Raw genomic sequence first — 115,343 nt, 5'->3', positions numbered from 1 at the left:
CCACACCTGCTTCGAAAAAATCTGCTCGAACGAGTAGTCGTTGGCGATGGCGGTGAGCACGGACGTATCGGTGGTCAGCGCGATCGCCGGCAAGCCCGGGCGCTCACGCTCGAAGCGGCCGATCAGTTCGGCGGCGAAATGTTGCGCGTCGGCCGCCGAGCCGCCGTTGCCGCACGCAAGAATGCGACTGCCGTTGGCAAGCGCGGCGAACATCGTGTCGATCGCAGCGGCGATCGGCATCGACAGGGTTTCGAGGGCTTCGAGTTTGACTGCCGCGCTGTCGCGGAAGTGTTGTTGAATGCGTTCGACTGACATCGAGTCTCTGTTTTCTACCGCGAATGGACCGCAATGCGCGGTCGTGTTGTGAAGTCGTATTGCGAAGTCGTACCGCTCCGATGGACCCTGCCGGCAACGCGGAACGCAAGTGCAAAATCGTCGCGAAATACGCAGCTTCCTCGCTGCTTTCTATCTGCCGGCGGCGTCCACGAGGCCCGCACGCGAGCGCAAGTTTATCGCACTCACGGACGTTCTCCGCGCACTACGTCAGACTTCGTCGGCACGAAATGCATCGCGCAGCCACACTAGCCGGCCCGCTTCGAACGCAATCACGTCGAAACGGCACGCGGGCTCATCGTGCGAATGCCTGCTGCGGATGGCCAGATAGTGCCGCGCGGCACGCACGATGCGCTGCTTCTTTTGCCACCCAACGCTCGCTGCCGCGCCGCCGTAGCGTAGCTGCGCACGCGCGCGAACTTCGACGAACACCAGTGCGTCATCACGGTCGCGCATCACCAGATCGATCTCACCGCCTCGGCACAGCACATTGCGCGCGACGAAGCGCAAACGCTGCCGCTGCAAAAACTCCATCGCACGCGCCTCGAAAGCCGCGCCGACGAGTTTGGACCCGGTTGGTCTCGAAAAGTTGTGCGGGTGGTTTGGGTGGCACAATGGCGGCCTCGTTCTGTCTGTCTGCGTCTTCTGCCTCATGACTCCTCTCTCCGAACTCGCGCAAGGGCAGCAGTACCCTGCCGCCGCGCTGTATGTGGTGGCCACGCCGATTGGCAACATCGCCGACGTCACGCTGCGCGCGTTGCATGTACTCGGGCTGGTGGATCGCATCGCCGCCGAAGACACCCGCAATACAGGCCAACTACTCGCGCGCTACGGCATCTCGAAACCGCTCGTCGCGGTTCATCAGCACAACGAGCGGGCCGCGGCGCTGCGCCTGATCGAACATCTGCAAGCGGGCGAACGCGTGGCCTATGTGTCCGATGCGGGCACGCCCGGCATTTCGGACCCCGGCGCGAAACTCGTCGACGCGGTGCGCGAAGCCGGCTTCGCGGTCATTCCCCTGCCCGGCGCAAGCGCGCTCGCAACCGCCTTGAGCGTGGCCGGCGACTGGGTTGCGACGTTCTCGTTCCTCGGCTTCCTGCCGCCGAAGGCAAAAGCACGCGCCGCGGCACTGCAACCGCTCGCGAGCCATCCTCACGCGATGGTGTTCTACGAAGCGCCGCACCGGATCGTCGAAACAGTGCAGGCGTTGGCCGACGCATTCGGCGGCGAGCGCAAACTCCTGATCGCACGGGAATTGACGAAGTTACATGAAGCGCTGTATTGCGGCACCCTGGCCGAAGGGCCAACGTGGCTCGCCGCCGATCCGAACCGGCAGCGCGGTGAGTTCGTGGTGGTGGTGGAAGGCGCGCAGCCAGAAGCCGCAGGCGAACACGATCACGACGCGTTGCTGGGCATCCTGCTGGAAGAATTGACGGTGAGCAGCGCGGCAAAGATCGCGGCGACCCTCACCGGAGCGTCGCGCAATGCGCTCTACGCGCGCGCGTTGGTGTTGAAGAAAGACGAGGAATAAAGCGGACGAGAAAAAGAAAAGGGCCAAAAGAAAAGGGCCGCGCGATGCAGCCCTTTATCTTTCGGCAAACACGGCATGCGTTGCCGCCGTGCAGCCCGGTACCCCGAACGCGCTTACGGCACGCTCGCGGCCACTACATTACTTCTCTGCGCCCGAACCCGAATTGGACGCCAGCGTTTCGTTCAGCTCTGCGCGTGCTTCCTGCCGCGTCAACCCTTCGATCTTGACCCGCGCCGTACCGGCATGGCGCATGTCGAGCGCGGTAGCGGCGGCCATCGAGAGGTCGATCACCCGGCCACGCGCATACGGGCCGCGGTCGTTGATTCGTACGACGACCGAGCGCGAGGTAGCCGGATTGGTCACGCGAACATACGAGCCGAGCGGCAACGTACGATGCGCCGCGGTCAGCGCGTGCATGTCGTAACGTTCACCGTTCGCGGTACGGCGGCCATGGAAGCCGCGGCCGTACCACGAAGCGCGGCCGGTCTGCTGAAAGTCCGAAATGCCCGAACTATCGTCCGCCAGGGGCTTGGCATCGGCCAGCGATGAGCCCTTGGCGGCTGCATCGGATGCCGGCGCACTACCAAAAGCTTGCGGGCCGAAGGAACCTGCCTGCGCATTCTTCGTGCCGAGCGGAACGCCGCTTGCAGACGTGTTGCTCGCGCCCGGAGGCGTGGCACAGCCGGCCAGCACAAAAAAGGCAAAAAGAGTCCCCAGACCACGGGATAACCGAGTTTTCATAAGACGTGCAATCAAATTGTCGAGCCGCATCACGCGAAAAGTTGAGCGTGTTGCCTGCGACTCCGGCGGCAAGGGACGACAACGCGCCGCGCAGAAAAGCGCAGTACGTCAAAGCCCGGATGCGGCTCACCCAGCCGCTACCGCACGGTTAATTTTCACGTCTGGCGCAACCTGTCCCCGGCAGCCTGACCAGACCCCACATGCCGCCATCGAACGTGGCAAACACGTTCTTGTGCGCGAAACTCAGCGCACAGGAACAGCGGCGTAGGCCCCACCCAGCGTCACGGCATTTAAGTCCGTTGCAGGCGCGCGGCGCCTGGCTGGGTAAGACGTGTGCATCGAATGCATCGATACCTGATGGCCGCCCAAAACTGCGACAGCCCATACTTGAGTGGCAATCCGCGTGCCCATTTTTGATGGGGACGCATCGCCTTGTGGCATACACAATTCCTTGTGCATGGAGGCCATTATACCCAAAAGAAAAATTTGAGATGACAAGCGACTGAAAACCTTGAAGAATTTTCATTCCTGCTGCAAAAATGGGCAGTCAAAAGCCCGCTGCAGCACGGTCTCAGCGCCCTCGGCGAGGGTCGGCGAGACGCCGGTACAATCAACGTTTCTCCAGCGGCGCCGTCACCCATGAAAGTCACCTTGATCCCTGTCACGCCGTTTCAGCAGAACAGCTCGCTGCTCGTTTGCGAGGCGACCGGACGCGCGGCTGTCGTCGATCCGGGCGGCGATCTGGATGTCATCCAGGGCGAAATCGCGCGCCAGAACGTGACGGTCGAAAAAGTCTTCCTCACGCATGGCCACATCGATCACTGCGCCTGCGCGAAGACGCTCGCCACGCATTACGGCGTGCCGATCGAGGGCCCGCATCCCGACGAAAGTTTCTGGCTCGACAAGCTGCCGGATCAAAGCACGCGCTTTGGCTTTCCCGCTGCGGAGGCATTCGAACCGGACCGTTGGCTGCAAGACGGCGAGACCGTGCAATTCGGCGACGAAACCCTCGAGGTCTATCACTGTCCCGGCCACACGCCGGGCCACGTGGTGTTCTTCAGCCGCGCGCACCGGCTCGCGCTGGTGGGCGACGTGCTGTTCGCCGGCTCGATCGGCCGCACGGATTTTCCGCGCGGCAATCACGCCGACCTGGTCCGCGCGATCCGCGAAAAACTCTGGCCGCTCGGCGACGACGTCACCTTTGTTCCGGGCCACGGCCCCACCTCCACGTTCGGCGCCGAGCGCCGCTCCAATCCGTATGTGGCCGACGGAGTCAAAGCATGAGCAGCGAAATCTATGTGAGCACCGATGTCGAAGCGGACGGTCCGATTCCCGGTCCGCATTCGATGCTCAGTTTCGCCTCCGCCGCGTACACGGAAGACAAGCAGCTGATCGCCACCTTCTCGGCGAATCTCAACCTGCTCGAGGGCGCCACGCCGCATCCGGTCCAGGAAGCATGGTGGAAGACGCAGCCGGAAGCCTGGGAGGCCTGCCGCAAGGATTTGCAGGATCCGCAGGCCGCGCTGACGGCCTACGTCGAATGGGTCGAGGCATTGCCGGGCAAGCCGGTGTTCGTGGCGATGCCGGCCGGTTTCGACTTCACCTATATGTTCTGGTACATGATGCGGTTCGTCGGCCGCTGCCCGTTTTCGTGGTCGGCGCTCGACATCAAGACGCTTGCCTTCGCACTGACCGGCCTGCCGTACCGCAAGAACATCAAGCCGCGCTTCCCGAAACACTGGTTCGACGAACATCCGCATACGCATGTCGCGCTGGACGACGCGATCGAGCAAGGCGCGCTCTTCTGCAACATGCTCAAGGATCTGCGCGCGGTCCAGGCGGCCACGCTGGCGGCCAGTCAAGATGGGGACGGCTCAGGACAAAACGCCGCTGAGGAACCGGCAAATTAGGGAATCTCCCTCGTCGAAGCCGTTTTACATTGCGTTTCGTTTTCGAGCCCTCTACCATGCGTTGATAAGGCGACGCCAACGGAGGCGCAGTTGACACTCGATACGTTCTCTCAAAAAATCCTGCGCCTGTTGCAGCTCGACGCACGCCGGTCCGTGCAAGAGATTTCCGACCAGGTCGGCCTGTCGAGCACCCCATGCTGGCGCCGTATCAAGGATATGGAGCAATCGGGGGTGATCCAGCGCTACACGGCATTGCTGGATCGCGAAAAGCTGGGGTTGCACGTCTGCGCACTCGCGCATATCCATCTCACGCGCCACACCGAGGGTGGGGTCGAACAGTTCGAGCGGGAAATCGCCACCTGCCCGGAGGTCACTGAGTGCTACAGCACGACCGGCGAATCCGACTACATCCTCAAGATCGTCGCGCCGGACATCAAGGCGTACGACAGCTTTCTCCACGAACGCATCTTCAAGATTCCTGCCGTTGCGCAGGTGCGAACGAGCGTCGTGCTGCGCGAAATCAAATTCGATACGCAGTTGCCGCTGTGAACCTGTGAGGCGGCGGCTCGCGGTCCGGGCGGATCGGCGCGCGTGACGCCGCTCAGGTAGCGCTGTGCGGTTCCGCGTCCTTGATGCGGGCGATCGCTTCCCCGGGGCCGGCTTCCGTCGGGACGGTGCTTTCGGCCGGTCGCGTGTCCAAGCCTTGCATCACGTCCAGCTTGCGGGCACCCAGCCTACGCCTGAGCGCCTCCAGATCGACACGATCAAGAGATGACGGATCGCTCTGGGCCGTGCGTGAGCCCGCTGTCGGCAAAACCACTTCCACATCGAGCCCGGTGCTCAAGTAATGCATATTCACCGACGCGGCCTTCATGCCACCCGCGGCGAATGCCGCGTTGACTTCAGCGACAACCCGCTCCCGTGTAGGCAGATTGACGGGCGGGCGCGCAACCGCGTCGTTCTCCGGGTCGACGTGGATCAGCGCGTCGAGCACGCGGTTGTCGGCCAGCACGCGCAAGCGCGCCGATTCGGCGATGTAGTGCCCTTCCGATACCGAGATCAGCGGGTCGACCAGAATGTGCGCGTCGACAAGCGCGAAGTCGCCCATCTTGCGGGTGCGCATTTCATGCACGTCGCGCACGCCCGGCGTCGCCAGCAACAGCGCGCGCATGTCGGCGGAGGCGGCTTCGTCGAGCGCGCGGTCGGAAAGATCTTGCAGCGCGTCCCAGCCGAACATCCAGCCCATGCGCGCCACCATAAAGCCGACAATCGCCGCGGCGATCGGATCGAGCAGGCGCACGCCCGCGAGACTCCCGACAATACCGAGCGCGACCACCAATGACGAAGCGGCGTCAGAACGAGCGTGCCATGCGTTCGCAATCAACATGGCAGAACGCACGCGTTGCGCTTCGCGCAGCATGTAGCGGAACAGGCTTTCTTTGAAAATCAGCACCAGCACCGCGACCACGAGCGCGCTCATATGCACGGCGGGGATGCTTTGCAAATCGGCGAGACGCGTCCCGGCACGCCACAACATACCGACGCCGACCACAATCAGCAGCGCACCCAAAAACAATGACGCAACCGTTTCATAGCGGCTGTGCCCGTAATTGTGATCCGCGTCGGGCTTGGCGCCGCTGTGCCGATTAGCGATTAGCACGACAAAATCGGAAATCAGATCGGCTAGCGAATGGATACCGTCGGCGACCAGTGCCTGCGAATGCGCGAACACCCCGACGACGATTTGCAACGCCATCAGCACCGTATTGAGCGCAATACTGACAAAGGTAGTTTTGCGCGCAACGCGATGTTTCTCGGCGGACTGGACAGCGGCGGTGGAAGGCATCTCTGAAACGGCATGAAAAGTTCAATGCCTGCATTCTACCCGGCGCATCTCGACATGCGCAGGAGAATCCATAAAAAATCCTTTTAAATCAGTTGCCTATCTAAACGAAAAGCATTCGCGTTCCGTTTCATGGAGTGCGTGTGGCAAAACGTCACCGCAATTCGCGGAGGCAATAAAAAAACCGCGCCCTTGACGGTACGCGGTTTTTTTCTGGCATCAGCGCGGACTGCAAGCGCCGCTGATTGACCGTATTGGTATTACTTCTGGATCAGAAACTTTTCGCGATCCAGACCTGCGATCCAGCGCGGCGGCTTGCCGCGGCCCGACCACGTGCTGCCGCTATCCGGGTCACGATACTTGGGCGCGACGCCTGCACGCGGACGACCGGCTTTAGCCGCCTTGGCACCACGGCCACCACCGAGTTCAGTCAGCGAAATGCCGTAATCGGTCATTTTCTGCTTGATCTCATTCAACACTTCTGCGTATTCGCGCGACTTTGCTTCTTCGATCTGCTTTTCGAGCTTCTCGCGCTGGGCGAGTAGTTCCTTGTAGGAAGACATAGGTTCCCTTGTGGTTTGGATAAATGACTGCCAGTCTTAAGCCAGCTTGCCCTTTGAAGTGATCATGCCTCGGAATTTGATGGCGAGATTAACACAAAATAGAAAGACTACAAAAGCACCGCTGTAAAATTAATCTCAATTCGTTTCAAAAAATTTCACCCGAACGTGATGTTAAGCGAACCCTTTCAAATAGCTAATTTTCGCATTTTGCTGAAAAGCACCGCCACCTATCAGTAATTGTTGATTTAACTATCAAAAAATGAAATTTAAGATAAAAAAATCGTCTCAACATTTCATGCCATGAAAGCTTTAACATGAAACGTCGGAACATATTGCGACGCTCACGCAGCATCGTTATTACCGGAATGAGTGTTTTCCCGAAACAGCAATGAAGACTTAATCAGCATGGCGCTGGATGCAATCTTCTAGCGCAGCATGCAAGGTTTCGGTATTGCGTTTGGCGTCATCGAAAGCGAAACGGGTGCGCACACCGTCTAGTTTCAGATCAGCGCCATATCGATCCACGCCGAGCAGTTGAATGCCCCTGGCATTCGCGGCATGCCCGGCGAAGCGCTGGATCAGCGCGTTTTCTTCATCGAAGCCGAGTGGCGGCAGTGGGTCGAGTTCAGCGCCGCCGAGCCAGCCCATTGCGCCGAAGCCACCGATGTAGCGCAGGCATTCAAGACTCATTACCCAGAACGTGAAATCACCGAGGGCCAGGTACCGTTCCGCATCCGCGTGGTAGCGCAGATAGCGCTGCACGATTTCGGGGGTCGAGTCGACCGGTTCGAACGTGCCAAGCAAGGTGACGCGCTGGCCGCTCAGCACATCGCCGTCGGGTGCGTCGACAACCAGAAAGCCGGCGCGCGGATCGGCATGCAGGTTGTGCGTATGCTCGGCGAGCCGGCTAACAAGGATCGTCGGGCGGTGCTGCGGGTCCGGTGCGAACGGCAGCACCGAAGGATAAGGAAATCCTTCCGGCTGACGCGCATGAGTCGCGAGCGTACCGATAGCGGCGCTATGCAGCAAATGCAGCGGAGCGTGAGCGGGAATGTTCAAGTGCGCGGCCCTCGATGGATAAGTAGTGGATCGATCCGCTTCAAGCATAAGACAGCGCGCTTCGTTAGAATCGGAAATTCGCTTTCAGCGCGCTTTCTCGCGCGTCCCTCCACGAGATTTCAGTGTCCGACCGCTCCTCCGAATTCGCCCGCCTCCCCGCCGCTCATCGCGATCTCTCTGACACCGCGCGGCAGCGCGCCCGGGTCGCGACGATGGCGGTGTTCTTCATCGCCGGCATGATGTACGCGTCGTGGGGGGTGCATGTGCCGACCGTGCGCGACCGCTTCCATCTGAACCCGGCGCTGCTCTCGTTCGCCCTGTTGGCCGTGGCCGGCGGCTCGATCGGCGCCATGGCGGCGACTGCCTCGTGGATCGCGCGGGTCGGCACGCGCCGCGCCTGCCTGACCGGCGGTCTCGTGATGGCGGTGTGCGCGGCGCTGATCCTGATCGTTCCGGCTTACTGGATGTTGCTGATCGTGCTGGCCATCTTCGGTGCCGGCATGGCCACTCTCGACGTCGCGATGAACGCGGAAGCCAGCGCTGTGGAGAAGGCGCTCGGCAAACCGATCATGTCGTCGCTGCACGGCATGTTCAGCCTGGGCGGGATGTTCGGCGCGGCAGTGGGCGGCGCCTTGTTGTCGCGCGGCATGGCGCCCGCTGTGCATCTCGCGCTGGCGGCGGCCGTCAGCGCGCTGGTGCTGATCGCGGCCTGCCCTTCCGTCCTGCCCCACGTGCCGCACGCCGATCATCCCGACGCCGCCACGCCACGCGCCAACCGCTGGCGCTCGCCAGCCTTGTGGGCGCTCGGCGCGATGGCGCTGGTCGCGCTGATCGCGGAAGGCGCGATGTACGACTGGGCCACCGTGTACATGCGCGACGTCGTGCTCTCCACGCCGGCCCTGGCGAGCGCCGCCTACGCGGCGTTTTCGGGCGGCATGGCAGCGGCGCGTTTCGCCGGCGACGCCGTGCGCGCCCGCTTCGGCGCACCGCAACTCGTGATGGCGAGCGCGTCGCTTGCCTGCGCGGGGATGGTCGGCGCGCTGCTGTTGCCGAATCCGGTGGCCGCGCTGATTGGCTTCACGCTGATGGGTCTCGGACTCGCGAACATGATGCCGGTGCTGTTCGCGGCAGCGGCGAGCGTCAAAGGTATTCACGCGGCCGAAGGACTCGCGCATGTGGCCGGGCTCGCGTACTTCGGGCTGTTGTTCGGGCCGGTGATCATTGGCGCGGTGACGCAGGTGACCAGTTTGCCGATCGGGTTGTCCGTGGTGGCCGTGTGTTCGGCGCTGATCGCGATCGCGGGCCCGAAGGTGCTACGGCGTTTGAAGATTTAACGCAGACGCGCACTGCTGTTGCATCGACGGACGTTACGCCATATGAAAACCCGCGGCCTTACGTTACGTTACGCGGGCCCTGCACGCAGATGTGTTCCCCGCCACATCGGCGGCATCAGCACCTTCCCCATCTCACAAGAACGCCCCCAACCTGTTGATTTGTATGAATTTAATCTGCGCGCAGGTCGTACAATCACAAATGGCATAGGTCTTGCAGTTAGCTCCCCAGCAATTTTCAGATTACGGGGGAGCAGACCATGAATCGCAATTTCAAAATGTCGGCGATCGCCATGTGCGTGACGTCGATGATCTTTCTGACCGGATGCGGAAGCACGTTGGTCAAGCCTACCGTCCCGAGCGGGGCGGGTAGTGGTGCCGGCGGCGGTGCGGGCGTCGGCGTCGGTGGTGGCTCGGGAAGCGGTTCGGGTTCCGGCTCGGGAAGCGGAGGCGGAACGCCTACGCCTACGCCTACGCCTACGCCTACGCCTACGCCTACGCCTACGCCTACGCCTACGCCTACGCCCACGCCTACGCCCACGCCCACGCCGACGCCGACGCCAACACCGACGCCGACGCCGACGCCGACGCCGACGCCGACGCCGACGCCAACACCGACGCCGACGCCAACACCGACGCCGACTCCGACTCCAACACCGACTCCGACGCCAACACCGACGCCAACACCCACGCCGACACCGACGCCGACGCCCACACCGACACCGACACCGACGCCATCCAGCGCCAACCCGATCGGCGTGGTCGTCCAGAACACCGGCAATGTAGTTACCGCCACCGGCCAAACCGTCTCCGCGATCGGCAGCCAGATCGGTCTCACGCCGATCCCCGGCGCGAACCCGGCCACCACGACCGCGCTTGGCAACGTCGTCTCGAATCTCGGCGCCGGCGTCACAGCGGTCGGCACAGGCGCGGTGAACGGCCTCGGCCAGCTCGGCAATTCCACGGACCCGCTCGGCACGACGCTGGCGAGCAGCGGCAACCTGGTTTATGACGCAGGCCAGCCCGTCAACAGCGCAGGCCAGCTCGTGACGAGTCTCGGCAGCGGCCCCACCGCGCCGCTCAGCCCGCTGACCACGCCGCTCGGCAGCACGGTCTCGACGCTCGGCAACGCCATCAGCGGCCTCGGCACGCAACTCGGCTCGCAGTTGACGAACGGCCCGATCCAGCAAGTGACGCAAACCGTCAGCACCGCGATCACGCCGATCACCACCACGCTGGCGCAGACGACCCAAACCGTGGGCGATACGACCGGCCTCGGTGCTCCGCTAAACGGTCTGCTGTCGACCATCGGTCATGGCCTCGACACCGCGGGCAGCCAGGTCAGCAGCGCGACCAACAACCCGATTGGCCAGAATCTCGGCAATGTCGTGACCAAGCTCGGCGACACCGTCACGTCCGCCGGCGGCCTGCTGACCGCGGGCGGCTCGAGCAGCGGCAACCCGCTAGGCGGCCTCACCGGCATTCTGAATCCGGGTGGCAGCGGCGGCGCTTCGGGCAACCCACTTCAGCCGTTGACCAGCATTCTCATCGCGTTGCCCGGCACCTTGAGTGGCGGCCTGACGGGTGGCAGCGGCTCGGGTAGTCCGCTTGCGCCGTTGACCAACGTCCTAAGTACGGTAACCGGCAGTCTCGGTGGCGTCTCCGGCGCTTCGGGCAGCCCGCTTGCACCGCTGACCGGCGTGGTGAACTCGCTCACCAGCGCATTGAGCGGCACGACGGGCGGCGGCAGCGGTAACCCGCTCGCCCCGGTGACGGCAGCGGTGTCGTCGCTGACAGGCGCACTCGGGGCGGCGGCGGGTTCGGGCGGCACTGGCAGCTCCGGCGGCACAAGCAATCCGCTTGCACCGATCACGGGTCTACTGAACACCGTCACCGGCGCATTGACCGGTACGGCGGGCTCGGCCGGCGGAACTACGGGCGGCGGCTTGCTCGGCGGTTTGGGCGGTCTGACGACGAAGAAGTGACGAATACGAATAACGACAGTAAATAATGGCGCGATAAAAACAAGCGTCAAAGGGGGGCGGCGAGCCGGGTCAACCGGCTCGCCGTTTTTTTATCGTCGCGACAGGTAGGGGTTCCGTCACAGTTCGTGATACGTAACGTAATCCCGCGAGAAGTCGTTACGCTGCAGAAAATTGGTAAACGTCATCGTCACCGATGCATCGAGTCCTTCGACGTAATGCCACCAGCCGATCGGCAAAAACAGCAATTCGCCGGGTTCGAGCGTGCATTCCATCAAATGCGCATTGCGCATCGACGGAAAGCGTTCGTAGTCGATCGCACCGCCGTCCACCTGCGAATAGCAATGCAGCATGTTCGCCATATGCGGCGTATCGGACAGCGGAACCAGCTTGATCAGTTTGCGGCCGATCACCTGCGCCATAAAATTATTGGTCAGATCATGGTGAAACGGCGTCTTCGTCCCAGCCGGTCCCATCCAGAAGAAACCGGTGTCGGGCGATCCGGCATCGAGATATTCGCCAATGGCCGGCACATCGGACCATAACGCCTCAAGGGCCGCGCGATTATGCGAGGTGTTATTTGCGGTCATGTAGAAATCGTTGGTCGGGCCGCCGCGCTCGACGAGATCGACATAATCGGCAAAGCGCATCATGCGCTTGAGCTTCGGCTGATTGATTTCGTAATTCGCATCCGACTCGCGCCCGAACTGCACTTCGACTTCACACTCCCCGCAACGCTCGCGAAAGTAGTCGAAACGCCACTGCGTGCGCGCCGGCCAGAAATCGAAAGCACCGGTGATGATGACCGGCCGGTTCTGAAAGTAGTACTGCTCAAAGAACTCGTCACGCGACAAACGTTCGCGCCTTTCGATCACCCCGCTTCCAGCGCGCATCCGATTGAGCGTGCTGTACACCGACAATATCCATTCGCGCTTGCGCAAACGATTGCGCAAGCGCACGGCACCCTCGAAGTAAGGACTCGCGAGCGCTGCCTCGATTTCGCGCGCGGCTTCGGCCGGGTCGAAACCATGTCCGACCAGTGCGCCGTGCATGGCGGGCGGCGGTGCGTCGAGCAGCAGATTCTCGGCAATCCAGCGGCGCCAGCCGTTATCGATCGAACGGATCTCAGTGGTCACGGCATTCTCCCAATCAATGTTCTCAAACCTGTCAGCCTCGCACGCGGATGCCCAAAAGAAAAGGCACGCAAGCCTTGCGGCGCGCGTGCCTTTTAACTGCTTGACCGAAGACAACCAAAGCTGTCTTCGGTCATGCGGCCTTTACATCTTCACTACGTCGAGCAGCGTCTTCTTGCCGCCCTTGTAGTTGTACAGCGAGATCACGCCGTGCTGAAGGTCACCCTTCGAGTCGAACGTGGTTTCACCGATCACACCCTTGTAGTCGGTGCCCGGCATCGCTGCCAGGATCTTCGCCGGATCGGTCGAGTTCGCACGCTTCATAGCGTCGACGATGATGTACACAGCGTCATACGTGAACGGAGCGTAGATCTGGATCGGCTGACCAAAACGCTTCTGATACTTGGCGAGGAACGCTGCGCCGCCAGCCATCTTCTCGAGCGCCATACCGGCTTCCGAGCAGACGATGTTGTCGGTTGCGTCGCCAGCCAGGTCCGACAGCTTGTCGGTACACACGCCGTCGCCTGCCAGCACCTTCGCGCGCAGGCCGAGCTGCTTGGCTTGCTTGGCGAACGGGCCGCCGGTTGCGTCCATACCGCCGTACATGATCGCGTCCGGGTTTTCGCCCTTGATCTTCGTCAGAATTGCGCGGAAGTCGACAGCCTTGTCGTTGGTCGCGTCATGCGACATCACGTTCATGCCGAGCGACTTGGCGGTCTTCTCGAATTCGTTGGCGAGACCCTGGCCATAAGCGGTCGAGTCGTCGACGATTGCGACGCTCTTCATCTTCATGGTCTTGGATGCGTAGTTAGCCAGTGCCGGACCTTGTTGCGCATCGGTTGCCACGACGCGGTACGTCGTCTTGAAGCCCTGTTGCGTGTAAGCCGGGTTCGTTGCCGACGGCGAGATCTGCACGATGCCTGCATCGCTATAGATCTTCGAAGCCGGGATCGACGTGCCCGAGTTCAAGTGGCCGACCACTGCGACGACCTTATCGTCAACCAGCTTCTGCGCGACTTGCGTAGCCGTACGCGGGTCAGCTGCGTCGTCTTGTGCGTCGAGTTGCAGCGTGATTTTCTGGCCGCCGATCGACAGGCCCTTGGCGTTGATTTCTTCAACCGCCAGGCGCGCGCCGTTTTCGTTGTCTTTACCCAGGTGAGCGATACCGCCGGTCAACGGTGCAACGTGGCCGATCTTGACGACCTCGTCCGCCACCGCGCCGGTTGCCAACGACGCAAACAACATGGCCGCAGCGCTGATCGGCAACAGCTTTTGAATCTTGATGTTCATGTAAGTCTCCAGTTTCGGTCCCAAAAACAACGTAATCGCCCTGTGCCCCCGCTTCCCTACACGTGTCGCTCAGTCCCGTGGACGACCACGCCGGTTGCATCGTTCATGCACTTGGCCAGCACGTTTACCGAACTGTTTGTGGCAGGCGGCAAACCGTACTTGCGCGCAAGTGTAGGCCATCAAATTAAATTGTGGGACTTTTTTGAGGAAGTGGGATGAACACTAATAGCGTTTATCCAACAGGTGCCGATTCCGACTGGAAGGACAGGCTGGAAAGCACCAGCCCATGCGGGTTTCCGCTAGGTGAGCCTTTCGTCTAACAGCGCAGCCTAAAGCTTTTAGCGTGTTAAACCGTTAATATTTCGAATAGGCTTTGTGCTTAAAGATAAGGCGCGTCGCAGGGAGTCGCGAGGCGCGCCCGAGTCATGCAGAATCAACGCTTGAGCGCGGCGATCCGTGCTGCCGCGGCATGCCATTCCTCTTCGAGTTGTCCCACCAGTTCCGCCGCACCGAGGCCTTCCCGACGCTTGCGGCCAAGCGGCGCGCCCTGGCCCGACCATAGAGACAGATAGTCGCCGTTATCCGCGCGGCTCGCGATTTGTCGTAGTTCCTGGGTCAAGGCGTTTTGCACCGGATAAGGCGCGACCCGATGCGCCGACTCGCTCAAACGCTGCATCAGCGGATTACGTATGCCGCGCGCATGACGGCCGGTGATGGCGCGCGTCACGGAGGTCGACGTGTCGGACATTGAACGTACGCGGGTTTTCCATGCCTGCGGTATCGCACTCTCCAGACAGGTGAGGAACGCGGTGCCCATCACCGCGGCTTGTGCGCCGAGCGCGAGCGCGGCGACGATGCCGCGTCCGTCCATGATGCCGCCGGCGGCCAGCACCGGCAGGCCGGTTGCATCGACGAGTTGCGGCACGAGCGCCATCGTGCCGACCAGCGCCTCCTCGAATGCGCCGATGAAGGTACCGCGATGCGCGCCCGCCTCCGCGCCTTGCGCGGCGACGGCATCCGCGCCCGCATCGCGCCAGGCGACGCCTTCGGCAACATGCGTCGCGGTGCCTATTACATAGAGGCCGTTTGCATGCAGGCGGGCGACATCATCCGCAGAAAGCAGTCCGAACGTGAAGCTCGCCACCGGCACGCGCAATTCGATCAGCGTGTCCAGTTGCGCGCGGAAATCCGGCGCATAGCGTTCGAGCGGCTGGCCCGGCGGCAAACCGAGGTCCGCGCGCAACGGATCGATTGCTTCCAGCGCGTGACGCACGGTGGCTTCGTCCGGCGCAGCCGGCTCCAACACAAACAGATTCACGCCGAAGGGGCGATCCGTCAGCGCGCGAATTGCCGCGACTTCGCTCGCGATCTTCTCGGGCGGCAGCGCTGCGGCCGCGAGAAAGCCGAGACCGCCGGCGTTCGATACTGCGGCGACCATGGCAGGCGTTGTCGCGCCGCCGGCCATCGGCGCCTGCACGACAGGCACCCGCAACTCGAAACGCGCCGCGAACGGCGTCACAAAACTGCCTTCATTCATGATCGATTTCCTCTCCGGCAATGCGCTCGCAACATGGACGAGCCAGGACTGCTGACTCTACCGAGCCGTGCGCGGATGGAAAAATGAATAATCGAGAATGTTTCATTCACCTTACGAGATTGTCGTGGCGCGGCGGGCGTCGTCAGGTCGCGCGTGGCCTCGCTGCAAGGCGTTTCTTTTGATGGCAAACTGACCGCCCGCCTCGGGCATTGAGGCCTCTGGCATTCATTCAGACCGACCCGCGCATCAACGCACGGGTAAATGGAGAGCAACATGAGCACGACTTCCCGCTGGATCGACATTCCCGCCGGCAACGACAGTTTCGGCGGCTATCTGGCGCTGCCCAAAGGCGGCAAGGGACCGGCCGTCATCATCATTCAGGAAATCTTCGGCGTGAACAGCCATATCCGCTCGATCGCGGATCAGTACGCGCAAGACGGCTATGTCGCGCTTGCACCGGACGTGTTCTGGCGCGTGCAGCCGCGCGTCGAATTGACCTATGACGGCGCGGATCGCGAGAAAGGCATCGAGCTGATGCAGAAGACCAACGTCGACCAGGCGGTGGCCGATATCGGCGCAGCCGCCGCGGCGCTGCGCGCAATGCCGGAAGTGACCGGCAAGATTGCGGCGATCGGCTTCTGCTTCGGCGGTCATCTCGCGTATCTGGCAGCCGCCCAAGGTTCGCTCGACGGCGCGGTTGCCTACTACGGCGGCGGCATCCAGAACAAGCTCGATCAGGCCGCGAAGATCAAAGTGCCGATGCAATTCCACTACGGTGAGCTCGACGCGCATATCCCGCTGTCGGCTGTCGGCCAGATTCAGGAACGCTTCGCCGGGCGCGCCGATGCGGAATTCAATATTTATCCGAACGCCGATCACGGCTTCAACTGCTCGGATCGCGCGTCGTATAACCAGCACGCTTCGGCGCTCGCGCATGGCCGCACGCTGACTTTCCTCGGGGAGCGGCTGTAACTCGCCGCTGTACCTCGGCGCGGTAACTCGCGGCTGAAACTTACGTCAGCAACTCGCGGCTGCAACCGACAGACCCAACACTCGATCAAGAGGGCATCTCCGTCGTGCAATCAGACTATCTTGCCCATGACGCCATCGGCCTCGCCGAGCTGGTTCGCAGCCGCGAAGCAAGCGCGCGCGAGTTGCTGGACATCGCGATCTCCCGCACCGAGGCGGTCAATCCCGCGATCAATGCGATTGTCCTGAAGGATTACGACGCGGCGCGTCAGCGTGCCTCGCGTGACGATGCGAGCAGAGCGAACGGTGCGAACCATCCGGATGGCGAGAGTGCGCAAGCGGCGCTCGCGGGCGTGCCCTATCTGATCAAGGATCTGGGCGCCGCGGTCGCCGGGTTGCGGATGACGATGGGCAGCCGCCACTATCGCCACTTCATTCCTACCGAGGACGCACCGGTCGTCGCGCTCGCGAAAGCGGCCGGCCTCAACATTTTCGCCAAGACCAGCACCTCCGAACTCGGTCAGATGCCTTATACGGAGCCCGAACTGTTCGGCGCGTGCCGCAATCCGTGGAGTCTCGACCACACGCCTGGCGGTTCGAGCGGCGGTGCGGCCGCAGCGGTCGCCGCGGGCATCGTGCCGCTCGCGCATGCATCGGACGGCGGTGGCTCGATCCGTATTCCCGCTTCATGTTGTGGACTGTTCGGCCTCAAGCCTTCCCGCGGACGCGTGCCGCGCGCAACGCCAACCGCCGCGGTCGGCGAGCTCGGTATCGATCACGCGGTATCGCGCAGCGTGCGCGACAGCGCGTTGCTGCTCGACCTGCTGGCGGGCAACGCAGACAGACCGCTCGGCGCGCCCGGCACTTTTCTCGGCGCAAGCCGCGAGCCCTGCAAGCTGCTGAACATTGGCTACGTCACCGAATCGATGCTGGCGCCCTCGCTCTCGGCCGACGCACGCGCCGCGCTCGACGACGCCGCGCAACTCGCCAGTTCGCTCGGTCACAACATCGAACCGGTGTCGCTCGGGATCGATTTCGAGGCAGTCCGCCATGCGTTCCTGATGCTCTGGTCAGTGACGGCGGAAGAAATGGTACTGAACGCCGATCGCATCTCCGGCCGCAAACCGCTGCGCGACGAGTTCGAAATCTCCACGTGGGCCATGGCGCATGTCGGCCGCAAACTCGGCGAGCGCGGCCTCCCCAGCGCGCTGGAAGAACAGCGCCGCATTACTGAACGTCTCACCGATTTGCTGAACCGCTACGACGTGCTCTTGTGTGCAACGCTCGCGGGCGCGCCGATCAAGATCGGCGAAATGCATCCTACCTCCGCGGAGCGCATGCAGATGCGCGCCGTCACGACGATACCGCTCGAACCTCTGATGAAGAAGCTGCTGACCGAGGCGTCGAACAAGGCGTTCGCATGGGCGGGATGCACGGAATTGTTCAATCTGAGCGGACAACCGGCGATGTCGGTGCCGCTTTACTGGAACGCGCGCGGGTTGCCTATCGGCGTGCAGTTCGCCACGCGCAATGGCGGTGAAGCAACGCTATTGCGCCTCGCCGCGCAACTCGAAGCGGCGCGGCCGTGGTTCGACAAACGGCCGCCGTTGATGCAGGCGCGCAGCTAGAAGAAAAGGCTTCGGCGTATCGACTCAAGCCGGTTTGCGTTGCGCATCGAGATCCGCATGCCGCTTGCCGGGAATGCACGCCACTGCGACGATCGACAACGCCAGTCCACCCATCACGTAGTAAGTCGGCGCGAGTGACGAACCCGTGATGTCGATGAGCCACGTCACGACGAAAGGCCCGAAGCCGCCGAACAGCACCACCGCGGCGTTGTACGCGAGCGATAAGCCAATCGAGCGCACGTTCGCCGGAAACAGTTCGGCGATCAACGCGCCGAACGGCCCGTAGTATCCGGACAGCGTAATCGACAGCAGCGCCTGCACGAGAATCAGTTTCGACACGCTCGGCTCCGCCGCGAGCCACGCGAACAGCGGGTAGATAATCACGAGCGTCAGGATCAGCGACCACAGCGAAAGCCCCTTGCGTCCGATCCTGTCCGACCACGCGCCCGTGAGCGGCGAGAGCACGGTCAACAGCAGATTGCCGACGATCACCGCGTAAAACGATTGCGCGCAGGGGAGCTTCAGCTGCTTGACCGCAAAGGTCGGCAGATAACTGATCAGCACGTAAATCGTCACGGTGAGCGCGATCACCGCGCCGAGTCCGCACAGCACATCGCGACTATGGCACCTGAACACTTCGCCAAGCGTCGCGCGCCGCGCCGTTTTTTGCGCATGCAGAAAGGCCTCGGAATCGGAGAGATTCCGGCGGATATAAAAGCCGATCGGCCCGATGATCAAGCCAAGAATGAACGGTACGCGCCATCCCCAGGACTTCAGCGCTTCGGGGGCAAGGCCGTGCGTGATCAACGCACCAACCACCGCACCGAGCAGAAGCGCCGCCGCCTGGCTCGCCATCTGCCAGCTGCCGTAGAAGCCGCGCTTCGAGAAGGGCGCCGCTTCGATCAGCAAAGCCGTGGAACTGCCGAATTCACCGCCGGCGGAAAAGCCCTGCAGCGAACGCCCGAGCACGATCATCAACGGCGCACCGATGCCGATCGCGGAATACGGTGGGGCAATCGCCAGCAGCAGAATGCCGAGCGTCATCAGCGCGATGACAAGCGACAGCGCCGCTTTGCGTCCCGCGCGATCCGCGTAAAGTCCGAGGACGATGCCGCCGATCGGCCGCATGACAAATGCAACGCCGAAGGTTGCGGTGGTCAGCAGCAACGACGAATAGTCGCTGTTTGCCGGAAAGAACAATTGTGCGATCACCACCGTGAGGAAACCGAACACGGTGAGGTCGTACCATTCGAGCGCATTGCCGATCACAGCCGCCGCGACGGCGCGTGTGTGGAGGCTCTTTGACGCTGGTGCCATTCGAATCTCCAGCCTGCGAAAAGTGTCGCGTGGTACGGCGTCTCAGCGTAGATGCGCGTTAGCGCGCCTTGGAAGAGTGACTAAGAAAAAGGCAGCGCTGACCGCAATCGCATGGAGTGTAAAGAGCGCGCAAGCTGTTTTCAAGCAGCAAAAAGGCGTCTGCCGTGCAGGACGGCAGACGCCTCGATGATTGAACCGTAGTCCGGCGCCGTCATGTTGCAGCGCACTTGCCGCGCCACTGAATGCGCGCGCAGCTGGAGCTTGATCAGGCCTTCTTGTTATATGCGCTGCACCAACCCGTGCTCGCGACCTGCTTGCCCGCGAACATCGGGCAGCCTGCGTAGGCGTCGGTCGGCTTGCCTTGATAGAAGCTGCAGTTGCCGCAGTCCTGGCCTGCAACGTACTTTGCGAACTTTGCCTTGTCGACTTTGGTCGCGTCGGCTTTGTAGCCGAGCGCTTGTGCGGTCGGATCGGTCTCGGCAACCTTCGGTGCGTCGGCGAAAGCCTGGCGCGACAGCGCGAAAGTGGATGCCACACCAATGCTGGTGATCAAAAACGTACGACGGGAAGATTTCATGGGGACTCACTCCATTTATATTGAACTGATCGCCGTTCTGATGACAGCGGTCCCCAAGGATAGCAACGAAGCTGTCGCGCGTGAGCGCTCAAATGGTAGAGATAAGCGAATTGGTACGACGCCGCGCTCGAATATCGAGCGCGGCATGCCGGTTGATCGCGTAGTGCAGGCGCCCGGGTGAAAACCCGGGGTGCGACGATTAGGCGCGCCCGCTCACTTCGCAGACGCGCTGCGCAATCGCCAGCGAGGCCGTGAGTCCCGGCGACTCGATACCGAACAGATTGACGAGCCCGCGCACGCCATGCGCGGCCGGACCTTGAATCACGAAATCGGCGGCGGGCTCGCCCGGGCCGGAGAGCTTGGGACGAATCCCCGCATAAGCGGGCTGCAAGGCATCGTCGGGCAGCGCGGGCCAGTAGGCGCGAATCGCCGAGTAAAAGGAATCCGCGCGATGCGGATCGACGTCGTAATTGATCGCGTCGACCCATTCGACATCGGGACCGAAGCGCGTCTGGCCACCGAGATCGATCGTCAGATGCACGCCGAGGCCAGCTTCGTTCGGCATCGGATAGATCAGCCTGCTGAACGGCGCGCGCCCCGAGATGCTGAAGTAATTGCCGCGCGCGAGGTAGAGCGGCGGCACATGGCGCGCGTCGAGGCCGCGAATCTTGCGCGCCAGCGCGTTCGCCTGCAAACCGGCGCTATTGATCACGCAGGCGGCGCTGATCGTGGCCGGCGCGCCGCCGCCCACCTTGATGATGAAGCGGCCGTTGCTCGCCTCGATCGCCTCGACTGGTGCATGGAACGCACACACCGCGCCGTCGCGCTCGGCGTCGCCCTGAATCGCCAGCATCAACTGGTGACTATCGACAATGCCGGTCTGCGGCGAGAACACGGCCTCCACACATTCGAGCGCGGGTTCGAGCGCTTGTGCCTGGTCGCCGTTGATCCGCATCAGGTCGAGCACGCCGTTGTCACGGCCCTTCGCCATGATGCTTTCAAGCTGAGGAATCTGGTTGCGCGAGGTGGCCACCAGCAGTTTGCCGCAGCGCGAATGCGGCACGTTGTGCTCGACGCAGTAGTCGTAGAGCATCTCGCGGCCGCGCACACAAAGCGCTGCTTTCAGCGAGCCGCGCGGATAGTAGATCCCCGCGTGAATCACTTCGCTATTGCGCGAACTGGTGCCTACGCCAATCGCTTCGGCCGCTTCCAGCACGATCACCTCGCGCCCGCGCGCCGCGAGAGCGCGCGCCACCGCGAGACCGATCACGCCTGCGCCGATCACTACACATTCGATTTGATCCATGTCCCTTGACGCGGCCGACTTCGCCGCGCGCTGCCTCGTTCACCCGATAACCATGAAGACAGGGTACGGCTATCGAGAACCGCACACCGCTCGCTGTCGAACGCACCTGGCCTTACGCAACCGCTTTACAAAATTGTACGACGCCGCACAGACAGAAATGCCCGCAGCGATGACTGCGGGCATTCGGTCTTGAGCAGGTCTAAAACGGTTGGGCCGGACAAGATTAGTGTACGCCGTCGACGCTCCTTGCGCCCGATTCTTCGCGCGAGCCGGGCGCCGCTTGATGGCTTGCACTAGCACCTCGTAATCAGAAACAATTGCCGAAGCATTCATCGCGTTTTCGGTATAGACGCCCGATTGGGGATCGCAAAAAATCCTTCAAAGGCGATTTTTTGGCCCCCAAAAGGGCAAAAAACCTCAAAACCCGATCGGTTTCCGTCGATTTCCGTAGTCCAGCCGGATATCGCCAGGCTCGATCCAATCGCGCCCGTCGATGCGCGCGGCGCCGAAGCCATTAAGAATCGCGCGCCGCATTTCACGGGGCGAGGCAAGCTTCAGCGCGTCGAGCGCGGCGTCGCCGAGCGTTTCGGGAAAGCGCAGACCCCAGTTATGCGCCGAGCGAATCTCGTCGTAGATCGATTGAGCGATACGGCGTGCGCCGTCATGATCCGGCGGCGGAATCTCGTACACGTTCATCCGGTTCAGGATCGGCTCAGGAATCGACCGTTCGTCATTCGCCGTTGCAATCCAGATCACATGACCGGCATTGATCGGAATCTCGGCGAATTCGTCGATGAAGGTCTGCGCCGTGTCGTGTTCGAGCAGCGCGTACAGCGCGCCGAGCGGATCGTATTGCGAATCGCCGGTGGCCTTGTCGATTTCGTCGACGGCGATCACGGGGTTCGCGTAGCTGCCGTTCACGAGCGCATCGAACACCTTGCCCGGCTTCGCGTTCTTCCACTGCGACGACGCGCCCGACAGAATCCACCCCGCCGTCAGCGAACTCATCGCCACGTATTGATAGGCGGTGCCGAGCAGCCGCGCCAACTGCTTGGCAAAGTGCGTCTTGCCGATGCCCGGATCGCCGAGCAGCAGGATCGGCATCAGTTCGAGCCGGTCTTCGGTCTCCAGGCACAAGGCGACCTGCTTGCGGATGTCGTCGAGCGGCGCTGAAAAGTTGGGCAGCGCGTCGATCAGATCGTCGATCGACGGCATCCGGTTCGGCTTGACGCAGAAGCGCATATTGCCGGTTTTCAGCATCTTTTCGTAAGTGGCGCGCAGCGCCTCGTTCGCGCCTTCACCGAGATCGTTCAGCGCGTGCTCGACCTGATCGAGGTCGTACACGCGGCTGAACGACGCCACGGCGATTTCCTGTTTGACCATTGCTGTTGTCATGGCTTACCCCGTCTGACTGGCCCTGCTGCTGCGGTACCTTGCCGGCGCCGTTCCAAGTCCAGTGTAACGACGACATATTCGTGTGCAAGCCAGCAGTCGTGCGGCCCTGCTGCTAACAACGGTCAGCTCCCGGCAACGCCCCGGGGGAAGCGCCCATGAGGATTCCCCGCCCACCTGAAATGGTGTATTGCAGAACCCGGTCCCGTTTGAAGTGTCAGAAAAGCGTTCAGCCCATCAGGCGTAAGATGGCCCTCTGACTACTCTGCCGGACGCAAAGACCGGAGACTCTTTTTATGTGGAAAACCAGTATCGCCGCCGTGTCAGCCACCGCGCTAGCCGCCGCCCTGTTCGGCACCTCGCTGTTTGCGAACGCACAAGGGTCGCCGCAACAGGTCGTGCAATGGCAATTGCAGGTCATGCGCGACGGCCAGCAGATCGATTCATTCGACGCCACGACCACCGTCGGCCAGGCGCGCACGGACACGCATCACAAGGTGGTGCAGCATAACGTCGGCTGTAAGGACCAGCCGGGCGGCAGCATCGATCTGACGCGCACGCTGACGGTCTCGCCGCTGCAGGCGGATGCAAAAGAGGTCACGCTGTCGATCGAAGCCCAGGAAACGTTCGAAGAAGACACCGCGCAGCAAACCGATACCGGTTGCAAGCTGCCGCCGCAACCGCGACAGGTAAGCGCGAGCCATCCGGGCCTTACGGTGCCGGCCGGCCAGTGGACGAGCTGGACGATCGTCGACAAGAATCCGAACCTGGTCTATCGCGTGCGTGCGAGTCTTGCGAGCAGCCCGAGCTAAGGCAACCCGGCGGCAAACCCGCGCGAATTAACGCCGGCTTAAGCAAACTTAGGCAAACTCAAGCGACTAACCGAAGCCCCAACAGAACACGTGGACAACGCGGCATGCGAAACCCAGAAGAATTGATCCGCGAGAGCGTCGCGCCCAAGGATTTCATCGCGGTGAGCTGGAATCTGCATAAGGGCCGCACGCCGCTCGGCTTTCAGGCCTGGCAGGCGATGCAGCGCTGGGTTCAGTCGACCCATGCGGACGCGTATTTTTTACAGGAAGCGATGGCGCGGCGCATGCCCTCGCCGATCCTCGCCAGTAGTTTCGGCTCGCCGATCGCCGATCCGTTGAGCGACGTCTGGCATTGTCAGGCCACCGAGATCGCACGCGCGGCCGAACTCGAAATCGCGCTTGGGCCGAACGTCTTCAAGCCGTCGTGGCGGCACGGCAATGCGATTCTGTCGCCGCATCCGCTCGATCTCGGCGGACGCTGGGATATCTCCGCGCATCGTTTCGAAAAGCGCGGACTGCTGGTGGCGCGAGCGACCTTCGGCGGTCATTCCGTGACGCTGCTGTGCGCGCATCTTGCGCTCACGCGCTCGGCGCGCTTGCGGCAGATGAGCTGGATCGCGCACTGGATCGCGAAGGAAGCACCGGAGGGCCCGCTGGTGCTGGCCGGCGATTTCAACGACTGGCGTAACGACTCCGTGCCGCTCTTCGCCGAACACGGCCTGCAGGAAGTGGCCACGCTGCTCGGCGAATCCGGCCGCACCTTCCCGGCCTTCTCCCCCGCGCTCGCGCTCGACAAGATGTTCGTGCGCGGGATGGCGCCGGTCGAATGGATCCAGCCGACGCAGGAAACCGCGTGGCTGTCCGATCATTTGCCGTATATGGCGCGGTTGCGGGTGGAGTGAACTAGCCCCTGCGCGGCGTCCAGGTTAGCGTCGCCGCAATCTCCTCGCCGGGCTGCAACACGCAGCCGCCCACCTGCTCCCGCATGCCGTCCACGTTGAAGCAATCGGTGGTGTTGGTCACCGGTTCCACGCACAGTTGCGAATCGTTGGCGGGCGCGAATACCACCAGATGATCGAAGGGCGCGTCGGCGGTCATCGTCAATTGACGGTGTTCGTCGGGCCACGCAATCGTCGCCTCACGCGACCAGTTGGCGAAGTTGTTGTCGAGCGCGAACGCGTCCGGCGACATGCCGAGGCGCAGCGCCTCGACCGCAGGGTGCGGGCCAAAATGCGTGGGCAGCACGTCCGCGTCGGCGTGCCACATGCCTTGCACATCGGCGTAGACACGGGTTTGCGCGGTGCGTGGATAGTACGGGTGATGCCCCATGCCAAAGGGCATCGGCCGGTCGCCCAGATTCTGCGCAGACAAGGTGATGCGCAGCGCGCCGCCGATCAATGCAATGCGCTGCTGCGCGCGATAACGGAACGGCCAGTCGCCAGGCTGCTGCGAATCAGGTTCGTGTTCGAAGTGCAACGCCACTGAGCTCTCCGTGCGCGTCCCCACCTGCCAGGGATGCCGCCACGCATTGCCATGCAGCGCGTGCGCAAAACGCAGGTCATTGCCGCTCAGATCGACCAGGGTGCCGTCGAACTGGAAGCGCGCGTCGCGAATCCGGTTGCAGTAGGGAAAAAGCGGGAAGCTCGCCATGCGCAGCGGATCGCGTTCATCGAACGCTGCTCGCGTGGCCGGTCGCAGCCAGTGCAGCGGACCTTCGGGCGTCGACTCGTAGTAAGCCACCAGCGCGCCGCCAATTTCCGGCGCGACCACCACTCGCATGGCGCCCGCTGTCAGCGTGACTAGCGCCAGCGCGATCGCGGGGTCGTCGAGCCATGTGAGTCCGGTTAGGACCGGCCGGGTTGGATTCGAGGACACGTCGCGCATGGTCAGCAAAGGCGCAGTGTCAGGCGGATGGCGGTATTAACGCCCATCGATGTCTCCCAAGACATGCCGCGCACCGCGCGCGGCCGGCGAACCCGTCAAGGTCCGCGCGATCGAGAATCGCACGCCAAAGCATATCGGTCAATATTATTAGTAATAATTTTCATCAAAACAAGTCAGCTGATGCCTGACTAGATCTCCCAAATGGCGGGTTAGCGCGCGTTGCCGCGCGCATATTATTAGTGGTACCGTCAGCACCACCCATGCCACCGGCATGCTCCTGCTTTCGCACCGCTGCAGCGCGGCCCGCACAATGAAAAAATCGACTCAACGCCGTCCGACCATGACCGACATCGCCAAGCTCACCGGCGTGTCGCAATCCACTGTCTCGCTGGTTCTGAACAACGCGACCGGTGCGAAATTCTCCGAGGCCACCCGCAACAAGGTGATGAAGGCGGCGCACGACCTCGGCTACAGGCTCTCGCTGCGCGAACCGGTGTCGGTGTCGAACGATGAACGCAACCTGATCGTCTATCTGGCCGACGAGATCTCGACCAGTCCGCACCCGGTCGTCAACGTCGACGGCGCGCGCGATGCGGCCTATGCAAGCGGCAAGATGCTCGCCGTCTACTCGACGCACGGCAACGCCGACATCGAAAAGCAGGTGCTCGACGCGACGCTGTCGAACCCGCACGTATTCGGCGTGATCTACGCAACCGTCTACACCCGCAAGGTCACCCTGCCGGCGGCGCTCTCGCGGGTGCCTACCGTCCTGCTGAACTGCTACACGAGCGAAGGCGGGGTTTCGTCGGTGGTGCCCGCCGAGGTCGCGGGCGGACATCTGGCGACCGACTATCTGCTGCAGTCGGGGCATCGACGAATCGGCTATATCAACGGCGAGCCGTGGCAAGACGCCTCGAAAGACCGCCTCAAGGGCTATCGCACAGCGCTCGCCACCGCCGACCTGCCGTACGCGCCGGAACTGGTGCGCGACGGCGACTGGAGCTCGGGGCTCGGCTTCGAAATGACGCTCTCGCTGATGCGCGAGGCGCATCCGCCGACCGCCATTTTCTGCGCCAACGACCTGACCGCGCTGGGCGCGATCGAAGCGCTGAAACAACTCGGCCTGCACGTGCCGGAAGACGTTTCCGTGCTCGGCTACGACGACCAGGAAATCGCCCGCCACACGCATCCGCCCCTGTCGACGGTGGTGCTGCCGAACTACGAACTGGGACGCTGGGCCGTCGAAACCTTGCTGCAGGAAGAACACAATCGCGCCGCCGGCGCACCGGTGCGCCATCGCCTCGTGAAACTCGACGGACCACTCGTCGAACGCAGCTCGGTCAGGGTAATTACCGAGGCAGAAAAGCCAATAATTAATATTATTAGTGATTGACCGATAATAATTCTCGATGAAATAATCGGCACGTCCGGTCAAAGTGAAACAGCCCGGCCGACAGGAGAAACACTAAAAAGCAAATACACCTCACCAGGTACTGGAGGAAGACAATGGCGTCGCTCAACACGCAGTCGCGCAAGCACGCGCGCATGCAGCAGATTCGTCCGCTGGCAGGTTCGCTGCTGGCTCTGGCCATCGGTTTCGGCGTCGCCACGGCGCACGCCGACGACGCGCTGCCGAAGTTGCCCAACAAGACTCCGCTGAAGGTCGGCTTCGCGCAGACCGAAAGCAACAATCCATGGCGTCTCGCGGAAACCCGGAGCTTCAAGGAAGTCGCCGCGAAGTGCGGCTGGCAGATCGTAATGACCGACGCCAACGGCTCCAATTCCAAACAGGTCTCGGACATTCAAAGCATGATCGCGCAACACGTCGATCTGCTGGTGTTCCCGCCGCGCGAAGAAAAACCGCTTGCGCCGGTCGTGCTGCAAGCTAAAAAGGCCGGCATTCCGGTAATCCTGGTCGACCGCGACGTCGATCAGTCGGTGGCCAAGGCGGGTCGCGACTACATCACCTTCATCGGCTCGGACTTCATCGATCAGGGCCATCGCGCCGCTGAGTGGCTGGTCAAGGCGACCGGCGGCAAGGCGAAGATCATCGAACTCGAAGGCACCACCGGCGCGTCCGCGGCGAACGATCGCAAGAAGGGTTTCGACGAAATCATCGCGAAGAATCCGGGCATGACGATCATCGCCTCGCAAAGCGGCGACTTCGCGCGCGACAAGGGCCGCCAGGTGATGGAAACGCTGTTGCAGGCGCATCCGGACGTGACCGCCGTGTACGCGCATAACGACGAGATGGCGCTCGGTGCGATCGCCGCGATCAAGGCGGCCGGCAAGCAGCCGGGCAAGGATATCCAGATCGTCACGATCGACGGCACCAAGGGCGGCATGGATGCAATCGCCGCCGGCGAACTCGGCGCAAGCGTGCAATCGAGCCCGTTCTTCGGCCCGCTCGCCTGCGACGTTGCCCAGCGTTACGCGAAGGGCGAAAAGATCCCGACGTGGGTCAAGGTGTCGGACCGCTTCTACGACAAGAGCAACGTGCAGCAGAGCATGCAGTACGGCTATTGATCGACAGCAGGCTGTGGTACGTGCGGTTGTGTAGCTTGAGGACAGGGCTTTAACGGAGTGTCCACGCACTCCGTAGCCCGAAGAAAACCTTTTCGGGAGGCCGTGCCCGCAGGACGTCCCCGCCCCGAGTCAATCTCCTCGGAGGGGCGGGTGACGGGAAGGGTTCGGAGCGACGCGTTCGTGGCAACACGAGCCGTCGCTTCGCTTTTATGCGGCGTAACATGGTTCGCGATGGTTCGCGATGGTTCGACATGATTCGGAGATACCGCCCGCAGAGCGCCCGAACGAACGGCCCCAGCGGCTCGCACGAGCAATGCATGCAGCGCACGCAGGACACGAAGCAGCACTCGCATCAGGAGGACACCCGTGACGGAATCCGGCACGCAGACACCGCTCTCTCCCCTCACCCGGTCGCCGCTGCTGGAGATGCAGGACATCGGCATCAGCTTCGGCGGTGTACCCGCGTTGCGCAGCGCCAATCTGAGCGTGGCAGCCGGCGAAGTGCACGCGCTGATCGGCCAGAACGGCGCCGGCAAATCGACCATGATCAAGATCCTGACCGGCGCGTATCGGCGCGGCTCGGGCAGCGTGCGCTTCGAAGGCCGTGAAGTCGATTTCCGCACGCCAAAACAGGCGCGCGAAGCCGGCATCAGCACGATCTATCAGGAGATCAACCTGGTGCCGTTCCGCTCGGTAGCGGAGAACATTTCTCTCGGCCGCGAACCCCGCCGCTTCGGTCTGATCGACTGGCGCGCGGTGCAGACACGCGCCGCCGCCCTGCTCGAATCGTTCGGTTTGCAGATCGATGTGAAGAAACCGGTCGGCCGCTATTCGACCGCCATTCAGCAGATGGTGGCGCTGGCGCGCGCGGTGTCGTCGGATGCGAAGATGGTCATCATGGACGAGTCCACTTCGTCGCTCGATGAACGCGAAGTGGAACTGCTTTTCACCGTGGTGCGCAAACTGCGCGACGACGGCCGCGCGGTGATCTTCGTGTCGCATCGGCTCGACGAACTGTACGCGCTGTGCGATCGCGTCACCGTCATGCGCGACGGCCAGACGGTCGCGCAAAGCACGATGGCGGAGATGGACAAACTGCAGCTCGTCACCACGATGCTCGGCCGCACGCTGGCCGCCGTCGTGCAGGAGGACGCCGCCGCGCGCGAAGCAAACCTCGCGCGGCGCGGCAAGCAGGCAATCGCCGCGACGCATCTGGGCACGCATCCGAAAGTGAGTGACGTATCGCTTGAAGTGCATGCAGGCGAAGCGGTGGGTCTGGCGGGCCTGCTCGGCTCGGGCCGGACCGAAACCATGCGTCTGATGTTCGGCGCCAATCCTCTCGAACACGGTTCATTGTCGATTGGCGGCGAGGCGGTGGCGTTGAAGTCGCCGCAGGACGCGATCGCGCGCGGCCTCGCTTACCTCACCGAAGACCGCAAAGCCGAAGGCATCGTCCCGGAACTCTCTGTGCGCGACAACCTCACGCTCGTCTGCTTGCGCACGCTGGCGAAGAACGGCGTGGTCGACGTGAAGAAACAGCAGGCGATCGTCGACCGTTTCATTGCATCGCTCGGCATCAAGCTGCGCTCGGCCGATCAGCCGATTCGCGAGTTGTCCGGCGGCAATCAGCAGAAGGTGCTGCTCGCGCGCTGGCTCGCCGCGGAGCCTTCGTTAATGTTGCTCGACGAACCGACGCGCGGCATCGACGTCGGCGCCAAAGCCGACGTGGCGAAGATCGTGCGCGAACTGCGCGATGCGGGCCTCGCCGTGCTGCTGTCCGCCTCCGAACTCGAGGAACTGACCGCGGTGGCCGACCGCGCGGTGGTGATTCGCGACGGCCGCACCGTCGCCGAACTGAACGGCGCCGACATGAGCGAGGCCGCGATCATGGACGCGATCGCCTACGGCAGCGAAGGCCCGTCGCAACTGGTCGAAGCCGCCCATGCCGCCCATATCGAAGACGCGTTGGAGGGCGACCGTCATGGCGCTTAAGTTGCACACCGAGTCGTTGCACAACGAAACCGCACCGCCGATGCAAGCCTCTGCCGCGCCGCACGTCGCGACTGCATCGACGGTGAAGACATGGCGGCGCCTCGCCATGCAACGCGAAGTGATCGTGCTGCTCGCGATGGTGCTCTTCAACCTGATCTTCACCCCGCACTTCTGGTCGCTGCAAACCTTCAACGTCAACATGACGCAGGTGGTGACGATCGTGATCGTCGGCATCGGCATGACGCTGGTGGTGGCGACGGGCGGCATCGATCTGTCGGTGGGCGCGTCGATGGCGATCTCGGGCGCGCTCGCACCGATGCTGTTCCTGAACATTCCGGGGCCGGGCGGCATTGCGCTCGCGTTCGTGCTGCCGGTGCTGGCGGCGGCCGCGTGCGGCGTATTCAACGGCTTGCTGGTGACGAGGCTTTCCGTCCAGCCGATTGTCGCGACGCTGGTGCTGTTCATCGCTGGGCGCGGCATCGCCCAGGTCGTCACCGACGGCAGCTTGCAGGCGTTCAACACGCCCGCCTTCCAGTGGATCGCACTGGGCAAGGTCGCCGGCGTGCCGTTTCAGGTGCTGCTGATGCTTGCGCTGGTCGTGCTGTTCGCGTGGATCGTGCGCAAGACCCTGTTCGGCCAGTATCTGCTGATCACCGGCGGCAACGAAAAGGCCGCCTATCTGTGCGGCGTGCCGACGGCCACCGTGAAGCTGATCGCCTACACGGTGTGCGCCGCGCTCGCGGGGCTGGCGGGGCTGATCTCGATCTCGGTGAATTCGTCCTCGGATGCGAATGTGGTGGGGCTCGGCGTGGAACTCGACGCGATCGCCGCGGTGGCGGTCGGCGGCACGGCGCTGACGGGCGGCAAAGCATCTATCGGCGGCACGCTGATCGGTGCGCTGACCATCCAGTTGCTGCGCTATACGCTGCTCGCGCACGGCATTCCCGACGCGGCGGCGCTGGTGGTGAAGGCCGGCATCATCGTCGCGGCGGTTTATGTGCAGCGGCGCTCGCGGTAACCCTAACGCTTCAGGGACACTCCCGGATTCGATGCGATGAAAAAGAACCTTCCTATCCTGCTTGCTCTCGTCGCGCTGGTCGTGCTCGGTCTCGTGCGCTACGACCATTTCGGCTCGGCCTACAACATCACCTCGTTCTGGCGCTACAACTCGATGTTCGCGCTGATCTCGATCGGCATGGCCTTCGTGATCATCACGGGCGGCATCGACCTGTCGGTCGGCACGGTGGCTGCGTTGGCAAGCGTGGTCGCCGCGTTGACCAGCGTGTACGGCGGCTGGGTCGCGGTGCTGGCCGGTTGCGCGGCGGGCATGGCCGTCGGCGTGCTCAACGGCCTGATCATCACGCGGCTGAAAATCCTGCCCTTCATCGTGACGCTTGCGACCAGCCTCGGCGCGCATGGCGTCGCGCTGTTGCTCGGCAAGAACGATGCGGTGTCGATTGCCGCCGACTCGAATTTCGGCAACTTCGGTCAGGGCGATCTGTTCGGACTGCCGATTCCCGGCATCGTCGCGGTTGTAGCGGCGGTGGCCGGGTGGCTCGCACTGCGCAGCACGCGCTTCGGGCGGCATTCGCTGGCGATCGGCGACAGTGAGGAAGCGGCGCGGCTGATGGGACTGAACGTCGACCGCACGCTGGTGACGGCTTATGCGGTAAGCGGGCTGCTCGCCGGCATGGCGGGCGTGATCCTCGCCGCGCAATTCGGCGCCGGTCAGCCGAACGAAGGGGTGGGCTGGGAGCTGTTCGCGATTTCGGCGGTGGTGCTCGGCGGCACCTTGCTGACCGGCGGCGAGGGCTCGATCGCGATGACGATTGCCGGCGTGCTGTTGCTCGGGCTTGTGTTCAACCTGCTGAACTTCGAAAACGGGCTCGGGTTCATCAGCTTGTCGGCGTATTGGCAATCGGTGATTCGTGGGGTGTTCCTGCTGCTGGTGATCGTGCTGCAGGCGAGAGTGTTGAAGCAGCGCGGCAAAAGGCGCGTGGCGGCTCCGGCGTGATCAAAGCACCGACGCTTATGCAGATTGAGTTTCCGGCGGCCTCGATGGCCGCCTGGCAGCCTTTGTGTACCAAAGTAACCGACTAAATCCACACGGTCACGCCTCGCGGCGCATCTCGATCGATTCAGGCCAATTCCTCACCTTCCCAGCCCGTTTTCTCCGCTTTTGCCAGTTTTATCAGCAGGGTCAATGCTGCGGCGCACGGCGGGTTTCGGTATCATCCTGAAAATGTTGCCCGCGCGGCGCGCCTATCCGGCGCATGCCGGACAGCCGATGGCAGCCGCCCTGCGCGGTTTTCGCCCATCGCCGTACCCTTGCTGAAGCGCGGCTGCAACCGCGCCAACGTACTTCGCGGCGCCGATCGTCACAACCGCCGGCGCCGACGCTTCCAGGTCCGGTAACCCGCTTCACCACGCTCAACCGCCGCGCCGCAGCCCTCAGGCAGCGGGCGCGGTAAAATAGCGGATTGCGCGTGATTCCCGATCTCGGGTTAGCGCAGCATCGCCCTTGCCGTGCCGGCCGGCTAAAACGACTGGCCGCCTTTGTTTTCGCACTATCCAAGAAGCCATGAGCAACCTGAATTCACAAACCGTCCTGAGCGTCCATCATTGGACCGATACGCTTTTCAGCTTCACCTGCACGCGCGATCCGTCGTTCCGTTTCGAAAACGGCCAGTTCACGATGGTGGGCCTCGAAGTCGAAGGCAAGCCGCTGATCCGCGCCTACAGCCTTGCGAGTGCGAACTACGAAGAGCACCTCGAATTCCTGAGCATCAAGGTGCAGGACGGCCCGCTCACATCGCGCTTGCAGCATCTGAAGGTTGGCGACGAAGTCCTGATCGGCAAGAAGCCGGTCGGCACGCTGATGGCCGACAACCTGCTGCCGGGCAAGACGCTGTGGCTGCTGTCCACCGGCACGGGTCTCGCGCCGTTCATGTCGATCATTAAAGATCCGGACATTTACGACCGCTATGAGCGTGTGGTCCTCACGCACACCTGCCGTTTCGTCGACGAACTGGCGTACAAGGAATACATCACGGATCACCTGCCGGCGCACGAGCATCTGGGCGAGCTGGTGCAGGAAAAGCTGCTGTACTACCCGACGGTCACGCGCGAAGCGTTCGAGAACCGCGGCCGCATCACCGAACTGATCGAAACCGAAAAGCTCTTCGCCGACCTCGGCGTGCCGGGCTTTTCGCTCGAAAACGACCGCGTGATGCTGTGCGGCAGCCCGCACATGCTGCGCGACACGCGCAAGCTGCTTGATGACCTGGGCTTCCAGGAAGGCAGCAATAACGCGCCGGGTCACTACGTGGTCGAAAAGGCCTTCGTGGGTTAAGCGGACATCTACATTGAGCGGCTCACGCCGCGTCATCACAAAAAAAGGAGCCTTCGGGCTCCTTTTTTGTTGCGCAGTTACAAATCGATGCCATCGTTTTTACATTTGGCGTCGGTATTATTCCTACAAGCCCCACGTGACAAAACATCAACCTTTGCGTGAGATGTGCGCGCTAACCCTTGGTGCGCCTGCATTTTTTATTTTTTTAAGATATCATCGCGGCGCACGATCGGCCGGTATAACTACCTGCCTTGGCACACCTTGCATGTTACAGAATGTAAATTTCGTTACGCCGCACCGTAGTATTTGTCCGTCGCGCACAGCGCGTCGAGGACATCACTGGAGGCCAGAGACTCGCATGCGTTCTTTTGTCTTCGCGCCGCCGATGCGCATCCGCTTCGCCGTCCACACTGCTTCCTGAGAGGGAAAGTCATGGATACGTCGACTGTCGTCCCGTTTAGCGTTCCCGTTCCGCCTTCACTTGCACACGCCGCGCCGCAATCCGCTGCTGAGCGCGAACTTGCGCTGCTGCGCGCCCGCGTGCGCGAACTGTCGGCAGAACTGGTGCAGGCACAGGAAGCTGCCTGCCGCCATGTAGCGCGCGAGCTGCACGACGGCGTGGGCGCCGAGCTGACCGCGACGCGCTTCGCGCTTGCCGGCATCGAGACCTGGCTGCCTGCCGATGCGCCGCCGCAGTGCGCCGCCGCGCTCGCCGTCGCGAACCGTTCGCTCGACGCCGTGTGCGCCGCCAGCCGCCAGGCCGTCGCGGAATTGCATGCGCCGTCGCTCGAGGCGGGCATCGTCGGGGCGCTGGCGCAATGGACCCGCGATTTCGCCGCACGCACGAACCTGCGCACGAGTTTCGTCTGCGCTGCCGACGTGCGGCTCACGCGCCTGCCCCCCGACGCCGCGCTGGCGGTGTTCCGGGTCGCCCAGGAAGCGCTGAACAATATTGCCAAGCACGCGCGCGCCGAATCCGCCGACGTACGGATCGAAGCCGGCCGCCGTCACCTGACGCTGCTCGTCAGCGACGACGGCATCGGCCTGACGCGCAACGCCCGCAGCCGTAGCGGCCATTTCGGCCTGAGCGGCATGCAGGCGCGCTGCGCCGCCTTCGACGGCACCCTGCGCGTCAGCGCCCGGCGCATCGCCTCACGCCGCGGCGACGGCGCGGAAGCATCACGCGGCACGCTCGTGCGTGCCCGCTTTGCGTGGGACGCCATGCTGGCGAGCACACCGGGCGCCGAGCGCCGCGCGCTGCAATCGTGAGTACGCCATCATGAGCCTGCGCATCCTGCTCGCCGACGACCACGCCGTGGTTCGCCAGGGCGTCCGCCAGTTGCTGCTCGATCGTGGCGTGGCGCGCGAAGTCACCGAGGCCCAAAGCGGCACCGAAGCGCTCGAAGCCGTCGCCCAACATAGTTACGACGTGGTGCTGCTCGACATTTCGCTGCCCGACATGAACGGCGTCGAAGTGCTCAAGCGTCTGAAACGCAAGGCGCCGCGTGTGGCCGTGCTGATGTTCTCGATGTACCGCGAGGACCAGTACGCCGTGCGTGCGCTGAAGGCCGGCGCCGCCGGCTACCTGTCAAAGACCGTCGATGCCGCGCAGATGATCGGCGCGATCCAGCAGGTCGCGGCGGGCCGCAAATACGTCAGCCCGGCGATGGCCGAGGCGCTGGCGGACTACGTCTCCTTCGATGGCGAACAATTGCCGCACGAAAAGCTCTCGGACCGCGAATACCAGACGCTATGCATGCTCGCGTCCGGCAAGCGGCTGACGGATATCGCCACGACGCTCTCGCTCTCGGTGAAGACCGTCAGCGTGTACCGCACCCGGTTGCTCGAGAAAATGAAGCTGCGCAACAACGCCGAGCTGACCTTCTATGTGATGAGCAACCGTCTCGTCGATCTGAATCCGGCGATGGCCGGCTGACGTTCACCCTCCGCGATCGCTGCATGGCACGCGCGCGATGGCCACGGATCAGCTGACAAGAGCGCGATTCCCACCCGATTGGACGCGCGACGGGCGAAAGCCTTTCCGCGGCGCGGTATCTTCAGACCAATAGCGCACCCAACGCCCTTGCCGAAGTATTTTCCTCCTGTCACGCGGCCGGAAAAAACACTGTCCCAAAACGGTGCAGAAGCGCGCATCCGCTAAAATCGGCGGTTTTTCCTGACATTCGGCGCGCAAGATGCGTGCACTACTGGAGACCCACCGCCAATGTCCCTGTTCCGCAAGAAGAGCGTCGAGCACATGATCGCCGCGAGCGCTCAGAACGCCGGCCTGAAGAAAGCGCTCGGCGCGCTCGACCTGACTTTCCTTGGTGTTGGCGCCATTATCGGCACCGGCATTTTCGTGCTGACCGGCACGGGCGCCGTTCAGGCCGGCCCGGCGCTGATGGTGTCGTTCCTGATCGCGGCGATTGCCTGCGGATTCGCCGCACTTGCCTATGCCGAGTTCGCGTCGACGATTCCTGTCGCGGGCTCCATCTACACGTATTCGTACGCGACGCTTGGCGAACTGGCCGCATGGATTATCGGCTGGGACTTGATGCTCGAATATGGGCTGGCAACGTCGGCGGTGTCGGTCGGCTGGTCGGGCTATCTGCAGTCGTTGCTGTCGGGCTTTGGCGTGAGCCTGCCGGTTATGCTGACGGCGGCGCCGGGCGCCTTGCCGGGGCACGACACATGGTTCAACCTGCCTGCTTTCCTCGTGATGATGGCGATCACGGCGCTGTTGTCGCTTGGTGTGCGTGAATCCGCGCGGATCAACAACATCATGGTGGCGATCAAGGTGGTCGTGGTGTTGCTGGTGATTGGCGTGGGTGTTTTCCACGTGACGCCGGCGAACTGGCATCCATTCATGCCGAATGGCTGGAACGGCGTGTTCGGCGCGGCGGCCGTGATGTTCTTCGCGTTCATCGGTTTCGATTCGGTGTCTTCCGCCGCGGAAGAAGTGAAGAATCCTAAGCGCGATTTGCCGATTGGGATCATTGCGTCGCTGGGTGTGTGCGCGGTGCTGTATGTCGCTGTAGCCGCTGTGGTTACCGGTATCGTGCCGTCGGCGCAGTTCGCGAACATTTCGCATCCGGTGTCGTATGCGTTGCAGGTGGTGGGTGAGAAGTGGGTTGCGGGTTTTATCGACCTCGGCGCTGTGCTGGGCATGTTGACGGTGATTCTGGTGATGGCCTATGGCCAGACGCGCGTGATTTTCGCGATGTCGCGGGATGGGTTGTTGCCTGCCCGGCTTTCTCGTGTGCATCCAAAGTTTGCTACGCCGTTCTTTACGACGTGGCTCGTGGGGATTTTCTTCGGGCTGATTGGTGCGCTGGTGCCGTTGAATGTGCTGGCTGAACTGATCAATATCGGTACGTTGGCCGCGTTTTCGATGGTGTCGATTGCGGTGCTGGTTTTGCGGAAGACGCATCCTGAATTGCCGAGGGCGTTCCGGTGCCCTGGGGTGCCGGTTGTGCCGGTGTTGGCGGTTGCTTCTTGTCTGTTTTTGATGGTTAATCTTCAGGTTGTTACCTGGGTGGCGTTTGTGGTTTGGTTGCTTATTGGGATGGTTATTTATTTTGGCTATTCGCGGCGGCATTCCAAGTTGGCGAAATGAAGGTTTAGGGTTGTTTTTTGGCAGCGCCGCTTGTTTGTTTGTTTGCCTGCGGCGTTGGCCTTTCCTTGTTTTCTTAGTGGTCTATTAGCGTCGCCCCTGTGCGGGGCGGCACTCAATTCTCTTTGCCGGCCGCAAAGAGAAGCAAGAGAAAGCGGCTCAAACCGCTAATTCTTAAGCGGGTCCCTCGCGCAGCCACGGTAGTGGTGCATCTGGAATCTGTGTTCTCGCACATTCCGCGCGAGTGACAAGGCCGTCATACTTCCGGCGGCGCTGCGCGCGCCGATGCGTATTTCCCCGAACCATCTGGTCGGTTTTGCGCGAGCTTCGCCTGACGCCGTGGCTCGCCGGTGTATCCCCTTCTCCGCTGCGCCAGCGCTTCATTCGAAGTGCGAATTCACACCAGCAGGCGCTGCCACGAGTTGTCGCCGCTCGGAGCGCAGGGTGGCACGTCCCTAAACGGATGTATTTTCTGGCACCTCGCTGAGGCAAAGCCGGTGGCGCCATGGACCTCGACCGAAGTCCCACGTTCGCCTTGCAGACCCGACCGCGCCGAGGCGAAGCCGATGGCCCCCACCACGCGCAAACGAAGCCCCTGGTTTCCCATGCACACCCATCCGCGACGCACGCAGTGCGGAGTGGAAGCGAATGAGCCCTTAGTCACTCACGCTGAATGTGCGGGGGCACGGATTCCAGATGCACCACTACCGTGGCTGCGCGGGGGACCCGCTTGAGAATTAGCGGTTTGAGCCGCTTTCTCTTGCTTACTTCTCTTTGCGGCCGGCAAAGAGAAGTAGGTGCCCCCGCACAGGGGCAACGCTGATAGACCAATAACAAAACAAGGAAAGGCCAACACCATAAAAACCCAGCCAAAAACCGCCGCGCGTACAACCAAATCAAGAAAAAGCCACCGCCACCGGCAAACAACCAAAACAAAGCGCCGCAGGCCCCCAACCCGAATAGCGCCCCCAAGCATTTTGTGCTTTACTTTTCGGCAGACCCATAAAAAAACAAACCGCAAAAACGGCCAACCCGCAGCCCCCTCATCGGACCCCGCGAACAGGCAGTTGAAGGCAGGAAAAACAAAGGTCCGGTTTCACCCCATAAGGAGACAACTTCATGGCGATCAGCATCAGTCTGACGGTGAACGGCGCGCCCATCAGCGCCTCAATCGACCCGAACACCCTGCTTGCCCAGTTCCTTCGCGATCAACTTCGCCTGACAGGAACCCACGTCGGCTGCGACACCGCCCAGTGCGGCGCATGCACCGTCCACCTGACCGGCCGCGCCATCAAATCCTGCAACATCCTCGCAGCCCAGGCCGAAGGCGCGGACATCACCACCATCGAAGGACTCGCCAAAGACGGCGCCCTGCACCCGATGCAAGCCGCCTTCAAACACTGCCACGGCCTGCAATGCGGATTCTGTACGCCCGGCATGGTGATGAGCGCGATCTCGCTCGTCGAGCGTCAGCCCAATCTCACCGGCGACGACGTGCGCGCCCAACTCGACGGCAATCTCTGCCGCTGTACGGGATATCACAACATCGTCAAAGCAGTGCTCGAAGGCGCCGAAGGCATGAAGTCCGCCGGCACGGCCAGCGCCAACGCCGCAGCCACCGCGCCCGCCACCGCCTGAGGAGACGACGATGAACGCACCCGACACCCACCTCATCGGCGCCTCCGTCGAACGTAAGGAAGACTATCGGTTCCTCACGGGCAACGGCCAGTACACCGACGACATCGTCCTGCCGCAACAAACCTACGCCGTGTTCCTGCGCTCACCGTACGCGCACGCAAAAATCAACCGCATCGACACCACTGCCGCCAAACAGTCGCCCGGCGTCGTCGCGATCTTCACCGGCGCGGACATGGCCGCGGACAATGTCGGCGGACTGCCGTGCGGCTGGCTGATCCATAGCACCGACGGCAAGCCGATGAATGAGCCGCCGCATCCGATCATCGCGCACACGAAAGCGCGCCACGTCGGCGATCAGGTCGCGCTCGTCATCGCCGATTCGATCAAGGCCGCGAAAGACGCCGCCGAACTGATCGAGGTCGACTACGACGTGCTGCCGGCCGTGGTCGATACCGCGCACGCGGCCGATCCGGGCCAGCCCGCGGTTCACGATGAAGTGCCCGACAACGTCTGCTACAACTGGGGCCACGGCGACAAAGCCGCGACCGATGCCGCCTTCGCCAAAGCCACGCACGTCACCACGCTCGACATCGTCAACAACCGCCTGATCCCGAATGCGATCGAACCGCGCGCGGTCAACGCAAGCTACTCGATGCGGGACGATAGCTACACGCTCTACGTCGCGAGTCAGAATCCGCACGTGGAACGCCTGCTAATGGCCGCTTTCGTGCTGTCGCTGCCGGAATCGAAACTGCGCGTCATCGCGCCGGATGTCGGCGGCGGTTTTGGGTCGAAGATCTTCCTGTACGCCGAAGATGTCGCGCTGACGTGGGCCTCGAAAAAGATTCGCCGCCCAATCAAATGGACAGCGGAACGCTCGGAAGCGTTCGTGTCCGACGCGCACGGCCGCGATCACGTGACCAAAGCCGAACTGGCCATGGACGCCGACGGCAAGTTCCTCGCAATGCGAATCCATACGACCGCCAACATGGGCGCGTATCTCTCGACCTTCGCGTCGTGCGTGCCAACCATCCTGTACGCCACGCTGCTCGCCGGCCAGTACGCAACGCCCGCCATCTACGCCGAGGTGAAAGCGGTCTTCACGAACACCGTCCCGGTCGACGCCTACCGCGGCGCAGGCCGTCCGGAAGCGACGTATGTCGTCGAGCGGCTGGTCGAAACCGCGGCACGCGAGATGAAGCTCGATCCCGCCGAAATCCGTCGCCGCAACTTCATTCGCTCGTTTCCGCACGCGACGCCAGTCGGCCTCACCTACGATACCGGCGACTACGACGCCACGCTGAACCGCGCGCTCGAACTCGCGGACGTGAAAGGCTTCGCCGCGCGCAAGCAGGAATCCGAAAAGAACGGCAAGCTGCGTGGCCTCGGCTACTCGTGCTACATCGAAGCCTGCGGGTTGGCGCCGTCGAACATCGCCGGCGCACTCGGCGCACGCGCGGGGCTCTTCGAAGTCGGCCAGATTCGCGTGCATCCAACCGGTTCCGTCACCGTGTTCACTGGCTCGCACAGCCACGGTCAGGGACATGAGACGACCTTCGCGCAGGTGGTCGCGGACCGCCTCGGCATCGCGCTGGAAAGCGTGGAGATCGTGCACGGCGACACCGGCCGCATTCCGTTCGGCATGGGCACCTACGGCTCGCGCTCGATTGCGGTCGGCGGCTCGGCGATCATGAAGGCGCTCGACAAGATCGAAACGAAGGCGAAGAAAATCGCCGCCCATCTCCTGGAAGCCGCAGTGGAGGACATCGAGTTCAAGGACGGCGTGTTCCGCGTCGCGGGCACCGATCGGACCAGGGCATTCGCCGACATCTCGCTCGCCGCCTACGTGCCGCACAACTATCCGCTCGACGTGCTCGAACCGGGTCTCGACGAGTCCGCGTTCTACGATCCGACTAATTTCACGTATCCGGCGGGCTCGTACATCTGCGAGATCGAGGTCGATCCGGAGACCGGCGTGAGCCGCATCCAGCAGTTCACGGCGGTCGACGATTTCGGCAACGTGATCAATCCGATGATCGTCGAAGGCCAGGTGCATGGCGGGCTCGCTCAGGGCATCGGGCAGGCCATGCTGGAGCGCTGCGTATACGACAACGAGAGCGGCCAGCTGTTGTCCGGCTCCTACATGGACTACGCGATGCCCCATGCGTCCGACCTGCCGAACTTCACCGTCGAAACCGCGAAAGGCACGCCCTGCACGCACAATCCGCTCGGCGTGAAAGGCTGCGGCGAGGCGGGCGCGATCGGCTCGCCACCGGCGGTGATCAACGCGATTCTCGACGCGCTTGCGCCACTTGGCGTGACCGACCTGCAAATGCCGGCGTCGCCGCATCGCGTATGGTCCGCGATCCGCGCCGCCAAGCAACCCCACTGAGATCCTGAGCGGAGCATTCGACATGTATTCATTCGAGTATCAACGCGCGACGGATCCGAAAGCGGCCGTCGCCGCCCTTGCCGCCGACAGCGAAGCGAAATTCCTCGCCGGTGGACAAAGCCTGCTGCCCACCATGCGCCTGCGTCTCGCGCAGCCCTCGCAACTGATCGACGTGACGCGGATTCCGGCGCTCAAGTCGGTCACCGTCGATGCCGGCAAGGTGACCGTCGGCGCCGCCGTCTGTCACGCGGACGTCGCCGATCACGCCGAGCTTCGGCGCGTGCTGCCGGCGCTCGCGGACCTCGCCGGGCACATTGGCGATAGGCAAGTGCGCGCGCTTGGCACCATTGGCGGCTCGCTCGCGAACAACGATCCGGCCGCCTGCTATCCGGCTGCGGCGATGGCGCTCGACGCGACCATCGTCACCGATCGGCGACGGATTTCGTCGAGCGATTTCTTCGTCGGCATGTATGAGACCGCGTTGGCGCCCGACGAGCTGATCGTGGCCGTCGAGTTTCCGGTGCCCGAACGGGCGGCGTACGTGAAATTCGAGAATCCGGCTTCGCACTTTGCGCTGGTCGGCGTGTTCGTTGCGAAGTTCGCGAGCGGCGTGCGTGTCGCGGTGACAGGCGCGGCGGCCTCGGTATTTCGCGTGGCCGACCTGGAAAGCGCGCTATCGGCGAATTTCACGCCCGAGGCTGCGCGAGCGGTAACCGTGCCCGACGCCGACCTGAACACCGACATGCACGCGAGCGCTGAATATCGCGCGCATCTGATTCCGGCGCTGGCCGCGCGAGCGGTGACCAGGGCGAACGGTTAGCGATCCTTGCGGTTGGCGGCTGACGTGACGTGCCTCGGCATGGTGCGTTAGCCGCTTCACCGTCCAGATTCAGGAACACCATGCAGCCTGCTTCAATCGACGACACCCTCGCGCAACTCGTAGCCCAGAACTACTTCGCCAGCCGCGAACTCGCGACCGCGTTGTATCTCGCCCTGCGCATGGAGCGGCCGTTGTTCGTCGAAGGCGAGCCCGGGGTCGGCAAGACCGAACTCGCCAAAGCCGCTGCGGGGATGCTCGGCACCTCGATGCTGCGGCTGCAATGCTACGAAGGACTCGACACCGCCAGCGCGCTCTACGAATGGGACTACCCGCGCCAGATCATGGCGCTGCGTCTGGCCGAAGCCGCCGGCGAGCGGCCCGGCAACGACACACTCTATCGCAGCGAATTCCTGCTGAAGCGTCCGCTGCTGCAAGCGCTGATGCCCGACGAACATCACCCGGGCGCGCGGCGCGTGCTGTTGATCGACGAGATCGACCGCGCCGACGAACCGTTCGAAGCCTTCCTGCTGGAACTGCTTTCGGACTTCCAGGTATCGATTCCCGAGTACGGCACGGTGCGCGCGGCACAGCCGCCGCTCGTCGTGATGACGTCGAACCGGACGCGCGAAGTCCACGACGCCTTGAAGCGCCGTTGCCTGTATCAGTGGATCGGCTATCCCGAGCGCGACCGTGAACTCGAGATCGTCGCCGCGCGCGCGCCGCAAACGTCGGCGGAATTGCAACGGCGTGCCGTCGATTTCGTGCATCGGCTACGCGGCATGGATCTGTTCAAGGCGCCCGGCATCGCCGAAACGATCGACTGGTGCCGCGCGCTAGAGGCACTATCGGTGACTGAACTCGACCCGCAATCGGTGCAGAACACCTTGGGAGTGCTGCTCAAGTATCAGGACGATCTGGCGCGCGTCGATGCCGCGCAGATCGCGCAATGTCTCGCGGTGCCGGGGTAGCGGCGATGGCACAGCCAACGGACGGAAACCACGAGGCGTCGGCAGGCAGCGGAGTGCCCGCAGGCGAGGTCGGCGCGCGTCCGGCGAATGCCTCGATCGACAGTTCGGCCGCACCGATCGATACGCCCACTTTGGCCCGCAACGTCGTGCACTTTGTGCGCGTGCTGCGCGGCGCGGGCTTGCCGATGTCGCCGGCACAATCCGTCTATGCACTCGCCGCCTTGCACTGGATCGACCTCGGCCGGCGCGACGATGTCCGCGCCGCGCTCGCCACGCTATTGGTCCGCGCGCCGGACGAACGCGACCTTTTCAACGCCGCCTTCGATCTGTTCTGGCGCGACCCGGATTGGGAAGGCAAGCTGCGCGCGCTGTTGCTGCCAAAAGTCCGCGACGGCCTGCTGCCGCCCAAACGCAACAACCGTCTCGCCGATGCGCTTGCCGTGCGCGCGCCGCCCTCGCCGCACCACAAAGCGCCGCAGGAAACCGACCAGCACGACCTGCACGCGCACGTCACCTTCAGTGCAGAAGAGCGCTTGCGTCATCGCGATTTCGATACGCTTTCCGCTGACGAATGGCGCACCTTGCGTCATCTGATCCGCGGCCAGCGTCTGCCGCTTGCCACCGAACCGACGCGCCGCCTGAAGGCCGCTTCGCACGGCACGCATGCGGACTTGCGCGCGAGCGCCAGGCACGCGGTGCGCGCGGGTGGCGACTGGACGGTGTGGAAATATCGCGCGGTGGTGGAACGCAAACCGCCGCTGGTATTGCTGCTCGATATCTCCGGCTCGATGAGCAGCTATTCGCGCGCGGTGCTGTACTTCTGCCATGCGCTGCTGCAATCGCGTGAACGCCTGCAGGTATTCCTGTTCGGCACGCGCCTGACCAACGCGACGCGCGCGCTGCGCGAGCGCGATCCCGACGTGGCGATCGCGACGCTCACCGATCAGGTCGTCGACTGGTCGGGCGGCACGCGGATTGGCGCGGCGCTCGCCGAATTCAACCGACGCTGGGCACGCCGCGTGCTGACTGGCAGAGCCACCGTGCTGCTCGTCACCGACGGCCTCGATCACGAAGCGATCGACGTGCTCGACACCGAAATGGCGCGCCTGCACCGCTTCGCACACCGTATCGTGTGGCTCAATCCGCTGCTGCGTTTCAGCGGTTTTTCACCGAAGGCGCGTGGTGTGCAGGCGATCCTGCCGTATGTCGACGCGCATCGTCCCGTTCATAATCTGGACAGTCTGGCGGCGTTCGGCCGCGATCTCGCGCAGCTCACGCGCGCGCCTCGTCGCGATGTACCCGCCTCGACAACTGCAGGAGCAACGCCATGGAATTGAGTGAAACCCATACGCTGCCGGTTTCCCAGCAGCGCGCCTGGGATGCGCTGAACGATACCGAGATCCTGCGCGCGTGCATTCCCGGCTGCGAGAGCATCGACCCCGATGGCGAAAACGCGTACGCGGTGGTGTTGAGCGCGTCCGTCGGCCCCGTGAAGGCACGCTTCAAAGGGCGTATGGAGTTGACCGACATCGAGGCGCCGAACGCTTACACGATCGTTTTCGAAGGCCAGGGTGGCGCGGCGGGCTTCGGCAAGGGCAATACGCGCGTCACGCTCGAACCCGAGGGCGACGCCGCGACCAGGCTCACGTACACGGCGACGGCACAGGTCGGCGGCAAGCTCGCGCAGATCGGTTCGCGGCTGGTCGACGGCGCGGCGCGTAAAATCGCGGGCGAATTTTTCAAGCGCTTCGGCGCGCAGGTCGGCGGCGGCACTAACGGCACAGCGGCCCCGGATGACGGGGGGGTCACTGCAGCCACTGACGAGGCGGCGCACAATACGGAATCGAATGAGGCTGCGGACACGGAGTCCGGCGGTGACGGCACAAAAAGGAAGAAATCATGGAAAGCGTGGATCTCGAAGTTCTGAAGTCCAGCGCACGTTGGCTGGCGGAGGGACATCGCGCGCTACTGGTGACGGTGGTGAAGACGTGGGGCTCGTCGCCGCGTCCCGAGGGCGCGATGCTCGCGGTGCGTGACGACGGACTCGTGGTGGGGTCGGTATCGGGCGGCTGCATCGAAGATGACCTGATCGACCGCGTGCGGCAAAGGGGAATTGAACAGACGCGTCCGGAGGCGGTGAAGTACGGCATCACGGCGGAAGAAGCGCATCGCTTCGGCCTGCCATGCGGCGGCACGATCCAGCTGGTGCTGGAGCCTTTGACGCCACAAAGCGGCATTGCCGAGCTGTGCCATGCGGTGGAGGACGGCCGTCTGATCGCGCGCGAAGTCGACATGGTGACGGGCGCGGTGCGGCTCAATGTGGCGCAGGCCACGGACGGCGTGCATTTCGACGGCGAGCGTCTGTCGACGATTCACGGCCCGCGTTACCGGATGCTGGTGATCGGTGCGGGGCAGTTGTCGCGCTATCTGTGCCATATCGCGGTCGGGCTCGATTATCAGGTGACTGTTTGCGATCCGCGCGAGGAATACACCGAGGAGTGGAGCATTCCCGGCACGAAGATTGTGCGGACGATGCCGGACGATACGGTGATCGAGATGAAACTTGATGAACGGTGCGCGGTGATTGCGCTGACGCATGATCCTAAGCTGGATGATCTTGCTTTGATGGAGGCGTTGAAGACGCCGGCGTTTTATGTGGGTGCTTTGGGGTCGAGAAGGAATAATCAGGCGCGGCGCGAGCGGTTGAAGGAGTTCGATCTGAATGATGCGGAGTTGGCCCGGCTGCATGGGCCGGTCGGGATTTATATTGGCAGCCGGACGCCGCCTGAAATTGCTGTTTCTATTCTTGCTGAGGTGACTGCGGCTAAGAATGGGGTTTCGTTGCCGACTTTATTGCAGGTTGAGGGGGCTAAGGCTGCGCGGGAAGTTGCGGCTTCTGGGGGCACTGCTTGTAGTGTCTAGTCGCTTTTTTTGCCTGCGCGGCGCTTGTTGTCTGTGTTTTTTATGGCGTTGGCCTTTCCTTGTTTTGTTAGTGGTCTATTAGCGTTGCCCCTGTGCGGGGCGGCACTCACTTCTCTTTGCCGGCCGCAAAGAGAAGCAAGAGAAAGCGGCTCAAACCGCTAATTCTCAAGCGGGTCCCCCGCGCAGCCACGGTAGTGGTGCATCTGGAATCCGTGCCCCCGCACACTCACCGTTAGTGACTAAGGGCTCATCAGCTCCCACTCCGCACTGCGTGCGTCGCGGATGGGGCTGCATGGGAAACCATGGGCTTCGTTTGCGCTTGGTGGGGGCAATCGGCTTCGCCTCGGCGTGGCGTGGCGTGGCGTGGCGCCAAAAAATACATCTGTTTTGGGACGTGCCACCGGGCGCTCCGGGCGGCGACAAACCTTGGCAAAGCATGCGGGTGTGGATTCGCACTTCGAATGAAGCGCCGCCCATTCGAAAAACGTTGGTGATGCAACGGCGAATCGCGGCGTCGAATGAAGCTCGCCGCAAAACCGACCAGATGGTTCTATGAAATACGCGTCGGCGCGCGCAGCGCCGCCGGAAGTATGACGGCCTTGTCACTCGCGCGGAATGTGCGAGAACACAGATTCCAGATGCACCACTACCGTGGCTGCGCGAGGGACCCGCTTAAGAATTAGCGGTTTGAGCCGCTTTCTCTTGCTTCTCTTTGCGGCCGGCAAAGAGAAGTGAGTGCCGCCCCGCACAGGGGCGACGCTAATAGACCACTAACAAAACAAGGAATGGCCAACGCCGCAGGCAAACAAACAAGCGCCGCACAGGCAAAAAAAACCAATCACATCAAACCACAAACCACAGCAGCAACAACCGCCCCCCCAACCAAAACCACCCCCACTACACGCCGCTTATTCAACTCAGTCCAAAGCAAAACCCCCGTCAACGACAACAAAACCATCCCCCCCGCGATCGTATCGATCAACAAAACCCACCCAACACTCAACCCCACACCGCGATGCAAATTATTCATCGTCGTGAGAAACGAGTTCTGCGTGCGTTTCACCGCAACAAACCCATTCCCAACCCAATACTCAGCCTGCACATTCTGACCAGGCCCAACAATCCCGACCTGCCAGAACTCCGGCTGCATCGTGCTGCGATCGCCCCACGCCACCGGATGCGCCGGTTCACGTTTCACCCTCCCCGGCTTGCCGTCAATCTTCAACTCGCCCTTGAGCCACTTCGCCATCTCCATCGGCGAACCCAGCTTTTTCTCAGGCACAGGTATCTGCATCTCTTCAACCTGCGGCTCACCAGACGACACCTTCAACGGCCCGCCCCGATGGTTCAGCAGAAAACCGGTCGCGCCGAACATCAGCCCCAACACCGCGCCCCACAAACCGACCCAGCCGTGCACCTTGCGCAACCACTTGATGAAATTCGCCCGCCGCGAACGCCGGCGCCGCGCCGCCTGCTCGGCATCGTCCATCAGATGATGACCGCGCTCCGGCGTATGAGCGGTGTAGTGCGTGCCGCCACCAGCAGCAGGTTTCATATCGATCGAATCAGGTGCGTTCACATCCAGGCTCCAGGCGCAGCAAGTTAAACCCCAGCCGACAGGCAACGACAAAGCGCTCGCTCACATCAGCAACAAAGGAAAGTTCGAAAGGAAGGGCCGGACAAACCCGGCTTGCGGTGCAGGCCGTCCGGCTGAGAGGCTGGCTGGCAGTCACAGAGGAGGAGACATGCGACGAAAAGCTGCCGGCGCCTTTCAATTGAGAATGGATATCATTACACAATTAGGACATTTGCTCAATCGCAACACGCGGTATCCGCTTGACATCCAGGCGGCGCAATCCGACTCTAGCTGGCGATCCCGTCAACGTTGCCGTTCCGGATACCTGACTGCCATGCGCCTCGCCTCCTGGGTCTGTCTTGCTTCTCTCGGCTGGCTTGCGTGCACCCACGCCGCGAGCGCGAGTATCGCCGCCAAACTGGACGATCCCTATACCAACGAAGGCGAAACGCAAACCTTCACCGTCAACGCCGACGGCTCCTTCTCGAAGCTCGATTCAATGACGCTGCGCGTGAACAACGAAGCAGGCGTCGCGCGGGTGGCGCAGCAATACGTCTGGTTCAACCGCAATATGGCGGACGTGCAGATCCTCGAGGCGTACACCATCACCGCCGACGGCGTGCGTCACGACGTGCAGCCCGATCAGATCCGCGACGTGCAGGAAGCCCGCTCGTTCGACGCGCCGATGTTCCAGGACATCCAGGAAAAGGTGATCGTGTTCCCCGCGGTCGAGCCCGGCGCGCGCGTGCACCTCACCTATCGCAAGACGCAAAAGCAGCCGATCGTGCCCGGCGAGTTCAGCGACTTCACGCCGCCCGATCTCGCGCCGACCCACAACTTTCACCTCATCTACGACCTGCCCGCGGACAAACCGCTTTATGCCGATGCGCGCGGCTTCACCACGCTGCAACCGGTCACGCGCGACGGCCGCACCCGCTACGAATATCATTACGACAAGGCGCATTTCAGCCGGCTCGAGCACGGCTCGATCGCGTACGTATCGTATGGCGACCGGCTGATGGTCTCGACCTTTCGGGACTACGCCGCTTTCGCCGCGAGCTACAGGTCGTCCAGCGCCGACCCAAGCGTGCGCGAGCCCGCCGTCACGCGTCTCGCGCAAAACCTCACCGCGCGCGACCACACCCCGCACGATAAAGCCAGGACGCTGTACGACTGGGTACGCCGCAACGTCCGCTATGTGGCGATCTATGTCGGGCGCGGCTCGGTGGTCCCGCACAGCGCAAGCGCGATCCTCGCGAAACCGTTACGGCGACTGCAAGGATCACGTCGCGCTATATGGCGCGCTGCTCGACGCAGTCGGCATTCGCAATGAGCCGGCCTTGATCAGCAGCGGCTCGATCTATACGCTGCCCAGCGTGCCGGGCTACGGCGTCATCAATCACGCCATCACGTGGCTGCCGGATTTGCAGCAATACGCCGACTCGACGGCGTCGAATGTCGAATTCGGTTTTCTGCCGTCGTCCGATATGAACCGGCCCACCGTACTCGTGAATCAGGGCGTGCTCGCGCAAACGCCGGCCACCGAATTGACGACGCGCAGCAGCGACCTGTCGATCAAGGTCGAACCGGACGGCTCGGCGAGCTTCACGTATCGACTGGAGGCATCGGGCGCCACAGCCGAACAGGCGCGCACGATGTTGCGCACGCAGACGCCCGCGCAACGTGAGGACTCGATCCAGGCGGAACTGCGCAGCGTCAACCTGCGCGGCACCGCCACGCTGACCACCAGCGACCTCGGCGTGACCGACGGCCCGTTGACGATCACGATGAAAGGCTCGTTCGAAAGTCTCGTGGTGCCGGGCGCGGCGGCATCGATTCCGGCACTTACGAGTCTGGCCGGCGGCTTCGAAGCGGACACCCGCTACTGGCTCGGCGAACGGCAGCGCACGCAGCCGTTCATCTGCCACAACCTGAAGCTGCATGAACGCGCGCGCATTGAATTGCCCGCGAATTTCCACGTGCTCGAAATGCCGGAGGCGAAACGAACCCAGGACCGCTTCGTCGATTTTCAGTCGCAGTACGCGTTCGACCCGCTCAGCAACGTGGTGACGATGACGCGCGACGGCGCCACCCATTTCGACAGCGACGTCTGCACGCCCGACGACTTCGTGCAGATGCGTCCCGCGATCGAAGCGATCGGGCGCGACGTGCGCGCCGAGGTGATTGTCAAATCGACGCTGGTGGAATCGTCGAGCGTGGCGTCGCAGGCGCCGTAGAAACGCACACGCTCAAACCGGCCAGAGCGGCCCTTCGTGCATCGCGCCGAGCTGCTCGCGCAACTCGAGGATGCGGTCTTCCCAATAGCGCTGCGTGTTGAACCACGGGAACGCCGCCGGAAATGCCGGGTCGTCCCAGCGGCGCGCGAGCCACGCCTGGTAGTGAATCAGCCGCAGCGTGCGCAATGCCTCGACGAGATACAGTTCGCGCGGCTCGAAGTCGCAGAAGTCTTCATAACCGGCGAGCAGATCGGCGAGCGCACGTGAAGCCTCGACACGCTCGCCCGGCAGCAACAGCCACAAATCCTGCACTGCCGGACCCATGCGGCTATCGTCGAAGTCGACGAAATGCGGGCCCGCGTCGGTCCACAATACATTGCTCGGATGACAATCGCCGTGCATTCGCAGCATGCGAATCTCGCCGGCACGCTCGAACGCGCGTTCAACGCCTTCAAGCGCGAGATTCACCACGGTTTCCCACGCGGCACGCACGTCGTCAGGCACGAAACGATGCGACAGCAGGAAATCGCGCGGCTCGTAGCCGAACGTATTGATGTCGAGCGTGGGACGTTCGGTGTAGTTCTGCGTTTGCCCAACCGCATGGATGCGGCCGATAAAACGCCCGAGCCATTCGAGCGTATCGCGCCGGTCCAGATCGGGCGCGCGGCCACCGCGGCGTTCGAAGATCGCGAAACGGAAACCGTCGAAGGTATGCAGCGTGCGGCCTTCGAAAACTCGCGCGGGCACCGCCGGAATTTCGCGCGCGGCGAGATCGGCGACAAAGGCGTGTTCTTCGAGAATGGCGGCGTCGGTCCAGCGCTCGGGACGGTAGAACTTGGCGACCACCGGCGGACCATCTTCCACGCCCACCTGGTACACGCGGTTCTCGTAGCTGTTGAGCGGCAGCATGCGGCCGTCGGTGTACACACCGACGCTGCTGAGCACGCTGTCGAGCGCGTCGAGCACGATTTCCGGCTTGAGCCGGGCGAAAGGAACAGCGCAATCGGCGCCGTCCTGCAGGTCGAGGTTGTCGTCGTTCATGTCCGCATTGTGCGCCGCGCCGCCGTCAAAGACGAGGGCGCCGGCTCACCTTGCGCTTGCCTACCACCTGCAACGACATGAATCGGACTCAAACCAGCGTCAATGTACCTGCGCGCTCGCCGGGCGTACCTGCTCGCCCGTATCGATCAGATCTTCAAGGAAAAAGGGTTCAGTGTTCAGATGCTCTGACGTACCGGGCTCGCCGGCATACCAGGCCACCATGGCCATGTCGCCGAGAATGCGCATGACAATCCCGCGTGCGCCTTGCGGCACGGCGATATGCACCGATCGGACAATGGAACCGATTTGCATGATGTTTCCCCGTTTCTCCTATAGCCGGCTTTATGGTTTCCGCGCCGGTCAAGGTGATGATAAAAGCGCCGCTTCGCCAATAACGTTGCGTACGCACCCAATCTGCTGCGCGTAAGACGCGTGAGAGGTTCGAGTCATTGTTCCCGATGTGCGGGGCCATGGAAAGTGCGAACTCGGGGCTGTTCACCCGTCGTTTCGCCCTATTCCCATTACAGCTTGCCGGGCCGATGATCTGGGCGTAAAGCGTCGTAACGAGTCCATCATAAACCCTGCCGGGGTGATATATCAAAATCATGCACCGCCAGAACGATCTGCTTGATCCGCCCATCGTATCCGCCGCCCAGCACGGCGGTATGTGCCATGGCCGCTGTTCGTGCCGCGCCGGCAGCGCCGGCTTTCGTCGACCTAACTAGTCATGTGGATCGTTCGGCTGGCGCTGCGGCGCCCTTATACATTCGTCGTGCTGGCCCTGCTTTTGCTGATCGTCGGTCCGCTGACAATCCTGCGTACGCCGACCGACATTTTCCCAAATATCGACATTCCGGTGCTGTCGGTAATCTGGTCGTACAACGGCTTGCCGGCCGACGAAATAGAAAAGCGCATCGTGCTCAACTACGAGCGCGGGCTGTCGGTGGCGGTCAACGATATCGAACACACCGAGTCGACCTCGCTGAATGGCATCGCGGTGGTCAAGATTTTCTTTCAGCCGCACGCGAATATCGATGAAGCGCTCGCCGAAGTCACCGCGCTGTCACAAGCGCAATTGCGCTCGCTGCCGCCGGGCATCAACCCGCCGTTCATCCTGCGCTACAACGCCTCGACGGTGCCGATCCTGCGCCTCGCGCTGTCGTCCGCTTCGCTCACCGAGCAGGAGCTATACGACTTCGGCAACAACTTCCTGAAGACGCAGCTCGCCACCGTGCCCGGCGCCTCCGCGCCATTGCCTTACGGCGGCAAGCAGCGGCAAATCATGGTCGATATCGATTCGCGCAGGCTGCAGGAGCGCAATCTGTCGCCAATGGACGTGGTCAACGCCGTCACCGCGCAGAATCTGATCCTGCCCTCGGGCACCGCGAAAATCGGTTCGACGGAATATTCGGTGGAACTGAACGGCAGTCCGGATTCGCTCGCCGGGCTCAATAACATTCCGATCAAATCCACTGCTAACGGCACTGTCTATATCCGCGACGTCGCTCATGTGCGCGACGGCTTCCAGCCGCAAACCAACATCGTGCGCGTGAACGGCCAGCGCGCCGCCTTGCTGACCATCAACAAAAGCGGCAACACGTCCACGCTCGAAATCGTGGACCGCATCAAGACGATGATGCCCACGCTGCGCAATCTCGTGCCCGCTTCGCTGAATATCGATCCGGTCGCCGATCAGTCGTTGTTCGTGCGCGCCTCCGTGCAGGGCGTGCTGCGCGAGGCGCTGATCGCCGCGTGTCTGACCGGCCTGATGATTCTGCTGTTTCTCGGCAACTGGCGCGCGACGCTGATCATCGCCGTGTCGATTCCACTGTCGATGATCACCTCGATCATCGCGCTGTCGATGCTCGGCGAAACCATCAACATCATGACGTTGGGCGGGCTCGCACTCGCGGTCGGCATCCTGGTCGACGACGCCACCGTCGCCATCGAAAACATCAGTCATCAGCTCGAACAGGGCAAGACCCTGGAGCAGGCGATTCTCGACGGCGCACACCAGATCGCCATTCCGACGCTGGTCTCGACGCTCTCCATCTGCATCGTATTCGTGCCGATGTTTCTGCTGACCGGCGTCGCGCACTATCTGTTCATTCCGCTCGCCGAAGCGGTCGTGTTCGCGATGCTGGCGTCCTACTTCTTCTCGCGTACGCTCGTGCCGACGCTCGCGAAGTATCTGCTCCGCTATCACCACACGCCGGCCGACCTCCATCACGCACCCGTGCAGACACGCAATCCGTTCATGCGCGTGCACTATTCCTTCGAACGCGGCTTCGCACGTTTTCGCGCGCGCTATCGCGTGTTTCTCGAAGCGCGGGTGGCACGGCCGGGACTGTTCGTGACGCTGTTTCTCGTCTGCTGTGGCGCGTCGATGTTGTTGATGCCGTTTCTCGGACGCGACTTTTTCCCGCAAGTCGATGCGGGCACGATCGCACTGCATCTGCGTGCCAAAACTGGCATGCGGGTCGAGGAGACCGCGGTGGTGACCGATCGCGTCGACACGCGGATTCGTCAGTTGATACCGGCGAGCGAGCTGCATTCGCTCATCGACAATATCGGCTTGCCGGTTTCGGGTATCAATCTGTCGTACAGCAACACCGGCACGATCGGCACCTCGGATTCGGACGTCCTCATCACGCTGAATCCCGATCATCATCCAAGCGCGAATTACGTGCGTACGCTGCGCCGAACGCTCACCGATGAATTCCCCGGCGTGCAGTTCGCTTTCTTGCCGGCGGATATCGTCAGTCAGACACTCAACTTCGGCTTGCCCTCGCCGATCGACATTCAGATCGTCGGGCGCGACGTAGCGGGCAATCGCGCCTTCGCCGCGCAATTGCTGAATCGACTGCGCACGGTGCCGGGTCTTGCCGACGCACGCGTCCAGCAGCCCGCCGATTTGCCGCGCATCTTTATCGACGTGGACCGCACGCGCGCCCAGCAAGCGGGCTTCTCGCAACGCGACATTGCAAGCGACCTGCTGATTACGCTGTCCGGCAGCCAGCAAACCACACCGACGTTCTGGCTCAATCCGCACAACGGCGTCAGCTACAACGTGATCACGGAAGCGCCGCAATACACGATCGATTCGCTGCAATCGCTCGCGAACATTCCGCTGAATGCCAACGGCCGCAGCAATATCCTCGGCTCGCTCGCCACGATGAAACGCGAAGCCGGCAACGCGGTGCTCACGCACTACAACGCGCAAACCACCATCGACATTTTCGGCACCGCCGACGGCCGCGATCTCGGCGGCGTCTCCGACGACATCAACAAGATCATCGCGGACGCCAAAGCCGATCTTCCCAAAAGCTCGACCCTCATCGTGCGCGGCCAGGTGCAGACGATGAACGAATCGTTCTCGGGTCTGTTCGCCGGTTTGGTATTTGCGATCCTGCTGGTGTATCTGCTGATCGTAGTGAATTTCCAGTCGTGGCTCGATCCCTTCATCATCATCACGGCGCTGCCGGGCGCGCTGGCGGGCATCGTGTGGATGCTGTTTCTCACGCACACTACGCTGTCGATTCCGGCGCTGACCGGCGCGATCATGTGTATCGGCATCGCCACCGCGAATTCAATTCTCGTGATCAGCTTCGCACGCGAACAGTTGCTCGAGCACGGCGACGCGACGCGCGCGGCGATCGATGCAGGCTTCACGCGTTTCCGTCCGGTGCTGATGACAGCGCTCGCGATGGTGATCGGCATGGTGCCGATGGCGGTCGGTCTGGGCGAAGGCGGTGAGCAGAATGCGCCGCTCGGGCGCGCGGTGATCGGCGGTTTGACGGTCGGCACGCTGGCCACGCTGATCTTCGTGCCCGTCGTGTTTTCGATGATCTACCGGCGGCTCGCGGCGCGGCGTCAGCGTGCGGCCGAACACGTGGTGCAAAAGCCATGACCTATAGCGCGACACACGCCACACGAAGCATAAGAGGCGGCTTTGACCGCCCAGGCATTCTGATATGGGAAGCTTGATGGAAGGAAAACGTCCAGACGGATCCGACGCCACGCTCGATGCTGCGAAGAGCAAGCGCACGCGCTGGGTGATCGTGGTGGCGGCCGTGGTGATCGTCGGTCTCACGGCACAAGGCATCTGGTCGCGTCATGACGCGCATGCTGCACTCGAACGCGACGCCGAGCATGCCAGCCAGACGAGTGTCGAAGTCGTGCGCCCGCAAAAGTCGACCGCGGGGCTCGACCTCGTGCTGCCCGGCAACGTGCAGGCATTTCTCGACACGCCGATTTACGCCCGCACCAACGGCTATCTGAGGAAGTGGTATGCGGACATCGGCGCGCACGTCAAGAATGGCCAGTTGCTCGCGGAAATCGACACACCCGAAGTGGACGATCAACTGCGCGCCGCCCGCGCGGACCTGGCGAATGCCGACGCCAATTATGCGCTCGCGAAAAGTACAGCCGATCGCTGGACTGAAATGCTAAGAAGCAAATCGGTCTCGAAGCAGGAGACCGACGAGAAGGTCGGCGACATGCTCGCGAAGAAAGGCACGCTGGACGCCGCGCGCTTCAACGTGGCGCGCCTCGAGAAAACGCAATCGTTCCAGAAGGTCTACGCGCCGTTCGACGGCACGGTGACGGCGCGCAATGTCGATGTGGGTGCGCTGATCGATGCGGGCAGTTCCGGCGGACCGGCCAAGGAACTGTTCCACGTCGTGCAGGCGGACAGATTGCGCGTGTACGTGAACGTGCCGCAGGCCTACGCGCAGCAGGTCCGCGCACAGCAAACGGCGTTTCTGACATTGACGGAAACGCCGTCTAAACATTATCCGGGAGCCGTGGCGCGCACTTCGGGCGCCGTCGATCCGCAACAACGGACCATGCTTGTCGAAGTCGATGTCGACAATCGCAGCGGCGATCTGCTGCCGGGCGCCTACGCGCAAGTGCATTTCGCTTTGGGCGCGGGCGCAGCGCCGTTCACGCTGCCCGGCAACGCGCTTCTGTTCCGGCCGGATGGCGTGAGAGTCGCCACCGTGGATCCACAGCACAAGGTGAAACTGCTGCCGGTTTCGCTCGGCACGGACTTCGGCACACGCGTGGCAATCGCATCCGGTTTGCACGGCGACGAGCAGGTGATTCTGAATCCGCAGGATTCGATCGTGGACGGCGCGCCGGTGCGAATCGTGCCGGGCAAAGCGGGCGCGACTGCGGAAGCTAGTGCAGGTGGTGCATCGTGAACACGCCCGTCTGCGCCGCTCGTGCCGCTCGCGTCGCACTACTTGCCGCGGCGTTCGCCGGCACGCTCACGGCCTGCACCGTAGGCCCCGACTACGTCAGGCCACCGGCTGTCACCGCTGCGACCTACAAGGAACTCGAAGGCACCGGCTGGAAGCCCGCGCAACCCGCCGACACCCTCGCGCGCGGCGCATGGTGGAGCGTCTATGCGGACCCGTCGCTCGACATGCTCGAGCAGCAGGTCGCGAGCGCGAACCAGAACGTGCAGGCCGCCGAGGCGCGCTTTCGCGCCGCTCGCGCGACGGTCGCGCAATATCGCTCGAACTTCTTCCCTCTCGTCACGGCGAACGGCGATTATTCACGCGCGAGGACATCGGAGAATGTGCTGCACAAATCGACCGCGGGTCTCGCGCTGAACGATTACCTCGTGCAAGCCGACGCTTCGTGGGAACCCGACTTGTGGGGCCGCGTGTCGCGCAGCGTGGAAGGCGCGAAAGCCGAGGCACAGGCGAGCGCTGCTGACACGCAGGGCGCGCTCCTCTCGATGCAGGCCGAACTGGCGACCGACTACTTCGAACTCCGCGGCTACGATCAGGAACGCCAACTTCTCGACGACACCATCAAGGCCTACAAGGAAGCGCTCGATCTCACCCAACACCGCTACGCCGGCGGCATCGCCACCGACGCCGATGTTGCACAGGCGGAGACACAGTTGAAAACCACTCAGGCGCAGGCGCTCGACCTCGGCGTGCAGCGCGCGCAGCTCGAACACGCGATCGCGATCCTGACCGGCCAAACACCCTCAACATTTTCCCTGCCGGTTGCGCCGCTCACCGCCGTGCCGGTGGTCGCGGCGGCCGGTGTGCCTTCGGCCTTGCTCGAGCGACGACCCGACATCGCGTCGGCAGAGCGGCACGTCGCCGATATGAACGCGCAGATCGGCGTGGCGCAGGCGGCATTCTTTCCGAACCTGATCTTGTCAGTGACGGGCGGGCTCGAAGCGACCAACTACAGCCAATGGCTGCTGGCGCCGAGCCGTCTGTGGTCGCTCGGGCCGACACTGGCGGGCACGTTGCTCGACTTCGGCGGACGGGCGTCGCTAAAAGAGCAAGCCCGCGCGCACTACGACGAAAGCGTCGCGCAATACCGCCAAACGGTGCTGACCGCGTTCGGCCAGGTGGAAGACAACCTCGCCGCATTGCGCGTGCTCGAACAGGAAGCCGCCGCGCAGGACGACGCGGTGGCCGCCGCCCAGCGCTCGCTGGCGGTCGTGTCGAACCGCTATAAGAACGGTGCGATCACGTATCTCGACGTCGTGGTTGCGCAGACCACCGCGCTCGCCAACGAACGCAGTGCAGTGTCGATCGCGCGCCGTCGTATGGCGGCGAGCGTCGCGTTGATCAAGGCATTGGGGGGCGGTTGGGACGTATCAGCCTTGCCGACCGACGAACAGATCGTGCATCCCGCTGCGCCCGCGAGCGACGCGGTGGCGCACGGTTAGCGGTTGGCCTCGCTGCGCGTCTCGCGCACCCGCCCAGATTTTTCAGCGTATCCTTAACTCCTTTGAGTACTTTTCGCGCCCCAAGGAGATTTTTTCGTGACCGCATCGCCGGAATCCCACCGGACTGCTACTTCGGCCGTTCCTGCTTCTTCTGCTTCGTCTGCTTCTCCCACCTCCGTTGCCGCGCCTGACGTGCCCAACATCCCCTATCTCGAACGCGGCACACGTGCCTATTGGCGCGCCAGCATCGCGCTGCTGTTCGCCGGCTACGCCACCTTCTCGCTGCTGTATTGCGTCCAACCTCTGCTGCCCGCTTTCTCCACGGCGTTCGGCGTGACGCCGGCACAGAGCAGCTTGTCGCTCTCGCTGACGACAGCCGCGCTTGCGCTCGCCATCTTCGTGGCCGGCTTGGTGTCGGAAGGCTGGAGCCGTCACAAGCTGATGACCGCGTCGCTCACGCTGTCGGCGCTATTGACGATCGGTGTCTCGATCGCGCCGCATTGGCATCAATTGCTCGTGTTGCGCACACTCGAAGGCCTCGCGCTCGGTGGCGTGCCCGCGGTTGCGATGGCGTACCTCGCCGAAGAAGTGCACCCCGACGGACTGGGTCTCGCGATAGGGCTATACGTCGGCGGCACGGCGATCGGCGGGATGGCGGGGCGCGTGATTACCGGCGTCGTCGCGGATCTGTTTTCGTGGCGCGTGGCTATCGGCACGATCGGCGTGCTCGGCATTCTCTCGATGCTCGCGTTTCGCGCGCTGCTGCCGCCGTCGCGCCATTTCGTGCCGCGTCGCGGGCTCGGCTTTGGCCATCACCGCGCTGCGCTGTTGAAGCAATTCACGCGGCCCGGCTTGCCTCTGCTGTTTCTGCTCGGCTTCGTGCTGATGGGCAGCTTCGTCACGCTCTACAACTACATCGGTTACCGGCTGCTCGCGCCGCCCTACCTGTTGAGTCAAACGGAGATCGGCGCGATTTTCGTCGTCTATCTGACGGGTGTGGTCGCCTCTCCGTGGTCGGGGCGCATGGCAGACACCTTCGGTCGGGCGCGCGTCCTGACCGGCAGCCTCCTGCTGATGGCGCTCGGACTCGCCCTCACGATGTTCCATCCGATCACGACCATTGCAATCGGGATTGCATGCGTGACGTTCGGTTTCTTCGCCGGACACTCGGTGGCGAGCGGCTGGGTCGGACGCCTCGCCAAAGAAGCCAAGGGGCAGGCGGCCGCGCTATATCTGCTCGCGTATTACATCGGCTCGAGCGTGGTGGGCTCTTATGGCGGCCATGTATGGGCCGGGTATGGCTGGAACGGTGTTGCCGGGTTGGTGGGCGCGCTGCTCGTCATTGGCATCGTTGCGGCCACGCGCTTGCGTCAGCGCGAACAATCCGCTGGGCATTGAACCAGCTCAAAAAGTAAGGGCCGCGTAAGCAAATACTTCACTATTTACGGTGTTTTTGCTGCGACGCGACAATCACGGCGGCCCTTGCAGCACTGGGTTCTGCAGGTTGCGAAGATGCGCTGCAGCGCCGCAAAGCGTTGTTATGCTGTTCTAACCGTCGCCTATACTCGAATCGAGCGTTGGCAGTGCATGACTCCAGAAATAGAGCCACTGCCCTCGCAGGTACTAGATAAGGAGACGGGTATGACGACCTACTTCACGATCGGCGATTTCATCCTGGTTATTCCGATGGCGTTGGCCGGCGCTTTGTTTGTCGGCGCGCTGCCCTGCAAGACGGAGTTGCGTCACAACGCATTGCGCGTGCTCGGCGCCTTGATCGGCGTAGTGTTCGCGGTCGTGCTGGTCGAAGGCTTGCCTGCGCTAGTTTAGCGGGGCCTGGCGAAGACAGCCTGGACGCTTCGCCGATGGTTCGGTCGACTGAACGCAGTCGCTTCGGCCGCTGTGCGGGAAGCGTGTGCACTTGATTTGCATCGGTAAAGAAAGCCGCCTCACGGGCGGCTTTCCTTGTTTCTACAACCTGAAACGCCGTGCGATCAGATCGCCTGATCCGTCGACGGCTTTTCCCACAGATTAATGCCGCCTTCCGTCGCGTAGCGGTCGATCTCCGCCAGCTCTTCCTTCGAGAACGCGAGATTCTTCAGCGCGCCGACGTTCTCACGCACCTGTTCCGCCCGGCTTGCGCCGATCAGCACGGAGGTGATGCGCGGATCGCGCAGCGCCCAGGCGAGCGCCATCTGCGCGAGGCTTTGTCCGCGACGCTGCGCGATGTCGTTGAGCTTGCGCACGTGTTCGATGTTTTGCGGGCTCAGATGCTCCTGCTTCAACGAACCGCCGCCCGGCTTGTTGACGCGCGCGTCTTCGGGCACGCCGTTCAGATACTTGCCGGTGAGCAGGCCCTGCGCGAGCGGCGTGAACGCGATGGCGCCCGCGCCGACTTTTTCGAGCGTGTCGAGCAGCTCGTGTTCGATCCAGCGGTTGAGCATGTTGTATGCCGGCTGATGGATCAGCAGCGGCACCTTGTACTCGGCGAGCAGCTTCGCCATTTCAAGCGTCTTGGTTGCCGAGTACGACGAAATACCGATGTACAGCGCCTTGCCCTGCTGCACGGCGCTCGCCAACGCACCGGCGGTTTCTTCGAGCGGCGTATCGGCGTCGAAACGATGCGAATAGAAAATATCGACGTAGTCGAGGCCCATGCGCTGCAGGCTCTGATCGAGACTCGCGAGTACATATTTACGCGAGCCGCCGCCCTGCCCGTACGGACCCGGCCACATATCCCAACCCGCTTTCGACGAGATCAAGAGTTCGTCGCGATACGGCTTGAAGTCGTCTTTGAAGAGCCGGCCAAAATTGGTTTCGGCACTACCGTACGGGGGACCGTAGTTGTTGGCGAGGTCGAAGTGCGTGATGCCCAGGTCGAAGGCTGTGCGCAGGATATCGCGCTGCGTGGAGATCGGCGTGGTGTCGCCGAAGTTGTGCCACAGGCCCAGCGACAACGCCGGCAGTTTGAGACCCGACTTCCCGCAGACGCGGTATTGCATGTCCGAATAGCGTCCTGAAGCTGCTTCGTAAGCCATTGCTAGTGTCCTTGATGTTGAAGGCGCCCGGCGATCACGGGCGGGGGGAAATCATCACGTACTGCGGGAGGCGCGCAGGTTTTATGTTCAGGCGTGGGTGAGACCAGACCGTTATGGTAGCCAATCGCCGTGCTGCCTGCAGAGGCCCACTATGCGGGATAGACGATTGCTGACGGCTCCCCTACACTTTGGCCGATCAAGGCTTAGAAAGGGGCAGGTTCATGACGAAGGCGATTTCAATCGCGCTGATTGTCGGCGGTATCGTGTTGTTGTATTTCGGCGGGCAGGCGTTCAACTCGGTCAGCAGCGAGGTGTCTCGCGTGTTTACCGGGTCTCCGACCAATAAGGCAATCATGCTGATCGTGGGCGGCGTTATCGCCACGATTGCCGGCCTGACCGGCGTAGCCCTTTCCGGGCGCAAGCGATAAAGCGTTGTGTGCCTGCGCGGCGCGAGACTAAAGAAGATGTGCGCCGCACGGGCAAAAAAACCTAAAAGGCAATTTCAGGCTTGGCCGCCGAGCGGGATCCCGGCAGGGGCACATTGCTCGCCCCGTGATAGGTAAACACCAAAGAAAATTTCACCTGATCGCTGATGTTCTTGCCAGCGGAATGCAACGTGTTGCAATGAAAGAACACCACGTCCCCGGCGTTGAGCTCGGGCGAAACCGCAGTGCGAATCAACGCCTGATTCTCTTCAAGATCGGAGCGGAAAAACTTGGCCTCGTCGAACCGGTCGGAAGTGAAGGCCGCGCTATGCGACTTCGGCACCAGCCACAATGCTCCGTTATCGACCGTCTCCGACCCGACCGCGAGCCACACCGAGACCAGGTCATCACGCTCGAACGACCAATACCTCACGTCACGATGCCAGCCAGTCAAGCTGCCATAAGCAGGGTGCTTGGTCATCATGCAATTGTGATGCGCCCGCGATAAGCGCGGCTCCTCGCCGAAGTACAACTCCATCCAGCCGCGAATTTCCGGCGCGGTCGCCCAATGGGCAAAATGCGGATGGCGCCCGTACGCATCCAGCAAGCGGCGAACCGTATGGCCGCCCGGCGCATGCTTGGATTCCGGCGCGCCCGGATAGCGCAAATCCGCTTCGAACTCGATCGGCGCCGCCGCTTCCTGCAACTGCCGCTCCGCAATCTGCTTCAGCTCGGCGCAACGCTCGGGCGACACCAATCCCGGCACAACGACAAATCCTTGCTCCCGCAACGTTTGAATCTGTTCTTTCTTCGAGTGAAGTGACATGGTGTTCCGTTACTTTCGACTGACCGATGCTCGATTGTAAAACGGGCGCGATCGGACTGTGCGCAGTTTCGCCTGTCGGGAAGCCGGGGTCTTACGCACTACTTTCACGCGAAATGGCGGTTTGCATGGCACGCTGTCAGGGCAAGCACGCACGAAAATCGACCGCAAAGGGCGCGACCCCGCAAATGTGCGCATCGTACTTATCCGTAAAAACCCGCATTCGCAGGGTAAAAACGGACTTTCTGACGTCATGAATCGCGTGTAGCCTGCACACATGTTGATCGCTACTCCCCGCACTTCTGTGGCGCGCACGCGCCGCTGTGACCGGCCCCTACGCCGTCCTCCGTGCCCTTTTCCACCGAATTCCGGGCTTTCGCGCCGTCCATCGCGACACCGTCATTGGCACATTTGGTGCTCTTTATGGCGGACACCCCCGTCGCGCGACACGTTGCCTACTTGTGAAGCCATGCATACTCTCCTGAGCACCCGTCTTACCCGCGCCGCCTTGAAAGCGGCGCGTCCGGCGCGCCGCCATGTCGTGCGCGCGCTGCGTCACCATGCCACGCGCACTCGCGCATTAGGCGAACAATGGCGCGAAGCCAAAGCGGTGGATGGCATTCGCACGTGGTTCCACACTTTCTTCTCCGCGCTGCGCCTGCAAGGCAGTTCGCGCCGTTTTTTCGCTGCGCACGCTGCTGCGCAAACCGACGCCGCTGCGCCTCTCCGCACCGCGCAATATACCGGTCGCAGCGCCGCAAAGCACGAGCCGCCGGCCGCGCCGTATGTCGACGAACGGCAGCACCGGCTGGTTTGCGTTCGCGTTTGCGAGCCGCTGATCCAGCGTCTTCGAAGGTCATAAAAAAACCCCGCTCGGCTCGCGCCGCCGGCGGGGTTTTTTGCTGAAGCGGACTGTGCGCTGATTAAGCGAGCGCGGCGACCGGTTCCGTGCCAGCGGCTTCGGCCAGCACCAGCGCCTTGTCCGTGGCTTCCCACGTGAATTCCGGCTCTTCGCGGCCGAAGTGACCGTAGGCCGCGCTCTTCTCGTAGATCGGGCGCAGCAGGTCGAGCATCTGGATGATGCCCTTCGGACGCAGGTCGAAATGCTCCAGCACCAGCTTCGTGATGACTGCATCCGATACGCGGCCCGTGCCGAACGTGTTGACCATCACCGAAGTCGGTTGGGCAACGCCGATCGCGTACGACACCTGAATCAGGCAGCGCGACGCCAAACCGGCAGCCACGATGTTCTTCGCGACATAACGGCCGGCATACGCTGCCGAACGGTCGACCTTCGACGGATCCTTGCCCGAGAATGCGCCGCCGCCGTGCGGCGCCGCGCCGCCGTACGTATCGACGATGATCTTGCGGCCTGTCAGACCGCAATCGCCTTGCGGGCCGCCGATCACGAACCGGCCGGTCGGGTTCACCAGGAACTTGATGTCGCCCTTGATCAGCTCAGCCGGCAGCGTCGGCTTGATGACTTCTTCGATCACGGCTTCGCGCAGCACCGCGAGATCGATGTCCGGCGAATGTTGCGTGGACAGCACCACGGTGTCGATCGCATGCGGCTTGCCGTCGACATAACGCACGGTGACCTGCGACTTCGCATCCGGACGCAGCCACGGCAAACGGCCGTCGCGACGCAGATTCGCCTGGCGCTCCACCAGACGGTGCGACAGGTGGATCGGCAGCGGCATCAGTTCCGGCGTTTCTTCGCACGCGTAACCGAACATCAGGCCCTGGTCCCCAGCGCCTTGATCGAGGTTGTTGTCGTGCGCACGGTCCACGCCCTGGGCGATGTCCGGCGATTGCTTGTCGTACGCCACCAACACCGCGCAGCCGCGGTAGTCGATACCGTAATCGGTGTTGTCGTAGCCGATGCGCTTGATCGTATTGCGCGCGACCTGGATGTAATCGACGTTCGCGGTGGTGGTGATTTCACCGGCCAGCACGACGAGCCCGGTGTTGCACAGCGTTTCTGCTGCAACACGCGAGTACTTGTCTTGATCCAGGATGGCGTCGAGGATGGCGTCCGAGATCTGATCCGCGACTTTGTCGGGATGGCCTTCGGACACGGATTCGGAAGTGAAGAGATAATCGTTTGCCACGTTGCAGACTCCTGTTGAGTGGTTACGGTTGAGTTTCACGTAGCCAGCTTCGGGAGCCTTGAAGCGGCGACGCTTTAGCGGATTACCTTGATGGCTGGGGCTTTCCAATGGATCGCACCCGCCAGCTTCGCCCCGCAAGTTGTCTATTAACTCGGCGAAGCCCTTATTATAGCGACTTCTTTTGATTGTCACAGAGTGATCACCCGTGCTGTATTTCGACCCGTCCTCAGATTTCTTGAGCAAAGCGTCGCTCGACGCCCTAAACGGAGGGGCGGCATGCTGAGTCGCCTTGGCGCCCATCTGGCCATTGGACTGCTGAAATTTCTGGCATTGTTGCCATACGGTTTCGTTGCGCGACTAGGCGACGGGCTGGGCTGGCTGCTCTATCAGATCCCCAGCAACCGCAAGCGCATCGTCCACATCAATCTGAGCTTGTGTTTCCCGGAGTGGAGCGCCCAGCACCGCGAAGAGATCGCGCAGAAGCATTTCCGCCACGCGATCCGCAGCTACGTTGAGCGCAGCGTGCAGTGGTTCGGCTCTGCCAGCAAGCTGGAGAAACTCGTGCAGGTGGATAGCGAGATCGATCTGCTGGATCCTGACATGCCGCCCACCCTGTTGCTCGGCGCACATTTCGTCGGCATCGAAGCGGGCTCGGTGTTCATCAATCACGCGCTGCACCGGCAGTGCGGAGCGCTTTACCAGCCGATGTCCAACACGGTGCTCGACGACGTGGCGATAGCTGCGCGCGGCCGCTTCGGCGCGGACATGGCAAGCCGCGCCGACAGCGCGCGCATCGTGCTGCGCTGGTTGCGCGACCACAAGCCGGTCATGCTCGGCGCCGACATGGACTATGGCGAGCGCAATTCCACCTTTGTGCCGTTTTTCGGCGTTCCGGCCTGCACGCTGACCGCCGTGGCGCGTCTTGCGAAGGTCGGGAACGCGCAGGTCGTGCCGTTCATCGGCGAGGTGCTGCCGAACTACAAAGGCTACCGGCTGAAGGTCTTCAAGCCGTGGGACAACTACCCCACTGGCGACGACGACGCCGACGCGCGCCGCATGAACGCCTTCCTCGAAGAGCAGATTCCGTTGATCCCCGAGCAGTACTACTGGGTGCACAAGCGCTTCAAGACCCGTCCGCCGGGCGAGCCCAGCGTCTACTGAGCGATCCTGGAAAAAAGCGCCAGAATGCGGAAATAGAGTGGCAACTACGTGGCAAATAAAGTGGCAAATGAGGCCGCGTTCGGCCCACCTGCAGGCGCGTCACTTACAATAGCGTGATGAAACTGAAATTCACCAAAATGCACGGCGCGGGTAACGACTTCGTCGTGCTCGACGGCTACACCCAACCGGTCAACCTGACGCCGGCGCAGGTGCGCGCGCTCGCGGACCGGCATTTCGGCGTCGGCGCCGACCAGTTGCTGCTGGTCGAAAAGCCCACCGTGGAGGGCGTCGATTTCAGATATCGCATCTTCAATTGCGACGGCGGCGAGGTCGAGCACTGCGGCAACGGCGCGCGCTGCTTCGTGAAGTTCGTGCGCGACACCGGCCTGACCGACAGGCGCAGCGTGCGCGTGCAAGTGCAGAACGGCACCCTCCTGCTGACCATGCAGGACAACGGCGAAGTGCTGGTCGACATGGGCGCCCCCGTGTTCGAACCGGAGCGCGTACCGTTCGCCACCAAGGGCATCGAAGGCCGCCGCGAGGGTGCTGACACGCTCTGGCCGCTCGACGTGAACGGTGTGACGCGCTGGATTTCGGTGGTGTCCATGGGCAATCCGCACGCGGTGCAAGTGGTCGACGACGTCGAAGATTTTCCGGTGCTCGTCGAAGGCCCGGTGATCGAGCGGCATGCACGCTTCCCGCAGCGAGTAAACGCGGGCTTCATGCAGATCGTCGGCCGTAGCGAGATCAAGCTGCGGGTCTACGAACGCGGCGCCGGTGAAACGCTGGCGTGCGGCACGGGCGCGTGCGCGGCAGTCGCAGCCGGCATTCGCCGCGGGCTGCTGGATGCGCCGGTGCTGGTGCACACGCACGGCGGCGAGCTGACCATCACGTGTGACAGCACGCAAGAAGGCGCGCCGCTGCTCATGGCCGGTCCTGCGGCAACCGTCTTCGAAGGCGAGATCGAACTGGCCGACTGAGTCGCGCTGGCGAAGTACACAACGCAGTACCCGAATTAGCGGCCGAGCGATCGGCCGAGGAAGTACCCGACACATGGCCTCAAATAGGCCGATGAAGCAGCCAATTAAGCAGCCGATGAAAAGCCGGACCAAGCGGCTCTTTCACCGGCTGACCGATGCGCCGCCCGAAGGCGTCGTCCCGTAGTCCTTTAGCCGAAACCATGAACGATCGCGAAGTCGCCGAATATCTGCTCGCCAACCCCGATTTCTTCGCCGAACACGCGGAAATGCTCGCGACGATCCGGCTTGCGAACCCGCACGGCAAAGCCGCGGTGTCGCTGCAGGAACGGCAGATGGAAATGCTGCGCGACAAGAACAAGCATCTCGAACGGCGTCTGGCCGAGCTGCTGCGCTACGGTCACGAAAACGACAGCATAGCCTCGAAGTTCAATCGCTGGACCATCCGCGTGATGGCCGAGCGCGATCCGTACGCGCTGCCGCGCACGATCGCCACCGGTTTGCGGGAAATTTTCGACGTGCCGCAAGCGGCGCTGCGCGTATGGGACGTCTCCGAACCGTATTCGCAGGCCGAGTTCGCGCGCCACGTCGGCGAGGAAGTGCGAATCTTCGCGAATAGCCTCACCACCCCGTACTGTGGCGCGAACACCGGCTTCGAAGCGGCGCAGTGGCTGGCGCCGGCGGTGTCGGCTGTGAGCGAGGATGGGGCCACAGGCGGTGCGAGCGAGTCCGCGCACGCCACCGAATCGATTGCGCTGCTCGCGCTGCGCGACCCGGAAGGCAATGAAGAAGCGCCCACCTTCGGCCTGCTGGTCATGGGTTCGGCCGACGCACGCCGCTTCCACGACGGCATGGCCACCGATTTCCTGACGCAGATCGGCGCGTTGGCGAGCGCGGCGCTGAGCCGTCTGCTGCCGCGCTGAGCCACCGATCCCGCTAAAGGCCATCGTGACCGAAGCCGACCTGATCGCCGCCTATCTGTCGAATCTCGAGCACGAGCGGCGACTGTCGGCGCATACGCTGCGCGGCTACACCCACGAACTCGAGGAGCTCAAGCTGCTGGCCAAAGGCCGGCCGCTCGAAAGCCTCACCGCTGTCGACATCCGCGGCGCGGTTTCGCGGGCGCACGCCGGCGGCCTGACGGCGCGCTCGATCAGTCATCGGCTGTCGTGCTGGCGGGCGTTTTACCGCTGGTTCGCGGGCCGCGTCGATCTGCCGGCCAATCCGGTCGCCACCGTGCGGGCGCCCAAGCAGGCCAAAGCCCTGCCCAAAGCGCTTTCCGTCGACGACGCCACGCGCCTGATGGAAAGCCCGCCCGCTGCGACGCCCGAAGGTTTGCGCGACCACGCGATGCTGGAGCTGTTCTACTCGTCGGGCCTGCGCCTGTCCGAACTGGTCGGCCTCGACGCCCGTTTTGCCGATGCCGACGGCTACCGCTCCGCGGGCTGGCTCAAGCTCGACTCCGCCGAAGTCGAAGTGCTCGGCAAAGGCAACCGGCGCCGTATCGTGCCGGTCGGCCGCAAAGCGATTGACGCCTTGAACGCGTGGCTCGCGGTGCGCGACCAGATGGTCAGGCAGGACCCGCATCCGCTGTTTCTTTCGGCGCGCGGCAATCGGCTGTCGCCGAATGTCGTGCGTGACCGTGTGAAGCGCGCGGCGCTGGTCGCCGGCATTCCCGCCAACGTGCATCCGCACGTGCTGCGGCATTCGTTCGCCACCCACGTGCTGCAGTCGAGCGGCGATCTGCGGGCCGTGCAGGAACTGCTCGGGCACGCCAGCATCACCGCCACGCAGGTCTACACCGCGCTCGATTTCCAGCATCTCGCGCACGTCTACGATCAGGCGCATCCGCGCGCCAAAAAACGCGACTGACTCCGCTCCTTGCTTGTTGCGGCTTGCGGTCTCCGCCTTCGCTTCACCTGCCGTGTGCCTCTTTGTCCACGCGGCCAACTGCTCCTGCTGACACCCTGATGAATATCGTTACGCTCAAACCGTCGAAAGAAAAATCGCTGCTGCGCCGCCACCCGTGGGTCTATGCCAACGCGATCGATCGCGTCGACGGCAATCCCGCTCCCGGCGTGACCGTGCTGGTGCGCGCGCACGACGGCCGTTTCCTCGCGCGTGCAGCCTACAGCCCGCATTCGCAGATTCGCGCGCGCGTGTGGAGCTTCGACGAAGCCGAGCCGATCGATCACGCGTTCTTCAAGCGCCGTGTGCAGCGCGCGCTCGCCCATCGTCAAACGATGGTGCACAACACCGGCGCCGTCCGGTTGATTTTCGGCGAGGCGGACGGCCTGCCGGGCCTGATCGTCGATCACTACGTCGCCGAGGACGAGGGCCAGCGGAGCCAGCTGGTGTGCCAGTTCATGGCGACGGGCGTCGAAGCGTGGAAGGAGGCGATCGTCGCCGCGCTGGTCGACGCGACCGGCTGCCCGAACGTCTACGAGCGCTCGGACGTGTCGATCCGCCAGAAAGAAGGGCTCGAACAGATCACGGGCGTGCTGGCAGGCGATGCGCCGTCAGAAGCGCTGATCGCGAGCGAAAACGGCGTGCGCTATCACGTCGACGTGCGCAACGGCCACAAAACCGGCTTTTACGTCGACCAGCGCGACAACCGCCTGCTGGTGCAGGAACTGGCGAAAGATCGCGAGGTGCTGAACTGCTTCTGCTACACCGGCGGTTTTTCGCTGGCGGCATTGAAAGGCGGAGCAAAGCGCGTGGTGTCGATCGATTCGTCGGGCGACGCACTTGCGATCGGCCAACAGAACGTGGCTGCCAACGGTTTCGACGCCGAGCGCGCCACCTGGCTCGATGCCGACGCGTTCAAAACCCTGCGCCGCCTCTACGACGAAGGCGAACGCTTCGACCTGGTCGTGCTCGATCCGCCGAAATTCGCGCCGTCGCGTGAGCACGTGGACCGCGCCTCGCGCGCCTATAAGGACATCAACCTGACCGGCATGAAGCTGTTGCGCCCGGGCGGCCTGCTGTTCACCTACTCGTGCTCCGGCGCGATCGACTCCGAACTGTTTCAGAAGATCGTGTCCGGCGCGGCGGCCGATGCCCGCGTCGATGCGCGGATTCTCAAGCGCCTCGGCGCCGGGGTCGATCACCCGCTGCTCACGGCATTCCCCGAAGGCGAATACCTGAAGGGCCTGCTGTTGCAAATTGCCTGATCGCCCATAGCTTCAGGGTTATTTCCCGCGCGCCGCGAAAGGGGTTCGCCTCCGCCGCCAGCGCCGGCTCGGCAGATATGTTTCAATATCCGGCTAGATCGGGTCGCGCGCCGTCAGGCTGCCGCGCCCGGCAAGCCGGATTCGCAGACGCATTCGCTGCAGATCCCGCGCGGTGCATTGGCGCTGTAAATTCGCGCTGCATATTCAGATTACGCACAGACTCACGTACATACAGGCGACCAACATGATCCCAGTCACCATCCTGACCGGCTTTCTCGGCAGCGGCAAAACCACCCTGCTCAAGCGCATCCTGAACGAAAAGCACGGCATGAAGATCGCCGTGATCGAGAACGAGTTCGGCGAAGAGAACATCGATAACGAAATCCTCGTGCAGGATACGAGCGAGCAGATCATCCAGATGAGCAACGGCTGCATCTGCTGCACGATTCGCGGCGATCTGTCGCGCGTGCTGGGCGATCTGGCGGCGAAGAAGCAGTCCGGCGAACTGGATTTCGACCGTGTCGTGATCGAAACCACCGGTCTCGCCAATCCGGGCCCCGTCGCGCAGACGTTCTTCATGGACGACCAGATCGCCAACGAATTCCTGCTCGACGCGATCATCACGCTGGTCGACGCGAAGCACGCCAATCATCAACTCGACGAGCATGAAGTGGTGCAGCGCCAGGTCGGCTTCGCCGATCGCCTGTTCATCACCAAGTCCGATACGGTCGACGAACAGCACGTGGACGATCTGCGTCACCGTCTGTTGCACATGAATCCGCGAGCGGCGATCAAGATCGTCAATTTCGGTGAAGCGGACATTAAGGAAATCTTCGACCTGCGTGGCTTCAACCTGAATTCGAAGCTCGAAATCGACCCGGACTTCCTTGCTGAAGACGAACACGCGCACAGCCACGCTCACGCGCATGACGAGCACGGCCACACCCATGCCGATCACGACGGTCACGACCACGAAAACTGCGATCACGACCACGGCAAGTGCGACCACGAAGGCCACGACCACGCGCATCACCATCACGCGCACCATGACGACAAGATCAAATCGTTCGTCTACCGCAGCGACCGTCCCTTCGATCCGAACAAGCTCGAGGATTTCCTCGGCGGCATCCTGCAGATCTACGGCGAGCGCCTGCTGCGCTACAAGGGCGTGCTGTATATGAAGGGCGTCGACCGTAAGGTGGTATTCCAGGGCGTGCACCAGATGATGGGCAGCGACCTGGCAGCAAAATGGCAGCCGATCGAGAAGAAGACCAACAAGATGGTGTTCATCGGCATCGAACTGCCGCAGGACCTGATCACCGACGGCCTGGACGCCTGTCTGGCGTAAGCATAACGCCTGCCGCGCCGTGCAGGTGGCGTGGCACGCGGCATGCTGAAGCGCCCTGATGACGAGCGTGCGCCCCGCGGGCACCGAGGCAATTGTCTGCAGAATCCGCAGGGGTGCGGTCAAAAAGCCCGCTGAAATGTCGGTTGTGTGAAAAGCACGTGAAAACCCTGCTGTATTAAACCGTGCACGACCATCGCTTTTTGACCGTGCGCGCGTTATATTTTCGGGATATCAGTGCGCCGCCGGGGGATTTTTACCAGTTGCGGTGCTGGATTGTGATTCAGTTACAATACGTGCCCACTGGAGAATGACAACGAATTGCCCGGTCAGCGCGTATTGTGCGCCGGGCCTGAAACGGCGCCGGAAAATCTTGTCCGGAAATAACGCCGACAATGCCGGCTGGCACAGCCCGACAGGCGCGCTGCCGGCAAGCAATGCCTCAGGAGCAATTGAGAAGCGGTTTCCAGAGGAGTTCGGCCCCGCATAGGCGTAGCGACGCCCGGCGCGTGGGCGCAAGGCGCTTCGGCGTCACCGACAGCCCATCGTCCGTGCCCGCCCAGCGCTCAGCGTCCTCGTGGCGTCTTTGCGGGCAATACGAAAGTGCGGGCACTATGTAAGAGTTTTGCCTCACATTGAAGAAGCAAGCCAGATGACGACGAAACGACTCTTGACTGAAGCCGAAATCCTGAAGATGAGCGACAAGGATTACATGAATGAGGATCAGCTCGCTTTCTTCAAGAACAAGCTCGAACAGCTGCAGGCGGAAATTCTCCGCAATGCCGGCCAGACGACCGAGAACCTGCGCGAAACAGTAATCGTGCCGGACCCGGCCGACCGTGCAACGATCGAGGAAGAGCATGCGCTGGAACTGCGCACGCGCGACCGCGAGCGCAAGCTGCTGAAGAAGGTTCAGCAATCCCTCGCGCGCATCGATTCCGGCGATTACGGCTGGTGCGAAGAAACCGGCGAGCCGATCGGCATTCCGCGTCTGCTCGCACGGCCCACGGCCACCCTGTCGCTCGAAGCGCAGGAACGCCGCGAACTGCGCCAGAAGCTGTTCGGCGACTGAACGCCTGCGGCGCGGCTTCGGCTCCGCGCCCTTTTAAGCTGCTTCGTCGAGAGGCGCACGGTGATCTGTGCGCCTTTTTTCTTTTGTGTGGCCCTCCGCACAATCTTCGCATTGCCCTCCGCGCCGAATCCCGTGTTTTTGTCTTATGCCATTTGCCGGCTCTTGATATGACCGCGCACGCCCTAAAATAAGTCGGACATGCGTTGCACGAGCGCGCGCCAACCGGTTGATCGTTTCAGCGTTGCGCGCCGTCCGCTTTCAGGATTCCTGCGGTGGTGCTGCGCCACCGTGTCCTACCCGTTTTGCAAAGAGGAACGCATATGGAGCAATTTCACGGCACGACGATCGTTTCCGTGCGCCGCGGCGACAAGGTCGCGCTTGGCGGCGACGGCCAGGTTACGCTGGGCAACATCGTCATGAAAGGCGGTGCGAAGAAAGTCCGGCGCATCTATAACGGCAAGGTGCTGGTCGGCTTCGCCGGCGGCACGGCCGACGCGTTTTCGCTGCTCGACCGCTTCGAAGCGAAGCTGGAAAAACATCAGGGCAATCTGACTCGCGCCGCCGTCGAACTCGCCAAAGACTGGCGCACCGACCGCATGCTGCGCCGCCTCGAAGCCATGCTGATCGCCGCGGATGCCACCACGACCCTCGTCATTACCGGTAATGGCGACGTGCTCGATCCGGAAGGCGGTATCTGTGCGATCGGTTCGGGCGGCGCCTATGCGCAAGCCGCCGCCAAGGCGCTCGCTGACAACACCGAGATGTCGCCGCGCGAGATCGTGGAGAAGTCGCTGGAGATTGCCGGCGACATGTGCATCTATACGAACCATAACCGCGTCATCGAGACGATCGAGTAAGGACCCACGATGAGCACAATGACCCCTGCCGAGATCGTCTCGGAACTCGACAAGCACATCATCGGCCAAGGCCGCGCGAAGAAAGCCGTTGCCGTGGCGTTGCGCAACCGGTGGCGCCGTCAGCAGGTTGAAGACCCGCTGCGTCAGGAAATCACGCCGAAGAACATCTTGATGATCGGACCGACCGGCGTCGGCAAAACCGAAATCGCGCGGCGTCTGGCGAAACTGGCCGACGCACCGTTCATCAAGATCGAAGCCACCAAATTCACCGAAGTCGGCTACGTGGGCCGCGACGTCGATAGCATCGTGCGCGATCTGATGGAGATCTCAATCAAGCAGACGCGTGAAACAGAAATGCGCAAGGTGCGGACCAAGGCGGAAGATCAGGCCGAAGACCGCATCCTCGACATCCTCCTGCCGAGCGCGCGGCCGGTAGGTTTCGGTGCGAGCTCGAGCGCGACGGATACGGCCGACGAAGGCAGCACCACGCGTCAGACTTTCCGCAAGCGTCTGCGTGAAGGTCTGCTCGACGACAAGGAAATTGAACTCGACGTCGAACAGCCGCAAGTCGGCATGGACATCATGGGGCCGCCGGGCATGGAAGACATGACCGAGCAGATCCGTTCGATGTTCGCGAACATCGGCGGCGGCAAGAAAACACGCCGCAAGCTGAAGGTGAAGGAAGCGCTCAAGGTCATCACCGACGAAGAAGCCGGCAAGATGCTCAACGACGAAGAGGTGAAAACCAAGGCGGTGCAGAACGTCGAGCAGAACGGTATCGTGTTCCTCGACGAAATCGACAAGATCGCGTCGCGTAGTGAGGCAGGCGGCGGTGAAGTGTCGCGCCAGGGCGTGCAGCGCGATCTGCTGCCGCTCGTCGAAGGCACCACGATCAACACCAAGTACGGCATGGTGAAGACCGACCACATCCTGTTCATCGCGAGCGGCGCGTTTCATCTGGCCAAGCCGAGCGATCTGATTCCGGAACTGCAAGGCCGCTTCCCGATCCGGGTCGAACTGGATTCGCTGTCGGTGGGCGATTTCGAATCGATTCTGGTGTCGACCGACGCGAGCCTCGTCAAGCAATATCAGGCGCTGCTGGCTACGGAAGACGTGCACCTGGAATTCGCCGACGACGGCATTCGGCGTATGGCCGAAATCGCGTATTCGGTCAACGAGAAGACTGAAAACATTGGTGCACGCCGTCTGTATACGGTGATCGAAAAACTGCTCGAAGATGTTTCGTTCGCAGCCGGCAATCACTCGGGCAAGACGGTGCAGATCGACGCGGCGTATGTCGATCGCGCGCTGAACGAAGTGGCGGAAGACGAGGATCTGTCGCGCTACGTGTTGTGATGCTTGTGTCGGCGTCGGTGCTGGTGTCGATGCTAACGCCGCGCTAAAGCCGCGCGCCTCGCACACACCCGATCCTGTGTGACGCATAAAAAAACGGGCCGTCTTGTGAAAGACGGCCCGTTTTGCTTGATAGCCCGCAAGCGCAAGCAGGTCCCAGCAAGCACCTACTGCCTGACTACTGCTTAACCGGCCGCTTCGCCAACTTCCGCTGCAGCGTTCGACGATGCATGTTCAACGCACGCGCCGTGGCCGAAATATTGCCGCCATGCTCCGCGAGCACGCGTTGAATATGCTCCCACTCCAGACGCGCAACCGACAACGGCGTGGGATGCTCGATCGCCTCCTCAGCTTGCAATGCGCTCGCCTCGCTTTGCAGCGCCGACAAAATCGTCTCGACATTGGCGGGCTTCGCCAGGTAGTTGTCCGCGCCGTCTTTCACCGCCTGGACTGCCGTGGCGATGCTGGCATAGCCGGTCAACACCAGCATGCGCGCGTCAGGCTGCAAATCACGCAAGGGGGCGACGAGCGTCAGGCCGGAGTCGTTGCCGAGATGCAGGTCGACCGTGATCTGGCTGAACTTTTGCTGGTTCGCCAACTTGATCGCCTCATCCGCGTTGTGCGCTTCGGCCACCGTATAACCACGCCGCGTCAAACCGCGAGCGAGGATGCCGGAGAACACCTCATCGTCGTCGATCACCAGAAAATTCATTTCGCTCATGCCTGTTTCTCCGTGTTGGATGGCGCAGTGCCGTGACGGCCCGCACCTGATAATTTGCGCGTGGCAAGCGGCAGTCTCAACACTGCGCGCGTGCCACGCGGCTTGATCTCGCTGACGTCGCCCAGCTCGATCGATCCTTTCAGACGTGCCGCCGCTGAAAATGCCAGATACAGGCCCACGCCGTGTCCGCCTTGTGTGCTGTCGACCGGCATCGTGCCGAGCGACCCGCGCAACGCGGCAGGAATGCCTGGGCCCGAATCACATACCTCGAATACGATCTGATCGCCACGACCTGAGAGCGTGCACGACAGCGTGACGTGGTCCCGGCTCGCACGCGCGGCGTTGTCCAGCAAAATCGTCAGAATCTGGCTGACGGCGACTGTATCGTCAAGGCTGACATCCACAGGCGGTACGCCGATGCGCTCGAACTTCACATGCGGATGACGCAAGCGCCATTGCTCGGCGAACGACTCGAGCCATTCGCTGACCGTTTGCCGGTTGGTCGCGGTCGATGCGCGGCTACGCAGCCGCGCAAGCGCGGAAGTACACAACGTCATTTGCTGTTCTAGCAATTCCAGATCGGCGCTGTACGGCGCAAGCCCTTTATCGGTTCGCGCGGCGTCGCGTAATTCTTCGGACAACATTGCAATTGTAGACAACGGCGTACCGATTTCGTGCGCAACCGTGGCAGCCTGCACGCCGAGCGCAACCGCGCGTTCATCGTGAAGCAAGCGCTGCTGCGCGTCTCCGAGCGCTGCGTCACGTAGTCGCAGCGCGCGCGACATACGCGCGACGAACCACGCAATCAGGCCGACGCTGACCATGAAGTTCACCCACATGCCGGCGCGATAGTAGTCGAACAGGTTCGCCGGATTGTCGAGATTGAGCGGTACGGAATCGAAGCCGAGCACGGCGTAGCAGGCCACGGCGAACGCGGCGAGCCACGCCATCAGTTGCCATGGCAGCACGGCTGCGGCAATCGCGAGCGATGGCAGGTACAGCGACACGAAAGGGTTGGTGGTGCCACCGGAGAGGAATAGCAGCGCCGACAACGCGCCGAGATCGACCCAGATCTGGCCGAACAGTTCGAGATTGGACTCGGGCCGCTGCTGCGAGACACGCCACCACGTGAGTCCGTTGAAGATCACCTCGAGGGCGATTACGAGCAGCATGGCCGGCAACGGCAAATGCACACCGAAGAAGTGCTGCACGACCGCAATCGTCGCCAGCTGGCCGATGATCGCGAGGCTGCGTAGCCAGAACAGATGACCGAGGTTGACCCGGCCGGTGTTGGTTATACGATGCATGACTTTAGTTTAACGGTTCGGACTAGTCTGACTTACGTCGCGGTCCCGTGTCGTTAACATGAGGTTTTTGCGATAGCGTTGCCTGTGCCGATCGCTCATCATCGGTTCTTGCGCCACCCCAACCCGTCCATGCTACCTGTCTCCGATCGCGAGACGCCCACCTCGTCAGCTTTCCTGACTTTCCTGCGACAGGCCGCCGCAGCCCGACAAAACGGCGCAACGGAAGCAGAAACCCGGTGGCTCGATACGGCCGCACAACTTCATCCACTCGACGATGAGTCGATCGAATCGTTGATTGCTACGTTGCTCGGGCAACATCGTCACGATGACGCGATCGAACTCGCCGCCATTATTGCCCAACTCGATTCCCATCGCGCGCTTGCCCACTTCCGTTTCGGCTACGCGCTGCAAATGGCAAACCGGCATGGCGAGGCAATCGCACCCTATCGTCGCGCGCTCGCCATCGATCCGGCATTGCCGCGGTTGCGCAACAATCTCGCCGGCGCCCTCGCACTCATTGGCTGCGACCTCAACGAGCAACTCGCCCTGCTGGAAAGTGCGGTTCATGACGATCCCGGTCACGGCGATGCATGGACCAATCTCACTCAGGCAAGCCGCGTCAATTTGAATCTGCCGCGCGCGCTCGAAGCCGGCGCAAGAGCCGTGCAATGCGCGCCGCATGGCCCGCTGGCGCGTAACAACTATGCGCTGGCACTGCGTGAAGCGCAACGCTGGGACGAAGCGGAGCACGCCGAAAAAACGGCCTGTGCATTAGCGCCCCACGACGCGGCCATGCGCTCCAATCTCGGCATGCTGCAACTCATGCGCGGCGATTACGCGCCCGGCTGGCAAAACCACGAAGCGCGCTGGGACGGCTCGTTGGAATTGGGCGGCAACCGCCCCGCCATGCCCGCGCCGACCTGGCAAGGCGAATCGCTCGCCGGTAAAACGCTGCTGGTATGGGGCGAACAGGGCATGGGCGATGTCTTGCAGTTCAGCCGCTACATCGCTCCGCTCGCCGAGCGTGTTCGTCAGGAGCGCGGCCGTCTCATCTGGAATTCATTTCCGCAAATGGGCGCGCTGCCCGCTCGCAGCCTCGGTGATCACGTGGACGACTATTCGGCAGGCGGCGGCGTCGACTCTTTGGCGCCGTTTGACTATGAAATTCCGTTGCTCAGCCTGCCGTTGATTTTCGACACGCGCGGGGGGACCATCCCCGCCAAGATTCCGTATTTGCACGCGGACGCCGTAGCCAGCCAATCGTGGCGAACGAAGCTTAGCGGGGAGGCGAGGCTCAAAGTCGGACTGGCATGGACCGGCAGCCTGGGCCATCAGCGCAATCCATTCCGGCGGGTGGGTTGGGAGCGCTACGCGGAACATTTCCACGGCATGCAGAACGTGGCGTTCTACTCGCTGCAACCGGGCGCCGAGGCGGACGTCGCGGCCGCCCAGGCGGCGGGTCTGCCGATGTCGGACTACACCGCCGAATTCGCCAACTTCGACGACACGGCGGCGTTTGTCAGCGCGCTCGATCTCGTCATCACGGTTTGCACTTCCGTGGCGCATCTGAGCGGCGCGCTCGGCCAGCGCACCTGGGTGCTCCTAGACGTCAATCCGCATTGGGTCTGGTTGCTCGACCGGCTCGACAGCCCATGGTATCCGAGCGCCGCGCTCTACCGGCAGCCACAGTTCGGTCAATGGGATCCGGCACTAAAGGCTGTTGCACATGATCTGAGTGTGCTTGCGGCCCGGCACCACGCGGAATAGGTCGGCAACGCGGCCACCCGCGCAGCGTCACATTCAAGGTGAACCGGCTCCCGGCGCCGGCTGTACGGCTTGCGCGATCTCCGCCGCGAGACATTCAGGACACAGGCAACGGCCGGACGGACCGAGCCGATCTACCGGCAGGGCTGGCATCTCACGGCACCAGCAGTCGAACGGCACGCCATGCATGGCGCAATCGAACGCCTGACCACAGTGCGGACAAAGCGCGCTGCTTGTGGAGCGGGAAGCTGACGATTTCATGACGGACTGGCGATCTCGCTTCAGCCTGGATCAGGAAATGATGCCACGACTGGCATGGCGCCGTCAGTCGGCCATCGCCCGTTCGGCCAATTCACCGGCAGTTCTGAACGGCGGTAGGCTTGACGGCCGTCCACCGCCCTGGGTCCCCATTGCGCAGTGCGCAAAGCCCACGCCGCCCGTCACCGGCAGCGCTGTCGAAAACCCTGTTGCAGCGCGCCAGTCCTGTACAATTCGCCGTGTTTCAACTGTCCTGTGCCTGAGCCTGCCGCCATGTCCGAGATTCCCGACCTTTCGCAGATCGCGCCCACCCTGAAGGCTGAAATTCTGGCCGAGGCGCTGCCCTACATTCGCCAGTATCACGGTAAGACCGTGGTCATCAAATACGGCGGCAACGCCATGACCGAAGAGCGGCTGAAGCAAGGCTTCGCGCGCGACGTCATTCTGCTGAAGCTGGTCGGTATCAATCCGGTCATCGTGCACGGCGGCGGTCCGCAAATCGACCAGGCGCTGAAGAAGATCGGCAAGCAGGGCACGTTCATTCAAGGCATGCGCGTCACCGACGAAGAGACGATGGAAGTCGTCGAATGGGTGCTCGGCGGCGAAGTGCAGCAGGACATCGTCACGCTGATCAACCATTTCGGCGGCCACGCGGTCGGTCTGACCGGCAAGGACGGCGGCCTGATCCACGCGCGCAAGATGCAGATGCCGGATCGCGACAATCCGGGTCAGTACGTCGACATCGGTCAGGTGGGCGAAGTCGAGGCGATCAATCCGGCGGTCGTGAAAGCGCTGCAAGACGACGCGTTCATTCCGGTGATCTCGCCGATCGGCTTCGGCGAAGACGGCCTGTCGTACAACATCAATGCGGATCTGGTCGCGGGCAAACTGGCGGTCGTGCTGAACGCCGAAAAGCTCGTGATCATGACCAACATCCCCGGCGTGATGGATAAGGAAGGCAATCTGCTGACCGATCTGTCGGCGCGTGAAATCGACGGCCTGTTCGCAGACGGCACGATCTCCGGCGGCATGCTGCCGAAAATCTCGTCGGCGCTGGATGCGGCAAAGAGCGGCGTGCGTTCGGTACACATCATCGACGGGCGCATCGAGCACTCGGTGCTGCTGGAAATTCTCACCGAACAGCCGTTCGGCACGATGATCCGCTCGCATTGATTCCTGCCTCACACCCGGCCCACACGGTACGCCAGTCAGGCGTGTCACGTGGGCCGTGCAGTTGCGCTGCCGCCGCGTCCGGTGGTGCACAGCGCGCCGCCCTCCGGCGCAAAAACACGCTATCCTCTTCTATCGTTTTCCGCATCGCGAACCGTCGTCGGCGTTCGCTGCGCGAAGCGACTGCCTGCGTCTGAACGGCGCCTCCATCATGCGCACTCCCACTTTCCGACGCCGTCGTCCGCACATCGCAGGCGGCAGTCCGGTCTGGCTGTTCGATCTCGACAACACGCTGCATCACGCCTCGCACGCGATTTTTCCGGCGATCAATCAGGGCATGACGCAGTACATCATCGACACGTTGCAAGTCGATATCGACGAAGCCAACCGGCTGCGCGCCGGCTACACGCAACGCTACGGCGCGGCGCTGCTTGGTCTGGCGCGGCATCATCCGCTCGACCCGAACGATTTTCTGAAAGTCGTCCACACGTTCCCCGATCTCGGTTCGATGATCCGTCACGAACGCGGCGTCGCGCGGCTCGTCGCGTCGCTGCCCGGCCGCAAGATCGTGCTGACCAATGCGCCCGAGACCTATGCGCGCGCGGTGCTCGGAGAGCTGCGTATCGAGCGTCTGTTCGAACAGGTGATTGCGATCGAACATATGCGCGATCGCCGCCACTGGCGCGCCAAACCCGACCATTCGATGCTGCGCAAGACGATGCGCGACGCGCACGTCTCGCTCAAAGACGTGATCCTCGTGGAAGACACGCGCTCGCATCTCAAGAACTACCGGCGTCTCGGCATCCGCACCGTGTGGATCACCGGCCATCTGCCGCGCAAACCGCACGCGGACGGCGTGCCCACGCGTTTGCCCGGCACCGGCAGGCCGCACTATGTCGATCGATGCATTCGTTCGTTAAAATCGCTACGACTGGGCACCCGCTCGGTTCGATTGAAGGGACAGCAGACGGGACGCAGCCATGCAGCCGATCGACAAGCCTGACGAAGCCGTAACCGAAGACGAACCCACCTCACCGGCCACCCCGCGCGCAGCGCGCCTGAAGCCGGGCGAGCGCCGCGTGCATATCCTGCAGACGCTTGCCGCGATGCTGGAGGCGCCGAAGAGCGAAAAAATCACCACGGCGGCACTCGCCGCCCGGCTCGGCGTCTCGGAAGCCGCGTTGTACCGCCATTTCGCCAGCAAGGCGCAAATGTTCGAAGGGCTCATCGAGTTCATCGAGCAGACCATCTTCGGCCTGATCAACCAGATCGCCGACAAGGAAAGCAACGGCGTGCTGCAAGCCCGTGCGATCGCGCTGATGCTGCTCAACTTCCCCGCGAAGAATCCCGGCATGACGCGCGTGCTGACCTGCGAGGCGCTGGTCGGCGAGCATGAGCGGCTGACCGAGCGCGTCAATCAGATGCTGGAACGGATCGAGGCGTCGTTGAAGCAATGTTTGCGCGTGGCTCAGATGGAGGCAAATGCAAGCGCGAACGCAGGTGAAAACGCAAGCCCGAGCGCCAATACACAGGCTGTCCCGCTGCCCGCCGGCTACGATCCCGCGATCCGCGCGAGCTTGCTGCTGAGCTACATCATCGGGCGCTGGCATCGATATGTGCGCAGTGGCTTTGCGCGGCCGCCCGCCGAACACGCCGATGCACAACTGCTCCTGATTCTTCAGTAGTCCGCGCGGCACGCGAGCTGGCAGCGGCGCCCACGACGCTGCCGCATGAAATTTTCCGCTATACTTTGCGCCTGACTGCGGCTCGCCGAATCATCTGAGACCGCCGTCGTGAGCACCCTGAACACCTTGACACGTACTACCACGCGCCGATTTGCTGACTCGATTGCGGGCGCGCGAACTGCCGGGAACGTTTCCCGCGGTTCACTATAAATGCGGCTAAAGAGGTCGTCAGCCGCGCACACCGTTTCTCCTCCGTGCCTCGCCGACGCCAATCTAGCCGCCCTGTATTTGTTAAATGGCGGAATGAATGGAATCGATCGGTATCGTCGCTCCCCAAAAGATGCATTTCACCGAGCCGCTGCTCATGCAGAACGGCAGCTCGCTGGCCGGTTACGACCTGATGGTCGAGACCTACGGCACGCTCAACGCCGCGCGCAGCAATGCCGTGCTGGTGTGCCACGCGCTCAACGCCTCGCACCACGTGGCGGGCGTGTACGCGGACAATCCGAAAGACGTCGGCTGGTGGGACAACATGGTCGGCCCGGGCAAGCCGCTCGACACCAACAAGTTCTTCGTGATCGGCGTGAACAACCTGGGCTCGTGCTTCGGCTCGACCGGGCCGATGAGCATCGATCCGGCGACGGGCAATCCATACGGCGCAACCTTTCCTGTCGTGACGGTTGAAGACTGGGTGAACGCCCAAGTGCGCGTCGCCGACGCGTTCGGCATCGCGCGCTTCGCGGCAGTGATGGGCGGCAGCCTCGGCGGCATGCAGGCGCTCGCGTGGAGCATGATGTATCCGGAGCGCGTGGGCCATTGCATTGTTGTGGCGTCCACACCGAAACTCTCCGCGCAGAACATCGCGTTCAACGAAGTAGCACGCTCGGCGATCCTGTCGGACCCCGACTTCCACGGCGGCAACTTCTACGCGCACAACGTGAAGCCGAAGCGCGGCTTGCGCGTCGCGCGCATGATCGGCCACATCACGTACCTATCGGATGACGACATGGCCGAGAAATTCGGTCGTTCGTTGCGCCGCGCGGAAGGCGCGGTGGACGCGTACAACTTCAACTTCGACGTGGAATTCGAAGTGGAGTCGTATCTGCGCTACCAGGGCGACAAATTCGCCGACTACTTCGACGCGAACACGTACCTGCTGATCACCCGCGCGCTCGACTATTTCGATCCGGCCAAGGCCTTCGACGGCGATCTGACCGCCGCCGTCGCGCACACCACCGCGAAGTACCTGATCGCCAGCTTCTCGACCGACTGGCGCTTCGCGCCGGCCCGCTCACGCGAACTGGTGAAGGCGCTGCTCGATCACAAGCGCACGGTAACCTACGCGGAAATCGACGCGCCGCACGGCCACGACGCCTTCCTGCTCGACGACGCGCGCTATCACAACCTGATGCGCGCCTATTACGAACGTATTGCGAACGAGGTGACCGCATGAACCAGCGAGCACTCGATTATCTGGCGCTGCGCCCGGACTTCCGCGCGATCGCCCGCTGGGTCGAACCGCGCGCCACCGTACTCGATCTGGGTTGCGGCGACGGCTCGTTGCTGTCGCTTTTGACCGAAGAACTGGACGTGCAGGGCTACGGCATCGAAATCAACGACGCCGGGGTATTGGCGTCGACGCAGAACGGCGTCAACGTGATCCAGCAGAATCTGGAAGACGGCCTGCGTCTGTTCGAAGACAGCAGCTTCGATTTCGCGGTTTTGTCGCAGACGCTGCAAACCATCCATCAAACGGCCGCGATCTTGCGCGAGACGGTGCGGGTGGGCAAGGAATGCATCGTCTCGTTCCCGAATTTCGGCTACTGGGCACACCGGCTTTCGGTGCTGCAAGGCCGCATGCCGGTGTCGAAGTCGCTGCCTTATCAGTGGCACAACACGCCGAACGTGCGGGTGCTGACGATCAAGGATTTCGAGGCGCTGGCGCCGGAAGTCGGCATCGAGATTCTCGACCGCGTGGTGCTTCACGATGGCCAGGTGGTGCGTTGGGGGGTGAACTGGCGTGGTAGTCTTGCGGTCTATCGCGTCAAGAAAAGCTAACGCCACTTATCCACATGTCGAACCCGCCGCACGAGGCGCCTGCACTTACCGCTCACGAAGAACATCCCGGCTGGCGCGCGTTCCTGAATACGCGCATGCTGATTTGCGTCTTTCTCGGTTTTACGTCGGGACTGCCGCTGTTCACGCTCGTCTATCTGGTGCAGGCGTGGCTACGCTCCGAAGGCGTCAATCTGAAGGAAATCGGCCTTTTTGCGCTGATCCAGTTCCCGTACACCTGGAAATTCGTCTGGGCGCCGTTGATGGACCGCTACGTGCCGCGCTTTCCGGGCTGGCGGCCGGGCAGACGGCGCGGCTGGATGCTCGTCACGCAGATTCTGGTCGCCGGGGCGATTGCCACGCTCGGTTTCGTGTCTCCACGCGATTCGATCTGGACGGTGGCGGCTTTGACAGCGCTAGTCGCCTTCTTCGGCGCGAGCCAGGACATCTCGATCGATGCGTACCGGCGCGAACTTCTAAGCGACACGCAGCAGGGTCTCGGCAATGCGGTGCACGTGAATGCGTACAAGATCGCCGCGCTGGTGCCGGGTTCGCTGGCGCTGATTCTGTCAGACCATTTGCCGTGGACCACCGTTTTCATCGTCACCGCCGCGTTCATGGTGCCCGGCATGATCATGACGCTGGTGGTGCGCGAGCCTGAAGTGCACGGCACGCCGCCGAAGAATCTGCGCGAAGCGATCGTGCAGCCGTTCAGGGAATTCATTCAACGCGACGGCTGGCGCGGCGCGCTGTTCGTGCTCGGCTTCATCTTCCTTTACAAGCTCGGCGACACGATGGCGACCACGCTGTCCACCTCGTTCTTTCTCGACATCGGCTTTTCGCGCACGCAAATCGGCGTGATCGCCAAGACCACCGCGTTCGGCGCGAGTCTGGCGGGCGGGATCGTCGGTGGGATCTGGCTAATGAAGATCGGCATCGGCCGCGGGCTGTGGATCTTCGGCGTCCTGCAGATGGTGTCGACGCTCGGCTTCGCCTGGCTTGCACATCTTGGCCCGGCGTCGCCTGGTCTCACCGCAATTTATGACATCGCCGTCGGGTTGAGCCAGGGCACATCAAAACTGCTCGCGCTGGTCGGCATCGACTGGACCGTGCAGCTCGATCCGCGCTCAGTCGCGCTGGCGCTGGTCTACGGCCTCGAAACCTTCGCGACCGGTCTGACGATGGCGGCCTTCACCGCTTATATCGCCAGCACCACCGATCCGCGCTATACCGCGACGCAGTTCGCACTCTTTACGAGCTTGGCTTCGGTGCCGCGCACGTTGGCATCGGCGGCAAGCGGCTATGTCGTCGCGAAGATCGGCTGGTTCGACTACTTCATCGTGTGTACCGCGCTGGGACTGCCCGGCATGCTGCTTCTGCTGCGCATCGCGCCCTGGAGAACCCGGCCGTGACGGTGCGTCAGTCAAAGCGCCTCGCGCGCTCCGAAGCGGATGCGCCTGGGATGCCTTCGCCCAAGGCGGGTCGCGCGATGCTGCGTACGGCATTGGCGCTCGGTTGCGCGAGCCTGGCGTCGGCGGCGCCGTTGAGCAACTACGCGGCCGCGGCGCCCGCGGTCAGCACCGGTGCGGCAGCCCCGGTCGCTGCCACGCCGGCGCCAACGGCACCAGCGGCGGCAGCGGCAAAATCGGCGCCGAACACGGCGAGTGCTGAAAACGCGACATCGGCGGTGGCTGGCGCTGCCAGCGCCACGAACGCCGGCAGCGCACCGGCCGCCGCCACGCCGCCCGCTTCGACGCAGCCGCCACCGGTGCCGGTAACGGCCAAAGCGCCGGCCGCAACCTCAACGCCCGCCGCAACCACCAACATCCCCGCGCCGCCGACTTACAGTGCGCCAAACACACAGTTGCACTACGGCGGCTACCTCGTGTTTCGCAACCTGATCCCCTCGCCCATGCTCGAGGCGCAAGCCGCCGAAGAGTTCAACCAGATCGTGTATGGCGCAGATCACGCGAACCGTCTTTATGGCGACACCGACGCCCACGTCACGCGGGTGCGCTCGATCGTCGACAAACTGATTCCCTACTCGCTGAAGTGGAACGAGCGGGCCAAAAACTGGAAGTGGGATGTGGCAGTGGTGCGCTCGCCCGATATCCGCATGTACTGCCTGCCGGGCGGCAAGATCGTCGTGTATAGCGGCCTGCTCGATCGCGCGCGTTTGAACGACAACGAACTCGGCATGCTGATCGGTCACGAGATCGCACACGCGTTGCGCGAGCATGCGCGCGAGCGGCTCGGCGAACTGCAGGCGAGCCAGCTCGACTCCTCCGGCACGATCCCGCAGCTATTCGGGCTCGCCGATCTGGGCGTGGCACCGCTCGGCATCGGTTCGCGGTTGCTGGAGATGAAGTACGAGAGCACCGACGAAACCGAGGCCGACGTGATCGGCAGCGATATCGCCTCTCGCGCCGGGTTCGATCCGCGCGCGGCAGTCACGCTATGGGACAAGCTGGCCACGGCAACGCGCAGCAATCGCGAGCAGGGCTACATCTACGTGCACCCGTACACGCCGGCGCGGCGCCAGGACATCATCAAGCGCTTGCCGGATATGCTGCCGCTCTATGCGAAAGCCATCGGCAAGAGCGTCGACGCGTTGCCGGACTATGCCGGCATCGGCCGCCCGCGCCGCAAACCGATCAGCGAGTGATCCTTACTTCTTGAGCTTGTGGTCGTAATCGACCGTCAACGGCGCATGGTCGCTGAACTTGATATCGCGGAACACGTCGGTGCGTTTCGCCTTGCCGGCGATGCCCTGCGTCGCGATCTGATAATCGATCCGCCACCCCACGTTCTTCGCATACGCCTGACCGCGATTACTCCACCACGTGTACTGTTCCGGCCGCTGATCGAGCGTGCGGAAGACGTCGACGTAACCGACCTCGTCAAACAGCTTCGTGAGCCACTCGCGCTCTTCGGGCAGGCAGCCTGAATTCTTCTGGTTGCTCTTCCAGTTCTTGATGTCGATCTCTTTGTGGACGATGTTCACGTCGCCGCACACGATCACTTCCCGCTCCTTGGCCAGTTCCGCGAGATGCGGCATGAACTCGTCCATGAAGCGGAACTTGGCCTGCTGGCGTTCGTCACCGCTCGATCCCGACGGCACGTATACCGAGACCACCGAGAGTTTGCCGAAGCACAATTCGACATAGCGCCCTTCTGGGTCGAATTCCTCGCTGCCGAATCCGATCACCACTTCATCCGGCTCATGTCGCGTGTACACGCCCGCGCCGCTATAGCCCTTCTTCACCGCATGCTGGAAATAGCCGGTGTAATCGTGCGGCGCCATGAATTCGGGCGTCATATCGTCTTGCGAGCATTTGATTTCCTGCACGCACAGCACGTCGGCTTTCTGTTCGCCGAACCAGTCGAAAAAACCCTTCTTCGCCGCTGAGCGGATGCCGTTCAGGTTGGCGGTAATCACACGCAACATGTCGTTTCCTTTATGTTCAATTCGGTTCAATTCGTTTCTGGAGCAAAGGGCCAAAGGCGCTGGGTCATTCGACCCGGACACCTTTCAGCGATTCTTTGGCGGGCGGATATTCGAGCTTTAACGCTTCGAACGTACGTAGCAGCAACTCGGCGACCATCACATTGCGATGGGTTTTCGAATCGGCCGGAATCACGTACCACGGCGCGTAATCGGTCGAAGTCGCGACCAGCGCATCGCGGTACACCGCCTGATATCTGTCCCACTGCTTGCGGGCTTCGAGATCGGCGACGTCGAATTTCCAGTGTTTGTTCGGATCGTCGATACGTGCCTGCAGACGCTCGCGCTGCTCATCTTTTGAAATGTACAGCATGCATTTGATGATGGCCGTATCGCTGTCGGCCAGCAGTTTTTCGAACTGGCGAATGTGGCAACAGCGTTGTTCGAATGCTTCGGCGTCCAGAGTGCCGAGCACGGTCGGCACCAGCACATCTTCGTAGTGACTGCGGTTGAAGATGGTCAACTCACCGGCAGCAGGGGCCTGTGCGTGCAGACGCCAGAGAAAATCGTGCGCCAGTTCGACCGGCGTCGGCGCCCTGAACGGCACGATGTGCAAACCGAGCGGATCGACTTCGTGAAACACCGCGCGGATCGTGCCGTCCTTGCCGCTCGTGTCCATGCCCTGCAGCACCAGCAAGATCCGGCGCTTCTGCTGCGCGTGCAGGCGCTCCTGCAGCGTGTCGAGCTTCGCGCCGATCTCCGACAAACGCGCCCGGTCGGACTCTTTCGAACCGGTCGAAAAAGGCTTCGCGGCCGGATCGAAAGCGTCGAGCGAGAAGGTGTTGTTCTTCTTGCCGCCGTCAAAATACGGCACGCGGAAATCGTCGAGTTCGGGTTGTTTCGCCATTCACACGCTCCGTAATCTGCGTTAAACCATCGCCCGCAAAATGAAACGGGCCGTTGCCCCACTTTCGTTTCCGGCAACAGCCCGCGACGACCGGCGCGCTCGCGCCGGCCAGATTGCTTCAACTCAGGACAGCTTCTTCTTCAGCAGTTCGTTCACCTGCGCCGGATTGGCCTTGCCCTTGGTGGCTTTCATCGCCTGGCCGATCAACGCATTGAACGCCTTTTCCTTGCCGGCGCGGAATTCCTCAACCGACTTCGGATTCGCGGCGAGCACTTCGTCGATGATCGCTTCCAGCGCGCCGGTGTCCGAAATCTGCTTCAAACCCTTCACTTCGATGATGCGATCGGCAGCGGCTTCGTCGGTGGCTTTCTCTTCCCAGATCGCGAGGAAAATTTCCTTGGCGATCTTGTTGGAGATCGTGCCGTCGGCGATACGTTGCAGCAGCAGCGCGAGTTGCGCGGACGAAACCGGGCTCTGCGCTATGTCCAGGCCTTCGCGATTCAATTGCGACGACACTTCTCCCATCAGCCAGTTAGCCGCGACCTTCGCGTTCGCCGGGCCGACCTTGAGCACAACCGCTTCGTAATATGCAGCCATGGCCTTGCTCGACGTCAGCACGTTGGCGTCGTACGGCGTGAGGCCGTATTGCGTGACGAAGCGCTGCTGAATCGCCACCGGCAGTTCCGGCAGTTCGCTCTTCACGCGCTCGACCCACGCCGCGTCGATCATGAGCGGCATCAGATCGGGGTCGGGGAAATAGCGGTAATCGTGCGCGTCTTCCTTGCTGCGCATCGAACGCGTTTCGCGCTTGTCCGGATCGTACAGACGCGTTTCCTGCACCACCGTGCCGCCGTCTTCGATCAATTCGATCTGGCGGCGCACTTCATACTGGATCGCTTCTTCGAGAAAGCGGAACGAGTTCAGGTTCTTGATCTCGGCACGCGTGCCGAATTCCGCCTGACCGACCGGGCGCACCGACACGTTCGCGTCGCAACGGAACGAGCCTTCCTGCATGTTGCCGTCGCAGATACCGAGCCACGTGACGAGCGTATGCAGCGTCTTGGCATACGCGACCGCTTCAGCCGCGCTGCGCATTTCCGGCTCGGTGACGATTTCGAGCAGCGGCGTGCCGGCGCGATTCAGGTCGATGCCGGTCATGCCCGCGAAGTCTTCGTGCAGCGACTTGCCCGCGTCTTCTTCGAGATGAGCGCGCGTCAGGTTGACGACCTTCTCGTACGCTTCCTTACCCGCCTTTTCATTAGCAGGGACCTGAATCGTCACCTGGCCGCCCTGCACGACGGGGATCTCGTACTGGCTGATCTGATAGCCCTTCGGCAGATCGGGGTAAAAGTAGTTCTTGCGCGCGAAAATGCTGCGCGGCGCAATCGTGGAACCGATCGCGAGGCCGAACTGGATCGCACGCTCCACCGCGCCGCGGTTCATCACCGGCAGCGTGCCCGGCAATGCCAGATCGACGGGAGAGGCCTGCGTGTTCGGCGCTGCGCCGAATTGCGTGGCGGTGCCCGAAAAAATCTTCGAGTGGGTGGACAGTTGCGCGTGGGTCTCCAGACCGATCACGACTTCCCATTGTTTGGTCATGGTGCTCACACTCCTGCCGGCGCTTGACGGTGCCAATCGGTGGCGCGCTGGAACGCGTCGGCCACTTGCAGCATCCGGGCTTCATTGAAATAGTTGCCGATGATCTGCAGACCCACCGGACGCTGCGCATTCGCGCCTGCGCCGAAGCCGCACGGCACGCTCATGCCCGGCAAACCGGCCAGGCTCACCGACAACGTGTAGATGTCAGCCAGATACATCTGCACCGGATCGTCGCCCTTCGCGCCGAGGTCCCACGCCACCGACGGCGCGACCGGTCCCATGATCACGTCGCACTGCTTGAACGCTTCCTGGAAGTCCTGCGCAATGATGCGCCGAATCTTTTGCGCCTGCAGGTAATACGCGTCGTAATAGCCGTGCGACAGCACGTAGGCGCCCACCAGAATGCGGCGCTTCACTTCCGGACCGAAGCCTTCCGCACGCGACTTCTTGTACATATCGAGCAGATCGCGGTATTCCGCCGCGCGATGGCCGAAGCGCACGCCGTCGAAACGCGACAGGTTCGACGAGGCTTCCGCCGGCGCGATCACGTAGTACACCGGGATCGACAGCTCGGTTTTCGGCAGCGAGACTTCCACCAGCGTGGCGCCGAGCGCTTCGTATTGCTTCAACGCGGCGTCGATCGAGGCGCGCACGTCATCGGCGAGACCTGCGCCGAAGTACTCTTTCGGTAGGCCGATACGCAGGCCGGCGAGCGGTTTGTCCGCGCCGTCTTCTTTCCACGCCTTGCCGATATAGCGCGTGAAGTCCTCGTCGTCGCGCGTGAGGCTGGTCGAATCCCGCTCGTCAAAACCGGCCATGGCGTTGAGCAGCGTCGCGCAATCCGCGGCGGTTTGGGCCATCGGGCCGCCCTGATCCAGCGACGACGCGAACGCGATCATGCCGTAACGCGACACGCGGCCGTACGTCGGCTTGATGCCGGTAATGCCGGAGAACGACGCCGGCTGACGAATCGAGCCGCCGGTATCCGTGCCGGTGGCAGCGGGCGCAAGGCGCGCCGCGACCGCAGCCGCCGAACCGCCCGACGAACCGCCAGGCACAGCCAGACGATCCCACGGATTCTGCACGGGGCCAAAGTACGAATTCTCGTTGGACGAGCCCATCGCGAACTCGTCCATATTGGTCTTGCCCACGCACACCATGCCGGCGCTCTGCAGACGCGCGACCACGGTCGCGTCGAACGGACTTTCGTAGTTCGACAGCATCTTCGAGCCGGCCGTGGAGCGCCACCCCTTGGTGACGAACACGTCTTTGTGGGCGATCGGCAGGCCGACCAGCGGGCCGGCGTGGCCGGTGTGAAGCAGCGCGTCGGCGGCTTTCGCCTGCGCGAGCGTCAGGTCGGCGTCGACCTGAATGAAGGCGTTGAGGCTGTTGGCCGCGTCGATCCGCTTCAGATACAGCTGCGCCAGTTCGACTGCGGAGCATTCCTTGGCCGCCAGTGCGGCACGCAGTTCGGTCAAGCTTTTTTCATGCATTGCGTTTTATCCTGGGCTTTATTCGCGGGTCTTACTCGATCACTTTCGGCACGAGGTACAGGCCGTCCTGGACGGCCGGCGCCGGGCGCTGGAAAGCTTCACGGTCGACCGTTTCGGTCACCGCGTCGTTACGCAGACGCAGCGCGACGTCTTCGATCTGCTCGATCGGATGGGCAAGCGGGGCGATGCCGGTGGTATCGACCGCCTGCATTTGCTCGACGAGGCCGAAGAAATCGTTGAGCTGGACAAGTGTGTGCTCAGCGTCGGCGTCAGCCAGTTCGAGCCGCGCGAGGTGCGCGATGCGTTTAACATCGGTCAGGGTCAGAGCCATGCTGTCACCGGAAAATGTGGTGGACCGCCGCAGCGCGGGAAAAACGATGCTGCGACAGCGGGTTACGACACTGGAGGAAGACCTCGAAAAAGGGGCCAGCGGCGGCAAAAAGTGCCGTCCGTTTCCTTCAAAACATCCAAAATTATAAGGTATCATTACGCGTTCGACCCAAACCCGGACCGACTTACCAAGGCCTTTCTGAACAATTCCCAAAGATAGTTCGGATTTTTCTGACTGGGCCTTGCACCGGCCTCCGGTAGACTCCCCCGCAGCTTCAAGTTCCAGTGGCGCTACTTCCGCCCGGTTGAAGCTGTTATTTTTTCCGCTGCCGCCCTGCGCATACGTTGCGAGGCCCGGCTCCAAGCGAGACAGGATTTTGAATGTTCGGTTTTCTGCGCAGCTACTTCTCCAACGATCTGGCGATTGACCTTGGCACTGCCAACACGCTCATCTACATGCGTGGCAAGGGAATCGTTCTTGACGAGCCGTCAGTGGTCTCGATCCGCCAGGAAGGCGGCCCCAACGGCAAAAAAACCATTCAGGCAGTCGGCAAGGAAGCCAAGCAGATGCTTGGCAAGGTGCCCGGCAACATCGAGGCAATCCGCCCGATGAAAGACGGCGTGATCGCCGACTTCACCGTCACCGAACAGATGATCAAGCAGTTCATCAAAACGGCTCACGAATCGCGTATGTTCTCGCCGTCGCCGCGCATCATCATCTGCGTGCCATGCGGTTCGACCCAGGTCGAGCGTCGCGCGATTAAAGAAGCGGCACACGGCGCGGGCGCTTCGCAGGTCTACCTGATTGAAGAGCCCATGGCTGCGGCAATCGGTGCAGGCCTGCCGGTGTCGGAAGCAACCGGCTCGATGGTCGTCGACATCGGCGGCGGCACGACCGAAGTCGGCGTGATCTCGCTCGGCGGCATCGTGTACAAGGGTTCGGTGCGCGTAGGCGGCGACAAGTTCGACGAAGCCATCGTCAACTACATCCGCCGCAACTACGGCATGCTGATCGGCGAACAAACCGCCGAAGCCATCAAGAAGGAAATCGGCTCCGCGTTCCCGGGTTCCGAAGTCAAGGAAATGGAAGTGAAGGGCCGCAACCTGTCGGAAGGCATTCCGCGCAGCTTCACCATCTCCAGCAACGAAATTCTCGAAGCCCTCACCGATCCGCTGAACCAGATCGTGTCGTCGGTGAAGATCGCGCTCGAACAAACGCCGCCGGAACTGGGTGCCGACATCGCCGAGCGCGGCATGATGCTCACGGGCGGTGGCGCACTGCTGCGCGATCTGGACCGCCTGCTCGCCGAGGAAACCGGCCTGCCGGTGCTCGTCGCCGAAGACCCGCTGACCTGCGTTGTGCGCGGCTCGGGCATGGCGCTCGAACGCATGGACAAGCTGGGTAGCATCTTCTCGTACGAGTAAGCGAGCCCGTCTCCATGTCAGTAGCGCGGATCTGGCAAACGGCCCCTTGCGGGCCGGTTTGCCGTTGGCTGGGTCTGCCAGCCTCCGCGCGCTGAACGCGAGTCCCTCGCGCGCCGCCGTCTCACCCAACCGCTCACGCCCCCGGCGCCGACCATGGAATACAGTCCGCCGCCCCTGTTCAAGCAAGGCCCGTCCGCCCTCGCACGGCTGATGTTTTTCGTCGTGCTGGCGCTCGCCCTGCTGATCTCCGATGCACGCTTCAAAACGCTCGAAATCGTTCGCGGCGTGCTCGGCGCGGGTCTTTATCCGTTGCAACGCGCAGCCCTCGTGCCGCGCGACATTTTCATGGGCGCGGCCGACCTGGCCGTGACTAGCGCGACCTTGCGCAGCGAAAACGACAAGCTGCGCGCCAAAGATCTACAGCTCTCGCAGCAAGCCAATACGGCCGCCGAACTGGCCGCCGAAAACACCCATTTGCGCGCGCTGCTGCAACTCTCGCAGCGCTCGACCACGCAATCGCTGCCCGCTGAAATCCAGTACGACACGCGCGACCCGTTCACGCAGAAGGTCGTGATCGGCCGCGGTGCCCAGCAAGGCGTCCAGGACGGTTCGCCGGTCGTCAACGAAGACGGCGTGATCGGGCAGGTGACGCGTGTATTCCCGCTCCAGGCGGAAGTGACGCTGCTCACCGACAAAGACCAGGCCGTGCCCGTGCAGATCGTGCGTACCGGCTTGCGCAGCGTGATTTACGGCACGCCGAAGGGCGACACGCTCGATCTGCGCTTCGTGCCGATCAGCGCCGACGTGCAAACCGGCGACGAACTCGTCACCAGCGGGCTCGACGGCGTTTATCCGCCGGGGCTGCCGGTCGCCAAGGTCGTGCGGGTCGACAAGCAGGCCGACACGGCGTTCGCGCGCGTGATCTGCTTGCCGGTTGCGCCGGTGCGCGGCGCGCGTCAGCTACTGGTGCTGCACTATCTGAACAACGTGCCGCCGCGTCCGGCGGAAGAGCCCGATGCGGCCACGGCCGCCAAAGACGCGAAAGCGAAGAAGGGTGGCAAGCCAGCTGACAGCAAGGCCGCGGCGGATAAGTCCGCTGCGAAGCCTGCTGAAAAGCCGGCCGCCAAGCCCGCCGAGAAAGCGCCTGCCAAGCCCGCCGCCGCGGAGAAGAAACCGGCTGCTGACAAGAGCGCGAAGCCGCAAGCCACGCCGGGGGCCCAGCCATGAACCGTCCGCAATACATCCTGCAGCCGGTCAACCCGTACTTCATCGCGTTCAGTCTCGCCGCGGCGTTTTTGCTGAACCTGATGCCGTGGGGGCGCCTCGCCGGCGTGCCGGATTTCGTGGCGCTCGTGCTGCTGTTCTGGAATGTGCATCAGCCGCGCAAGGTCGGCATGGGCATCGCGTTCTTTCTCGGCTTGCTGATGGATGTGCACAACGCCAGCCTGCTCGGCGAGCACGCGCTGGCGTATACGTTGTTGTCGTATGGCGCGATTACGATCCATCGCCGGGTGCTGTGGATGTCGCTCGGCGTGCAGACTTTCGCGGTAATGCCGCTGCTGGTCGTTGCGCAACTGGTCCCGTTCGTGATCCGTCTGCTGACGGGCGCAGCGTTTCCGGGCTGGAGTTACCTGATCGACGGTTTCGTCGAAGCCGCGCTGTGGCCGATCGCCAGCGTGCTGCTGCTGATGCCGCAGCGTCGCCCGGCCGATCCGGACGATACGCGGCCGATTTAATTACGCATCGAGCCACGCCGGCCGTTCCGATGGAACCCAGGTAGCCGGTCCGCTCGACACGCATCGCTGTTCATGCCTCCCGGTCTCGGCCGGTTTGGGCGCACACTCTTGATGGCCGCCACACGGCCTTTTGCAGAATCGCATGACCGAATTCAAGGACACTCAGCAACAGCTCTCGAAGTTCCGCCTGCGCGTCGCGGCGGCGGGCGTGTTCGTGTTCGTCTGCTTCGGGCTGATCGGCTTCCGCTTCCTGGTCCTGCAGGTCTGGCACTACAGCAAGTACTCGCTGCAAGCCGACGAAAACCGGATCTCGGTCGCGCCGATCGTGCCGAACCGCGGCATTATCACCGACCGTAACGGCGTGGTGTTGGCCAAGAACTACTCGGCGTATACGCTCGAACTCACGCCGTCGAAGCTGAACGACACGCTCGAAAACGTGATCGACAACCTCGCCACCGTGGTCTCGATCGACGCACGCGACCGCCGCCGCTTTAAGAAGCTGCAGGAAGACTCGAAGAATTTCGAGAGCCTGCCGATCCGCACCCGTCTTACCGACGACGAAGTCGCGCGCTTCACCGCGCAACGCTTCCGCTTTCCGGGCGTGGAAGTGCGCGCGCGCCTGTTCCGCCAGTATCCGCTTGGGCCCACTGCGGCGCACGTGATCGGCTACATCGGCCGGATTTCGCAGCGCGATCAGGACCGCATCGACGACGCCAGCGACCAGAACGACAGCGATCCGGACCACTACGATCCGCGCCTCGACGCGAACAACTACAAGGGCACCGACTACATCGGCAAGATCGGCGTCGAGCAGAGCTACGAGACCGAACTGCACGGCCAGACCGGTTTTGAGGAAGTCGAAGTAACCGCCGGCGGCCGGCCTGTACGCACGCTGTCGCGCACTCAGGCAACGCCCGGCAATAACCTCGAACTGTCGATCGACATCGGCCTGCAGCAGGTCGCGGAGCAGGCCTTCGCCGGCCGCCGCGGGGCGCTGGTCGCGATCGAACCGGCAACCGGCGACGTGCTGGCGTTCGTATCGGCGCCGAGCTTCGATCCGAATTCGTTTGTTGACGGCATCGATCAGCAGACCTGGGACGAGCTCAACAACTCGCCCGACCATCCGCTCCTGAATCGCCCGCTGCATGGCACCTATCCGCCGGGCTCGACCTACAAGCCGTTCATGGCGCTCGCCGCGCTGACGCTGCATAAGCGCACGCCGGGCTGGGGCTTCCAGGATCCGGGCTCGTACACGTTCGGCGGCCATACGTTCCGCAACGATGTGCGTGCCGGCCAGGGCTGGGTCGACATGAACCGCGCGATCGTGGTGTCGAACGACACGTATTTCTACATGCTGGCGCACGATCTCGGCGTCAACAACATTGCCAACTTCATGAAGCCGTGGGGCTTCGGCCAGATCACCGGCATCGACATTTCGGGAGAAGCGCGCGGCATCCTGCCGTCGACGGAATGGAAGCGCAAGGCATACCGCAAGCCCGAACAGCAGCGCTGGTATGAAGGCGAAACGATCAGTCTCGGGATCGGCCAGGGCTATAACTCGTTCACCATTCTGCAACTTGCCCACGCCACCGCCACGCTCGCGAACAACGGCGTCGTGATGAAGCCGCACCTCGTGCGCGACATCGAAAATCCGATCACGAAAGAGACGCGCCCGGTCGTGCGCGATCCGAGTGACAAGATCGCCGTGAAGCAATCGGACATCGACTTCATCAAGCACGCGATGGAAGGCGTCGTGACCAACGGCACGGCGTCGAAGCTGTTCATCGGCGCGCCGTATCAGGCCGCCGGCAAGACCGGCACGGCGCAGGTCTACTCGTTGCAAGGCGCGAACTACAAGGGTCACGCGATCGCTGAACATCTGCGCGACCACGCGCTGTTCATCGCCTTTGCGCCTGTCGATCAACCGAAAATCGCGGTCGCACTGATCGTCGAAAACGGTGGCTGGGGTGCGGAAGCCGCGGGCCCAATCGCGCGCCGTGTGCTCGACTACTACCTGGTCGGCAAGAACAGGCCAGGCGCTGAGGCGGCGGCTGTCGCGGCGGCTGCATCGGCGACGCAGGATGCGTCCGCGCCTGAGGTGGGCGACGCTCCGACGCCGCAAGATGCGGCGCAGCCGGTCAAGGTCGCGGCGGGCTTCACGGCACTGCCGATGCCGAGCGCCGCTTCGGCCGCGGCGGCAGCATCCGCTGCGGCTGCTGCCTCGGCAGCAGTGGCTCCGGTCACTGCATCTGCTCCTGCTGCTGCGGTAGCCCCGGCTTCCGCTTCCGGCGCATCGGCGGCTATCGCCGCATCCGCGTCCACGGCCGCAAAGAATCCGGCGCCACGTAAATCCGGCGCCCCGCGCAAACCCCGCCCGAGCAGCGAGCCGATGCCGGCTGCCGCAGCCCCGTCGCGGAATGACAGCAATCAGCCTACGTCGCCACGCCAGCCGGTTTCCGGCGGCATCGACGAGTAAGGAGAAAGGCATGCAATTCGACAAGCGCGCCTGGCTCGACCGCATCAAGCGGATGTTCGTGGGTTTCGACCGGCCGCTCGCCCTGATCGTGTTTCTGCTGCTGTGCGTCGGCATCGTCACGCTGTACAGCGCGACGCTGGACATGCCCGGCCGGGTGGAAGACCAACTGCGCAACATCTTGCTGACGTTCGTGCTGATGTGGGCGCTGGCCAATGTGCCGCCCACCACGCTGATGCGCTTCGCGGTCCCGCTCTATACGTTCGGGATCGCATTACTGGTTGCGGTGGCGATGTTCGGCCTCACGCGCAAGGGTGCCAAGCGCTGGATCAATGTCGGCGTGGTGATCCAGCCGTCGGAGATTCTGAAGATTGCCACACCGCTGATGCTCGCCTGGTACTACCAGCGCCGCGAAGGCGTGATGCGCTGGTACGACTTTCTGGTCGGCTTCCTGATTCTGATCGTACCGGTCGGTTTGATCGCCAAGCAGCCTGACCTCGGCACCGCCGTGCTGGTGTTCGCGGCGGGCCTCTTCGTGATTTACTTCGCAGGGCTCAGTTTCAAGCTGATCGTGCCGGTGCTGATTGCGGGCGTGATCGCGGTCGCGTCAATCGCAGCGTTCCAGGACAAGATCTGTCAGCCGGAAGTGCAATGGCCTCTGATGCACGATTATCAGAAGCATCGTATCTGTACGCTGCTCGATCCGACGTCCGATCCGCTCGGCAAGGGTTTCCACACGATCCAGGCGGTGATTGCAATCGGCTCGGGTGGCCCGCTTGGCAAGGGCTGGCTCAAGGGTACCCAGGCGCATCTGGAGTTCATCCCCGAGAAGCACACCGACTTCATCTTCGCGGTGTTTTCCGAGGAATTCGGACTGGCGGGCGGAATCGTGCTGCTCACGCTTTATATGCTGCTGATCGCGCGCGGGCTGTATATCGCGGCCAATGGGGCGACGCTGTTCGGGCGGCTGCTGGCCGGATCGCTGACAATGGCGTTCTTCACCTACGCGTTCGTCAACATCGGCATGGTGAGCGGGATCTTGCCGGTGGTGGGTGTGCCGTTGCCATTCATGAGTTACGGCGGCACCGCGCTGACCACGTTGGGGGTCGCGATTGGCCTCATCATGAGCGTCGCGCGGCAGAAGCGGTTAATGCAGAGTTAGCGCGGAGCAGCGCCTTGCTTGCGGAGGTGAACGCTGCAGGGCTGCAAAATCAAGGCAGGCCAAGGAACGAAGGCTAAACAAAAGGGGCGCACCGTCAGGAGCGCCCCTTTTTTATTTACTGCGGTTTCATCTACTGCGGTTTCACTTCCTTCTGATCCCGCAATTGCGCGCTCAGTTGCTGATACTTGAGTTTCGCCGCCGGATCGCCCTGTGCCGCCGCTGCCGCGTAATAGGCGCGCGCCACGTTCAGATTCTTGTCCACGCCGTCGCCACCACGCTCGTAGAACGAGCCGGTCACGTACTGCGCCGTCATGTCGCCACCTTGCGCGGCCTTCTTGTACCAGACGAACGCCTGCTGGTTGTCGCGAGTCGTGCCACGGCCATCGAGGAACTGGTTGGCCAGTGCGAGTTCCGCCTGAATGTGCCCCTGCTGCGCGGCCTTCAGAAACCACCGATGCGCCTCGACCGGATCACGCCCAACAAACTCACCGTCGTCGTACATCTTGCCGTACACGTACTGCGCGTGCGACATGTTGGCGTCGGCGGCTTTGCGCAGCCACTTCTTGCCTTCGTCGACATTGGCCGTGGTGCCTTCGCCGTTGAGCAGCATCATCGCGTAGTTGAACTCGGCAAGGCGGCTGCCGTGCTGCGCCGCTTTGCGGAATTCGGCCAGCGCCGCGCCCAGATTGCCGGCGTTGTAATCGGCGACCGCGGTTTGCGTCTCCGGATCAGTCGGTTTCGCAGCGTGGTTGTCCTGCGCATACGCCGTGACATTCACCATCAACGCCGCCGTGACCGCCAGACGCATCGCCACGCACTGCACCATCCCCTTCATGTCCTTACCTCCTGCAATGCCTGGCGGGTTGCGCGCAACATCCACATGACGTCGGCGGCCAAGGCGATAAATCGAAAACCGGCATCGCGATGCTGCTTTGCGCTCGCGACATCCATAGCGAAAATTCCGGCGGCGATACCGGCCTTATCGGCGGCGCTGACAATGCGCGCCATCGCAGCCTGCACGTCGGCATGCTTCGAATCGCCGAGGTGGCCGAGGCTCGCGGCGAGATCGGCCGGTCCGACGAACAGGCAATCCACGCCCGGTGTCGCCGCGATCTTCTCGACTTCCTGCAAGCCGCGCGCCGACTCGATCTGCACGATAGTCGCGATCTGCGCGTTGGCGGTCTGCACGTAGTCGCGCCGCATGCCGTACGCCGCCGCCCGCACCGCGCCGGCCACGCCACGCTGACCGTCGAGCGCTTCAGCGGTCGGATACTGCGTCAGACGCACGGCGTGTGCCGCCTCTTCCGCGGTTTCGATATTCGGGAACATCAGCGTACGGGCGCCCGCGTCCAGCACGCGCTTGACGAGCCACGCCTCGCTGGCGGGCACGCGCACGACCGGCTCGCTCGGCAGATGCGCGGCAGCGATCGCGCGCAATTGCGAGGTGACGTCCCCGCTATCGTTGGGCGCATGCTCCATGTCGATCAGCAGCCAGTCGAAACCGGCGTGCGCGAGCGCCTCGGCTGCAGAATCGCTGCCGAGCGAAAGCCACAGGCCGAACAGCGGATCGGCTTCTTTCAGACGTTGCTTGAGGGGGTTCGTGAAGGTACTCATTGTCGCGCTCCCTGGCGATGGGACACATCGCCTGAAACGCGGCTGAGGATGCTGGCGTGGTGGAACAGACCAACGCCTGGGCCGTGACGGCCTGAATGCTTGCTGCGACGCAATGCGGTGAACGGCATGTCTCGCTCCGTGTGGTTATCGGAGCGATCATACCGTGACAATAACGCGGGGGTTGGGCCGCAGGATCGGGCCGCGCGGGATCTTGTCGCGCGACCCCGGGTTCAATCGCGGACTACGTCGGCCCAGCAGTTCGGCGTCTCGAACAAACGCACCTTGTGCAAACGCAGATTCACGCCGTAATGCGCGTCGTAGACATTCGCGAGGATGTCGAACGCGACGGCGGCGAGATTTTCGACGGTGGGAATGCGATCGAGCACGACCGTCTTGTGTCCCGCCATGGTGTCCAGAAAACCGCGTACCTGCGTATCGCCTTCGTAGACGAGAAACGCATGGTCCCACTTGTCGACCAGATGTTCGACCGCGAGCGACTTCACGTCGGCGAAGTCCATCACCATGCCGCGATCCGGCGCGCCTTCGGTGTCGACCAGGTCGCCTTGCAGCGTGATTTCGAGCACATAGCGATGGCCGTGCAGATTACGGCACTGGCTGCGGTGATCGGGGATGCGGTGGCCCGCGTCGAATTCGAGTTTTCGTGTAATCGTCAGCACGGCAAATCAGGGAATGTTCAGATACTTGTGGGTCTGCATCGACAGGCGCCATTGCGGATGGCGTTTGCACCAGTCGATCGCGAGCCTGGTGTTGAGGTCGCGCGACGGGCCGTCCATCGGCTGGACGAGGAAATACTCGAAGTCGAGCTTCGCATACTCGGACAACCGCTGGTTGTCCTGCGGAATCACGACCTTCAATTCGTTGCCCTTGGTGACAACGAGCGGCGCGTCGGCCTTCGGGCTCACGCAGATCCAGTCGATCGTTTCGAGCACCGGCAGCGAGCCGTTGGTTTCGATAGCGATTTCGAAGCCGGCGGCATGCAGCGCATCGACAAACGGCTGATCGATCTGCAACATCGGTTCACCGCCCGTGCAGACCACGAAGCGCTCACCCTCGCCTTCCGGCCATTGCGACGCGATCATCTGCACCAGTTCTTCGGGCGTGCGGTACTTGCCACCGTTCTCACCGTCCGTCCCGACGAAGTCCGTATCGCAGAACTGGCAGACAGCTTCCGCACGATCTTCTTCGCGGCCCGACCACAGATTGCAGCCGGCGAACCGGCAGAACACGGCCGGACGCCCGGCATTCGCGCCCTCGCCCTGCAATGTGTAGAAGATTTCCTTGACCGCGTAAGTCATGCTGCTTTCTGCCGTGTGTTCCTGAAAATAATTGCCTGCGCTGCGCCCTGTTTGCGCGGTGTGCACGGTGCGCCAGCGCAAAACTGCTGTGCAAGCGCCAGACCGTTACACCGTTACACCGGCTCGGTCACCTTCTCGCCGGCCAGATACGCTTCATAACCCCGCTTGCGCAAACGGCACGCCGGGCATTCGCCGCAGCCAAAACCCCATGCATGCAATTCGGCACGCTCGCCGACATAGCAGGTGTGCGTTTCGACGCGCACCAGTTCGACCAGTTCGTCGCCGCCCAGCTCATGCGCGAGACGCCACGTGTCCGCCTTGTCGAGCCACATGAGCGGCGTTTCGAGCAGGAAGCGCGTGTCCATGCCGAGGTTCAGCGCGACCTGCAATGCCTTCATCGTATCGTCGCGGCAATCGGGGTAGCCCGAAAAGTCCGTCTCGCACATGCCGCCGACCAGCACCTGCAAACCACGCCGATACGCGATGGCCGCAGCGATCGTCATGAACATCAGATTGCGGCCCGGGACAAACGTATTCGGCAAACCGTTCGCGGTGGCGTGAATCTCGATCTCGCGCGTCATGGCCGTATCGCTGATCGAACCGAGCACCGACAGGTCGATCATGTGATCTTCGCCGAGCCGATCGGCCCACACTGGAAAGGCGCGCGCCACAGCGTTACGAAACCCCTCGCGGCATTCGAGTTCGACTCGGTGCCGCTGGCCATAATCGAATCCCAGCGTTTCGACCGTTTCATAACGTTCGAGCGCCCAGGCGAGGCACGTGGCGGAATCCTGGCCGCCGGAAAACAGCACCAGAGCGCTACGTTTAGCGTCTTTGCGGGTCACCGTGAAACTCCGTGAATGATGAGTGCCACGTCGCGCTGCGCGAGGTGCGCCATGCAAGCAACGCGGCGCGACGCGTGCCGGCACTGCTGCCGGCCCAAAGCAGTATAGGCCGCGCCTTCCGCATGCAGAGTCGCTGGGCGCTTATACCGTTAATCGTCGGGCGAAGGGTTCGGCACTTGTCGCGGCATCGCCGTATTGCGGCAGAGTGCGAAAAAAACCAGCTTCTGGATACGAAAAGACGTGTTCGGCGCGGTGGTGCCGCCAGTAGCGCGCTCACACGCAAGTGCTTGAACTGGCGCGATTTTATCACGCGACGCCCAACACCGCCGAGCACGCCCGCCAAAGCGGCAAGCAAGCCATGCCGTCACGAACGCCCGTCATAAACGGGGCAAAAAAGGAAAAGCCCCAGGAATCTTGCGATTTCCTAGGGCTGAATCCTGGTGGCCTGGGACGGAATCGAACCATCGACACGCGGATTTTCAATCCGCTGCTCTACCAACTGAGCTACCGGGCCAACGAAGAACGAGATAATAGCAAAGGGTCAGCAGGTCGGCAAGCCCCCTTTCGAAAAAATCTGCCACGCCGAACCTGCAGGCACCTGTGTGCGCCTGCACATATCGCGCAGCCGTTCACTCCCCTTTGTTCTTGCCGAGATCGACACCGAGCTGCTTGAGCTTGCGATACAAGTGCGTGCGCTCCAGCCCGGTCTTTTCGGCGACGCGCGTCATGCTGCCGTTCTCGCGCGCGAGGTGGTATTCGAAGTAAGCGCGCTCGAACGCATCGCGTGCGTCGCGCAACGGAATGTCGAACGAGATCGACGCCGTTTGCGCGGCCAACGCACCGCTGCCCATGCCATCCGCCAAGAGCATCGGCAACGCAGCCGCCGATGCCACCGCCGAAGCGCTGACCGGCAGCGCCGGCTTGGCGACCGCGCCGCCCGGCGTGCTCGCAGCATTGCCGCGAGCAAGGCCTTGCTCGACTGCCTTCAGCAGCTTCTGCAACGCAATCGGCTTCTCGAGGAAATTGAGTGCGCCGATCTTGGTCGCTTCAACCGCCGTATCGATGGTTGCGTGGCCGGACATCATGATCACCGGCATGGTCAGCTGCCCTTGCGCGGCCCATTCCTTGAGCAAGGTCACGCCGTCGGTGTCGGGCATCCAGATGTCGAGCAGCACCAGGTCCGGCGCCTGGCGCAAGCGGAATTCGCGCGCTTCCTGCGCGTTTTCCGCGGCCTCCACGACATGCCCCTCGTCGCTCAGGATCTCCGAGAGCAATTCCCGGATGCCCATTTCATCATCTACCACCAGGATGGTTGCCATTTACGCTGCCTTTGTCTGCACTGTTGCTTTTGTCGTTCCCTGCGACGCGTTGCCATGCGCCGGCCGCAGCCCCTCTCCAGGTGCCGCGGCATCGTCTGCCAGTTGAAGGAAGAGGATCGAAATTTGCGCGCCCTCGATCACATCGCCCGCTTTCATGCGGTTGCGAATGTCGATGCGCGCACCGTGTTCGTCGACGATCTTCTTGACCATCGCCAGACCGAGACCCGTACCTTTGGCCTTGGTCGTCACGTAAGGTTCGAATGCACGTGTGAGGATACGCGCGGGGAAGCCCGGTCCGTTATCCGACACTGTGAGACGCACCGCGACATGTACTTTGCCTTCCGCGTCGGGGTCTCCGTATTCTACTGTCCTCGTCTCGAGCAGCACACGCGGTTGTTCGACGTCGGCCACGGCATCCTGCGCATTCTGCAGCAGGTTGTGAATCACCTGACGCAATTGTGTCGCGTCACCGCGAATCGCCGGCAAATCCGCGAGCTCGACCTGAATCGCGCCCTTGCCTTCCTCGATACCGTACAGCGTCAGCACCTCGCTGACCAGTTCGTTCAGCTGCAGATGCGCGAGCACCGCCGGCGGCGTGCGCGCATAGTCGCGGAAATTGTCGACCATCTGCTTCATCGCCGCGACCTGATTGACGATCGTGGTCGCGCCGCGCTTCAACACATCGGCATCCGACGGCGAGAGCTTGTCAGCAAGCTTCATCTGCAAACGCTCGGCGGAAAGCTGAATCGGCGTGAGCGGATTCTTGATCTCATGCGCGAGACGCCGCGCCACTTCGCCCCAGGCGATCGAACGCTGCGCGGAAATCACATCCGAAATATCGTCGAACACGATCACATAGCCGGAAGTCTGCATGTCTTCGGCGTCGCGGTCGGTGGCGGATACAAGGCGCGCGCCACGCACAAGCAAGGTGAGCGGCTCGGTTTCGCCCGGCACCTGCACCGAGAACTGTTGCTGCCAGTGGCCGCGATCGTCGTGACCGTCGCCGCTCGCGGCTTCGCGATCGGCAAACGCCTTGCGCACCATCCCGCCGAATTCGCTCAACACGCCGATCTGCTCCAGCGCCGACCCCAGTACTTCCTGGAACTGCTGGCGGAAAATCCGCTCGGCGCCGCGGTTGGCCGTGGTGAGACGGAACTGCCTGTCGAACACGAACACGCCCGCGGTCAAGTTCGCGAGAATGCTTTCCAGATAGGCCTTGGAGTGCTCGAGCGCGATGCGGTTGTTCTCGACCGCCGCGCGCGCTTCGGACAGTTGCCGCGTCATGGCGTTGAACGACTGCGTGAGGAAGCCCAGTTCGTCGCGCGATTTGATTTCACGCTTCGGCGTGTAGTCGCCCTCGGTCACTTCCTTGGTGCCCTGCGCGAGCAGGAACAACGGCCGCGCAAGCTGATTGCCGAGCGCGAGCGCCAGCATCATCGCGATGAAGGTGGCGAGAAACAGCGCGAGCGTCAGCGTGCCGATGTACATCTTGCGCAAGCCGGTGCGGCCCAGCGCCTTCTCCTGATACTCGCGATAGGCACGCTGCACCGCGTCGGCATTGCGCGCGAGCGAGGGCGACACCGGCTGCGTGAGTTGCAGGAAGCGCTCGGTGGGCTGCAGCAGCAAGGCGTTCGAATCGGGAATGCGCTGCACGATGCGCAGCCGCAGCGCGCCCTTGCTGCCGTGCGCGTGCGGATCGCCGTCGACTTCGCCTTCGATCGCCGCATAGCCGCGACCGCGCGCCTGATCGATCATCAACGGCGTGGGCAAATCGTTCGGCACAAGCGTCGCGTAATTGCCGGACGCCTGCGCGACCACGTGCATATCCGGCGTCGCGCCCGACATGCTGCGCGTAGGTTCGACGATCGTCGCGTCCTGCACGCCGAACTGGTCGCGCAAGCGCAGCAGCGTGAGCGTGGTGCCGGCGGCATCCGCGCTCGCGAGCTGCTCGGACATCAAGCGGCCCTTGGTCTGCAGATCGGACAGCGACGCATCGAGCATGCCGCGGCCCAAATTCAGGCCCGAGGTCAGCGCGGTTTCAACGTTCACGTCGAACCACGACTCGATACTGCGCGACACGAACTGGTACGAGACGACGTAAATAATCCCGCCTGGCACCACGCCAACTAGCGCCATGAAAAACGCGAGTTTCGCTAATAGCCGTGTGCCGAACTTACCTTTTTTAAGCCGCGCAATGATGATGATGACGAGCGTCGCCACCACCAGCAAAAAGATCATCGCGACCACAAGGTTGGCCGCATACAGCCACTGGTAATAGCGGTCGAAGAATTCGGTGTTCGCGCTCGCGGCTGCAAGCAGCACGAGCAGCAGCACGGCCGTCACGGCGACCGTGGACACCAGCACGCGCACGACGATACTGCTGACACTGGTGGCGCGGCGCACTCTATTTAGCACGTTCGGTCACCGTGAAGGTAAAACGCTTCCACTCGGACGCGAGATTCCAGTCGCGGTTGTTCACCGCGTCGATCTGGAACGGCTTGGGCATCAGCGCAATGTCGAGTTGCATGCGTACCGAGGCGTTGTACGTCTCGCCGGCACGCACCTGACTACGGTCAATCACATGCCACGATGTGATGTGCTTGATCACGGCTAGCGCATCCTTCAGCGTCGTGAAGCCGAGCTGCAACCCGCCCGACGACACGCTCGACACACGGTACTCACGCGTGAGCGGCTGGAACGACAGGCGAATGCTCTGCGACACGCTCACCGGCTGTTCGTCGAACCAGTACCAGCGCGGCCGGCTCAGCTCGAAGTCGGTCGTGAAGTACAGCGGAATGCCCTTGTTGACCGCGTCTTCGAGATTGCTGTTCAGGTCGAAGTCGAAACGCGCGTCGAGGCTCCAGCCGGTGTTGTCCGATTGCAGCGAGGCGCGCTGCACCGCGATCGAATCGGCATACGCCGCGCCCGGTACCGCGAGCCATATGGCCAGCACGATCCAGAGCACGGCAGCGAGCCGAAGCGGGAAAAAGCGTTTGATGGTCACCGTTTCTGAAAGCGCGCGTAGAAAAATCCGTCGTGGTCTGAGTTCGAGCCGGCGCTATCTTCAGCGGCGTGTCCGGCATGGGAACCGGCCGATGTATCGGCGGGCGCGCGGGCGACTGAGGGTAAAAGTTGCCCCGGCGCGTCCAATCGTACCGCATCCTGATACTTGTTTCCAAACCACTGTGCCTGCAACTCGCCTTCTTCGGGAAAGATCGAACACGTAACGTAGAGCAACTCGCCGCCTGGCTTCACGAGCGGCCATAGCGCGTCGAGAATACGGCGCTGCTCGGCCACCAGCGCGGCAATATCGGACGCGCGGCGCAGCCAGCGAATATCCGGATGACGCCGCACGATGCCCGAGGCAGAACACGGCACGTCGGCCAGAATGCGGTCGAACGGCTGGTCGATATCGTCGTGCCATTTGGCCGGCGCGCCCGCGTCGCCGATCCGCACTTCCGCTTCGAGCTTGAGCCGCTGCAAGTTTTCGCTGATGCGGCGCGCGCGCGACGCGTCGCTTTCGAGCGCCACGAGCTGCAGATTGGCGAGTTCCAGCAGATGGCCGGTTTTGCCGCCAGGCGCCGCGCACGCGTCGAGCACGCGCATGCCGTCACGCACGCCGAGCAGTTCGGCGGCGAGCTGCGCGCCGGCGTCCTGCACGGAGACCACACCGTCGTTAAATCCGGGGATGCGGTCGACCGGCATCGGCGTGGCGAGCCTGACAGCGTACTCACCGACTCTGCCCGCGGGGAAGTGATGGTCGTGCAGCACTTGCAAATAGGCATCGACCGTCGAGCGGCGTGCGTTCACTCGCAACGTCAGCGGACCTTGCGTATTGCCCGAAGCGAGCACCGCTTGCCACGCGTCGGGCCACGCGCCTTTGACCGCCTTGATCCACCACGCCGGGTAGTTCCAGCGCGCGACTTCGTCGGCTTGCGCGGCGCTTAGCAGCGCCTCGCGCTCGCGCAGGAAATTGCGCAACACGGCATTGACGAGACCCTTTGCGAACGCAAATTCACGGCGCGCGGCAATGGCGCTCACCGCCTGATCGACAACTGTGAACGGCGCATAGGCGGCGTTCGCTTCGTCGTCGACGAGCAAGGCGAGTGCGCACTCGAGCACATGACCGACGTGCGGCGGCGGCGCCTTCTTCACCAGCTTCGCGATCAGCCACTCCGCGATCGCCAGACGCCGCATGGTGCGGTACGCGATATCCTGCACGGCACCGCGCGCAGCGGCGACGCTGCCTTCAGGCGCGGATACGAATACGGATTGCAGCGCGGCCGGCAACGCCGCGCCGAGGCGCACGGCGCCGACGGCCTGGCCCGCGCAGTCGAGCGCGAAACCGAGCGATTCGGGCGCGAGATGCAGCATCGACAGACGGGATTCGCGCGGACGCGCCGATGGAGTAGCAGAACGCAAAGAAGGCTTTGGAGTCATGAAAAAGGCTAAGGCAGCCCGCACGGTACGCGCGGCGCAAACAGAACACATTGTAGCGTGGCGCGGGGCGGGGGCCGCTGAGGCCCGGATGACTGCTAATGACCGTAGCCGCTGCCGGCCCGCATTTCCCTGCGCTCGAACAAAAAAGGCGAGCCCGCAGACTCGCCTCTCGTTACGTCAGGTCGGTGCGCTCGTTACTCGAAGCGCCCCGTGCGCGCCATCTCCATCAAACGCGCGACGCGCTCCTCGGTGGCCGGGTGCGTCGAGAACAGATTCGCGATGGCGCCGCCCGACAGCGGATTCATGATCATCATCTGCGCGGTGGCCGGATGTTGCTCGGCGGCAGGGAACGGAATGCCGCTCGCGTAGCGATGGATCTTGTCGAGGGCCGAGGCGAGCGCCTGCGGGTCGCCGGAAATCTGCGCGCCGCCACGGTCCGCTTCGAATTCGCGTGCACGCGAGATCGCCATCTGAATCAGCGCACCGGCGATCGGCGCGAGCAACGCAACAGCAATGCCCGCGATCGGGTTCGTCGGACGACCGTTTTCGTCGCGGCTGCCGAAGAACATCGCAAAGTTCGCCAGCGCGGAAATGGCGCCCGCCATCGTTGCCGAAACCGTGGAGATCAGGATGTCGCGATGCTTCACGTGCGCCAGTTCATGCGCCATCACGCCGCGCATTTCGCGCTCGGACAGCACGCGCAAGATGCCCGTGGTGGCGGCAACGGCCGCATGCTCCGGATTGCGGCCGGTGGCGAACGCGTTCGGCGCGTCTTCGTTGATCAGGTAGACGCGCGGCATCGGCAGATTGGCGCGGGTGGAGAGCTCGCGCACCATGCGGTAGAACTGCGGCGCACTGTTTTCGTCCACTTCCTGCGCGTTGTACATGCGCAGGACCATCTTGTCCGAGAACCAGTAAGAAAAGAAATTCATTCCAAGGGCGATCACGAGCGCGATCGTCATGCCGCGCGACCCGCCGATCATCCCGCCGATCACGATGAAAAGGGCCGTGATCGCGGCCATCAACATCGCGGTTTTGACCCAATTGAACATGTCTGCAACTCCTTGCCCTAACGCGGGTTCATATCTGCGCCGCATGATCGCGGCGGCTGATTGTAAGCTAAATGTTAGATATAGGCGCGTGAGGAAAATTCAATCATCTTGATGCGGTGGCGAGTTTGATGCCCAAGCCGACGAATGCGCTGCCGACGCCGCGGTCCAGCCACTTCTTCACCGACGGCTTGCCGGAGAAACGGCGGGTCACGCTACCGGCAATCCACGCGACAAAACTGTTCCAGATCATGCTCATCACCACAAAGACTACGCCGAGCGTGAGGAACGCCAACGCCTTATGGTCGCTGCCCGTTGTGACGAATTGCGGAAAGAACGACACGAAGAACAGCACGACCTTGGGATTCAGGACATTGGTCCAGAAGCCTTGCAGGAACAGCTGGCGCAACGATTTCGGCGCGCCGGCAGCGCGCGCTTCGCCCGCCGCCTGATCCGCCTCCGGCTTGGCAAAAACCAGCCGCACGCCGAGATAGATCAGATAGATAGCGCCGACGAACTTGATGACCGTGAACGCGGTGGCCGAAGCAGCGAGGAGCGCCGTCAAGCCGAACGCGCAAGCCAGCGAATGAACGCAGCAGCCCGCGGAGATGCCAAGCGCGGACATCAGGCCCGCGCCACGGCCCTGCGCGACACTGCGCCCGACGATGTAAGCCGTATCGGGACCGGGCGTCACGTTCAGCAGAAACACAGCGGCGACAAAAAACTCGAAATGGGTGATGCCAAACATGGGGATCCTCTAAACGCGGGCCGTTGCATAGAGGATTCTAACGCGCCGCAGGGTCGTGGCGGGGCTCTTGAACACCCGCCGAAAGGACGATGTTCAAGGTAGGCGCCGAGCGGTTATTTTGCTTCGGGAAGCTGGAAACGCTGACCCGCGGCCAGCGTTGCGCCGGCCAGGAATTCGCGCACCGGCATGCGCTTGCCACCGGGCTTTTGCAGTTGCGTGAGACACAGTGCGCCTTCGCCACAGGCGACTACGACACCGTCGGGCGAGACCTCGGCGACCGTGCCGGGCGCGCTGTTGCCGTGCGCCTCGACTGGGCTCGCCGCCCAGATTTTGATCGACGTGCCGTCTTCCAGCGTGGCCACGCCACCCGGGAACGGATCGAACGCGCGCACCTGGCGCGCCAGGACCGCGGCCGGCTTGCGCCAGTCGAGCGCGGCCTCGTGCTTGCCAATTTTTTCAGCGTAAGTCACGCCGTCCGCGGGTTGCGGCGTCGCCGCCAGCTTGCCGCTGCGCTCCAGTTCGATCAGCGCTTCGACGATCAGCTTCGCGCCGTCTTCTGCAAGGCGGTCATGCAAGGTGGCTGTGGTGTCGTCGCCGGAAATCGGCGTGCGTGCTTCAGAGATCATCGCGCCGGTGTCGAGGCCGACGTCCATCTGCATCAGCGTGATGCCGGTTTCGGCGTCGCCCGCCTCGATCGCTCGATGGATCGGCGCGGCGCCACGCCAGCGCGGCAACAACGATGCATGAATGTTGATGCAGCCGAGCGGCGGAATATCGAGCACTTCCTGCGGCAGGATCAGGCCGTATGCGGCCACCACCATCACGTCGTGCGGTGTGGCGCGCAACTGGTCGATCGCAGCGGCGGCTTCAGCCGGATATTTGCCGGTGCGGCGCAGCGAAGTCGGCTGCGCCACGGTCAGCCCATGCTCCTGCGCGTAGCGCTTCACCGGGCTCGCCTGCAATTTCATCCCGCGTCCCGCGGGCCGGTCGGGCTGGGTCAGCACGAGCGGCACCGGAAAACCGGCGCTGTGGATCGCGGCCAGCGCGGCCGCGGCGAACTCCGGCGTACCGGCAAAGATGACGCGCAACGAATGACTCATGAACGGGGGCGATAGGCGAGGTGAACGCGCATTACATCGCGTGGGCGAGCTTCTTCATCTTGCTCTTGATGCGCGTCTGCTTCAGCGACGACAGGTACTCGACGAACACGCGGCCCATCAGGTGATCCATTTCGTGCTGAATGCACACGGCCAGCAGCCCTTCGCAATCCAGCTCGAAGGTTTCGCCCTTCTCGTTCAGCGCCCGCACGCGCACTTTCTCGGCGCGCTCGACGTTGTCGTAAATGCCCGGCACCGAGAGGCAACCCTCTTCCGAGAGCTTCTTCTCGTTGCTCGACCAGATGATTTCCGGGTTGATGAAAGCGAGCAGTTCGTCGTGCGTTTCCGACACGTCGATCACAACCACGCGTTCGTGCACGTCCACCTGGGTCGCCGCGAGACCGACGCCGGGCGCGGCGTACATCGTTTCGGCCATGTCGGCGACGAGCCGGCGAATGCGGTCGTTGACCACTTCGACCGGCTTGGCAATCTTGTGCAGCCGCTTGTCCGGGTAATTGATGATGTTCAGTAAAGCCATGATCTTGAGTGTGTTTTTAGGCGCCGCTGCCCGGTGGAAGGCTAGCGTTGGCCATTCGGCCAGGTTGTGGGCGCATCGCGTTACGCAGACGCTAGGGGGTGTCGAACCGGTTCGGTTCAACGCGCCACGTGCGCTAAACGACGAGCCCGCGCGGGTGGGCGCGGCGCTGCAGTTATTTCGGATGATGAAAATTTTAGCATGGCGCCTGCCAGCCCGCTGGCCCTGTAAGAGGATCGACTTTCAATGCGTACCTTGCCCGCAATCCAAATTGAACTCGCCGCCTGGCTGCGGCTTTCGCTCGCACCGGGTCTGAAACCCGCTGCGCTGCGTTTACTGCTGAGCGCTTTTGGACTGCCGGAAGCGATTTTCAATCAATCGCTCAAGGCACTTGCCGAGATTGCCGGCGAGACTGCGGCGCGCGCCGTGCTGGCCCCGCCCGGCCCAGACTTCGACATGCAGCTCGACGCGGTAATCGCCTGGCACGAGCAGCCCGGCAACCACGTGACGACACTTGACGATCCGGCCTACCCGCCCGCGTTGCTGACCATGCCCGATCCGCCGCCGCTACTATATATAAAGGGTCGGCTGGATCTGTTGCATACGAGGGCGGTCGCCCTGGTGGGCAGCCGCAGCGCGACGCCACAAGGCGCTGAAGACGCGGAGCGCTTCGCGCGCGAGCTTTTGCAAGCCGGCGTCACCGTCGTGTCGGGGCTGGCGCTGGGTATCGACGGTGCGCGCATCGAGGCGGCCTGGAAGGCGTCGGCGGCACAGTGGCCGTGATCGGCACCGGCGCGGACCTCGTGTACCCGTCCGCGCATCACGCGCTGGCGCGGCAGATTGCGGCGCAAGGCGCCATCCTTTCCGAATGGCCGCTCGGCACGCCGGCGCGCGCCGCCAATTTTCCGCAACGTAACCGTTTGATCGCCGGCCTTGTCAACGGGGTTGTGATCGTCGAGGCCGCCATGCGCTCGGGCTCGCTGATCACGGCCCGGCCTGCCAATGAAATGGGGCGCGATATATTCGCGTTGCCCGGCTCGATCCACGCACCGTTGTCGCGCGGTTGTCATCGCATCATCAAGCAGGGTGCCAAGCTGGTGGAAACGCCCGATGAGGTGCTGGAGGAATTGGGCTTCGCCAGGCCGGCGCCAACAAAACCCGCCAGCAAGCAGACGGCTCTTTGGGACGTCACGAGCACGCGTGAACCGGCGAAGAAGCCTACGCGAGAAAAGGTTCAGCCGGATTTGCCGACGGCCCACACAGCGACGGTCCCGCAGGAGTTAAGCGCGGCGCATGCATCAGCCGCTGCCCCGCCGGCCATGAGCACCGAGGCACTGCAACTCCTCGACGCACTCGGTCATGCCCCCGCCACGCTTGAAATTCTTGCCACCCGCACCGAGATGGGTGACGCGGCATTGCAAAACACGCTGCTGCAGCTCGAACTCGCCGGCCAGGTGACCGCACTGCCCGGCGGCCGCTTCACACGAGCGACTCATAGCTGACCCCGTATGGACCATGGGTTGCCCACGATTCGGGATCGGCCATGCTACATTCGCGTCAAAGCACCCGATAAAAGTACGCAAGGAACGACCATGCCCGCGCTGAATCTCGACACCGACCAAGACCGGATCGCCGAGCGCGTCAATCAGCCCGACACGCTGTTCGTTGCCTGCCTGTGCGCGGAGTGGTGCGGGACCTGCCGCGAGTATCGCGAGGCCTTCGACCGGCTGGCGGACAAGCATCCGGAGATCTGTTTCGCCTGGATCGACATCGAAACCCATGCGGACCGTTTCGAAGACCTGGATGTCGAGAATTTCCCGACCGTCCTGATCGAAGACTCAGTAACGACACGTTTTTTTGGCACGGTTTTGCCGCAGGCGGCGATTGTGGAGCGGATGTTGTCTGACCTGACGGCTGTGCCCGGCGTCAGCGGCGCGCCCAAATTAAGGCCCGCGCTGGCCGTCGCGTGAAGCTGGCAATCAGCCGTTGAACCTTACGGCACGGGCATTGCGGGCGGTACACGGCGCGTTTTCCATAGCGTGCCCAGTTAATGGGCACGCAATTATCATGGCGCGCTTTTAATGGCACTTGACACGTCGCTCTCGCGCCGTGTGCTATAAAGCGGTCGTTATTGGGTCGCAAAGGTCGCAAACGAGGGTCGCGCTGGTAAAAGCGCACTCAAGGCCATCAACCCGGATCTACCAACCTCACATCGAGTCATGTCCAAAGCACTGATCATCGCCGAAAAGCCTTCCGTCGCGAACGACATCGCGCGCGCTTTGGGCGGCTTTACCAAGCATGACGAATACTACGAAAGCGACGACTACGTCCTTTCCTCGGCAGTCGGCCACTTGCTGGAAATCGCCGCGCCCGAAGATTATGAAGTCAAACGCGGCAAGTGGAGTTTCGCCAACTTGCCCGTCATTCCGCCGCATTTCGATCTGAATCCGATCGCCAAAAGCGAGTCGCGCCTGAAGGTGCTGACCAAGCTGCTCAAGCGTAAAGACATCGACCGCCTGATTAACGCATGTGACGCGGGGCGCGAGGGCGAGCTGATTTTCCGCCTGATCGCGCAACACGCGAAAGCCAAGCAACCGGTGCAGCGCCTGTGGCTGCAATCCATGACGGCCGGTTCGATCCGCGACGGTTTTGCCCGTCTGCGTAGCGACGAAGAAATGCAGCCGCTCGCCGATGCGGCGCGCTGCCGCTCGGAAGCGGACTGGCTGGTCGGCATCAACGGCACGCGGGCCATGACCGCGTTCAACAGCAAGGGCGGTGGCTTCTTCCTGACCACGGTCGGCCGGGTGCAGACGCCGACGCTGTCGATCGTCGTCGAGCGCGAAGAAAAGATTCGCCGCTTCGTGCCGCGCGATTACTGGGAAGTGAAGGCGGATTTCGTCTGCGCGGGCGGCTTCTACGAAGGCCGCTGGTTCGATCCGAAATTCAAGCGTGACGAGTTCGATCCTGAAAAGCGCGATTCACGTCTGTGGGCGCTGCCCGCGGCTGAAACGATCGTCGCGGCCTGCCGTGGCCAGATCGGCACGGTGACGGAAGAATCGAAACCGTCGACGCAACTGTCGCCGGCGCTGTTCGACCTGACCAGCTTGCAGCGTGAAGCCAACGGCCGCTTCGGCTTCTCGGCCAAGAACACGCTGGGCCTCGCTCAGGCGCTGTACGAAAAGCACAAGGTGCTGACCTATCCCCGCACCGACGCGCGCGCGCTGCCGGAAGACTATATGGATACGGTCAAGGAAACGCTGGGCATGCTCAAGGAGAGCAACAACTATCTCCCGTTTGCCAAGCAGGTGCTGGACAAGGGCTGGGTGAAGCCGAACAAGCGCATCTTCGACAACTCGAAGATCAGCGATCACTTCGCAATCATCCCGACGGCACAAGCACCGAAGAATCTGTCCGAGCCGGAACAGAAACTCTACGACCTGGTGGTGAAGCGCTTCCTGTCGGTGTTCTTCCCAGCCGCCGAATTCCGGGTGACGACGCGGATCACGGAAGTGGTCGGCCATCACTTCAAGACTGAAGGCAAGGTGCTGGTCGAACCGGGCTGGTTGCAGGTCTATGGCCGCGAGATCAGCGGTGAAGACGCCAACCTCGTGCCGGTGCAAAAAGACGAGAAGGTCAAGACCGACAAGATCGCCGCGCAGCAACTGGTCACGAAACCGCCTGCACGCTACAACGAAGCGACCTTGCTGTCGGCCATGGAAGGCGCGGGCAAGCTCGTCGAAGACGACGAATTGCGCGAAGCCATGGCCGCCAAGGGTCTTGGTACGCCGGCCACGCGCGCCGCCATTATCGAAGGCCTGCTGGGTGAAAAGTATCTGATCCGCGAAGGTCGCGATCTGATTCCAACCGCCAAGGCATTTCAGCTGATGACGCTGCTGCGCGGTCTCGGCGTGAAAGAACTGACCGCGCCGGAATTGACCGGCGAGTGGGAATACAAGCTCTCGCAAATGGAGCGTGGCAACCTGCCGCGCGACGCGTTCATGCAGGAAATCGCCCGCATGACGCAGACCATCGTCAAGCGCGCGAAAGAGTACGATTCCGACACGATCCCGGGCGATTACGCGACGTTGCAGACGCCGTGTCCGAATTGCGGTGGCCAGGTAAAGGAAAACTACCGGCGCTTCGCGTGCTCGAAGTGCGAGTTCTCGATTTCGAAGATTCCGGGCGGACGTCAGTTCGAGATTCCGGAAGTTGAAGAGCTGTTGCAGAACAAGACGATCGGACCGCTGTCGGGTTTCCGCAGCAAGATGGGCCGTCCGTTCTCCGCGATCCTGAAACTCTCGCTCGACGACGAGATCAAGAACTACAAGCTCGAATTCGACTTCGGTCAGGATTCCGGCGGTGAAGATGGCGAACCGCCTGACTTCTCCGATCAACAAGCCGTTGGCGCGTGTCCGAAGTGCCAGGGTCGCGTGTTCGAACACGGCATGAGCTATGTCTGCGAGAACTCGGTTGCCAATCCGAAGACGTGCGACTTCCGCTCGGGCAAGGTGATTCTGCAGCAGGAAATCGCGCGTGAGCAGATGGCGAAATTGCTCGAAGAAGGCCGCACCGACCTGCTGACGAACTTCAAGTCTTCGCGCACCGGCCGCAACTTCAAGGCGTTCCTCGTCAAGCAGAACGACGGCAAGATCGGCTTCGAATTCGAGAAGAAGGAACCGTCGGCCAAGACAGCAGCAAAGACCGCGGCGGCTAAGTCTGCAGCGAAGGCCGCGGCGGAGTCGGATGACGAAGACGCACCGGTCGCAGTGAAGGCTGCGCCGGCCGCCAAGAAGGTAGCCGCGAAGAAAGCGGCCGCGACCAAGACCACGGCTAGCAAAACCGCGGCGGCCAAGAAGGCACCTGCCAAGAAAACGGCAGCGCGCAAGACCGGTTCGTAATTCGGGCGGTTGGCCGGAAGAGCTTTCAGCTTCTGGCCAACACTAACCCGGTTAGTGCCACGAAAAAAGGCGCAGTCACGTACGTGACTGCGCCTTTTTATTTGTCGGCCAGACGGCGCTTACCTCAAGCGCTGCCCGCCCCCCACGCCCAACTAGTTACAGCGGCGACAGCGCGGTGGGCCGCGGACGATTCGTCGTCTTTGCCAAGGTCTTCGGCATCGGCGACAACTCGCTATCCAGCAGCCGTGACAGCGGCTCAGCGCCATCGAACGCTTCCGGCGGCATGGGGTCCGCCGAATCGAGCGCTGGGGACGTGGCGGGCCTGCCAAGGCCGTCCTTGATCCACTGCTCGCCGAGCAGACTGTTCGGCGTCTGGCTGAAATGCTCGACCAGATGATCGATAAACGTACGCACCTTTGCCGGCAGGTGGCGACGGCTCGGATACGCGATGTTGATCTCAACCTGCGGCAAACGGAAATCGCCGAGCAAACGCACGAGCCTGCCGCGCGTCATGTCGCGGCCGATCAGATAGCTCGGCAAAATCGCGATGCCCATACCGAGCAACGCGAACTGCCGCAGCATTTCCGTGTTGTTAGCCACGATCACGTTCGACGGACGCACCCGCACTTCGCCTTCCGAGCTTGTAAATACACGCTCGTCGCCCCAGTACTCGGACGGCAAGCTCAGGCACGGATGCTCAAG

Annotated in this window: 99 protein-coding genes, 1 tRNA gene and 6 pseudogenes (2 of these 106 only partly in view); 63 read left to right on the top strand and 43 right to left on the bottom strand. The window is 62.7% G+C overall.

Annotation, left to right across the window (positions count from 1 at the left end):
* Both B0G76_RS35245 and B0G76_RS35240 read right to left on the bottom strand, forming a co-directional pair.
* On the bottom strand, nt 1-315 hold the 5' portion of the coding sequence (locus tag B0G76_RS35245; RefSeq protein ID WP_120297385.1) for a phosphoheptose isomerase. It extends 273 nt beyond the left edge of the window; only the first 315 of its 588 coding nucleotides appear in the window; it begins with the start codon at nt 313-315; its stop codon lies off the left edge, out of view.
* Between the two features lie 228 nt (nt 316-543).
* Nucleotides 544-987 carry a YraN family protein gene (locus B0G76_RS35240; protein WP_120297384.1) on the bottom strand — a complete coding sequence of 148 codons (444 nt, stop codon included), beginning with the start codon at nt 985-987 and terminating at the stop codon, nt 544-546.
* Here B0G76_RS35240 and rsmI point away from each other — a divergent pair.
* A complete protein-coding gene (gene rsmI, locus B0G76_RS35235; protein WP_120297383.1) occupies nt 986-1,864 on the top strand; it encodes a 16S rRNA (cytidine(1402)-2'-O)-methyltransferase in 879 nt (292 codons plus the stop codon). The genes B0G76_RS35240 and rsmI overlap by 2 nt on opposite strands.
* A 138-nt stretch (nt 1,865-2,002) precedes the next feature.
* Here rsmI and B0G76_RS35230 read toward each other — a convergent pair whose 3' ends face one another.
* The gene (locus tag B0G76_RS35230; protein ID WP_409076774.1) at nt 2,003-2,605 is read right to left on the bottom strand and encodes a septal ring lytic transglycosylase RlpA family protein; all 603 of its coding nucleotides are present in this window, start codon (nt 2,603-2,605) and stop codon (nt 2,003-2,005) included.
* Nucleotides 2,606-3,244: 639 nt separating this feature from the next.
* On the opposite strand from B0G76_RS35230, the gene B0G76_RS35220 reads away from it, so the two are divergent.
* The 3 genes from B0G76_RS35220 to B0G76_RS35210 all read left to right on the top strand — a co-directional run bounded on the left by B0G76_RS35220 (nt 3,245) and on the right by B0G76_RS35210 (nt 5,064).
* Nucleotides 3,245-3,889 (top strand): MBL fold metallo-hydrolase, encoded by a 645-nt coding sequence (locus B0G76_RS35220; RefSeq protein ID WP_120297380.1) that lies wholly within the window; start codon nt 3,245-3,247, stop codon nt 3,887-3,889.
* Nucleotides 3,886-4,515 carry an exonuclease gene (locus B0G76_RS35215; protein ID WP_120297379.1) on the top strand — a complete coding sequence of 210 codons (630 nt, stop codon included), beginning with the start codon at nt 3,886-3,888 and terminating at the stop codon, nt 4,513-4,515. Before B0G76_RS35220 ends, B0G76_RS35215 begins: the two co-directional genes overlap by 4 nt.
* Before the next feature lie 90 nt (nt 4,516-4,605).
* Nucleotides 4,606-5,064, top strand: coding sequence for an Lrp/AsnC family transcriptional regulator (locus B0G76_RS35210; protein WP_012431468.1), 459 nt, complete (start codon nt 4,606-4,608; stop codon nt 5,062-5,064).
* Between the two features lie 52 nt (nt 5,065-5,116).
* On the opposite strand, the gene B0G76_RS35205 is transcribed toward B0G76_RS35210, so the two are convergent.
* The 3 genes from B0G76_RS35205 to B0G76_RS35195 all read right to left on the bottom strand — a co-directional run bounded on the left by B0G76_RS35205 (nt 5,117) and on the right by B0G76_RS35195 (nt 7,980).
* On the bottom strand, nt 5,117-6,361 hold the full coding sequence (locus B0G76_RS35205; RefSeq protein WP_120297378.1) for a cation diffusion facilitator family transporter: 1,245 nt from the start codon (nt 6,359-6,361) through the stop codon (nt 5,117-5,119).
* Between the two features lie 257 nt (nt 6,362-6,618).
* Nucleotides 6,619-6,921, bottom strand: a complete 303-nt coding sequence (locus B0G76_RS35200; protein ID WP_120297377.1) for an H-NS family nucleoid-associated regulatory protein — start codon at nt 6,919-6,921, stop codon at nt 6,619-6,621.
* Nucleotides 6,922-7,317: 396 nt separating this feature from the next.
* Nucleotides 7,318-7,980, bottom strand: coding sequence for a HugZ family protein (locus B0G76_RS35195; protein ID WP_120297376.1), 663 nt, complete (start codon nt 7,978-7,980; stop codon nt 7,318-7,320).
* Between the two features lie 122 nt (nt 7,981-8,102).
* Between B0G76_RS35195 and B0G76_RS35190 the strand changes: the two genes are divergently transcribed.
* The 3 genes and pseudogenes from B0G76_RS35190 to B0G76_RS35180 all read left to right on the top strand — a co-directional run.
* Nucleotides 8,103-9,314 carry an MFS transporter gene (locus B0G76_RS35190; protein ID WP_120297375.1) on the top strand — a complete coding sequence of 404 codons (1,212 nt, stop codon included), beginning with the start codon at nt 8,103-8,105 and terminating at the stop codon, nt 9,312-9,314.
* Between the two features lie 257 nt (nt 9,315-9,571).
* Nucleotides 9,572-9,766, top strand: a pseudogene (locus tag B0G76_RS45035) (hypothetical protein); the annotation flags it as partial.
* A gap of 198 nt (nt 9,767-9,964) precedes the next feature.
* Nucleotides 9,965-11,296, top strand: a pseudogene (locus tag B0G76_RS35180) (collagen-like triple helix repeat-containing protein); the annotation flags it as partial.
* A gap of 116 nt (nt 11,297-11,412) precedes the next feature.
* On the opposite strand, the gene B0G76_RS35175 reads toward B0G76_RS35180, so the two are convergent.
* The 3 genes from B0G76_RS35175 to B0G76_RS35165 form a co-directional block, all read right to left on the bottom strand.
* Nucleotides 11,413-12,429, bottom strand: coding sequence for a cupin-like domain-containing protein (locus B0G76_RS35175; protein WP_120297374.1), 1,017 nt, complete (start codon nt 12,427-12,429; stop codon nt 11,413-11,415).
* Between the two features lie 141 nt (nt 12,430-12,570).
* On the bottom strand, nt 12,571-13,716 hold the full coding sequence (locus tag B0G76_RS35170; protein ID WP_120297373.1) for a branched-chain amino acid ABC transporter substrate-binding protein: 1,146 nt from the start codon (nt 13,714-13,716) through the stop codon (nt 12,571-12,573).
* Nucleotides 13,717-14,149: 433 nt separating this feature from the next.
* A complete protein-coding gene (locus B0G76_RS35165) occupies nt 14,150-15,253 on the bottom strand; it encodes a nitronate monooxygenase family protein (RefSeq protein WP_120297372.1) in 1,104 nt (367 codons plus the stop codon).
* Nucleotides 15,254-15,526: 273 nt separating this feature from the next.
* Here B0G76_RS35165 and B0G76_RS35160 point away from each other — a divergent pair, with 273 nt between their 5' ends.
* On the top strand, nt 15,527-16,225 hold the full coding sequence (locus B0G76_RS35160; RefSeq protein ID WP_120298040.1) for a dienelactone hydrolase family protein: 699 nt from the start codon (nt 15,527-15,529) through the stop codon (nt 16,223-16,225).
* A gap of 104 nt (nt 16,226-16,329) precedes the next feature.
* Nucleotides 16,330-17,850, top strand: coding sequence for an amidase (locus tag B0G76_RS35155; RefSeq protein ID WP_120297371.1), 1,521 nt, complete (start codon nt 16,330-16,332; stop codon nt 17,848-17,850).
* Between the two features lie 24 nt (nt 17,851-17,874).
* Here the strand turns inward: B0G76_RS35155 and B0G76_RS35150 are convergent, their stop codons facing one another.
* Entirely contained in the window at nt 17,875-19,167 is a 1,293-nt protein-coding gene (locus B0G76_RS35150; RefSeq protein WP_120297370.1) for an MFS transporter, read from the bottom strand.
* A gap of 265 nt (nt 19,168-19,432) precedes the next feature.
* Nucleotides 19,433-19,744: a high-potential iron-sulfur protein gene (locus tag B0G76_RS35145; protein WP_120297369.1), complete on the bottom strand. Its 312-nt coding sequence runs from the start codon at nt 19,742-19,744 to the stop codon at nt 19,433-19,435.
* Here B0G76_RS35145 and B0G76_RS35140 point away from each other — a divergent pair.
* Complete coding sequence (locus B0G76_RS35140; RefSeq protein ID WP_120297368.1) at nt 19,743-19,925, top strand: hypothetical protein; 183 nt, start codon at nt 19,743-19,745, stop codon at nt 19,923-19,925. The two genes, B0G76_RS35145 and B0G76_RS35140, sit on opposite strands and share 2 nt — an antisense overlap.
* 18 nt (nt 19,926-19,943) lie before the next feature.
* Here B0G76_RS35140 and B0G76_RS35135 read toward each other — a convergent pair whose 3' ends face one another.
* Both B0G76_RS35135 and B0G76_RS35130 read right to left on the bottom strand, forming a co-directional pair.
* Complete coding sequence (locus B0G76_RS35135) at nt 19,944-21,050, bottom strand: NAD(P)/FAD-dependent oxidoreductase (protein WP_120297367.1); 1,107 nt, start codon at nt 21,048-21,050, stop codon at nt 19,944-19,946.
* A gap of 417 nt (nt 21,051-21,467) precedes the next feature.
* A complete protein-coding gene (locus B0G76_RS35130; protein ID WP_120297366.1) occupies nt 21,468-22,445 on the bottom strand; it encodes an AAA family ATPase in 978 nt (325 codons plus the stop codon).
* 293 nt (nt 22,446-22,738) lie between these two features.
* On the opposite strand from B0G76_RS35130, the gene B0G76_RS35125 reads away from it, so the two are divergent.
* Both B0G76_RS35125 and B0G76_RS35120 read left to right on the top strand, forming a co-directional pair.
* Nucleotides 22,739-23,254 (top strand): hypothetical protein, encoded by a 516-nt coding sequence (locus B0G76_RS35125; protein ID WP_120297365.1) that lies wholly within the window; start codon nt 22,739-22,741, stop codon nt 23,252-23,254.
* A 104-nt stretch (nt 23,255-23,358) separates the two neighbouring features.
* Nucleotides 23,359-24,156, top strand: coding sequence for an endonuclease/exonuclease/phosphatase family protein (locus tag B0G76_RS35120; protein WP_120297364.1), 798 nt, complete (start codon nt 23,359-23,361; stop codon nt 24,154-24,156).
* Nucleotide 24,157: 1 nt separating this feature from the next.
* On the opposite strand, the gene B0G76_RS35115 is transcribed toward B0G76_RS35120, so the two are convergent.
* Nucleotides 24,158-25,138, bottom strand: a complete 981-nt coding sequence (locus tag B0G76_RS35115) for an aldose 1-epimerase (RefSeq protein ID WP_120297363.1) — start codon at nt 25,136-25,138, stop codon at nt 24,158-24,160.
* Nucleotides 25,139-25,478: 340 nt separating this feature from the next.
* Here B0G76_RS35115 and B0G76_RS35110 point away from each other — a divergent pair, with 340 nt between their 5' ends.
* From B0G76_RS35110 to B0G76_RS35030, 16 genes are all read left to right on the top strand, one after another.
* Entirely contained in the window at nt 25,479-26,531 is a 1,053-nt protein-coding gene (locus B0G76_RS35110) for a LacI family DNA-binding transcriptional regulator (protein ID WP_120297362.1), read from the top strand.
* Between the two features lie 113 nt (nt 26,532-26,644).
* Nucleotides 26,645-27,664, top strand: coding sequence for an ABC transporter substrate-binding protein (locus B0G76_RS35105; RefSeq protein ID WP_120297361.1), 1,020 nt, complete (start codon nt 26,645-26,647; stop codon nt 27,662-27,664).
* A gap of 426 nt (nt 27,665-28,090) precedes the next feature.
* Nucleotides 28,091-29,656, top strand: coding sequence for a sugar ABC transporter ATP-binding protein (locus B0G76_RS35100; protein ID WP_259460962.1), 1,566 nt, complete (start codon nt 28,091-28,093; stop codon nt 29,654-29,656).
* Nucleotides 29,657-29,696: 40 nt separating this feature from the next.
* Nucleotides 29,697-30,674, top strand: a complete 978-nt coding sequence (locus tag B0G76_RS35095) for an ABC transporter permease (protein WP_120298039.1) — start codon at nt 29,697-29,699, stop codon at nt 30,672-30,674.
* A 36-nt stretch (nt 30,675-30,710) separates the two neighbouring features.
* A complete protein-coding gene (locus B0G76_RS35090; RefSeq protein WP_120297359.1) occupies nt 30,711-31,670 on the top strand; it encodes an ABC transporter permease in 960 nt (319 codons plus the stop codon).
* A 567-nt stretch (nt 31,671-32,237) separates the two neighbouring features.
* Nucleotides 32,238-33,008 (top strand): ferredoxin--NADP reductase, encoded by a 771-nt coding sequence (locus B0G76_RS35080; protein ID WP_120297358.1) that lies wholly within the window; start codon nt 32,238-32,240, stop codon nt 33,006-33,008.
* A 432-nt stretch (nt 33,009-33,440) separates the two neighbouring features.
* A complete protein-coding gene (locus tag B0G76_RS35075) occupies nt 33,441-34,277 on the top strand; it encodes a sensor histidine kinase (RefSeq protein ID WP_120297357.1) in 837 nt (278 codons plus the stop codon).
* A 10-nt stretch (nt 34,278-34,287) separates the two neighbouring features.
* Nucleotides 34,288-34,944 (top strand): response regulator transcription factor RqpR, encoded by a 657-nt coding sequence (gene rqpR / locus B0G76_RS35070; RefSeq protein WP_120297356.1) that lies wholly within the window; start codon nt 34,288-34,290, stop codon nt 34,942-34,944.
* A gap of 288 nt (nt 34,945-35,232) precedes the next feature.
* Nucleotides 35,233-36,624, top strand: a complete 1,392-nt coding sequence (locus B0G76_RS35065; protein WP_120297355.1) for an amino acid permease — start codon at nt 35,233-35,235, stop codon at nt 36,622-36,624.
* Nucleotides 36,625-37,740: 1,116 nt separating this feature from the next.
* A complete protein-coding gene (locus tag B0G76_RS35060; RefSeq protein ID WP_120297354.1) occupies nt 37,741-38,259 on the top strand; it encodes a (2Fe-2S)-binding protein in 519 nt (172 codons plus the stop codon).
* Nucleotides 38,260-38,269: 10 nt separating this feature from the next.
* Complete coding sequence (locus tag B0G76_RS35055) at nt 38,270-40,651, top strand: xanthine dehydrogenase family protein molybdopterin-binding subunit (protein WP_120297353.1); 2,382 nt, start codon at nt 38,270-38,272, stop codon at nt 40,649-40,651.
* Nucleotides 40,652-40,673: 22 nt separating this feature from the next.
* Nucleotides 40,674-41,471 carry a xanthine dehydrogenase family protein subunit M gene (locus B0G76_RS35050; RefSeq protein ID WP_120297352.1) on the top strand — a complete coding sequence of 266 codons (798 nt, stop codon included), beginning with the start codon at nt 40,674-40,676 and terminating at the stop codon, nt 41,469-41,471.
* Nucleotides 41,472-41,551: 80 nt separating this feature from the next.
* Nucleotides 41,552-42,439, top strand: coding sequence for a MoxR family ATPase (locus tag B0G76_RS35045; RefSeq protein WP_120297351.1), 888 nt, complete (start codon nt 41,552-41,554; stop codon nt 42,437-42,439).
* A 5-nt stretch (nt 42,440-42,444) separates the two neighbouring features.
* Nucleotides 42,445-43,776 carry a VWA domain-containing protein gene (locus tag B0G76_RS35040; protein ID WP_259460917.1) on the top strand — a complete coding sequence of 444 codons (1,332 nt, stop codon included), beginning with the start codon at nt 42,445-42,447 and terminating at the stop codon, nt 43,774-43,776.
* Nucleotides 43,767-44,366: a CoxG family protein gene (locus B0G76_RS35035; protein ID WP_120297350.1), complete on the top strand. Its 600-nt coding sequence runs from the start codon at nt 43,767-43,769 to the stop codon at nt 44,364-44,366. The genes B0G76_RS35040 and B0G76_RS35035 overlap by 10 nt, the downstream gene beginning before the upstream one ends.
* Nucleotides 44,339-45,361, top strand: a complete 1,023-nt coding sequence (locus B0G76_RS35030) for an XdhC family protein (protein WP_120297349.1) — start codon at nt 44,339-44,341, stop codon at nt 45,359-45,361. The genes B0G76_RS35035 and B0G76_RS35030 overlap by 28 nt, the downstream gene beginning before the upstream one ends.
* Before the next feature lie 838 nt (nt 45,362-46,199).
* On the opposite strand, the gene B0G76_RS35020 is transcribed toward B0G76_RS35030, so the two are convergent.
* Nucleotides 46,200-46,940: a PepSY-associated TM helix domain-containing protein gene (locus B0G76_RS35020; protein WP_120297347.1), complete on the bottom strand. Its 741-nt coding sequence runs from the start codon at nt 46,938-46,940 to the stop codon at nt 46,200-46,202.
* A gap of 331 nt (nt 46,941-47,271) precedes the next feature.
* Between B0G76_RS35020 and B0G76_RS45030 the strand changes: the two are divergent.
* A pseudogene (locus B0G76_RS45030) lies at nt 47,272-49,174 on the top strand (DUF3857 domain-containing transglutaminase family protein).
* Nucleotides 49,175-49,186: 12 nt separating this feature from the next.
* Here the strand turns inward: B0G76_RS45030 and B0G76_RS35010 are convergent.
* Complete coding sequence (locus tag B0G76_RS35010) at nt 49,187-50,215, bottom strand: serine/threonine protein kinase (protein ID WP_120297346.1); 1,029 nt, start codon at nt 50,213-50,215, stop codon at nt 49,187-49,189.
* Between the two features lie 99 nt (nt 50,216-50,314).
* Nucleotides 50,315-50,527, bottom strand: coding sequence for a hypothetical protein (locus tag B0G76_RS35005; RefSeq protein ID WP_028197750.1), 213 nt, complete (start codon nt 50,525-50,527; stop codon nt 50,315-50,317).
* Nucleotides 50,528-50,942: 415 nt separating this feature from the next.
* On the opposite strand from B0G76_RS35005, the gene B0G76_RS35000 reads away from it, so the two are divergent.
* From B0G76_RS35000 to B0G76_RS34980, 5 genes are all read left to right on the top strand, one after another.
* Nucleotides 50,943-54,125, top strand: coding sequence for an efflux RND transporter permease subunit (locus B0G76_RS35000; RefSeq protein WP_120297345.1), 3,183 nt, complete (start codon nt 50,943-50,945; stop codon nt 54,123-54,125).
* Between the two features lie 76 nt (nt 54,126-54,201).
* Nucleotides 54,202-55,419 (top strand): efflux RND transporter periplasmic adaptor subunit, encoded by a 1,218-nt coding sequence (locus B0G76_RS34995; protein WP_120297344.1) that lies wholly within the window; start codon nt 54,202-54,204, stop codon nt 55,417-55,419.
* Nucleotides 55,416-56,918, top strand: a complete 1,503-nt coding sequence (locus B0G76_RS34990) for an efflux transporter outer membrane subunit (protein WP_259460914.1) — start codon at nt 55,416-55,418, stop codon at nt 56,916-56,918. Before B0G76_RS34995 ends, B0G76_RS34990 begins: the two co-directional genes overlap by 4 nt.
* Nucleotides 56,919-57,014: 96 nt before the next feature.
* The gene (locus B0G76_RS34985; RefSeq protein WP_120297342.1) at nt 57,015-58,316 is read left to right on the top strand and encodes an MFS transporter; all 1,302 of its coding nucleotides are present in this window, start codon (nt 57,015-57,017) and stop codon (nt 58,314-58,316) included.
* A gap of 243 nt (nt 58,317-58,559) precedes the next feature.
* Nucleotides 58,560-58,745, top strand: a complete 186-nt coding sequence (locus tag B0G76_RS34980; protein ID WP_120297341.1) for a hypothetical protein — start codon at nt 58,560-58,562, stop codon at nt 58,743-58,745.
* A gap of 164 nt (nt 58,746-58,909) precedes the next feature.
* Here the strand turns inward: B0G76_RS34980 and mgrA are convergent, their stop codons facing one another.
* Nucleotides 58,910-59,953, bottom strand: coding sequence for an L-glyceraldehyde 3-phosphate reductase (gene mgrA, locus B0G76_RS34975; protein WP_120297340.1), 1,044 nt, complete (start codon nt 59,951-59,953; stop codon nt 58,910-58,912).
* Between the two features lie 221 nt (nt 59,954-60,174).
* Between mgrA and B0G76_RS34970 the strand changes: the two genes are divergently transcribed.
* Nucleotides 60,175-60,381 (top strand): DUF3185 family protein, encoded by a 207-nt coding sequence (locus tag B0G76_RS34970; protein ID WP_120297339.1) that lies wholly within the window; start codon nt 60,175-60,177, stop codon nt 60,379-60,381.
* A 61-nt stretch (nt 60,382-60,442) separates the two neighbouring features.
* Here B0G76_RS34970 and B0G76_RS34965 read toward each other — a convergent pair whose 3' ends face one another.
* A complete protein-coding gene (locus tag B0G76_RS34965; RefSeq protein WP_120297338.1) occupies nt 60,443-61,204 on the bottom strand; it encodes a phytanoyl-CoA dioxygenase family protein in 762 nt (253 codons plus the stop codon).
* Between the two features lie 466 nt (nt 61,205-61,670).
* Here B0G76_RS34965 and B0G76_RS34960 point away from each other — a divergent pair.
* A pseudogene (locus tag B0G76_RS34960) lies at nt 61,671-62,040 on the top strand (hypothetical protein).
* 84 nt (nt 62,041-62,124) lie between these two features.
* Here the strand turns inward: B0G76_RS34960 and metK are convergent.
* Nucleotides 62,125-63,312: a methionine adenosyltransferase gene (metK, locus tag B0G76_RS34955; protein ID WP_120297337.1), complete on the bottom strand. Its 1,188-nt coding sequence runs from the start codon at nt 63,310-63,312 to the stop codon at nt 62,125-62,127.
* Nucleotides 63,313-63,588: 276 nt separating this feature from the next.
* Here metK and B0G76_RS34950 point away from each other — a divergent pair, with 276 nt between their 5' ends.
* From B0G76_RS34950 to hslU, 9 genes are all read left to right on the top strand, one after another.
* A complete protein-coding gene (locus B0G76_RS34950) occupies nt 63,589-64,473 on the top strand; it encodes a lipid A biosynthesis lauroyl acyltransferase (RefSeq protein WP_120297336.1) in 885 nt (294 codons plus the stop codon).
* Nucleotides 64,474-64,589: 116 nt separating this feature from the next.
* The gene (gene dapF, locus B0G76_RS34945) at nt 64,590-65,453 is read left to right on the top strand and encodes a diaminopimelate epimerase (protein WP_120297335.1); all 864 of its coding nucleotides are present in this window, start codon (nt 64,590-64,592) and stop codon (nt 65,451-65,453) included.
* A 200-nt stretch (nt 65,454-65,653) separates the two neighbouring features.
* Nucleotides 65,654-66,373 carry a DUF484 family protein gene (locus tag B0G76_RS34940; RefSeq protein WP_120297334.1) on the top strand — a complete coding sequence of 240 codons (720 nt, stop codon included), beginning with the start codon at nt 65,654-65,656 and terminating at the stop codon, nt 66,371-66,373.
* 25 nt (nt 66,374-66,398) lie between these two features.
* Nucleotides 66,399-67,322, top strand: coding sequence for a tyrosine recombinase XerC (gene xerC / locus B0G76_RS34935; protein ID WP_120297333.1), 924 nt, complete (start codon nt 66,399-66,401; stop codon nt 67,320-67,322).
* Between the two features lie 98 nt (nt 67,323-67,420).
* Complete coding sequence (locus tag B0G76_RS34930) at nt 67,421-68,623, top strand: class I SAM-dependent rRNA methyltransferase (protein WP_120297332.1); 1,203 nt, start codon at nt 67,421-67,423, stop codon at nt 68,621-68,623.
* Between the two features lie 244 nt (nt 68,624-68,867).
* A complete protein-coding gene (locus tag B0G76_RS34925) occupies nt 68,868-69,971 on the top strand; it encodes a GTP-binding protein (RefSeq protein WP_120298037.1) in 1,104 nt (367 codons plus the stop codon).
* A 649-nt stretch (nt 69,972-70,620) separates the two neighbouring features.
* Complete coding sequence (gene dksA, locus B0G76_RS34920; protein WP_006050516.1) at nt 70,621-71,040, top strand: RNA polymerase-binding protein DksA; 420 nt, start codon at nt 70,621-70,623, stop codon at nt 71,038-71,040.
* Between the two features lie 320 nt (nt 71,041-71,360).
* Nucleotides 71,361-71,897: an ATP-dependent protease subunit HslV gene (hslV, locus tag B0G76_RS34915; RefSeq protein WP_091797221.1), complete on the top strand. Its 537-nt coding sequence runs from the start codon at nt 71,361-71,363 to the stop codon at nt 71,895-71,897.
* Between the two features lie 9 nt (nt 71,898-71,906).
* On the top strand, nt 71,907-73,253 hold the full coding sequence (gene hslU / locus B0G76_RS34910) for an ATP-dependent protease ATPase subunit HslU (RefSeq protein WP_120297331.1): 1,347 nt from the start codon (nt 71,907-71,909) through the stop codon (nt 73,251-73,253).
* Nucleotides 73,254-73,428: 175 nt separating this feature from the next.
* Here the strand turns inward: hslU and B0G76_RS34905 are convergent, their stop codons facing one another.
* The gene (locus B0G76_RS34905) at nt 73,429-73,971 is read right to left on the bottom strand and encodes a response regulator transcription factor (protein ID WP_120297330.1); all 543 of its coding nucleotides are present in this window, start codon (nt 73,969-73,971) and stop codon (nt 73,429-73,431) included.
* The gene (locus B0G76_RS34900) at nt 73,968-75,278 is read right to left on the bottom strand and encodes an ATP-binding protein (RefSeq protein ID WP_120297329.1); all 1,311 of its coding nucleotides are present in this window, start codon (nt 75,276-75,278) and stop codon (nt 73,968-73,970) included. The genes B0G76_RS34905 and B0G76_RS34900 overlap by 4 nt, the downstream gene beginning before the upstream one ends.
* 129 nt (nt 75,279-75,407) lie before the next feature.
* On the opposite strand from B0G76_RS34900, the gene B0G76_RS34895 reads away from it, so the two are divergent.
* Entirely contained in the window at nt 75,408-77,045 is a 1,638-nt protein-coding gene (locus B0G76_RS34895) for a tetratricopeptide repeat protein (RefSeq protein WP_120297328.1), read from the top strand.
* A gap of 33 nt (nt 77,046-77,078) precedes the next feature.
* Here the strand turns inward: B0G76_RS34895 and B0G76_RS34890 are convergent, their stop codons facing one another.
* Entirely contained in the window at nt 77,079-77,303 is a 225-nt protein-coding gene (locus tag B0G76_RS34890) for a cysteine-rich CWC family protein (RefSeq protein WP_120297327.1), read from the bottom strand.
* Nucleotides 77,304-77,573: 270 nt separating this feature from the next.
* On the opposite strand from B0G76_RS34890, the gene argB reads away from it, so the two are divergent.
* The 7 genes from argB (at nt 77,574) to B0G76_RS34855 (ending at nt 84,875) form a co-directional block, all read left to right on the top strand.
* Nucleotides 77,574-78,473, top strand: coding sequence for an acetylglutamate kinase (argB, locus tag B0G76_RS34885; protein WP_063494482.1), 900 nt, complete (start codon nt 77,574-77,576; stop codon nt 78,471-78,473).
* Between the two features lie 208 nt (nt 78,474-78,681).
* Nucleotides 78,682-79,473: an HAD-IA family hydrolase gene (locus B0G76_RS34880; RefSeq protein WP_120298036.1), complete on the top strand. Its 792-nt coding sequence runs from the start codon at nt 78,682-78,684 to the stop codon at nt 79,471-79,473.
* The gene (slmA, locus tag B0G76_RS34875; RefSeq protein ID WP_120297326.1) at nt 79,451-80,155 is read left to right on the top strand and encodes a nucleoid occlusion factor SlmA; all 705 of its coding nucleotides are present in this window, start codon (nt 79,451-79,453) and stop codon (nt 80,153-80,155) included. Before B0G76_RS34880 ends, slmA begins: the two co-directional genes overlap by 23 nt.
* A gap of 307 nt (nt 80,156-80,462) precedes the next feature.
* Nucleotides 80,463-81,608: a homoserine O-acetyltransferase gene (locus B0G76_RS34870; RefSeq protein WP_120297325.1), complete on the top strand. Its 1,146-nt coding sequence runs from the start codon at nt 80,463-80,465 to the stop codon at nt 81,606-81,608.
* Complete coding sequence (gene metW / locus B0G76_RS34865) at nt 81,605-82,213, top strand: methionine biosynthesis protein MetW (protein WP_120297324.1); 609 nt, start codon at nt 81,605-81,607, stop codon at nt 82,211-82,213. Before B0G76_RS34870 ends, metW begins: the two co-directional genes overlap by 4 nt.
* Nucleotides 82,214-82,227: 14 nt before the next feature.
* Nucleotides 82,228-83,622: an AmpG family muropeptide MFS transporter gene (locus tag B0G76_RS34860; protein WP_120297323.1), complete on the top strand. Its 1,395-nt coding sequence runs from the start codon at nt 82,228-82,230 to the stop codon at nt 83,620-83,622.
* A gap of 50 nt (nt 83,623-83,672) precedes the next feature.
* Nucleotides 83,673-84,875, top strand: a complete 1,203-nt coding sequence (locus tag B0G76_RS34855) for a M48 family metallopeptidase (protein WP_259460961.1) — start codon at nt 83,673-83,675, stop codon at nt 84,873-84,875.
* Nucleotides 84,876-84,878: 3 nt separating this feature from the next.
* Here the strand turns inward: B0G76_RS34855 and B0G76_RS34850 are convergent, their stop codons facing one another.
* The 5 genes from B0G76_RS34850 to gatC form a co-directional block, all read right to left on the bottom strand.
* Nucleotides 84,879-85,658: an exodeoxyribonuclease III gene (locus tag B0G76_RS34850; protein ID WP_120297322.1), complete on the bottom strand. Its 780-nt coding sequence runs from the start codon at nt 85,656-85,658 to the stop codon at nt 84,879-84,881.
* Nucleotides 85,659-85,722: 64 nt separating this feature from the next.
* A complete protein-coding gene (locus B0G76_RS34845) occupies nt 85,723-86,562 on the bottom strand; it encodes a PPK2 family polyphosphate kinase (protein ID WP_120297321.1) in 840 nt (279 codons plus the stop codon).
* A gap of 123 nt (nt 86,563-86,685) precedes the next feature.
* On the bottom strand, nt 86,686-88,161 hold the full coding sequence (gene gatB, locus B0G76_RS34840) for an Asp-tRNA(Asn)/Glu-tRNA(Gln) amidotransferase subunit GatB (RefSeq protein ID WP_120297320.1): 1,476 nt from the start codon (nt 88,159-88,161) through the stop codon (nt 86,686-86,688).
* A gap of 5 nt (nt 88,162-88,166) precedes the next feature.
* Nucleotides 88,167-89,654, bottom strand: coding sequence for an Asp-tRNA(Asn)/Glu-tRNA(Gln) amidotransferase subunit GatA (gene gatA, locus B0G76_RS34835; protein ID WP_120297319.1), 1,488 nt, complete (start codon nt 89,652-89,654; stop codon nt 88,167-88,169).
* 31 nt (nt 89,655-89,685) lie between these two features.
* Nucleotides 89,686-89,985 (bottom strand): Asp-tRNA(Asn)/Glu-tRNA(Gln) amidotransferase subunit GatC, encoded by a 300-nt coding sequence (gatC, locus tag B0G76_RS34830; RefSeq protein WP_120297318.1) that lies wholly within the window; start codon nt 89,983-89,985, stop codon nt 89,686-89,688.
* Here gatC and B0G76_RS43150 point away from each other — a divergent pair.
* The 6 genes from B0G76_RS43150 (at nt 89,984) to rodA (ending at nt 96,780) form a co-directional block, all read left to right on the top strand.
* Nucleotides 89,984-90,133, top strand: coding sequence for a hypothetical protein (locus B0G76_RS43150; RefSeq protein WP_183082270.1), 150 nt, complete (start codon nt 89,984-89,986; stop codon nt 90,131-90,133). The two genes, gatC and B0G76_RS43150, sit on opposite strands and share 2 nt — an antisense overlap.
* Before the next feature lie 232 nt (nt 90,134-90,365).
* Nucleotides 90,366-91,409, top strand: coding sequence for a rod shape-determining protein (locus tag B0G76_RS34825; protein WP_004189550.1), 1,044 nt, complete (start codon nt 90,366-90,368; stop codon nt 91,407-91,409).
* A gap of 153 nt (nt 91,410-91,562) precedes the next feature.
* The gene (mreC, locus tag B0G76_RS34820; RefSeq protein ID WP_120297317.1) at nt 91,563-92,636 is read left to right on the top strand and encodes a rod shape-determining protein MreC; all 1,074 of its coding nucleotides are present in this window, start codon (nt 91,563-91,565) and stop codon (nt 92,634-92,636) included.
* Nucleotides 92,633-93,145, top strand: coding sequence for a rod shape-determining protein MreD (gene mreD / locus B0G76_RS34815; protein WP_028197720.1), 513 nt, complete (start codon nt 92,633-92,635; stop codon nt 93,143-93,145). Before mreC ends, mreD begins: the two co-directional genes overlap by 4 nt.
* A 142-nt stretch (nt 93,146-93,287) precedes the next feature.
* A complete protein-coding gene (gene mrdA, locus B0G76_RS34810) occupies nt 93,288-95,621 on the top strand; it encodes a penicillin-binding protein 2 (RefSeq protein WP_120297316.1) in 2,334 nt (777 codons plus the stop codon).
* 10 nt (nt 95,622-95,631) lie between these two features.
* Nucleotides 95,632-96,780, top strand: coding sequence for a rod shape-determining protein RodA (gene rodA, locus B0G76_RS34805; protein ID WP_120297315.1), 1,149 nt, complete (start codon nt 95,632-95,634; stop codon nt 96,778-96,780).
* A 130-nt stretch (nt 96,781-96,910) separates the two neighbouring features.
* Here rodA and B0G76_RS34800 read toward each other — a convergent pair whose 3' ends face one another.
* From B0G76_RS34800 to def, 14 genes are all read right to left on the bottom strand, one after another.
* Nucleotides 96,911-97,615: a tetratricopeptide repeat protein gene (locus B0G76_RS34800; protein ID WP_120297314.1), complete on the bottom strand. Its 705-nt coding sequence runs from the start codon at nt 97,613-97,615 to the stop codon at nt 96,911-96,913.
* Nucleotides 97,612-98,394 carry an HpcH/HpaI aldolase/citrate lyase family protein gene (locus B0G76_RS34795; RefSeq protein ID WP_120297313.1) on the bottom strand — a complete coding sequence of 261 codons (783 nt, stop codon included), beginning with the start codon at nt 98,392-98,394 and terminating at the stop codon, nt 97,612-97,614. Before B0G76_RS34795 ends, B0G76_RS34800 begins: the two co-directional genes overlap by 4 nt.
* Nucleotides 98,395-98,624: 230 nt before the next feature.
* Nucleotides 98,625-99,071: a 6-carboxytetrahydropterin synthase QueD gene (gene queD, locus B0G76_RS34790; protein WP_115781555.1), complete on the bottom strand. Its 447-nt coding sequence runs from the start codon at nt 99,069-99,071 to the stop codon at nt 98,625-98,627.
* 6 nt (nt 99,072-99,077) lie between these two features.
* Entirely contained in the window at nt 99,078-99,710 is a 633-nt protein-coding gene (gene queE / locus B0G76_RS34785; RefSeq protein WP_120298034.1) for a 7-carboxy-7-deazaguanine synthase, read from the bottom strand.
* Between the two features lie 113 nt (nt 99,711-99,823).
* Entirely contained in the window at nt 99,824-100,555 is a 732-nt protein-coding gene (queC, locus tag B0G76_RS34780; protein WP_120297312.1) for a 7-cyano-7-deazaguanine synthase QueC, read from the bottom strand.
* Nucleotides 100,556-100,993: 438 nt separating this feature from the next.
* A tRNA-Phe gene (locus B0G76_RS34775) sits at nt 100,994-101,069 on the bottom strand.
* Between the two features lie 115 nt (nt 101,070-101,184).
* A complete protein-coding gene (esaR, locus tag B0G76_RS34770; RefSeq protein ID WP_120297311.1) occupies nt 101,185-101,874 on the bottom strand; it encodes a response regulator transcription factor EsaR in 690 nt (229 codons plus the stop codon).
* Nucleotides 101,875-104,289, bottom strand: a complete 2,415-nt coding sequence (locus B0G76_RS34765; RefSeq protein WP_120297310.1) for a PAS domain-containing sensor histidine kinase — start codon at nt 104,287-104,289, stop codon at nt 101,875-101,877.
* Nucleotides 104,279-104,878: a DUF4390 domain-containing protein gene (locus tag B0G76_RS34760; protein ID WP_120297309.1), complete on the bottom strand. Its 600-nt coding sequence runs from the start codon at nt 104,876-104,878 to the stop codon at nt 104,279-104,281. The genes B0G76_RS34765 and B0G76_RS34760 overlap by 11 nt, the downstream gene beginning before the upstream one ends.
* Nucleotides 104,875-106,314 (bottom strand): 16S rRNA (cytosine(967)-C(5))-methyltransferase RsmB, encoded by a 1,440-nt coding sequence (gene rsmB / locus B0G76_RS34755; protein WP_120297308.1) that lies wholly within the window; start codon nt 106,312-106,314, stop codon nt 104,875-104,877. The genes B0G76_RS34760 and rsmB overlap by 4 nt, the downstream gene beginning before the upstream one ends.
* 194 nt (nt 106,315-106,508) lie before the next feature.
* Nucleotides 106,509-107,366 (bottom strand): zinc metalloprotease HtpX, encoded by an 858-nt coding sequence (gene htpX, locus B0G76_RS34750; protein ID WP_120297307.1) that lies wholly within the window; start codon nt 107,364-107,366, stop codon nt 106,509-106,511.
* 103 nt (nt 107,367-107,469) lie between these two features.
* Entirely contained in the window at nt 107,470-108,111 is a 642-nt protein-coding gene (locus B0G76_RS34745) for a LysE family translocator (protein ID WP_120297306.1), read from the bottom strand.
* Nucleotides 108,112-108,224: 113 nt separating this feature from the next.
* Nucleotides 108,225-109,211 (bottom strand): methionyl-tRNA formyltransferase, encoded by a 987-nt coding sequence (gene fmt, locus B0G76_RS34740; protein ID WP_120297305.1) that lies wholly within the window; start codon nt 109,209-109,211, stop codon nt 108,225-108,227.
* A 31-nt stretch (nt 109,212-109,242) separates the two neighbouring features.
* Entirely contained in the window at nt 109,243-109,746 is a 504-nt protein-coding gene (gene def / locus B0G76_RS34735; RefSeq protein WP_120297304.1) for a peptide deformylase, read from the bottom strand.
* 243 nt (nt 109,747-109,989) lie between these two features.
* Between def and dprA the strand changes: the two are divergent.
* From dprA to B0G76_RS34720, 4 genes and pseudogenes are all read left to right on the top strand, one after another.
* Nucleotides 109,990-110,786 (top strand): annotated as a pseudogene (dprA, locus tag B0G76_RS45025) (DNA-processing protein DprA); the annotation flags it as partial.
* Between the two features lie 288 nt (nt 110,787-111,074).
* A pseudogene (locus B0G76_RS45020) lies at nt 111,075-111,245 on the top strand (DNA-protecting protein DprA); the annotation flags it as partial.
* Between the two features lie 90 nt (nt 111,246-111,335).
* Complete coding sequence (locus B0G76_RS34725) at nt 111,336-111,713, top strand: thioredoxin family protein (RefSeq protein WP_120297303.1); 378 nt, start codon at nt 111,336-111,338, stop codon at nt 111,711-111,713.
* A gap of 249 nt (nt 111,714-111,962) precedes the next feature.
* Nucleotides 111,963-114,641: a DNA topoisomerase III gene (locus tag B0G76_RS34720; protein ID WP_120297302.1), complete on the top strand. Its 2,679-nt coding sequence runs from the start codon at nt 111,963-111,965 to the stop codon at nt 114,639-114,641.
* Nucleotides 114,642-114,797: 156 nt separating this feature from the next.
* On the opposite strand, the gene B0G76_RS34715 is transcribed toward B0G76_RS34720, so the two are convergent.
* Nucleotides 114,798-115,343 carry the 3' end of a LysR family transcriptional regulator gene (locus B0G76_RS34715; RefSeq protein ID WP_120297301.1) on the bottom strand. The gene runs 555 nt beyond the window's last position, so 546 of the gene's 1,101 nt are visible here — the last part of the coding sequence; the start codon falls outside the window, past its right edge — the gene reads right to left on this strand; the stop codon is at nt 114,798-114,800.

The sequence above is a fragment of the Paraburkholderia sp. BL23I1N1 genome, assembly GCF_003610295.1.
GTDB lineage: Bacteria > Pseudomonadota > Gammaproteobacteria > Burkholderiales > Burkholderiaceae > Paraburkholderia.
This window is presented reverse-complemented; position numbering and strand designations above follow the sequence as displayed.

Excerpts from the sequence above, each read along its gene's own strand:
- B0G76_RS35140 (WP_120297368.1), top strand. The coding sequence starts at position 19,743 with ATGGGGACTCACTCCATTTATATTGAACTGATCGCCGTTCTGATGACA.
- hslU (WP_120297331.1), top strand. The coding sequence starts at position 71,907 with ATGAGCACAATGACCCCTGCCGAGATCGTCTCGGAACTCGACAAGCAC.
- rsmB (WP_120297308.1), bottom strand. The coding sequence starts at position 106,314 with ATGACTCCAAAGCCTTCTTTGCGTTCTGCTACTCCATCGGCGCGTCCG.
- B0G76_RS35150 (WP_120297370.1), bottom strand. The coding sequence starts at position 19,167 with ATGGCACCAGCGTCAAAGAGCCTCCACACACGCGCCGTCGCGGCGGCT.
- B0G76_RS34925 (WP_120298037.1), top strand. The coding sequence starts at position 68,868 with ATGATCCCAGTCACCATCCTGACCGGCTTTCTCGGCAGCGGCAAAACC.
- B0G76_RS35230 (WP_409076774.1), bottom strand. The coding sequence starts at position 2,605 with ATGAAAACTCGGTTATCCCGTGGTCTGGGGACTCTTTTTGCCTTTTTT.
- rqpR (WP_120297356.1), top strand. The coding sequence starts at position 34,288 with ATGAGCCTGCGCATCCTGCTCGCCGACGACCACGCCGTGGTTCGCCAG.
- B0G76_RS35030 (WP_120297349.1), top strand. The coding sequence starts at position 44,339 with ATGGAAAGCGTGGATCTCGAAGTTCTGAAGTCCAGCGCACGTTGGCTG.
- metW (WP_120297324.1), top strand. The coding sequence starts at position 81,605 with ATGAACCAGCGAGCACTCGATTATCTGGCGCTGCGCCCGGACTTCCGC.
- B0G76_RS34880 (WP_120298036.1), top strand. The coding sequence starts at position 78,682 with ATGCGCACTCCCACTTTCCGACGCCGTCGTCCGCACATCGCAGGCGGC.
- fmt (WP_120297305.1), bottom strand. The coding sequence starts at position 109,211 with ATGAGTCATTCGTTGCGCGTCATCTTTGCCGGTACGCCGGAGTTCGCC.
- B0G76_RS35220 (WP_120297380.1), top strand. The coding sequence starts at position 3,245 with ATGAAAGTCACCTTGATCCCTGTCACGCCGTTTCAGCAGAACAGCTCG.
- B0G76_RS34720 (WP_120297302.1), top strand. The coding sequence starts at position 111,963 with ATGTCCAAAGCACTGATCATCGCCGAAAAGCCTTCCGTCGCGAACGAC.
- B0G76_RS35050 (WP_120297352.1), top strand. The coding sequence starts at position 40,674 with ATGTATTCATTCGAGTATCAACGCGCGACGGATCCGAAAGCGGCCGTC.
- B0G76_RS35065 (WP_120297355.1), top strand. The coding sequence starts at position 35,233 with ATGTCCCTGTTCCGCAAGAAGAGCGTCGAGCACATGATCGCCGCGAGC.
- B0G76_RS35005 (WP_028197750.1), bottom strand. The coding sequence starts at position 50,527 with ATGCAAATCGGTTCCATTGTCCGATCGGTGCATATCGCCGTGCCGCAA.
- B0G76_RS35170 (WP_120297373.1), bottom strand. The coding sequence starts at position 13,716 with ATGAACATCAAGATTCAAAAGCTGTTGCCGATCAGCGCTGCGGCCATG.
- B0G76_RS34860 (WP_120297323.1), top strand. The coding sequence starts at position 82,228 with ATGTCGAACCCGCCGCACGAGGCGCCTGCACTTACCGCTCACGAAGAA.
- B0G76_RS35240 (WP_120297384.1), bottom strand. The coding sequence starts at position 987 with ATGAGGCAGAAGACGCAGACAGACAGAACGAGGCCGCCATTGTGCCAC.
- queE (WP_120298034.1), bottom strand. The coding sequence starts at position 99,710 with ATGACTTACGCGGTCAAGGAAATCTTCTACACATTGCAGGGCGAGGGC.
- B0G76_RS34895 (WP_120297328.1), top strand. The coding sequence starts at position 75,408 with ATGCTACCTGTCTCCGATCGCGAGACGCCCACCTCGTCAGCTTTCCTG.
- esaR (WP_120297311.1), bottom strand. The coding sequence starts at position 101,874 with ATGGCAACCATCCTGGTGGTAGATGATGAAATGGGCATCCGGGAATTG.
- B0G76_RS35110 (WP_120297362.1), top strand. The coding sequence starts at position 25,479 with ATGACCGACATCGCCAAGCTCACCGGCGTGTCGCAATCCACTGTCTCG.
- dksA (WP_006050516.1), top strand. The coding sequence starts at position 70,621 with ATGACGACGAAACGACTCTTGACTGAAGCCGAAATCCTGAAGATGAGC.
- B0G76_RS34745 (WP_120297306.1), bottom strand. The coding sequence starts at position 108,111 with ATGTTTGGCATCACCCATTTCGAGTTTTTTGTCGCCGCTGTGTTTCTG.
- B0G76_RS34845 (WP_120297321.1), bottom strand. The coding sequence starts at position 86,562 with ATGGCGAAACAACCCGAACTCGACGATTTCCGCGTGCCGTATTTTGAC.
- B0G76_RS34850 (WP_120297322.1), bottom strand. The coding sequence starts at position 85,658 with ATGTTGCGTGTGATTACCGCCAACCTGAACGGCATCCGCTCAGCGGCG.
- B0G76_RS34890 (WP_120297327.1), bottom strand. The coding sequence starts at position 77,303 with ATGAAATCGTCAGCTTCCCGCTCCACAAGCAGCGCGCTTTGTCCGCAC.
- B0G76_RS35095 (WP_120298039.1), top strand. The coding sequence starts at position 29,697 with ATGCAAGCCTCTGCCGCGCCGCACGTCGCGACTGCATCGACGGTGAAG.
- B0G76_RS35055 (WP_120297353.1), top strand. The coding sequence starts at position 38,270 with ATGAACGCACCCGACACCCACCTCATCGGCGCCTCCGTCGAACGTAAG.
- B0G76_RS35125 (WP_120297365.1), top strand. The coding sequence starts at position 22,739 with ATGTGGAAAACCAGTATCGCCGCCGTGTCAGCCACCGCGCTAGCCGCC.
- B0G76_RS35100 (WP_259460962.1), top strand. The coding sequence starts at position 28,091 with ATGCAGGACATCGGCATCAGCTTCGGCGGTGTACCCGCGTTGCGCAGC.
- B0G76_RS34870 (WP_120297325.1), top strand. The coding sequence starts at position 80,463 with ATGGAATCGATCGGTATCGTCGCTCCCCAAAAGATGCATTTCACCGAG.
- B0G76_RS35045 (WP_120297351.1), top strand. The coding sequence starts at position 41,552 with ATGCAGCCTGCTTCAATCGACGACACCCTCGCGCAACTCGTAGCCCAG.
- B0G76_RS35010 (WP_120297346.1), bottom strand. The coding sequence starts at position 50,215 with ATGAACGACGACAACCTCGACCTGCAGGACGGCGCCGATTGCGCTGTT.
- def (WP_120297304.1), bottom strand. The coding sequence starts at position 109,746 with ATGGCTTTACTGAACATCATCAATTACCCGGACAAGCGGCTGCACAAG.
- B0G76_RS35075 (WP_120297357.1), top strand. The coding sequence starts at position 33,441 with ATGGATACGTCGACTGTCGTCCCGTTTAGCGTTCCCGTTCCGCCTTCA.
- B0G76_RS34905 (WP_120297330.1), bottom strand. The coding sequence starts at position 73,971 with ATGAGCGAAATGAATTTTCTGGTGATCGACGACGATGAGGTGTTCTCC.
- B0G76_RS35135 (WP_120297367.1), bottom strand. The coding sequence starts at position 21,050 with ATGGATCAAATCGAATGTGTAGTGATCGGCGCAGGCGTGATCGGTCTC.
- argB (WP_063494482.1), top strand. The coding sequence starts at position 77,574 with ATGTCCGAGATTCCCGACCTTTCGCAGATCGCGCCCACCCTGAAGGCT.
- B0G76_RS35160 (WP_120298040.1), top strand. The coding sequence starts at position 15,527 with ATGAGCACGACTTCCCGCTGGATCGACATTCCCGCCGGCAACGACAGT.
- B0G76_RS34980 (WP_120297341.1), top strand. The coding sequence starts at position 58,560 with ATGACGACCTACTTCACGATCGGCGATTTCATCCTGGTTATTCCGATG.
- mreD (WP_028197720.1), top strand. The coding sequence starts at position 92,633 with ATGAACCGTCCGCAATACATCCTGCAGCCGGTCAACCCGTACTTCATC.
- B0G76_RS34855 (WP_259460961.1), top strand. The coding sequence starts at position 83,673 with ATGCCTTCGCCCAAGGCGGGTCGCGCGATGCTGCGTACGGCATTGGCG.
- B0G76_RS34950 (WP_120297336.1), top strand. The coding sequence starts at position 63,589 with ATGCTGAGTCGCCTTGGCGCCCATCTGGCCATTGGACTGCTGAAATTT.
- htpX (WP_120297307.1), bottom strand. The coding sequence starts at position 107,366 with ATGTTCAATTGGGTCAAAACCGCGATGTTGATGGCCGCGATCACGGCC.
- B0G76_RS35090 (WP_120297359.1), top strand. The coding sequence starts at position 30,711 with ATGAAAAAGAACCTTCCTATCCTGCTTGCTCTCGTCGCGCTGGTCGTG.
- B0G76_RS34900 (WP_120297329.1), bottom strand. The coding sequence starts at position 75,278 with ATGCATCGTATAACCAACACCGGCCGGGTCAACCTCGGTCATCTGTTC.
- B0G76_RS34970 (WP_120297339.1), top strand. The coding sequence starts at position 60,175 with ATGACGAAGGCGATTTCAATCGCGCTGATTGTCGGCGGTATCGTGTTG.
- rsmI (WP_120297383.1), top strand. The coding sequence starts at position 986 with ATGACTCCTCTCTCCGAACTCGCGCAAGGGCAGCAGTACCCTGCCGCC.
- mrdA (WP_120297316.1), top strand. The coding sequence starts at position 93,288 with ATGACCGAATTCAAGGACACTCAGCAACAGCTCTCGAAGTTCCGCCTG.
- B0G76_RS35200 (WP_120297377.1), bottom strand. The coding sequence starts at position 6,921 with ATGTCTTCCTACAAGGAACTACTCGCCCAGCGCGAGAAGCTCGAAAAG.
- B0G76_RS35215 (WP_120297379.1), top strand. The coding sequence starts at position 3,886 with ATGAGCAGCGAAATCTATGTGAGCACCGATGTCGAAGCGGACGGTCCG.
- B0G76_RS35120 (WP_120297364.1), top strand. The coding sequence starts at position 23,359 with ATGCGAAACCCAGAAGAATTGATCCGCGAGAGCGTCGCGCCCAAGGAT.
- B0G76_RS35145 (WP_120297369.1), bottom strand. The coding sequence starts at position 19,744 with ATGAAATCTTCCCGTCGTACGTTTTTGATCACCAGCATTGGTGTGGCA.
- mgrA (WP_120297340.1), bottom strand. The coding sequence starts at position 59,953 with ATGGCTTACGAAGCAGCTTCAGGACGCTATTCGGACATGCAATACCGC.
- B0G76_RS34795 (WP_120297313.1), bottom strand. The coding sequence starts at position 98,394 with ATGAGTACCTTCACGAACCCCCTCAAGCAACGTCTGAAAGAAGCCGAT.
- B0G76_RS34995 (WP_120297344.1), top strand. The coding sequence starts at position 54,202 with ATGGAAGGAAAACGTCCAGACGGATCCGACGCCACGCTCGATGCTGCG.
- B0G76_RS35205 (WP_120297378.1), bottom strand. The coding sequence starts at position 6,361 with ATGCCTTCCACCGCCGCTGTCCAGTCCGCCGAGAAACATCGCGTTGCG.
- gatB (WP_120297320.1), bottom strand. The coding sequence starts at position 88,161 with ATGACCAAACAATGGGAAGTCGTGATCGGTCTGGAGACCCACGCGCAA.
- B0G76_RS43150 (WP_183082270.1), top strand. The coding sequence starts at position 89,984 with ATGCTGTCACCGGAAAATGTGGTGGACCGCCGCAGCGCGGGAAAAACG.
- dapF (WP_120297335.1), top strand. The coding sequence starts at position 64,590 with ATGAAACTGAAATTCACCAAAATGCACGGCGCGGGTAACGACTTCGTC.
- B0G76_RS35040 (WP_259460917.1), top strand. The coding sequence starts at position 42,445 with ATGGCACAGCCAACGGACGGAAACCACGAGGCGTCGGCAGGCAGCGGA.
- B0G76_RS34800 (WP_120297314.1), bottom strand. The coding sequence starts at position 97,615 with ATGAAGGGGATGGTGCAGTGCGTGGCGATGCGTCTGGCGGTCACGGCG.
- B0G76_RS35165 (WP_120297372.1), bottom strand. The coding sequence starts at position 15,253 with ATGAATGAAGGCAGTTTTGTGACGCCGTTCGCGGCGCGTTTCGAGTTG.
- gatC (WP_120297318.1), bottom strand. The coding sequence starts at position 89,985 with ATGGCTCTGACCCTGACCGATGTTAAACGCATCGCGCACCTCGCGCGG.
- B0G76_RS34965 (WP_120297338.1), bottom strand. The coding sequence starts at position 61,204 with ATGTCACTTCACTCGAAGAAAGAACAGATTCAAACGTTGCGGGAGCAA.
- B0G76_RS34825 (WP_004189550.1), top strand. The coding sequence starts at position 90,366 with ATGTTCGGTTTTCTGCGCAGCTACTTCTCCAACGATCTGGCGATTGAC.
- mreC (WP_120297317.1), top strand. The coding sequence starts at position 91,563 with ATGGAATACAGTCCGCCGCCCCTGTTCAAGCAAGGCCCGTCCGCCCTC.
- rodA (WP_120297315.1), top strand. The coding sequence starts at position 95,632 with ATGCAATTCGACAAGCGCGCCTGGCTCGACCGCATCAAGCGGATGTTC.
- gatA (WP_120297319.1), bottom strand. The coding sequence starts at position 89,654 with ATGCATGAAAAAAGCTTGACCGAACTGCGTGCCGCACTGGCGGCCAAG.
- slmA (WP_120297326.1), top strand. The coding sequence starts at position 79,451 with ATGCAGCCGATCGACAAGCCTGACGAAGCCGTAACCGAAGACGAACCC.
- B0G76_RS34725 (WP_120297303.1), top strand. The coding sequence starts at position 111,336 with ATGCCCGCGCTGAATCTCGACACCGACCAAGACCGGATCGCCGAGCGC.
- B0G76_RS35105 (WP_120297361.1), top strand. The coding sequence starts at position 26,645 with ATGGCGTCGCTCAACACGCAGTCGCGCAAGCACGCGCGCATGCAGCAG.
- B0G76_RS35060 (WP_120297354.1), top strand. The coding sequence starts at position 37,741 with ATGGCGATCAGCATCAGTCTGACGGTGAACGGCGCGCCCATCAGCGCC.
- B0G76_RS34930 (WP_120297332.1), top strand. The coding sequence starts at position 67,421 with ATGAATATCGTTACGCTCAAACCGTCGAAAGAAAAATCGCTGCTGCGC.
- B0G76_RS35080 (WP_120297358.1), top strand. The coding sequence starts at position 32,238 with ATGAGCAACCTGAATTCACAAACCGTCCTGAGCGTCCATCATTGGACC.
- B0G76_RS34940 (WP_120297334.1), top strand. The coding sequence starts at position 65,654 with ATGAACGATCGCGAAGTCGCCGAATATCTGCTCGCCAACCCCGATTTC.
- hslV (WP_091797221.1), top strand. The coding sequence starts at position 71,361 with ATGGAGCAATTTCACGGCACGACGATCGTTTCCGTGCGCCGCGGCGAC.
- B0G76_RS35130 (WP_120297366.1), bottom strand. The coding sequence starts at position 22,445 with ATGACAACAGCAATGGTCAAACAGGAAATCGCCGTGGCGTCGTTCAGC.
- B0G76_RS35000 (WP_120297345.1), top strand. The coding sequence starts at position 50,943 with ATGTGGATCGTTCGGCTGGCGCTGCGGCGCCCTTATACATTCGTCGTG.
- B0G76_RS35115 (WP_120297363.1), bottom strand. The coding sequence starts at position 25,138 with ATGCGCGACGTGTCCTCGAATCCAACCCGGCCGGTCCTAACCGGACTC.
- B0G76_RS35035 (WP_120297350.1), top strand. The coding sequence starts at position 43,767 with ATGGAATTGAGTGAAACCCATACGCTGCCGGTTTCCCAGCAGCGCGCC.